The organism is Streptomyces sp. NPDC047072, assembly GCF_040643855.1.
In the GTDB taxonomy this organism is placed as follows: domain Bacteria; phylum Actinomycetota; class Actinomycetes; order Streptomycetales; family Streptomycetaceae; genus Streptomyces.
In genome coordinates, this window is the sequence record NZ_JBEYVC010000001.1 from 115,344 (window position 1) to 212,475 (window position 97,132).

Annotated in this window: 81 protein-coding genes and 4 pseudogenes (1 of these 85 running past the window's edge); 37 read left to right on the forward strand and 48 right to left on the reverse strand. The window is 70.8% G+C overall.

The annotated features are described in order from the left end of the window. From ABZ896_RS00490 to mgt, 5 genes and pseudogenes are all read left to right on the forward strand, one after another. Positions 1–566 carry the 3' portion of a sugar ABC transporter permease gene (locus tag ABZ896_RS00490; protein ID WP_360919503.1) on the forward strand. 367 nt of this gene lie to the left of the window's left edge, so the window shows 566 of its 933 coding nt (coding positions 368–933); the start codon falls outside the window, past its left edge; it ends in the stop codon at positions 564–566. After that, positions 563–1,396, forward strand: coding sequence for a carbohydrate ABC transporter permease (locus ABZ896_RS00495; protein ID WP_360919506.1), 834 nt, complete (start codon positions 563–565; stop codon positions 1,394–1,396). Before ABZ896_RS00490 ends, ABZ896_RS00495 begins: the two co-directional genes overlap by 4 nt. After that, complete coding sequence (locus tag ABZ896_RS00500) at positions 1,396–2,679, forward strand: sugar ABC transporter substrate-binding protein (RefSeq protein ID WP_360919509.1); 1,284 nt, start codon at positions 1,396–1,398, stop codon at positions 2,677–2,679. The genes ABZ896_RS00495 and ABZ896_RS00500 overlap by 1 nt, the downstream gene beginning before the upstream one ends. Positions 2,680–2,943: 264 nt before the next feature. Further along, entirely contained in the window at positions 2,944–3,717 is a 774-nt protein-coding gene (gene erm / locus ABZ896_RS00505) for an ErmE/ErmH/ErmO/ErmR family 23S rRNA (adenine(2058)-N(6))-methyltransferase (RefSeq protein WP_360919512.1), read from the forward strand. A gap of 99 nt (positions 3,718–3,816) precedes the next feature. Next, positions 3,817–5,063 (forward strand): annotated as a pseudogene (gene mgt / locus ABZ896_RS00510) (macrolide-inactivating glycosyltransferase). A 54-nt stretch (positions 5,064–5,117) separates the two neighbouring features. Here mgt and ABZ896_RS00515 read toward each other — a convergent pair. Next, positions 5,118–7,385: an MMPL family transporter gene (locus ABZ896_RS00515; protein ID WP_360919516.1), complete on the reverse strand. Its 2,268-nt coding sequence runs from the start codon at positions 7,383–7,385 to the stop codon at positions 5,118–5,120. Between the two features lie 234 nt (positions 7,386–7,619). Here ABZ896_RS00515 and ABZ896_RS00520 point away from each other — a divergent pair, with 234 nt between their 5' ends. Next, positions 7,620–8,168, forward strand: a complete 549-nt coding sequence (locus ABZ896_RS00520; protein WP_360919519.1) for a DUF1697 domain-containing protein — start codon at positions 7,620–7,622, stop codon at positions 8,166–8,168. A gap of 55 nt (positions 8,169–8,223) precedes the next feature. Then, the gene (locus tag ABZ896_RS00525; protein WP_360919522.1) at positions 8,224–9,261 is read left to right on the forward strand and encodes a 2-dehydropantoate 2-reductase N-terminal domain-containing protein; all 1,038 of its coding nucleotides are present in this window, start codon (positions 8,224–8,226) and stop codon (positions 9,259–9,261) included. Here ABZ896_RS00525 and ABZ896_RS00530 read toward each other — a convergent pair. The 21 genes from ABZ896_RS00530 to ABZ896_RS00630 form a co-directional block, all read right to left on the reverse strand. Beyond that, a complete protein-coding gene (locus ABZ896_RS00530; RefSeq protein WP_360919525.1) occupies positions 9,251–9,988 on the reverse strand; it encodes a sirohydrochlorin chelatase in 738 nt (245 codons plus the stop codon). The two genes, ABZ896_RS00525 and ABZ896_RS00530, sit on opposite strands and share 11 nt — an antisense overlap. A gap of 4 nt (positions 9,989–9,992) precedes the next feature. Continuing rightward, positions 9,993–10,871, reverse strand: a complete 879-nt coding sequence (locus tag ABZ896_RS00535; RefSeq protein ID WP_360919528.1) for an ABC transporter permease — start codon at positions 10,869–10,871, stop codon at positions 9,993–9,995. After that, positions 10,858–11,637 (reverse strand): ABC transporter ATP-binding protein, encoded by a 780-nt coding sequence (locus ABZ896_RS00540; protein WP_360919531.1) that lies wholly within the window; start codon positions 11,635–11,637, stop codon positions 10,858–10,860. The genes ABZ896_RS00535 and ABZ896_RS00540 overlap by 14 nt, the downstream gene beginning before the upstream one ends. A gap of 34 nt (positions 11,638–11,671) precedes the next feature. Continuing rightward, positions 11,672–12,778: an aliphatic sulfonate ABC transporter substrate-binding protein gene (locus ABZ896_RS00545; RefSeq protein WP_360919533.1), complete on the reverse strand. Its 1,107-nt coding sequence runs from the start codon at positions 12,776–12,778 to the stop codon at positions 11,672–11,674. A 222-nt stretch (positions 12,779–13,000) separates the two neighbouring features. Continuing rightward, a complete protein-coding gene (locus ABZ896_RS00550) occupies positions 13,001–14,335 on the reverse strand; it encodes a GTP-binding protein (RefSeq protein ID WP_360919536.1) in 1,335 nt (444 codons plus the stop codon). A 2-nt stretch (positions 14,336–14,337) separates the two neighbouring features. Beyond that, positions 14,338–15,276, reverse strand: a complete 939-nt coding sequence (gene cysD / locus ABZ896_RS00555; RefSeq protein ID WP_360919541.1) for a sulfate adenylyltransferase subunit CysD — start codon at positions 15,274–15,276, stop codon at positions 14,338–14,340. Further along, positions 15,273–15,836: an adenylyl-sulfate kinase gene (gene cysC, locus ABZ896_RS00560; RefSeq protein WP_360919544.1), complete on the reverse strand. Its 564-nt coding sequence runs from the start codon at positions 15,834–15,836 to the stop codon at positions 15,273–15,275. The genes cysD and cysC overlap by 4 nt, the downstream gene beginning before the upstream one ends. Next, positions 15,836–16,543, reverse strand: a complete 708-nt coding sequence (locus ABZ896_RS00565; protein ID WP_360919547.1) for a phosphoadenylyl-sulfate reductase — start codon at positions 16,541–16,543, stop codon at positions 15,836–15,838. The genes cysC and ABZ896_RS00565 overlap by 1 nt, the downstream gene beginning before the upstream one ends. Further along, positions 16,540–16,719 (reverse strand): hypothetical protein, encoded by a 180-nt coding sequence (locus ABZ896_RS00570; RefSeq protein ID WP_360919550.1) that lies wholly within the window; start codon positions 16,717–16,719, stop codon positions 16,540–16,542. The genes ABZ896_RS00565 and ABZ896_RS00570 overlap by 4 nt, the downstream gene beginning before the upstream one ends. Continuing rightward, entirely contained in the window at positions 16,716–18,413 is a 1,698-nt protein-coding gene (locus ABZ896_RS00575) for a nitrite/sulfite reductase (RefSeq protein ID WP_360919553.1), read from the reverse strand. Before ABZ896_RS00575 ends, ABZ896_RS00570 begins: the two co-directional genes overlap by 4 nt. 127 nt (positions 18,414–18,540) lie before the next feature. Beyond that, the gene (locus ABZ896_RS00580; RefSeq protein ID WP_349817346.1) at positions 18,541–18,624 is read right to left on the reverse strand and encodes a putative leader peptide; all 84 of its coding nucleotides are present in this window, start codon (positions 18,622–18,624) and stop codon (positions 18,541–18,543) included. A gap of 127 nt (positions 18,625–18,751) precedes the next feature. Further along, positions 18,752–19,324 (reverse strand): GNAT family N-acetyltransferase, encoded by a 573-nt coding sequence (locus ABZ896_RS00585; protein ID WP_360919556.1) that lies wholly within the window; start codon positions 19,322–19,324, stop codon positions 18,752–18,754. A 48-nt stretch (positions 19,325–19,372) separates the two neighbouring features. Continuing rightward, on the reverse strand, positions 19,373–20,668 hold the full coding sequence (locus tag ABZ896_RS00590; protein ID WP_360919559.1) for a hypothetical protein: 1,296 nt from the start codon (positions 20,666–20,668) through the stop codon (positions 19,373–19,375). A 122-nt stretch (positions 20,669–20,790) separates the two neighbouring features. Then, a complete protein-coding gene (locus tag ABZ896_RS00595; RefSeq protein WP_360919561.1) occupies positions 20,791–22,020 on the reverse strand; it encodes a GAF domain-containing protein in 1,230 nt (409 codons plus the stop codon). 360 nt (positions 22,021–22,380) lie between these two features. Then, positions 22,381–24,015 carry an acyl-CoA dehydrogenase family protein gene (locus tag ABZ896_RS00600; RefSeq protein WP_360919564.1) on the reverse strand — a complete coding sequence of 545 codons (1,635 nt, stop codon included), beginning with the start codon at positions 24,013–24,015 and terminating at the stop codon, positions 22,381–22,383. A 198-nt stretch (positions 24,016–24,213) separates the two neighbouring features. Further along, positions 24,214–25,185 (reverse strand): 2,3-diaminopropionate biosynthesis protein SbnA, encoded by a 972-nt coding sequence (gene sbnA / locus ABZ896_RS00605; protein ID WP_360919567.1) that lies wholly within the window; start codon positions 25,183–25,185, stop codon positions 24,214–24,216. Between the two features lie 42 nt (positions 25,186–25,227). Next, positions 25,228–26,253, reverse strand: a complete 1,026-nt coding sequence (sbnB, locus tag ABZ896_RS00610; protein WP_360919569.1) for a 2,3-diaminopropionate biosynthesis protein SbnB — start codon at positions 26,251–26,253, stop codon at positions 25,228–25,230. Further along, positions 26,250–27,254 carry a TauD/TfdA family dioxygenase gene (locus ABZ896_RS00615; RefSeq protein ID WP_360919572.1) on the reverse strand — a complete coding sequence of 335 codons (1,005 nt, stop codon included), beginning with the start codon at positions 27,252–27,254 and terminating at the stop codon, positions 26,250–26,252. The genes sbnB and ABZ896_RS00615 overlap by 4 nt, the downstream gene beginning before the upstream one ends. 13 nt (positions 27,255–27,267) lie before the next feature. Then, positions 27,268–29,385, reverse strand: coding sequence for a non-ribosomal peptide synthetase (locus ABZ896_RS00620; RefSeq protein ID WP_360919575.1), 2,118 nt, complete (start codon positions 29,383–29,385; stop codon positions 27,268–27,270). 29 nt (positions 29,386–29,414) lie between these two features. Continuing rightward, positions 29,415–31,883, reverse strand: coding sequence for a Pls/PosA family non-ribosomal peptide synthetase (locus ABZ896_RS00625; protein WP_360919577.1), 2,469 nt, complete (start codon positions 31,881–31,883; stop codon positions 29,415–29,417). Positions 31,884–31,918: 35 nt separating this feature from the next. Beyond that, positions 31,919–33,130 carry a heparan-alpha-glucosaminide N-acetyltransferase domain-containing protein gene (locus ABZ896_RS00630; protein WP_360919580.1) on the reverse strand — a complete coding sequence of 404 codons (1,212 nt, stop codon included), beginning with the start codon at positions 33,128–33,130 and terminating at the stop codon, positions 31,919–31,921. Between the two features lie 506 nt (positions 33,131–33,636). On the opposite strand from ABZ896_RS00630, the gene ABZ896_RS00635 reads away from it, so the two are divergent. Beyond that, positions 33,637–34,776, forward strand: coding sequence for a YihY/virulence factor BrkB family protein (locus tag ABZ896_RS00635; RefSeq protein ID WP_360919583.1), 1,140 nt, complete (start codon positions 33,637–33,639; stop codon positions 34,774–34,776). A gap of 91 nt (positions 34,777–34,867) precedes the next feature. On the opposite strand, the gene ABZ896_RS00640 is transcribed toward ABZ896_RS00635, so the two are convergent. Beyond that, a complete protein-coding gene (locus ABZ896_RS00640; RefSeq protein ID WP_360919585.1) occupies positions 34,868–35,704 on the reverse strand; it encodes an NAD(P)H-binding protein in 837 nt (278 codons plus the stop codon). Positions 35,705–35,785: 81 nt separating this feature from the next. Here ABZ896_RS00640 and ABZ896_RS00645 point away from each other — a divergent pair, with 81 nt between their 5' ends. Further along, complete coding sequence (locus tag ABZ896_RS00645) at positions 35,786–36,724, forward strand: AraC family transcriptional regulator (protein ID WP_360919588.1); 939 nt, start codon at positions 35,786–35,788, stop codon at positions 36,722–36,724. 9 nt (positions 36,725–36,733) lie between these two features. Then, entirely contained in the window at positions 36,734–37,408 is a 675-nt protein-coding gene (locus ABZ896_RS00650; RefSeq protein WP_360919591.1) for a helix-turn-helix domain-containing protein, read from the forward strand. Here ABZ896_RS00650 and ABZ896_RS00655 read toward each other — a convergent pair. The 3 genes from ABZ896_RS00655 to ABZ896_RS00665 are packed head-to-tail and all read right to left on the reverse strand — an operon-like array spanning position 37,397 to position 40,722. Beyond that, positions 37,397–37,792, reverse strand: coding sequence for a VOC family protein (locus ABZ896_RS00655; protein ID WP_360919594.1), 396 nt, complete (start codon positions 37,790–37,792; stop codon positions 37,397–37,399). The genes ABZ896_RS00650 and ABZ896_RS00655 overlap by 12 nt on opposite strands. Positions 37,793–37,852: 60 nt before the next feature. Then, positions 37,853–40,342 (reverse strand): caspase family protein, encoded by a 2,490-nt coding sequence (locus ABZ896_RS00660; RefSeq protein ID WP_360919598.1) that lies wholly within the window; start codon positions 40,340–40,342, stop codon positions 37,853–37,855. Then, positions 40,339–40,722, reverse strand: a complete 384-nt coding sequence (locus tag ABZ896_RS00665; protein WP_360919600.1) for a hypothetical protein — start codon at positions 40,720–40,722, stop codon at positions 40,339–40,341. The genes ABZ896_RS00660 and ABZ896_RS00665 overlap by 4 nt, the downstream gene beginning before the upstream one ends. Positions 40,723–40,950: 228 nt before the next feature. Between ABZ896_RS00665 and ABZ896_RS00670 the strand changes: the two are divergent. The 3 genes and pseudogenes from ABZ896_RS00670 to ABZ896_RS00680 form a co-directional block, all read left to right on the forward strand. Further along, positions 40,951–41,073, forward strand: a pseudogene (locus ABZ896_RS00670) (TetR family transcriptional regulator); the annotation flags it as partial. Between the two features lie 10 nt (positions 41,074–41,083). Then, entirely contained in the window at positions 41,084–41,743 is a 660-nt protein-coding gene (locus ABZ896_RS00675) for a ThuA domain-containing protein (protein ID WP_360919603.1), read from the forward strand. A 253-nt stretch (positions 41,744–41,996) separates the two neighbouring features. Next, a complete protein-coding gene (locus ABZ896_RS00680; protein WP_360919606.1) occupies positions 41,997–42,536 on the forward strand; it encodes a hypothetical protein in 540 nt (179 codons plus the stop codon). A gap of 166 nt (positions 42,537–42,702) precedes the next feature. Here the strand turns inward: ABZ896_RS00680 and ABZ896_RS00685 are convergent, their stop codons facing one another. The 8 genes from ABZ896_RS00685 to ABZ896_RS00720 all read right to left on the reverse strand — a co-directional run bounded on the left by ABZ896_RS00685 (position 42,703) and on the right by ABZ896_RS00720 (position 51,949). Then, positions 42,703–43,134 (reverse strand): helix-turn-helix transcriptional regulator, encoded by a 432-nt coding sequence (locus ABZ896_RS00685; RefSeq protein WP_360919609.1) that lies wholly within the window; start codon positions 43,132–43,134, stop codon positions 42,703–42,705. 291 nt (positions 43,135–43,425) lie between these two features. Next, positions 43,426–44,484 (reverse strand): substrate-binding domain-containing protein, encoded by a 1,059-nt coding sequence (locus ABZ896_RS00690; protein WP_360919611.1) that lies wholly within the window; start codon positions 44,482–44,484, stop codon positions 43,426–43,428. A gap of 176 nt (positions 44,485–44,660) precedes the next feature. Next, positions 44,661–46,259 carry a family 43 glycosylhydrolase gene (locus ABZ896_RS00695; protein ID WP_360919614.1) on the reverse strand — a complete coding sequence of 533 codons (1,599 nt, stop codon included), beginning with the start codon at positions 46,257–46,259 and terminating at the stop codon, positions 44,661–44,663. Then, a complete protein-coding gene (locus ABZ896_RS00700) occupies positions 46,256–47,161 on the reverse strand; it encodes a carbohydrate ABC transporter permease (protein ID WP_360919617.1) in 906 nt (301 codons plus the stop codon). The genes ABZ896_RS00695 and ABZ896_RS00700 overlap by 4 nt, the downstream gene beginning before the upstream one ends. Further along, complete coding sequence (locus ABZ896_RS00705) at positions 47,161–48,045, reverse strand: sugar ABC transporter permease (protein WP_360919620.1); 885 nt, start codon at positions 48,043–48,045, stop codon at positions 47,161–47,163. Before ABZ896_RS00705 ends, ABZ896_RS00700 begins: the two co-directional genes overlap by 1 nt. Before the next feature lie 39 nt (positions 48,046–48,084). Next, positions 48,085–49,419, reverse strand: coding sequence for an extracellular solute-binding protein (locus tag ABZ896_RS00710; RefSeq protein WP_360919623.1), 1,335 nt, complete (start codon positions 49,417–49,419; stop codon positions 48,085–48,087). Positions 49,420–49,731: 312 nt separating this feature from the next. Further along, the gene (locus ABZ896_RS00715; RefSeq protein ID WP_360919626.1) at positions 49,732–50,820 is read right to left on the reverse strand and encodes a LacI family DNA-binding transcriptional regulator; all 1,089 of its coding nucleotides are present in this window, start codon (positions 50,818–50,820) and stop codon (positions 49,732–49,734) included. Between the two features lie 115 nt (positions 50,821–50,935). Beyond that, positions 50,936–51,949: a hydroxyacid dehydrogenase gene (locus tag ABZ896_RS00720; RefSeq protein WP_360919629.1), complete on the reverse strand. Its 1,014-nt coding sequence runs from the start codon at positions 51,947–51,949 to the stop codon at positions 50,936–50,938. Between the two features lie 267 nt (positions 51,950–52,216). Between ABZ896_RS00720 and ABZ896_RS00725 the strand changes: the two genes are divergently transcribed. The 7 genes from ABZ896_RS00725 (at position 52,217) to ABZ896_RS00755 (ending at position 63,271) form a co-directional block, all read left to right on the forward strand. After that, positions 52,217–53,566 carry an extracellular solute-binding protein gene (locus tag ABZ896_RS00725; protein WP_360919632.1) on the forward strand — a complete coding sequence of 450 codons (1,350 nt, stop codon included), beginning with the start codon at positions 52,217–52,219 and terminating at the stop codon, positions 53,564–53,566. Continuing rightward, a complete protein-coding gene (locus tag ABZ896_RS00730; protein WP_360919635.1) occupies positions 53,563–54,561 on the forward strand; it encodes a sugar ABC transporter permease in 999 nt (332 codons plus the stop codon). Before ABZ896_RS00725 ends, ABZ896_RS00730 begins: the two co-directional genes overlap by 4 nt. Beyond that, the gene (locus ABZ896_RS00735; protein WP_360919639.1) at positions 54,558–55,421 is read left to right on the forward strand and encodes a carbohydrate ABC transporter permease; all 864 of its coding nucleotides are present in this window, start codon (positions 54,558–54,560) and stop codon (positions 55,419–55,421) included. The genes ABZ896_RS00730 and ABZ896_RS00735 overlap by 4 nt, the downstream gene beginning before the upstream one ends. Positions 55,422–55,455: 34 nt before the next feature. Further along, on the forward strand, positions 55,456–56,988 hold the full coding sequence (locus ABZ896_RS00740; RefSeq protein ID WP_360919642.1) for a glycosyl hydrolase family 28 protein: 1,533 nt from the start codon (positions 55,456–55,458) through the stop codon (positions 56,986–56,988). Further along, a complete protein-coding gene (locus ABZ896_RS00745; RefSeq protein WP_360919645.1) occupies positions 56,985–60,320 on the forward strand; it encodes an alginate lyase family protein in 3,336 nt (1,111 codons plus the stop codon). The genes ABZ896_RS00740 and ABZ896_RS00745 overlap by 4 nt, the downstream gene beginning before the upstream one ends. A gap of 27 nt (positions 60,321–60,347) precedes the next feature. Beyond that, a complete protein-coding gene (locus tag ABZ896_RS00750; protein WP_360919649.1) occupies positions 60,348–61,604 on the forward strand; it encodes an alginate lyase family protein in 1,257 nt (418 codons plus the stop codon). Between the two features lie 92 nt (positions 61,605–61,696). Further along, positions 61,697–63,271 carry a carboxylesterase family protein gene (locus ABZ896_RS00755; RefSeq protein WP_360919652.1) on the forward strand — a complete coding sequence of 525 codons (1,575 nt, stop codon included), beginning with the start codon at positions 61,697–61,699 and terminating at the stop codon, positions 63,269–63,271. Positions 63,272–63,285: 14 nt separating this feature from the next. Here the strand turns inward: ABZ896_RS00755 and ABZ896_RS00760 are convergent, their stop codons facing one another. After that, positions 63,286–64,341 carry a LacI family DNA-binding transcriptional regulator gene (locus ABZ896_RS00760; RefSeq protein WP_360919655.1) on the reverse strand — a complete coding sequence of 352 codons (1,056 nt, stop codon included), beginning with the start codon at positions 64,339–64,341 and terminating at the stop codon, positions 63,286–63,288. Positions 64,342–64,520: 179 nt separating this feature from the next. Continuing rightward, positions 64,521–65,462, reverse strand: coding sequence for a homocysteine S-methyltransferase (mmuM, locus tag ABZ896_RS00765; protein WP_360919658.1), 942 nt, complete (start codon positions 65,460–65,462; stop codon positions 64,521–64,523). 89 nt (positions 65,463–65,551) lie between these two features. On the opposite strand from mmuM, the gene ABZ896_RS00770 reads away from it, so the two are divergent. After that, positions 65,552–66,667, forward strand: coding sequence for an aminoglycoside phosphotransferase (locus tag ABZ896_RS00770; RefSeq protein WP_360919661.1), 1,116 nt, complete (start codon positions 65,552–65,554; stop codon positions 66,665–66,667). A 69-nt stretch (positions 66,668–66,736) separates the two neighbouring features. On the opposite strand, the gene ABZ896_RS00775 is transcribed toward ABZ896_RS00770, so the two are convergent. The 3 genes from ABZ896_RS00775 to ABZ896_RS00785 form a co-directional block, all read right to left on the reverse strand. Beyond that, positions 66,737–67,474 (reverse strand): alpha/beta hydrolase, encoded by a 738-nt coding sequence (locus tag ABZ896_RS00775; protein ID WP_360919664.1) that lies wholly within the window; start codon positions 67,472–67,474, stop codon positions 66,737–66,739. A 93-nt stretch (positions 67,475–67,567) separates the two neighbouring features. Further along, positions 67,568–68,851, reverse strand: a complete 1,284-nt coding sequence (locus tag ABZ896_RS00780; RefSeq protein WP_360919667.1) for an acyltransferase — start codon at positions 68,849–68,851, stop codon at positions 67,568–67,570. Positions 68,852–68,979: 128 nt separating this feature from the next. After that, on the reverse strand, positions 68,980–71,064 hold the full coding sequence (locus ABZ896_RS00785) for an autotransporter (protein WP_360919670.1): 2,085 nt from the start codon (positions 71,062–71,064) through the stop codon (positions 68,980–68,982). 204 nt (positions 71,065–71,268) lie between these two features. On the opposite strand from ABZ896_RS00785, the gene ABZ896_RS00790 reads away from it, so the two are divergent. Continuing rightward, positions 71,269–72,279: a glycoside hydrolase family 43 protein gene (locus tag ABZ896_RS00790; RefSeq protein ID WP_360919672.1), complete on the forward strand. Its 1,011-nt coding sequence runs from the start codon at positions 71,269–71,271 to the stop codon at positions 72,277–72,279. Then, positions 72,276–73,688 carry an RICIN domain-containing protein gene (locus ABZ896_RS00795; protein WP_360919675.1) on the forward strand — a complete coding sequence of 471 codons (1,413 nt, stop codon included), beginning with the start codon at positions 72,276–72,278 and terminating at the stop codon, positions 73,686–73,688. Before ABZ896_RS00790 ends, ABZ896_RS00795 begins: the two co-directional genes overlap by 4 nt. A gap of 2 nt (positions 73,689–73,690) precedes the next feature. Here ABZ896_RS00795 and ABZ896_RS00800 read toward each other — a convergent pair whose 3' ends face one another. Beyond that, positions 73,691–75,373 carry a rhamnogalacturonan lyase B N-terminal domain-containing protein gene (locus ABZ896_RS00800; RefSeq protein ID WP_360919677.1) on the reverse strand — a complete coding sequence of 561 codons (1,683 nt, stop codon included), beginning with the start codon at positions 75,371–75,373 and terminating at the stop codon, positions 73,691–73,693. A 195-nt stretch (positions 75,374–75,568) separates the two neighbouring features. On the opposite strand from ABZ896_RS00800, the gene ABZ896_RS00805 reads away from it, so the two are divergent. The 4 genes from ABZ896_RS00805 to ABZ896_RS00820 all read left to right on the forward strand — a co-directional run bounded on the left by ABZ896_RS00805 (position 75,569) and on the right by ABZ896_RS00820 (position 80,382). Beyond that, positions 75,569–76,609: a rhamnogalacturonan acetylesterase gene (locus ABZ896_RS00805; protein WP_360919680.1), complete on the forward strand. Its 1,041-nt coding sequence runs from the start codon at positions 75,569–75,571 to the stop codon at positions 76,607–76,609. An 81-nt stretch (positions 76,610–76,690) separates the two neighbouring features. Beyond that, positions 76,691–78,382 carry a DUF2264 domain-containing protein gene (locus tag ABZ896_RS00810; RefSeq protein ID WP_360919682.1) on the forward strand — a complete coding sequence of 564 codons (1,692 nt, stop codon included), beginning with the start codon at positions 76,691–76,693 and terminating at the stop codon, positions 78,380–78,382. Positions 78,383–78,406: 24 nt separating this feature from the next. Next, the gene (locus ABZ896_RS00815) at positions 78,407–79,153 is read left to right on the forward strand and encodes a hypothetical protein (protein WP_360919685.1); all 747 of its coding nucleotides are present in this window, start codon (positions 78,407–78,409) and stop codon (positions 79,151–79,153) included. Then, a complete protein-coding gene (locus ABZ896_RS00820) occupies positions 79,060–80,382 on the forward strand; it encodes a PE-PGRS family protein (protein WP_360919688.1) in 1,323 nt (440 codons plus the stop codon). The genes ABZ896_RS00815 and ABZ896_RS00820 overlap by 94 nt, the downstream gene beginning before the upstream one ends. Here the strand turns inward: ABZ896_RS00820 and ABZ896_RS00825 are convergent. Next, positions 80,372–81,796: a hypothetical protein gene (locus ABZ896_RS00825; RefSeq protein WP_360919691.1), complete on the reverse strand. Its 1,425-nt coding sequence runs from the start codon at positions 81,794–81,796 to the stop codon at positions 80,372–80,374. The genes ABZ896_RS00820 and ABZ896_RS00825 overlap by 11 nt on opposite strands. A gap of 66 nt (positions 81,797–81,862) precedes the next feature. On the opposite strand from ABZ896_RS00825, the gene ABZ896_RS00830 reads away from it, so the two are divergent. After that, positions 81,863–82,231, forward strand: a complete 369-nt coding sequence (locus tag ABZ896_RS00830) for a VOC family protein (RefSeq protein WP_360919694.1) — start codon at positions 81,863–81,865, stop codon at positions 82,229–82,231. Between the two features lie 5 nt (positions 82,232–82,236). Here the strand turns inward: ABZ896_RS00830 and ABZ896_RS00835 are convergent, their stop codons facing one another. Further along, positions 82,237–83,019 (reverse strand): alpha/beta fold hydrolase, encoded by a 783-nt coding sequence (locus tag ABZ896_RS00835; protein WP_360919698.1) that lies wholly within the window; start codon positions 83,017–83,019, stop codon positions 82,237–82,239. After that, positions 83,006–83,497, reverse strand: a pseudogene (locus ABZ896_RS00840) (TetR-like C-terminal domain-containing protein); the annotation flags it as partial. The pseudogene ABZ896_RS00840 and the gene ABZ896_RS00835, both read right to left, overlap by 14 nt. Positions 83,498–83,652: 155 nt before the next feature. On the opposite strand from ABZ896_RS00840, the gene ABZ896_RS00845 reads away from it, so the two are divergent. From ABZ896_RS00845 to ABZ896_RS00860, 4 genes are all read left to right on the forward strand, one after another. Further along, positions 83,653–84,264 (forward strand): helix-turn-helix domain-containing protein, encoded by a 612-nt coding sequence (locus ABZ896_RS00845; RefSeq protein WP_360919701.1) that lies wholly within the window; start codon positions 83,653–83,655, stop codon positions 84,262–84,264. After that, on the forward strand, positions 84,261–85,553 hold the full coding sequence (locus ABZ896_RS00850; protein WP_360919704.1) for an MFS transporter: 1,293 nt from the start codon (positions 84,261–84,263) through the stop codon (positions 85,551–85,553). Before ABZ896_RS00845 ends, ABZ896_RS00850 begins: the two co-directional genes overlap by 4 nt. Before the next feature lie 133 nt (positions 85,554–85,686). Beyond that, positions 85,687–85,959: an acyl carrier protein gene (locus ABZ896_RS00855; protein WP_360919707.1), complete on the forward strand. Its 273-nt coding sequence runs from the start codon at positions 85,687–85,689 to the stop codon at positions 85,957–85,959. After that, a complete protein-coding gene (locus ABZ896_RS00860) occupies positions 85,956–87,335 on the forward strand; it encodes a condensation domain-containing protein (protein ID WP_360919710.1) in 1,380 nt (459 codons plus the stop codon). Before ABZ896_RS00855 ends, ABZ896_RS00860 begins: the two co-directional genes overlap by 4 nt. Positions 87,336–87,342: 7 nt before the next feature. Here the strand turns inward: ABZ896_RS00860 and ABZ896_RS00865 are convergent, their stop codons facing one another. Beyond that, positions 87,343–88,320: an aminoglycoside phosphotransferase family protein gene (locus ABZ896_RS00865; RefSeq protein ID WP_360919713.1), complete on the reverse strand. Its 978-nt coding sequence runs from the start codon at positions 88,318–88,320 to the stop codon at positions 87,343–87,345. A 201-nt stretch (positions 88,321–88,521) separates the two neighbouring features. Here ABZ896_RS00865 and ABZ896_RS00870 point away from each other — a divergent pair, with 201 nt between their 5' ends. After that, positions 88,522–89,349, forward strand: coding sequence for a phytanoyl-CoA dioxygenase family protein (locus tag ABZ896_RS00870; protein WP_360919759.1), 828 nt, complete (start codon positions 88,522–88,524; stop codon positions 89,347–89,349). 13 nt (positions 89,350–89,362) lie between these two features. Here the strand turns inward: ABZ896_RS00870 and ABZ896_RS00875 are convergent, their stop codons facing one another. Continuing rightward, positions 89,363–90,352 (reverse strand): glycosyltransferase family 2 protein, encoded by a 990-nt coding sequence (locus ABZ896_RS00875; RefSeq protein WP_360919716.1) that lies wholly within the window; start codon positions 90,350–90,352, stop codon positions 89,363–89,365. A 91-nt stretch (positions 90,353–90,443) separates the two neighbouring features. On the opposite strand from ABZ896_RS00875, the gene ABZ896_RS00880 reads away from it, so the two are divergent. Genes ABZ896_RS00880 through ABZ896_RS00890 form a run of 3 tightly spaced genes read left to right on the forward strand, consistent with a single transcriptional unit; the run spans position 90,444 to position 94,442 of the window. Then, positions 90,444–91,442: a glycosyltransferase gene (locus ABZ896_RS00880; RefSeq protein WP_360919719.1), complete on the forward strand. Its 999-nt coding sequence runs from the start codon at positions 90,444–90,446 to the stop codon at positions 91,440–91,442. A gap of 1 nt (position 91,443) precedes the next feature. Continuing rightward, the gene (locus tag ABZ896_RS00885; protein WP_360919722.1) at positions 91,444–92,697 is read left to right on the forward strand and encodes a radical SAM protein; all 1,254 of its coding nucleotides are present in this window, start codon (positions 91,444–91,446) and stop codon (positions 92,695–92,697) included. Beyond that, entirely contained in the window at positions 92,694–94,442 is a 1,749-nt protein-coding gene (locus ABZ896_RS00890) for an amino acid adenylation domain-containing protein (RefSeq protein WP_360919726.1), read from the forward strand. Before ABZ896_RS00885 ends, ABZ896_RS00890 begins: the two co-directional genes overlap by 4 nt. Here ABZ896_RS00890 and ABZ896_RS00895 read toward each other — a convergent pair. The 3 genes from ABZ896_RS00895 to ABZ896_RS00905 are packed head-to-tail and all read right to left on the reverse strand — an operon-like array spanning position 94,356 to position 96,962. Next, positions 94,356–95,156 (reverse strand): ABC-2 family transporter protein, encoded by an 801-nt coding sequence (locus ABZ896_RS00895; protein WP_360919729.1) that lies wholly within the window; start codon positions 95,154–95,156, stop codon positions 94,356–94,358. The genes ABZ896_RS00890 and ABZ896_RS00895 overlap by 87 nt on opposite strands. 5 nt (positions 95,157–95,161) lie before the next feature. Continuing rightward, on the reverse strand, positions 95,162–95,965 hold the full coding sequence (locus ABZ896_RS00900) for an ABC-2 family transporter protein (protein WP_360919732.1): 804 nt from the start codon (positions 95,963–95,965) through the stop codon (positions 95,162–95,164). A gap of 1 nt (position 95,966) precedes the next feature. Next, complete coding sequence (locus ABZ896_RS00905) at positions 95,967–96,962, reverse strand: ATP-binding cassette domain-containing protein (protein WP_360919735.1); 996 nt, start codon at positions 96,960–96,962, stop codon at positions 95,967–95,969. 78 nt (positions 96,963–97,040) lie between these two features. On the opposite strand from ABZ896_RS00905, the pseudogene ABZ896_RS00910 reads away from it, so the two are divergent. Beyond that, positions 97,041–97,132, forward strand: a pseudogene (locus tag ABZ896_RS00910) (transcriptional regulator); the annotation flags it as partial.

Here is a 97,132-nt window from a genome sequence, read left to right on the forward strand (position 1 = left end):
CCCTCGCGATCATCCCCTGGGCGATGCCCGAGGTCGTCGTCGGCGTGATGTGGCGGCTCGTCTACAACCCGGACGCCGGTGTCCTCAACGAGACCCTGCGCACCCTCGGTCTCGGCGACGGCCACGACTGGCTGAGCGGCCTGTCCACCGCCCTGCCCGCCGTGATCGTCGTCGGCGTCTGGGCGGGGATGCCGACGACCACGGTCGCCCTGCTCGCCGGCCTCCAGAACACCCCGCGCGAACTGCACGAGGCGGCGGCGGTCGACGGGGCCGGCGCCTGGCGGCGCTTCCGCACGGTCACCTGGCCGGCCCTCAGACCGGTCGCCCTCGCCATCGTCGCGCTCAACCTCATCTGGAACTTCAACTCCTTCGCCCTGGTCTACGTGTTGACCAGCGGCGGCCCCGGCGGCCGCACCCGGCTGCCGATGCTCTTCGCCTACGAAGAGGCCTTCCGCTACGGCCAGTTCGGCTACGCGGCCGCCATGGGCTGTGTGATGGTCGCGGTGATCTCGGTGCTGCTCGCCCTCTTCCTGGTGGGCCGGCTCAGGGGAGGTGACGACGCATGAGGACCAGCACGCCGGGCCGCGTCGGACAGTACGTCGCCCTGCTCGCCTATCTCGTCTTCCTCGCCTTCCCGTTCCTCTGGCTCGTCTCCACGGCCTTCAAGTCCCCCCGGGAACTGGGCAGTCTGCACCCCACCTGGATCCCGCGGGAGCCCACCCTCGACAACTTCCGCCAGGCCTTCGACGAACAGCCCCTGCTGCGCGCCGCGGGCAACTCCCTGCTCGCCGCGGTCGCCGCCGCCCTGATCGCCGTACTCGTCGCCACCCCGCTCGCCTACGTCATGGCCCGCCGCCGCACCCTGCTCGCCCGGGCCGCCACCGGCTGGGTGGTGGTCAGCCAGGCCTTCCCGCTGGTGCTGGTGATCATCCCGCTGTTCCTGGTCCTGAAGAACCTGCGGCTCGTCAACTCCCTTGCGGGGCTGGTGCTGGTGTACGTCGTGTGGGCGCTGCCGTTCGCGCTGTGGATGCTCGTCGGATACGTCCGTGCCGTGCCCGTCGAGCTGGAGGAGGCGGCGGCGGTCGACGGCGCCGGACGCCTCAGGACGCTGGTGTCGGTGACCGCGCCGCTGCTGGCGCCCGGGATCGTGGCCACGGGACTGTTCGCCTTCATCACCGCCTGGAACGAGTTCTTCTTCGCCCTGGTGCTGCTCAAGTCCCCGGAGAAACAGACCCTTCCGGTGATCCTCACCCACTTCATCGGCGCGGAGGGCGTCGCCGACCTCGGCCCGCTCGCCGCGGCCGCGTTCCTCGCGACCCTGCCCTCGCTCGTCGTCTTCGCGCTCATCCAACGGCGGATCACGGGAGGCATGATGGCCGGGGCGGTGAAGAGCTGATGCGCGGCTTTGTGAAAGGCACCGTTCTGCTGCTTGCACTGCTGCTCGTGACAGCCTGCACCTCGGGCGGAGGCGGCTCCGACGGCCGGATCACCCTCCGCTTCCAGTCCCTCGCCTGGCAGGAGGAGTCCGTCCAGGCCAACAAGGAACTCGTCGCGGAGTGGAACGCCACCCATCCGGACGTCAAGGTCGAGTACATCCAGGGGAGTTGGGACAGCGTCCACGACCAGCTGCTCACCTCCTTCGAGGGCGGCGAGGCGCCGGACATCATCCACGACGCCTCCGACGACCTCGCGGACTTCGCGTACGGCGGCTACCTCGCCGACCTGACCAACCTGCTGCCCCGGCGGCTCAAGTCGGACATCCCGCAGCGGAGTTGGGAGACGACGACCTTCGGCGACGGCGTCTACGGCGTGCCCTTCCTCCAGGAACCACGTGTGCTCATCGCCAACTCCGACTGGCTGAAGAAGTCGGGCGTACGGATCCCCACCCCCGAACACCCCTGGACCTGGCCGGAGTTCCGGCGGATCACCAAGGAGCTGAGCGGCGACGGCAAGTACGGCGTCGCCTGGCCGCTCAAGGAGCCCGTCTCCGCGACCCTCAACCTCTCCCTCTCGGCGGGCGGACAGCTCTTCCACCGGGGCGCCGACGGCAAGGTCACCGTCCGGTTCGAGAAGGGCGACGAGACCGTGCCGCGCACGATCCACGACCAGGCGGACACCGACCACAGCGCCTCCCCGACCACGCTCGGCAGCGGCGGCTCCGACACCCTGCCCGGCTTCTTCGGCGGCAGGTACGCGATGGTCCCGCTCGGCTTCTCCTACCGTCAGCAGATCGCCCAGCAGGCACCGAAGGGCTTCCGCTGGCAGGTGCTGCCCGCCCCGGCCGGCGCCGACGGGCTCACCCAAGGTGTCAGCCCGCAGACCCTCTCCATCGCCGAGGACAGCCCGCACAAGAAGGAGGCCGCCGCGTTCGTCGACTTCCTGCTCCGGCCGGAGAACATGGTCCGGCTGGCGCTGGGGGACTGGATGCTGCCCACCGGCACCGAGGCCCTGAAGGACCCCGCCCTGCGCACCGCGAAGGACGGCTGGGCCACGGGGACCGACCTCGCCGCCCATCTGCGCTCGGCGCCCGCGCAGTCCGTCCGGGGCTATCCCGAGTGGAAGGACAAGGTCGCGACCCCCGCCTTCCAGGAGTACTACAGCGGGGCGATCGGCCTCGACGAGCTGCGGAAACGGCTGGAGGACGACGGCAATCTGGTGCTGGCCCGCTACCAGCGCTGAAAAACCCGTTGCCCGCGAAGGAGGCCCCGCCCTAGCGTTCCGTCCGTGGCAGCGAACAACGCGATCATCAACACCGGTCTCGGCCGGGGTTTCACGCCTTCCGCACGGAAGCGCCGTGGCCCCGGAGCCCTGACCGGTCCGGGGAGCCACGCCCACCGCCGCTGACCACGCGCGGCCTGGTTCGTTCCTCTCCCACTCTCCTGTCTTCCGGTCAGGGCCTTCGTCTGCCCTCCTCCCCCTTCCGGAAGACAAGGACCGCAGGCCATGGCCCGCCCCACGCGCGTCTCTCGCGCGCTCTCACAGAACTTCCTCGCCGACCCGCGCGCCGCCGCGCGCCTCGCCGACCTCGCCGTGTCCGACCGGGACGCGCTGCTTCTCGAAGTCGGCGCGGGAAAGGGCGCGTTGACCGCGCATCTCGTCCCGCGATGCCGACGGTTACTCGCGTACGAGATCGACGAGCGGCTCGTCCCGGCACTCACCACCCGCTTCTCCGACACGCCCCAAGTCCGCGTTGTGGCGGGGGACTTCCTCCAGGCGCGGCCGCCCCGGACGCCCTTCTCCGTCGTCGGGAACGTGCCGTTCTCCCGTACGTCGGCCATCGTCGACTGGTGTCTGCGAGCTCCGGCCCTCACCGACGCGACACTCCTCACGCAGCTCGAGTACGCGCGTAAACGGACGGGGGAGTACGGGAGTTGGACCCTGCTGACGGTTCTGAGCTGGCCCCGGTACGAGTGGCGGCTGGTGGGGCGGGTCGGGCGGTACAGCTTCCGGCCCGTGCCGCGTGTGGACGCCGGGATCATCCGGATCGAGCGTCGTCGCACACCGCTTATCGCGCCTGCCGCCCTGCCCAGCTGGCGACGGCTGGTGGAACTCGGGTTCTCGGGGGTCGGGGGCTCGTTGCACGCGTCTCTGTGCCGGGAGCATCGACGGCACCGGGTCGATGTGGCGTTTCGCCGCGCCGGGCTCGATCGGGGAGTGCTGGTGGGGGAGGTTCCGCCTGAGCCTTGGCTGCGGATTTACGAGGTGCTGTTCTCGTGAGTGCTTCGTCTGCTGCGCCGTCGTGGCCGGTCGCGCCCACGCGGCGGAGCCGCAAATTGATACGGCCCCGCGCCCCTAAAAGCTCTCCAGTCACCCTTAATCACGTTGTACGAGACGTCTCGTCTCGCCTATGCTCCCCGGCATGACCAGTCGCTCGCACATCGCCATGTTCTCCACCGCCAACCACGGGCACGTGAACCCCAGTCTGGAAGTGATCCGGGAGCTTGTCGCGCGCGGGCACCGGGTCACGTACGCCATCCCGCCGCTGTTCGCAGAAGAAGGTCGGCGAGACCGGGGCGGAGGTGAAGCCCTGGAACTCCACCCTCCCTGGACCCGACGACGATCCGGCCGCCTGGGGAACCGAGCTGCTCGACCACGTCGAGATCTTCCTCGCCGACGCCATCCAGGCGCTGCCGCAGCTCGCCGCGGCCTACGACGGGGACGAACCGGATCTCGTCCTGCACGACATCACCGCCTACCCGGCCCGGGTCCTCGCCCACCGCTGGGGCGTACCGGCGATCTCCCTCTCGCCGAACCTCGTCGCCTGGGAGGGCTACGAGCAGGAGGTCGCCGAGCCGCTGTGGGCCGGGCCGAAGAGCACTGAGCGTGGGAAGGCCTACTACGCCCGATTCCAGGGGTGGTTGGAGGAGAACGGGGTCGATCTGCACCCGGATCCCTTCGCCGGCCGCCCCGACCGCTCCCTCGTCCTGATCCCCAGGGCGCTCCAGCCGAACGCCGACCGGGTCGACGAGCGCGTGTACACCTTCGTCGGCGCCTGCCAGGGCGACCGGAGTTCCCAGGGGGACTGGCAACGGCCGGTCACCGCGGAGAAGGTCGTCCTGGTCTCCCTCGGCTCGTCCTTCACCAAGCGGCCCGACTTCTACCGGCGGTGCGTCGAGGCCTTCGGTGACCTGCCCGGCTGGCACCTCGTGCTCCAGATCGGCAGGCACGTCGACCCGGCCGAGCTGGGCGTCGTACCGGACAACGTCGAAGTCCGCACCTGGGTACCGCAGTTGGCGATCCTCGGGCAGGCCGACCTGTTCGTCACCCACGCCGGCGCGGGCGGCAGCCAGGAGGGACTCGCAACGGCCACGCCGATGATCGCCGTACCGCAGGCCGTCGACCAGTTCGGCAACGCGGACATGCTGGCGGGGCTCGGGGTGGCCCGGCGTATCGACACGGAGGACGCGACCGCGGACGCGCTGCGGGAGGCCGCCCTCGCGCTCGTGGACGATCCCGAAGTCGCCCGGAAACTCAAGGAGATCCAGGCGGAGACGGCCCAGGAGGGCGGTACGCACCGGGCGGCCGACCTCATCGAGGCCGAACTGCGCGGGCGACAGGCATGAGAAGAGGGCCCGTTGGCTCCCCGGTGACCAACGGGCCCTCAGTCCGAGTGGGTCTCAGACCCCTACTCGCTCGCCCTCGTCGTCCCGGGCCGTGGGTGCCAGCACCGCGTCAGCCGCCTCGTCGTGGGTCAGGTCCGGCAGGCGGTGCAGCCACTTCGGCAGGTACCAGTTGCGCTCGCCGAGCAGGGCCATGACCGCCGGGAGCAGCACGCCCCGGATGATCGTGGCGTCGATGAGCACCGCGGCCGCGAGGCCCACGCCCATCTGCTTCATGGACTGCATGGACAGCGTGCCGAAGATCGCGAACACGGCGACCATGATGACCGCGGCACTGGTGACGACCCCGGCCGTGGTGACCACGCCGTGCTGGATCGCGTCCTTCGTCGTCCGGCCCCTGAGGCGCGCTTCGCGGATCCGTGAGACCACGAACACGTGGTAGTCCATGGACAGTCCGAACAGGATCACGAAGAGGAACAGCGGCAGCCAGGTGATGATGGCGCCGACCCCCTCCGCGCCCACCAGCGACGCGCCCCAGCCGTGCTGGAAGACGGCCACGAGGATGCCGTAGGCCGCGCCCACCGACAGCAGGTTGAGCACGATCGAGGTGATCGCGACGGTCAGCGAGCGGAACGACAGCAGCATCAGCACGAAGGCGAAGACCACCACGAACGCGAAGACCGGGACGACCGCTCCGGCCAGCTGGTCGTTGAAGTCCTTGGAACCGGCGACCTGTCCGGTGATCGGCGCCTCAAGTCCCGCCACCTTGCCCAGAGTCGCGGGCCGCACCTCGTCGCGCAGCTTGTCCAGGCTCGCGCCCGCCTTGTCGAGGTCGGAGCCGCCGACCAGCGGGACGTAGACGAAGGCGATGTTCTGCGCGTCGTGCAGCTTGATCTCCACCGGGCCGCGCGAGGCGCCCGACGAGATCGCCTTCTCCTTGAAGTCGGCCAGCGCGCCGGTGACCTCAGGGGCGTTGATGTCCTTCGCCCTGACGATGACCTCGGCCGGCTCGGAGCCGCCGGGGAACGCGTCGTTGACCCGGTTGTAGGTCTGCACGATCGGCAGCGAGTCGCCGAACTCCTGGTCCAGCGTGAGGTTCTGGGTCTTCATGCCGACGGCCGGGGCCGCGATCGCGAGCAGTGCGCCCGCCGCGACGACCACCGAGACCACGGGCTTGGCGAGCACGCCCTTCAGCACGGCCGTCCAGAAGCGGCTCTCCCGCTCACCCGCCGGCTTCTTGCGGCGCAGCCGGCTCTCCGGGTGCAGGAAGGGGATCTTGCCCTTCTCGACCCGCTCGCCCAGCAGCGAGAGCACCGCGGGCAGCACGGTGACCGAGCCGACCATGGCGACCGAGACGACCATCAGCGAGGCCAGGCCCATCGCCTCGAACTCGGCGAGACCGGTGAACAGCATGCCCGCCATCGCCACGCACACCGTGACACCGGAGACGATGATCGCGCGGCCGCTGGTGGCGGCGGCGATCCTGAGCGCGGTCTGCGGGTCCCGGCCGGCCTGCCGCTCCTCGCGCTCACGGCGCAGATAGAACAGGCAGTAGTCGACGCCGACGGCCAGACCGACCAGCAGCATCACCGAGTTGGCGGTGTCGCTCATCGGCATGACATGGCTGACGAGCCCCATCAGACCCATCGTCGCCACGATCGCGCTGACCGCCAGCAGCACCGGCAGCAGCGCCGCGACCACCGCGCCGAAGGCGATGAGCAGGATGCCGAGGGCCACCGGTACGGCGGAGAGTTCCGCCTTCTCGAAGTCGTCGCCGAACGCGTCGGAGAACGTCTTGTTCATGCTGGCGCCGCCGATCTCCTCGATCCGCAGCGACCCGTGCTCCTTCTGCACCCCCTCGACGGCCTTCAGTACCGGCTCGACCCGGTCGCCCGCGGTGTCCGCGTCGCCGCGCATGTCGAACTGCACGAGCGCGCTGCGGCCGTCCTTCGAGATGGTGTCCGTGTCGTACGGCGAGGTCACGTCGGTGACCTTGCCGGTCCCCTCGACCGCCGCGACGACCGCGCCGACGGCGGCCCGGAAGTCGGCGTCGGTCGCCTTGCCGTCCGCGTCCTTGGCCTGGATCAGCACCGACTCACTGGCCGGCTCGTCGATCCCCGCGTCCTCGACGATCTTCGCGGCGGTGTGGGTCTCTCCCTTGAGCTGGTCGCTGTCCTTGACGTCGACCCGGCCGGCCGCCGAACCGAGTCCCATCGCCAGGACGACGAACAGCACCCAGATCCCGACGGCGGCCCAGCGGTGCCGGGCGCTCCAGCCGCCGGCCCGGGCGGCGAGCCCGCGCACCCTCGTGTCTCCGTTCCCCATGACGGGCTAGCCCCCTCGTGAGCGGTGACAGCCCCCTGCCGCCACCTTTCGTTTCGAAGGTATGGGCCCGATAAAACCCTCTCGTCGTGCTGCCCGGTGAAGTGCGAGGGGGTCCCGCTCCTCCGGAGGGACCGCGCGCCCTCCGTACTGGGGAGGAGGGTGACCCTTACATCTAACGGTCCCTGTGCGGGGCGGCGATCGGGGTCCGCGGAAGGATCGTCCTATGGTGTGCGGATGACGACGACGTACGCGGCGCTGCTGCGGGGCATCAACGTGGGCGGCAACAAGAAGGTCCCGATGGCCGAGCTGCGGACCCTGATGGAGGGGCTCGGTCTCGACGACGTCCGGACCTACCTCCAGAGCGGCCAGGCCGTCTTCGCCGCGGACCACGGGGACGAGGACTCCCTGGCCGCCGAGCTTGTGGGGGCCATCGAGAAACGGTTCGGCTTCGCGGTCGGCGTGATCGTCCGCGACCACGCCTACCTCCGCGCGATCGTCGAGAACTGCCCCTTCCCGGCCGCCGACCTGGAGGCCAAGCAGCTCCACGTCACCTACTTCTCCGAGCCGGCCGCCCCCGACCGCTACCAGGAGATCGACCGGGAGACCTATCTGCCCGAGGAGTTCCGCCTCGGCGACCGCGCCCTCTACCTCTACGCCCCGAACGGCCTCGGCCGCTCCAAGCTCGCCGAACACCTCGCCAAGCCCCGCCTGAACAAGGGCCTGATCGCGACGAGCCGCAACTGGAACACCGTGGTCAAGCTGGTGGAGATGACCGAGGGCTGACGGCGGCGGGGCCCGTGTTCATGGCAGCTACACATTGCTGTGCGAGGCTCCTCCCATGCGCTACATCATCATTGGGGCGGGAGCGGTCGGCGGAGCCGTCGGTGGGCGGCTCGCCGGGGCGGGGCACGAGGTCGTCCTGGTCGCGCGGGGCGCGCACCATGCGGCGCTCAGGGACGGCGGGCTACGACTGCGGGTACCGGAGGGCGAGTTCACGTACCGGCTGCCGGTCGTGGCCGGGCCCGGCGAACTCGGCGAACTACGCGCCGACGACGTCCTCGTCCTCGCCGTGAAGACCCAGGACACCGAGGCCGCCCTCGGCGCCTGGGGCCCGGCACCGGTCGCCGGTGGCGGCACGGCGGCCGAGCGGCTGCCGCTGCTCGTCGCGCAGAACGGCGTCGAGGGACAGCGGATCGCCCTGCGCCGCTTCCGCCAGGTGTACGGCGTCTGCGTCTGGCTGCCGGCGACCTTCGTGGAACCCGGGGCGGTCTCGGCCGCGGGCAGCCCGCTCACCGGCATCCTGCACCTGGGCCGGTACCCGCACGGCCCCGCCGAGATCCTGCACCGGATCGCCGCCGACCTGGAGAAGGCGCGGTTCGAGGCGCCGGTGACAGCGGAGGTGGGTCGCTGGCAGTACGCCAAGCTGCTCAGCAACCTGGCCAACGCGGTCGAGGCGGTCAGCGGGCCCCTCGCCGACGAAGAGGCCCTCGCCTTCGTCGACCGGGTGCGGGCCGAGGGCGCCGCCGTGCTCGACGCGGCGGGGATCGCGTACGCGAGCGTCGAGGAGCAGCGGAGCACGCGCGGCAACAAGGTCGACCTGGTCCCCCTCGACGGCGCCCCGCGCGGAGGCGGCTCCACCTGGCAATCCCTCGCCCGCGCCACCGGCACCATCGAAGCCGACTACCTCAACGGCGAGATCGTCCTCCTCGGCCGTCTGCACAACATCCCGACCCCGCTGAACGAACTCCTGCAGAGCCTCGCCAACACCTTTGCCAGGGAACGCCGTTCGGCCGGATCGATGCCGGTGGGGGAACTGGTCCGGCTGGCCGACGAAGCCGTAGCGAAGCAGCCGCCCGACACACCGCTCACGCGCTGACCGACACCAACACCCGCCTCGCGGCCGCCGTCTCGTACCGCTCCAGCACCACCCGCGCCACCTCCGGTGCGGGCCCGAGTACGTCCGCGAGGACATCCGCCTCCGCCGCCCCCCGGGCAATGCGGTCGGGCAGGAAGCCGGGCGCGAGGACGTACGGGGCGACGGCGACCCGGGCGCACCCGAGCGCCCTCAACTCCCGTACCGCGTCCTCCGTGCGGGGCAGTGCCGCGGAGGCGAACGCAGGTCGCACGGCGCACCAACCGGTGTGCCGCCACTCCCGCGCGATGTCAGCGATCACTGCGATCGCCTCCGGGTCGGTGGACCCCGCCGAGGCCAGCACGACCCCGGTCGAGGACTTGTCGGCGGGCGTCAACCCCGCCTCGTACAAACGGCGTTCGAGCGCGGACAGGAGCAGCGGGGACGGGCCGAGCACCTCCGCCTGCCGGATCCGCAGCTGCGGCGGCGCGTCCCGCAGGACCGCCGGGATGTCCGCCTTCGCGTGGAACGCACGCGTCAACAGCAGCGGCAGGGCTACGACGTCACGCACGCCCTCGGCCGCCAGTGACTCCAACACCCCCTGCACCGAAGGGATGTTGAAGTCCAGGAAGCCGGTCTCAACCCGCACGCCGGGGCGCAGGGCGCGCACCCGCCGTACGAGGGCGTGCACCGTCGCGGCGTGCCGCGGATCGCGGCTGCCGTGGGCGATGACGAGGAGGACCGGCTTCATGGGATCAGCTCTTCACCAGCAGACCGCGGCTGCGCAGCACCCACCGCTCCAGCGGACTGAAGATCAGCAGGTCGATCGCGATGCCGACGAACAGGATGAGCAGGATGGCGAGGAAGACCGTGGCCATGCTGCTGTTGGTGCGGCCCACCTCCAGGAGCTGGCCGAGGCCCATGCCCATGTCCGGGGACTGGGCGATGATCTCGGCGGCCATCAGCGACCGCCACGAGAACGCCCAGCCCTGCTTCAGACCGGCCACATAGCCGGGCAGCGCCGCCGGCATCACGATGTGCCAGGTGCCGCGCAGGCCCGTCGCGCCCAGGGTGCGTCCCGCGCGCAGGAACAGCGGGGGCACCTGGTCGACGCCCGACACCAGACCGTTGGCGATCGAGGGGACGGCGCCGAGCAGGATCACCGTGAACATCACGGAGTTGTTCAGGCCCAGCCAGATCACGGCGGGCGCGACCCACGCCACCGACGGCAGCGACTGGAGACCGGACAGGATCGGTCCGAACGCGGCGCGGACGAACTTCACCCGCGCCACCACCAGTCCCAGTGGCGTCCCGATGACCAGCGCCAGCAGGAAGCCGAGCAGGCCGCGGGAGACGCTGCCCCAGATGTACTCGAGGAGGGTCCCCTTGAGCCACTGGTCCTCGACCTCACCCCAGACGTCGGCCGGGGAGGGCAGCTTCGACGGGTTGTCGACGACCGGGTAGAGCAGGCTCCAGGCCGCCAGCACCACGACGACGGCGATGATGGGCGGCAGGATCTTGGTCTTGAAGGTCTCGCTGAAGGGCGGACGGCCGGTGGCCGTGGTCTCCAGCGCGTCGAGGCCCGCCTCGACACTCCCGGAGTCCTGCTCCGGCGTCGTCTCAGTGCTGGCCATGACGGCGGATCTCCCCACGCAGTTCTTCGGTGATCTCACGGGCCAGTTCGGCCACGGGCGCGTCCTCGATGCGACGCGGCTGCGGGATGTCGACCGTCCACTCGCGCGCGATCCGGCCCGGCCGGGACGACAGCAGGATCACCCGCTGGGCGAGCCGCACCGCCTCGCGCACGTTGTGCGTGACGAAGAGGACGGACACGCCGGTCTCCGTCCAGATCCGGGTCAGCTCGTCGTGCAGCACGTCCCGCGTGATGGCGTCGAGAGCCGAGAACGGCTCGTCCATCAGCAGCAGGTTGCTCTCCTGGGCGAGGGCCCGGGCCAGCGCCGCGCGCTGGCGCATACCGCCCGACAGTTCGTGGACGCGCTTGCCGTACGCGCCCTTGAGGCGGACGAGTTCGAGCAGCTGCTCGGTCCTCTCGCGCCGTTCGTTCTTCGGAACTCCCCTGAGCTTGAGGGCGAGTTCGATGTTCTTGCCCGCGGTCAGCCACGGGAAGAGAGCGTGCTCCTGGAACATCAGGGCCGGCCGGCCGTCCGTCGCGATGGAGCCGACGGTCGGCAGGTCCAGTCCGGCCACCAGGTTGAGCAGGGTGGACTTGCCGCAGCCCGAGGCCCCCAGGAGGGTGACGAACTCGCCGGGCGCGACATCGATGCTGATGTCGTCCAGGACGAGCTGCTGCCCGCCCGGTCCTGCGAAGGACTTCGAGACGTGCTCAAGGCGAGCGGCGTACTCCACCGACTCCTCGGCCTTGGCGAAGGTCGTTGCCATGGTCGTCACCTCCTGGGAACTCGTCGGGCGGGAATCAGCTGGTGCCGAGACCGGCGGCGTCGACCGGGCTGTCGCCCTCTGCCTTCAGGATCTTGTTGAGGATCGTGAGGTCGTAGATGCCCTTCAGGTCCGGCTTCTCCAGCAGGCCCGCCTTGACCGCGTGCTCCGCCTCGGTGTTGAGGGTGGCGGCCAGCGGGTCGTCGGTGAACTGGATGGACTTCCACGCCGGGTCCAGGACGTTCGCCTTGAGCGCCTTGCCGGAGTCGGCCTCCAGCTGCTTGTTGGCCGCGGCCTTCGCCTGGTCGGGGTTGGCGTTGATCCACTTGTTGGCCTCGACCGCGGCCTTCAGGACCGCCTCGACCGCCTTCGGGTGCTCCTTGAGGAAGGCCTGCCGCACGATGATGTTCGTGATCACGAACTTCTTGTCCGGCCACAGCGACGCCTCGTCGAGCAGCACCTTGGCGCCCTCGGCGACCAGCTTGGACGCGGTCGGCTCCGGCACCCAGGCGCCGTCGATGGCACCGGACGCGTAGGCGTCGGGGGTGATCTTGTTGTCGGTGCGGACCACCGACACATCGCCCTTGCCGGTGTCGGCGTCGACCTTCCAGCCCTGGTCGGCGATCCAGTTGAGGAACGCGACGTCCTGGGTGTTGCCCAGCTGCGGGGTCGCGATCTTCTTGCCCTTGACGTCCTTCAGGGACTTGATCTTCTTCGGGTTGACGACCAGCTTCACGCCACCGGACGCCGAACCGCCGATGATGCGCAGGTTGGTGCCGTTCGCCTTGGTGTAACCGTTGATCGCCGGGGACGGGCCGATCCAGCCGATGTCGATGGAGCCCGAGTTGAGCGCCTCGATCTCCGAGGGACCGGCGTTGAAGATCTGGTACGCGGCCTTGGTGGCGCCCAGTTCCTTCTGGAAGAGGCCCTGCTGGCGGGCGACGAGCGCGGTGCCGTGGGTCAGGTTGCCGAAGTAGCCGATCTTGACGGAGCCGAGGCCGTCGATCTTCGACGCTCCGGCGGCGACCTTCTCCTTGGCGTTGTCGGAGGTGGACTCGGAGCCATAGCCGCAAGCGGCGAGGGTGAGCAGCGGAAGCGCGGCGATGACCGCGAAGGAGCGGCGAAGAGCGGATGAAGCAGGCACGGGAGGTGTTCCTCTCGGAGGCCCGGCGGTCACGGTCTCTCAGGTCGTGGCCGGGAGGTCGGCAGGTTTGCGTCTACGGCTGTGGGGGGACGGGGCGCGCAAGCGGTGCGCGTACGTCAACGCACACATCGCGCCACTCCGCCCTGCCCGCTGCCGAGCGCGCCGCTGCCTACACGGCCGCCCTCCTTCGCGAACGTGGAGTAGTAGTCGGTGGAGTTCATGTCAGAAGTCCCACCCGTCGTCCTCGGCCGCGTCCTTGACGGGCTCGGGGGACGCGAACGACTCGCCGACCATGCCCGCGGTGAGCGTGGTGCCGTCGTTGGGGTCGATCAGGATGAACGAGCCCGTACGGCGGGAGTCGGCGTAGGAGTCCACCGGCAGCGGTTCCGCGGTGCGGATCTTCACGCGGCCGATGTCGTTGGCGACGAGCTGTCCCGGGTGCGGGTGCAGGGACAGGTCGTCGAGCGTGAGACGGGAGGGGATGTCCTTGACGATCGCCTTCACCGTGCGGGTGCCGTGCTTGAGGAGCACCCGGTGGCCGACGGTCAGCGGGGCGTCGGCGACATGGCACACCGTCGCCTCGATGTCCTGGGTGGTCGGCGGCGCGTCCTTGCTGGGCACGATGAGGTCGCCGCGCGAGATGTCGATGTCGTCCTCCAGGAGGACGGTCACCGACTGGGTGGTCCAGGCGACGTCGACGGACTGGCCGAGGAGGTCGATGCCGGCGATCTTCGAGGCGTGACCCGAGGGCAGCACGGTGACCGCCTCACCGACGCGGAACGAACCGGCGGCGATCTGCCCGGCGTACCCTCGGTAGTCGGGGTGCTCGGCGGTCTGCGGCCGGATCACGTACTGCACGGGCAGCCGCGCGTGGCAGTGGCTCAGGTCGTGGGTGACCGGGACCGTCTCCAGGTGCTCCAGGACGGTCGGGCCGCCGTACCAGTCCATGTTCGCGGACGGCTCCACCACGTTGTCCCCGGCGAGCGCCGAGATCGGGATCGCGGTGACCTCGGGGACGCCCAGCTCGGTCGCGTACGCCGTGAACTCCTCGGCGATCGCCGCGAAGACGGGCTCCTGGTAGTCGACCAGGTCCATCTTGTTGACGGCGAGCACCACGTGCGGGACGCGCAGCAGCGCCGCGAGGGCCGCGTGCCGGCGGGTCTGCTCCACGACGCCGTTGCGGGCGTCGATCAGGATCACCGTCAGCTCGGCGGTGGAGGCACCCGTCACCATGTTGCGGGTGTACTGCACGTGGCCGGGGGTGTCGGCGAGGATGAACCGCCTGCGAGGAGTGGCGAAGTAACGGTACGCCACGTCGATCGTGATGCCCTGCTCGCGCTCGGCCCGCAGGCCGTCGGTGAGGAGTGCGAGGTCGGGCGCTTCCTGGCCACGGCTGGCAGAAGCGCGTTCGACGGCCTCCAGCTGGTCGGTGAGGACCGACTTGGAGTCGTGCAGCAGCCGTCCGACCAGCGTGGACTTGCCGTCGTCGACGGAGCCCGCGGTCGCGAACCGCAGCAGGGTCGTCTCCGAGAGCACCTCGGAAGTGGTCGTGCTCATCTCTAGAAGTACCCTTCGCGCTTACGGTCTTCCATCGCCGCCTCGGACATCTTGTCGTCGGCGCGCGTGGCACCCCGCTCGGTCAGCCGGGATGCGGCGATCTCCGTGATGACCTGCTCCAGCGTCACCGCGTCGGAGTCGACCGCGCCCGTGCAGGACATGTCCCCGACGGTCCGGTAGCGCACCAGCCGCTTCTCGACGGTCTCGCCGTCCTTGGGCCCGCCCCACTCGCCGGCGGTCAGCCACATGCCACTGCGCGAGAACACCTCACGCTCGTGCGCGAAGTAGATCTCCGGCAGTGCGATGCCCTCGCGGGCGATGTACTGCCAGACGTCCAGCTCGGTCCAGTTGGACAGCGGGAAGACGCGGACGTGCTCGCCGGGGGCGTGGCGGCCGTTGTACAGGTTCCACAGCTCGGGACGCTGGCGGCGCGGGTCCCACTGCGAGAACTCGTCGCGCAGCGAGAACACGCGTTCCTTGGCGCGGGCCTTCTCCTCGTCCCGGCGGCCACCGCCGAAGACCGCGTCGAACTTCTCCGCCTGGATCTTCTCCGTCAACGGCAGCGTCTGGAGTGGGTTCCGCGTCCCGTCGGGACGTTCCTTCAGCACACCGCGGTCGATGTAGTCCTGTACGGAGGCCACATGGAGGCGCAGCCCATGTGCGGCGACCACACGGTCGCGGTACTCCAGGACTTCGGGGAAGTTGTGTCCGGTGTCCACATGGAGGAGAGAGAAGGGCACAGCGGCGGGGGCGAACGCCTTGAGCGCCAGGTGCAGCATGACGATGGAGTCCTTGCCGCCGGAGAAGAGAATCACCGGCCGCTCGAACTCGCCCGCCACCTCACGGAAGATGTGGACCGCCTCGGACTCCAGCGCGTCCAGGTGGGACAGGGCGTACGGGGCTTCCGTGCCCTCCTCCACCGCGGCGACGGTCGTCGTCATGCCAGTCCCCTCTCGGTGAGCAGCGCGTGGACCGCGGCCGCGGACTCCTGGACGGTCTGGTGCTGGGACTCGATCCGCAGATCGGGCGACTCGGGCTCCTCGTAGGGGTCGTCGACGCCGGTCAGCCCGGACAGCTCGCCCGCGGCCTGCTTGGCGTACAGACCCTTCACATCGCGTACGGAGCACACCTCGACCGGAGTCGCCACGTGCACCTCGATGTACGCGGCGCCGCTCTCCTGGTGGCGCTTGCGCACCGCCTCACGGCTGTCGGCGTACGGCGCGATGACCGGGACCAGCGCCTTGACGCCGTTGCGGGCCAGCAGCTCGGCGAGGAAGCCGATGCGCTGCACGTTGGTGTGCCGGTCCTCGCGGCTGAAGCCGAGGCCCGCGGAGATGAACTCGCGGATCTCGTCGCCGTCGAGCACCTCGACGAGGTGGCCCTCCTCGCGCAGCCGGCCGGCCAGCTCGTACGCGATGGTGGTCTTGCCGGCACTCGGCAGACCCGTGAGCCAGACGGTGGCTCCGGTCGTCACGTGTGACTCCTTGTCCGTGGTGGTCATCAGTGCAGCCCGCACTCGGTCTTGGCCCGGCCCGCCCAGCGCCCGGCGCGCGCGTCCTCGCCCTCCAGGACCCGGCGGGTGCAGGGGGCGCAGCCGACGGACGCGTAGCCGTCCATCAGCAGGGGGTTGGTGAGCACGCCGTGCTCCTGGACGTACGCGTCCACGTCGTCCTGGGTCCAGCGGGCGATCGGGGAGATCTTGACCTTCTGGCGCTTCTCGTCCCAGCCGACGACCGGGGTGTTGGCCCGGGTCGGGGACTCGTCGCGGCGCAGGCCGGTCGCCCAGGCCACGTAGTCCTTCAGGCCCCGCTCCAGCGGCTCGACCTTGCGGAGCTTGCAGCACAGGTCGGGGTCGCGGTCGTGCAGCTTGGGGCCGTACTCGGCGTCCTGCTCGGCGACCGTCCGGCGCGGGGTGAGCGTGATGACGTTGACGTCCATCACGGCCTCGACGGCGTCCCGGGTGCCGATGGTCTCCTCGAAGTGGTAGCCGGTGTCGAGGAAGACGACGTCCACGCCCTTCATCGCGCGGGACGCGAGGTGCGCGACCACCGCGTCCTCCATCGAGGAGGTCACGCAGAAACGCTTGCCGAAGGTGTCGACGGCCCACCGGAGGATCTCCAGCGCGGAGGCGTCCTCCAGGTCGCGGCCCGCCTGCTCGGCGAGGGCCTTGAGGTCGTCGGTCGTGCGCTCTTCCTGAATCGCGGTCATATCTGTTGTCCCCCTGCGTCGTTGTGCTGAAGGCCCCGGGCGAGGAGCCCGAGGAACTTCAACTGGAATGCGCGGTTGCACGCCGCGCATTCCCAGGCGCCGTGGCCCTGCTCGTGGGGACGCAGGTCCTCGTCGCCGCAGTACGGGCAGTAGAACGGGGCGGCCCGCTCGCTCATGAGAGGGCCTCCTCGCTGGCACGAGAGGCCCAGGCGGCGAAGCGCTCGCCCTCCTCGCGCTCGGCCTGGAAGCGCTTGAGCACGCGCTCGACGTAGTCGGGCAGCTCCTCGGAGGTGACCTTCAGGCCACGGACCTTGCGGCCGAAACCGGCCTCCAGGCCCAGCGCGCCACCGAGGTGCACCTGGTAGCCCTCGACCTGCTCGCCCCGGTCGTTGAGGACTAGCTGGCCCTTGAGACCGATGTCCGCCACCTGGATACGGGCGCAGGCGTTCGGGCAGCCGTTGAGGTTGATGGTGAGCGGCTCGTCGAAGTCCGGGATCCGGCGCTCCAGTTCGTCGATCAGCTGGGAGCCGCGCGCCTTGGTCTCGACGATGGCGAGCTTGCAGTACTCGATGCCGGTGCAGGCCATGGTGCCGCGCCGGAACGACGAGGGCTTCGCCGTCAGGTCCAGCGCCTCCAGGGCCTCGACCAGTGGCTCGACCTGCGCCTCCTCGACGTCGAGGACGATCATCTTCTGCTCGACGGTGGTACGGACCCGGCCCGAGCCGTGTGCCTCGGCGACCTCGGCGATCTTCGTGAGGGTGGCGCCGTCGACGCGGCCGACGCGCGGGGCGAAGCCGACGTAGTAGCGGCCGTCCTTCTGCTTGTGCACACCGACGTGGTCACGCCAGCGGCCCGAGGGCTCGGCGGGCGCGGGGCCGTCGACGAGCTTGCGCTTGAGGTAGTCGTCCTCCAGGACCTGGCGGAACTTCTCCGGGCCCCAGTCGGCGACCAGGAACTTCAGACGGGCGCGGGTGCGCAGCCGCCGGTAGCCCCAGTCACGGAAGATGCCGACCACACCGGCCCACACCTCGGGCACCTCGTCCAACGGCACCCAGGCGCCCAGCCGGACGCCGAGCTTCGGGTTGGTGGACAGGCCGCCGCCGACCCACAGGTCGAAGCCGGGGCCGTGCTCGGGGTGTTCGACACCGACGAAGGCGATGTCGTTGATCTCGTGGACCACGTCCAGGAGCGGGGATCCCGAGATCGCCGTCTTGAACTTGCGCGGCAGGTTGGAGAACTCCTTGCTGCCGATGTACCGCTCGTGGATCTCGTCGATCGCCCAGCTGCCGTCGATGATCTCGTCCTCGGCGATGCCGGCGACCGGAGAGCCGATGACGACACGCGGGCAGTCGCCGCAGGCCTCGGTGGTGGAGAGACCGACCGCCTCCAGGCGGTTCCAGATCTCCGGGACGTCCTCGATGCGGATCCAGTGCAGCTGGATGTTCTGCCGGTCGGTGACGTCGGCGCTGCCCCGGGCGAACTCCTGCGAGATCTCGCCGATCACCCGCAGCTGCTGGGTGGTGAGGCGTCCGCCGTCGATCCGCACCCGCAGCATGAAGTACTTGTCGTCCAGCTCCTCCGGCTCCAGGACCGCGGTCTTGCCGCCGTCGATCCCGGGCTTGCGCTGGGTGTACAGCCCCCACCAGCGCATCCGTCCGCGCAGGTCGTTGGGGTCGATCGAGTCGAAGCCGCGCTTCGAGTAGATCGTCTCAATGCGTGTCCGCACATTGAGACCGTCGTCGTCCTTCTTGAACTGCTCGTTGCCGTTCAGCGGGGTGTGGTGCCCCGCGGCCCACTGACCCTCGCCGCGGTGACGGCTCACCTTGCGGCGGGGCGCTGCGGCAGCAGGGTTCTGCGGGGTGGCGGCCATGGTTCTACGTCCTTCGGGACAGGCGGGAAAATCGGCTCTGACCTGCGCGTTCGGGCGCATGAGTAGTCATGCGCGACAGTGCGCAGACAGGAGAACGGGGGGAGGTACCGGGTGACGCTGCGGCTCGTCAGCGCACCGGACAGATGGCGCTGGACATGCGGCCGAGGTCGACGTGCCGCCGACTCACCAAGGCAATTCCAGTTCCAGACATGACGAAAGCGTGTCACGGAGATCTGGACACAGTCCAGCTTCGTCCGAGATGCGGACACCCTTGTCTCGAACTACGAGACAAGGGTGTTGTCGGTCACATGCGCTGCACGCTGTCTTGTCCGCGCAGGTCAGACCGGGTATGCGCCCGGCCAGGGGCCCGGCGCGGCCACCTCGGCCTCCTCCTCGACCTTGGTGTCGAAGAGCTTGAAGCCACGGCGCTGGTAGTTGCCCATCGCGTGCTCGCCGTCCTTGCTGCAGGTGTGCAGCCACACCCGCTTGGTGTCCGTCAGCCCAGGCCAGCGGTCCGCGAGGTCCCAGGCGCGGGCGGCGCCGTAGGAGAGGAGGTGGCCGCCGATCCGCCTGCCGCGGAACGCCGGGATCAGGCCGAAGTACTCGATCTCCACGACCCCGTCGTCCTGCGGGGACAGCTCCACGTATCCGGCGGGGGTGCCGTGGTCGTAGGCGACCCAGGTCTCCACGCCCGGGCGCTCCAGGTGCTCCTCCCACTGGGCGTACGTCCAGGTCAGGCGGTCGGTCCAGAGGATGTCGCCGCCGACGGACGCGTACAGGAATCGGCTGAACTCGGGGGAGGGGACTTCGGCGCGGACGATTTTTACGTCGCCCTCCGGGGGTTCGGCCGGGAGGAGGTCTGTGGGGGCGGTCTGTTCCAGGGACCAGGTGGTCACGGCGATGTTGGGCATGGCCGACAGGGAATCATCCGGCCGACGGGTATGTCGACGTGACCCGTACTACTTCATCGCCCGGTCCAGGGACGCCAGCGGTGTCGCGAAGAGTGTGCGGCCCGACTGGGACCAGACCTCGCCGGTCTCCTCCCAGTAGGAGAGGGACTCGGCGCCGGTGCTCCAGCAGGTGCGGGTGTCGGCGTCCTCGCCGCACCGGGTGGCCTTCGCGCCGGACAGGTCCTGGCGCCACAGCGTGCCGCGCTCGTCCCCGGAGTCGGCGGACCGGGCGAGGTACCAGCGCGAGGCGTACGACAGGACCGGACCGGAGCCGGGCGCCTTCGTCTCGTACGCCTCGGTCACCCGGGAGTAGCCCTTCGCGTCGGTGGCGAGGAGACCGGCGCGCGCCGGGGAGCTGCTGAAGTCGTAGCGCCACAGCCGCGCGTCCCGGTCGTCGGCCGTGGACACCCAGTCGCTCGCGACCAGGCTGTCCGGCCTGGTGCTGCGGTCCAGGGAGAGGTAGTCGGGGTGTACGGCGCCCTCCTGGCCGGTCATCCGGTAGGAGCCGACGGCGGGCAGCACCCACCGCGCGCCGTGCGCCGACCAGCCGCCGCGCACCCGGCCGACCGCGCCGCTGTTCACGGTGGCGCGCTGGACGCGGTCCATGTCGTACACGTACACCGCGTCCTCGCCGGTGCCGCCGGCGGTGACCAGGAGCTTGTCCTGGTACCAGACCATGCCGGAGACCTGGGAGACCAGACCGCGGAAGTCGTTGCCGCCGTCGACCGGGACGGCGAGCAGCACCCAGGCGTAGGAGAGCCGGCCGCGGTCGTCGGCGTTGACGAAGGCGACCCGGGCCAGACCGCCGTCGTCGGCCGCGGTGCCGGTGCGGGACCAGGCGGAGAGGATCACCCGGTGGGCGCCCCAGCGGCCGTCGTCGTCGGCGTCCCCGGAGGTGGTGACGGCGCCGGGCCGCCAGGAGCGGGTGTCGTCGGCGTCCCAGCAGTAGGCGGCGGTGGCCGTGGGCGCGACGGGCAGGGCCCTGCGCTCGCCGGGCGTGCAGTCGATCGCGTCCCGCAGGTCGCGCTCGGCGGAGTCGAGGACGGAGCTCACACCGGTCGGACGGCCCATGGCGGCGCTGAGCCGGTCCAGCGTGCGCTGCGGGACCAGCTCTTCCTTCAGCCGCAGCGGGGCGGTGTCGGCCGCCGAGGTGAGCGGCTTGAGGGCCCCCGGGTTGACCGTGACGGTGGCCTGCGAGGCGCTGATCATGGTGGCGGCAGCGGTCAGCGCGAGGGCGGTCCCGGCCAGGAACGCGCGTACCGCACGGCCCCGCTTCTGCCGGCGATGTCGGCCACGATGCTTCATCTGTCCTCCCGAGGCGAGCCAACTGCGGTCATTGGTCTGCGTGTTGACCAAAGGAGCAGGTGGGGTGGCCCGTAGAGGGATGCTACGGCAGTTGAGGGCCGTAGTGGACGAAGACCCTGCAATTATGCGGAAGATGCGTGGATCCGGGCCCGGGTGACGGCGGGAGCCGTGGAGTGCGGGAGCAAATCCGCGGGGTGGGCGGGGAGGGTGATCTCGACCTCCGCGTCCTCGCAGAAACGATACGGCCGATGGTCCAGAAACGCCCCGAGATACCGCCGTACCCGGGACATCTCGGCCCGCACCGTCACGGTGCGGCCCGCGTCGCCGAACATGTCCTCGGCCAGGCCCGCCGCGCTGCGGCCCGTGCGGTGCAGGGCGAGGAGGTAGAGCAACTCGGCGTGCCGGGGGCTCAGTTCGTGGCTCCAGGAGCCCGCGCCGCCGAACACCGTCACCGACCAGCGGCGTGGATGCGCGAGGTCGAGCACGATCCGGGTGACGGCGTGCGGCTCGGGTTCGTCGCCGGCGCGGATCAACCAGCCGCCCGCGAGCGGCTCCAGGGTGCACAGGCCGAGCGCGGGCAGCCATCGGCGGCCCGGCGTGGGCGACTTGGGCAGCGCGATGCGGTTCGGGTACGGCATTCCGCTCACCGCCGCCGTCCAGCCGTCGCGGTCCACCACCAGGGCGCGGCCGCTCAGCCGGGCGAGCACCGGGGCGGCCACCGCGCGCAGTTGCTCCAGCGACGACATGTGCCGTTCGCGCAGACGGGCCTCGGCGAGCTTGGCGACCGAGTCGACCCAGGCGAGGGTGGCCGGGTGCATGGTCTCCAGCGGGCCGCTCACGTCGACCACGCCGATCAGCCGGCCGTCGCGCGGGTCCGTGATGGGGGCGCCGGCGCAGGTCCAGGAGGCGAGCGCGCGCAACGGGTGCTCGGTGGCGACCACTTGCACGGGGCGGCGGACCACGGCCGGGGTGCCGACACCGTTGGTCCCGACGACGTCCTCGCGCCAGTCGGTGCCGACCTCGATGCCGTAGCCGTCGGCGCGGCGCAGCACGGAGGCGCTGCCCTCGCGCCACAGGGCGCGGCCCTCGGCGTCCGCGATCAGCACGATGTGGCGGGAGACGTCGGCGACCGAGACGAGGCCCTCCCGTAACACCGGCAGGACGTGGCGCAGGGGGGTGGTCTCGCGGCGGCGCTCGATCTCCGCGTGCGGCAGCAGGCCGGTGCGCAGGTCGTGGTCGGGGTCGATGCCGTCGCGGCCCAGCCGCTCCCAGGAGGCCTCGATGACCGGGCGCCGGGGTGCCCGTGGACGGGAGACGGGGCGCCGCGTCGTGTCCACGGGTGGGTTCGCCACGGAGTCCTCCAGATTGACGGTCTGTCTCATAGTGCCGGTCGGAGCGGGCGCGGGGGTGCGGTTCGGGGAGAGAGGACAGCAAGTTGCAACCTCTTGCAACCCTGGTGGTCCGCTCCGCCCTGTCCGAAAATTGTCCAACGCCGTCGCAGCGGCGTAAGAGGCCTTGAACGGGCCGTCTCGGGGGTGGTGCCGTGTCGGCGCAGCACCACCCCCGACTTCAGAGCGTGTGCCGCCGGGGGCACGGCCGGTGATGCTCCGGCAATCCCCTGGAAGCGCGTGCTCTCCTCGATGTTGTGATGCAGGCCATGTCGCCGCGGAACGCTCGCGAGCTCCGACGGATCGTCGGTTGAAGACCAGCGCTCAGAGTTCCGGCCGGGCCCGCTCCACCAAGGACTTGAGGGGCAGGCCCGGGGGCAGGGTGCCGAAGGTTGTGCCCGCGTCGTTGCCCAGGCGGGAGGCGCAGAAGGTGTCGGCTACCTCCGGGGGTGCGTGGCGGATCAGGAGAGACGCCTGGAGGATCAGGGAGAGGCGTTCGGTCAGGCGCCTTGCCCGGGGTTCGACGTCCTCCAGGTCGGCCAGTTCGGTGAAGAGGTCCTTGACCGCCGCGTCCAGGCGATGGTCGGCGCCCCGGGTCTCGCCGATCTCCAGCAGGTAGGCGTTCAGGGCCTCCGGCTCGCGGCGCAGCGCACGCAGGACGTCCAGCGCCTGGACATTGCCCGCGCCCTCCCACACGGAGTTGAGCGGGGACTCGCGGACCAGGCGGGGCAGCCCGGACTCCTCGACGTAGCCGTTGCCGCCCAGGCACTCCGCGGCCTCGACCGTCACCGGCGTGCAGCGCTTGGTGACCCAGTACTTCGCGGCCGGCACCGCGATCCTCAGCAGCGCCCGCTCCTGCTCGGACCCGTCGTCGTACGCGGCGGCCAGCCGCAGCGCCAGCGTCGTCGCCGCCTCCGACTCCAGCGCGAGGTCGGCCAGGACGTTGCGCATGAGCGGCTTGTCGAGAAGCCTGCCGCCGAAGGCCTCGCGGTGGGCGCAGTGGTGGACCGCCTGGGCCACCGCCTGCCGCATCAGACCGGCAGATCCGAGGACGCAGTCCAGCCGGGTCGCCGCGACCATCTCGATGATGGTGGAAACCCCGCGCCCCTCCTCGCCGACCCGGCGCGCCCAGGTGCCGTCGAACTCGACCTCCGCGGAGGCGTTGGAGCGGTTGCCGAGCTTGTCCTTGAGCCGCTGGAGCAGGAACGTGTTGCGGCTGCCGTCCGCCAGGACCCGGGGGACCAGGAAGCAGGTGAGACCGTCCGGCGCCTGGGCGAGGACCAGGAAGCCGTCGGACATCGGGGCCGAGCAGAACCACTTGTGCCCGGTCAGCGTGTACGTCCCGGACTCGGCGAGCGGCCGGGCCGCGGTGGTGTTCGCGCGGACGTCGCTGCCGCCCTGCTTCTCCGTCATGCCCATCCCGAACAGGGCCCCGGCCTTCAGGTGGGCGGGCCGCAGCTCCCGGTCGTAGACCATGGAGGTCAGCCGCGGCTCCCACTCGGCGGCCAGCTCCGGGTCGGTGCGCAGCGCGGGGACGGCCGCGTGGGTCATCGACAGCGGACAGCAGTTGCCCGCCTCGACCTGCGTCCACAGCAGGAACGCGGCCGCGCGCCGCACATGTCCGGCGGGCCGCGTCCAGGCGGCGGTGAGGCCCGCCGAGACGCCCTTGCCGAGCACCCGGTGCCAGGCCGGATGGAAGTCGACCTCGTCGATCCGGCGGCCGTGGCGGTCGTGGGTGCGCAGTCTCGGCGGGTTCTCGTTGGCCTGGACGCCCCACTCCTGCACCTGCGCCGAGCCGCAGGTCCGGCCGAGCGCCGCCAGCTCGTCGTGGATCTCCTCCCGCAGCGCCGGGTCCACGTGCCGCTCGACGGCCGCGGTCAGGGCGCGGTCGGCGCCGTAGACGTCGTAGCCGACCAGGGGCGGGGGCTGGTTGGTCACGGTGTGCGTGCTGCCTGCCATGTCTGCGAACGTACCCCGGGGTACCGCACCGCTCACACGGACACGGCACCCGGGGCGGGCGTGGCGCACATGGATACGGCGCCCAGGATGGGCCTCGGCCACGTGGACACGACGTCCTGGGTGGGTGTCGGTCACACGGGTACGGCGCCCGGGATGGGTGTCGCCCACACCGACACGGCCCCCGGGGGCGGGCGCCGCTCACCCCGCGTGGGCCATCACCTCCGCCACCGCCGACTCGACCGTCCCCTCCGGCCAGCCCGCCCGGTACACGGTGTCGAGGTAGCGCTCGCCGAGGTCCGGGGCGATCGCCACCGCCGTCAGGTCCCGCCGGGACTGCCGGGACAGCCACTGGTGGGCGCCGCTGACGACCGTGCCGGTGGAGCCGCCGAACAGGAAGCCCCGCGCGGCCAGCCGGCGGCAGACCTGGAGCGTGTCCGGCTCCTCCACGAGCACCACGTCGTCCACGTACGACCGGTCGAGCAGCTCCGGCCGCACGCTGGTGCCGAGCCCGGGGATCATCCGGGGCCCGGGCGGGCCGCCGAAGGTCACCGAGCCGACGCTGTCCACGGCGACGATCCGCACCGGGCGCCGCCACTGCCAGAACCAGCGGGCGCAGCCCATCAGGGTCCCGGTGGTGCCGGCCCCGACGAACAGCACGTCCAGGTCCGGGAAGCGGCGGGCGATGGCCGGCGCGGTGGTGCGGTAGTGCGCCCGCCAGTTCCCCCGGTTGCTGTACTGGTTGAGCCACACGTACCGGTCGTCCGCGGCGCACAGGGCCCGCACGTACGCGATCCGCGCGCCCAGGAACCCGCCGTCGGCGGACGGGTCGTCGATCACGTGCACCCGGCTGCCGAGCGCCTCCATGAGCCGGATCGTCGCCAGGTTGCAGCGCGAGTCGGTCACACACAGGAACCGGTAGCCGCGGCTCGCCGCCAGCACGCTCAGCGCCACCCCCAGGTTCCCCGAGGACGACTCGACCAGGACCGAGCCGGGCCTCAGGATGCCGTCGCGCTCGGCGGCGTCCACCATCTCCCGGGCGGCCTTCAGCTTGACCGACCCGGCGAAGTTGAATCCCTCGCACTTGAGGAACAGATCCAGCCCCAGCGCCGCCCGCAGGTCGACGTAGAGCTCGTCCTCGTTGAATTCCGAGGGTTCGGATATCACGGGCATGATGCCCCCCTTTTCATGCGCCCTTTCATGGCCACGAACCGCTCAGCCGTACCGGCGCAACTCGTGGAAGAACCCGTCGACGACGTGCAGTTCGCCCCGCCGGGCGAGTTCGTCGTGGACGTGGCGGCCGACAGCGAGGTCGAGCACGCCGAGGCCGAACGGGGAGAAGACCACCGTCCGGTCCTTCGGGACGGTCACCCGTCCGGTGAGCACGTCGTCGAGCGTGCCGTCGATGAAGTCCCGCCCGCCGGTGAGCTGTTCGGCCAGGTGCGGCGAGGTCTCGGCCTTCAGGCAGTGGTCGACGTCGTCGACGACGTTGGCGGACGCCAGCAGGATCTCGGGGGCCAGATCGCGCAGCGACACGTGCAGGACCAGCGGGTGGTGGTCGAACCAGGACACGTCGTGGACGTGCGGTTTCCCGGCGACCGTGGCGAAGACCAGCAGGTCCGAGGAGCGGACCAGGGCCTCCAGATCGTGGTGCACGGTCAACCGCCCCTGGGCGCCCGTGCGTTCGAGGTAGCCGCGGAACCCGGCCGCGCTGTCGGGGGACAGGTCGAAGACGCCCGTCTCCTCGAACTCCCAGCCGGTACCGGTGAGATGGGTGTGGATGTAGCGGGCGATCAGTCCGGTGCCGACGAACCCGACCCGCGTCGGCCGGGTCCGCGTACAGCTCAGTCGGTCGGCCGCGAGCGCCGCCGAGGACGCCGTACGGGTGGCGCTGATCACCGAACTCTCCAGGCAGGCATACGGATAGCCGGTCGCCGGGTCGTTCAGGATCAGCACCGCCGAGGCGCGGGGCAGGCCGGACGCCGTGTTCTCCGGGAAGCTGGAGACCCACTTGATGCCGTCCACCCTGAGCGGTCCGCCGAGCGACGCCGGCAGCGCGATGATCCGCGCGCTGGGGCGGTCCGGGAAACGCAGGAAGTACGACGGCGGGTTCACCGAGTCGCCCGCGCCGTGCAACCGGTAGACCTGCTCGACCAGTTCGCCGATCTCGGGCTCCCGGCCGGTCAGGATCTCCTGGACCTGGGCGCCGGTGACCAGGGCGAAGGAAGGGATGGTCGTCATGCGCGGCTCACCTCGATGTCGTCCAGCCGCACCGGATACCCGAGCGCGGCGAGCACCTCGCGCGGGCCGTCGAACGGCTCGCGGCTGTGTGCGGTACGGATGTTGTCGACGAGCAGCAGGTCGCCGTCCCGCCAGGGCTCGCGCACGGTGTGCGCCTCGTACACCTCGTTGAGCGTCCGTACGACGTCCTCGCCGATCGGATCACCGCCCCCGTAACGGGTGTTGAAGGGCAGCCCGTCGGCGCCGTACATCTCCACCAGGTACTCGCGGACCTCCGGCTCCATGGTCCACTCGCTGAGGAAGCCGATCTGGTTGAACCAGCAGCGCGTCCCGCTGACCGGGTGCCGCAGCACGGCGGCGCGGTGCTGGCGGGTCCGCAGGGAGCCGTCGTCCTGCCAGGTGAACTCGATGCGGTGGTCCCGGCAGTAGCGTTCGACGGCCCGGCGGTCGTCGGTGCCGAACGCCTCCGCGACGGAGGCGCCGATCTCCTCGTTGTAGGAGCGGGTCAGCAGCCAGCCCTCCCGCTCGAACCGCCCGACCAGTTCGTCGGGCAGCGCCCGCAGCACGGTCGGCGCGTCGGCGAGCGCGGTCGCGCCCCCGGACTCGGGTGCCACCAGGCACGCGAACAGCATCAGGCCGGGGAACTCCAGGCCGTAGCTGAGCTCGTGGTGCATGCACATCTGCTGGTTGGGCGGCCACTTGGTGGACGAGTACACGCCGTGCGCGTAGCGGCGGCGGGGTGCGAACGGCTCGCGGTCGGACATCAGACGGTCACCGGTCAGGTGCCGGAAGACCGCCTCGGTCGTGGTGGAGTCGCCGAGCCCCAGGCCGCGGACCAGCACCGCGCCGTGCTCCAGGACGACGGCGCGCAGCGCGTCACGGTGTGCGGCGGCCCAGCCCACCGGGTCGCCCGCGGGTTCGGCGCGCAGCAACGCGGGCCGGTCCGGGGCCAGTTCGAGGGGCGGCAGCATCGCCGAGGACTTCGGAGTCGAGAACGACATAGCGGTTCTCCTTTCAGTGGCGCCGGTCGAGCAGGTCCGCCAGGTCCGCGAGGACCGGGTGGCGGACGACGTCCTTGAGGGTGATCGCCCGGTCCAGGGCGATCGCGAGACGCACGGCGGACAGCGAGCTGCCGCCGCGGTCGAAGAAGTGGTCCCGGCGGCCGATCCGCTCCACGGGCATCCCGAGCACCTCGGCCCAGGCGTCCGCGAGCCGCACCTCGGCGGCCGACACGGGCCCGTCCCCGGCGCCGTCGACCGCGCTGCCGCCGTCCAGCGACTCGGCGAGCGCCGTGAGCGCCTTGCGGTCGGTCTTGCCGTTGGCGGTCAGCGGCAGCCGCTCCCGCCAGTGCACGACCGCGGGCACCATGTACCACGGCAGCGAACCCGCCAGCCGCTCCTGTACGACCTCTGCCGCCACCGGCACGGGCCCCGCGCAGAACGCCGCCAGCTGGGCGCCCCGCACGACCACGACGGACGCGTCCCGCACCCCGGCCACCCGCAGCAGCGCGTTCTCGATCTCGCCGATCTCCACCCGGAACCCGCGGATCTTGATCTGGGTGTCCCGGCGGCCGAGGAACTCCAGCTTGCCGTCGGGCCGCCAGCGCCCCACGTCACCACTGCGGTAGAGCCGCTCGCCGGGCCGGTACGGGTCCGCCAGGAAGGCGGCCGCGGTGCGCTCCGGGTCGTTGACGTACCCGCGCCCCACGCACACCCCGGAGAAGACGATCTCGCCGGGCGCCCCGAGCGGTACGGGGTTCAGGTCCTCGTCGACGACGTAGACCCGTACGTTGGCGACCGGCCGGCCGAGCGGCACCCGGTCCCCGTCCGGGGCCCGGTCCATGACCTCGTGGTTGGTGTCGTCCGAAGTCTCCGTCAGACCATAGGCGTTGACGAGCCGGATCGCGGGGGCGGCGGCGAACCAGCGCTCCACCAGCTCCCGCTTGACCGCCTCGCCGGTCACCGACACACAGCGCAGGTCGGCCAGTTCGCGTGGCCGCTGCGCCAACTCGGCGAGGACGGCCTCCAGATACGACGGCACGATCTGGAGCACGTTCACCCGCCGCCGGACGACCGTGTCCACGAATCGGGGCACGTCCAGGATGGTCTCCTGACCGATGATCACCGTCCGCCCGCCGACGAGCACGGCGGCCAGCAACTGCCACAGGGAGATGTCGAAGCACTGGGGCGCGGTCTGCGCGACCACGTCCCCTTCGCCGACGCCCAGGTCGTCGAGCTTGGCGAGCACGTGGTTGAGGAAACCGGCGTGCTCGCACATCGCACCTTTGGGCTCTCCGGTGGAGCCGGAGGTGAAGTAGATGTAGGCGAGTTGACCGGCCTCGACGGTGATCCCGAGATCGTCGTCCGCATGGCCTTCGTCGTATGCGGTGTCGACGAACAGCGTGGTCGCCGTCGTCCCCGCCAGCGAGGCGGTGCTGCCCTGCTCGGTGACGACCAGGTCGCAGCCCGCGCGAGTTAGGGTCCGGGCCACCCGCTCGGCCGGGAAGTGCGGCTCGACCGGCAGATACACTCCGCCCGCCTTGAGGACGGCGAGCACGGCCGCCATCCAGTCGAGGTCGCGCTCCATGACGACGGCGACGACGTCCTCGCGCTGAAGGCCCCGGGCCAGCAGAGCCCTCGCGATCCGGTTGGCACGGGAGTTGAGTTCGGCGTAGGTCCAGGTGCTGTCGTCGTGCGCGGCGGCCGGGGCGTCCGGGTGCTTCTCGACGCGCTCCTCGAACAGCTCGTGCACCCGGCGGTCCGGGAGTTCGCGGTGCGGACCCGCCAACTCCTCCAGCTGGAACCGGAGTTCGGCCTCGGAGAGCAGGCTCGGGCGGTCGGGGTCGGTGAGCGCGGCCAGGTGGTAGCCGGCGATGCGGGCGGCGGCCCCGGCGTCCAGGACGTCGGTGCGGTAGCGCAGCCGCAGGGTGCGGCCGGTGACGAGGACGCGCAGATCGCCGAGTTGGTCGCCGGAGTCTGTGAAGTTGCCGGTCTCGCCCGTCAGGTCGGCCAGGACCCGGGCGTGCGCCGCGGCCAGTGCGGCATGGTCGGCCGGTACCCCGTCGGGCAGCGGCAGTTCGTACTCCGCGACACCCGGTATCGGCTCGAGCGTCCAGCGCGGAAAGGTTTCCATGGTTGATCTCCCCCTGTGTGGTGCTGCGTTCAGGCGCGGCGCGGCGCGACCGCCGGATTCCCGCCCCAGTGCGCCCCCGGCGGCATCTCCTCGCCCTTCATCAGGAAGGAGTCCGCGCGGAGCACGGCGCCGTCGCCCATCGAGACGCCGTAGTGGACCAGCGCGCCCGCCCCGAGGGTGCAGCCCGCGCCGATGACGATGTGGTCGGACTTGAAGGTGCCGTCCTCCTGCGAGTGGGCCTGCACCTTGGTGTGCGCGCCGAGCGTGCAGTCGTCGCCGATGGCGGTCAGCGTCCGCTCGGTGATGGAGACGCCGTCGTCGAAGACCCGGCGGCCGATCCGTACGCCCATCAGCCGCCAGGCGAGGTTCTTGAACGGCGTGCCGTTGAACACCATGAGGTGGTTGTCGGGCACCTTCCACAGCCGCTCGTGCCACCAGAAGTACGGCTCGTAGATGGAGCACAACCGCGGCTCCAGCGGCCGGAACCGGGTGATCAGTCGCTCCACCAGGGTCCAGTACGCCACGGTCAGGACCAGGCCGCCCGCCAGGTAGCCGCCGATCAGCAGCCCGCCGAGGGCGCCCTGGCCGCCGTAGAGATCGAGGGCCAGGAAGCCGAGGGCGGTCAGGCCGAACCAGTTCAGCCACCTCAGGAAGAGGAACAGGGCCATCGAGCGGGCGTTGAAGCGGTTCTTGGCGGCGAGGCGGCGGGTGAACTCCGCGCCCTCGCGCAGGTGGTCGAAGCGGGTGTCGCGCTCCACCGTGCGCGGGATCTCGAACGGCGGCGAGCCCAACAGGCCGACGCCCTCGCGCAGTTCGCCGTCGAGCGGGACCATCACCTTGGTCGCGAGCAGGCAGTTGTCGCCGGTGCGGCCGCCGACCGGGTAGGCGATGTGGTTGCCGAGGAAGTTGTGCGGCCCGATCGAGACGCGCGAGACGCGGAACGACGTGGCCGAGAACTCGGCGTTGAGAATGGACAGTCCGTCGGCGACCATCGTGCCGCTGCCGACGGAGGCCAGGTACGGCGTCTCGTGCGCGACCTCGGTGCCGAAGTTGGAGCCGGTCTGCTCGACCTTCGAGAGGTCGTACCCGATGGTCCGCAGGTAGGGGACGATGTACGAGCTGTCCCCGCACAGCCACTTGAAGAACTTGAGGTTGGTCATGCGGGCGATCGCACGCTGCACCGAGTAGTGGAAGCCGTAGAGCGGGTAGACCCGGTCCGGGACCAGTACCAGGTTCAGCAGCCGTGGCAGCACGGTCACCGTGACGAGGCCGACGACCAGGGAAGCCGCGTAGAGGGCCAGGGACAGGACCAGGGCCTGGGCGTAGAAGGCGCCCGAACTCAGCTCCTTCGCGTTCGGGGCGAGCAGCGGGTCCAGCGCCGGCACAAGGTCCATCAGCAGGTAGCTGCCGCCGACCGCGAGCGGGACGTAGACGAGCAGCATCTGGAGCAGGGCGGCGAGGCCGTAGCCGAAGCGGCGCGGGGTCGAGCAGCGGGCCGCGGGGACGCGGATGTGGTCGACGTCCGTGCGCCGGGGCGGGGAGCCGTGCCAGCGCTCACCGGCGGGGACCGCCATGCCCTCGTGCAGGGCGGAGGCGTGGCCCAGCTGGCTGCCGTTGCCCATCGAGACGCCGATGTCGAGCACGGTCTTCTCGCCGACGAAGACGTCCCGGCCCAGGGTGACCGGGCCGGTGCGGATACGGCCGGCGTGCGCCCGGTAGCCCAGGAACAGGGCCTCCTTGCGGATCACCGTCCCGGAGCCGATCGTCAGCAGGTCGGTGCAGACCGGGACCGAGCGGGACAGGACCGTGACGCCGGGGCCTATGCGAGCGCCGAGGGCGCGCAGATAGAGGACGTAGAGCGGGTTGCCCGCGAACAGGATCATCGGGTTGGCGTGCAGCAGCGACTTGACCAGCCAGAAGCGGACGTACACCAGACCCCACACCGGGAACTCGGTCCGCCGCCACCGGCCGATCAGCAGCCACTTCGCCGCCACCGGCAGGACGCACGCCGCGGCGAACAGGGCGCCGCCGAAGACCAGGGAGCGGGCGTAGACGGTGAGCGCGCCGTCGGCGGCGGAGACCCAGCGGTAGCCCGCGGCCAGCGCGAGGCCGACACCGGAGCAGTACGCGGCGAAGAACAGCAACTGCAGGACCCCGCACAGGACATAGCGCGCGGTGCTCCCCGGCGGTGGCGGGGGCTCGGGCGGCGCGGCCTGGACGGTCGGTCCCGCCGGGGTCTCGGCCAGGGCCGCCGCGAGACCCCGGATCGTCGGATGGCCGTAGACGTCCCGCATCGACACCGACGGCAGGTCGTCCCGCTTCCTGACCCGGGCGCAGAACTGCGCCATGACCAGGGAGTTGGCCCCGAGATCGTCGAAGAAGTGGCTGTCCAGGGGGACTTCGTCCGTCTTCACCACGCCCGCCAGCACCTCGGCGAGGACGAGTGCGGTGCCGTTCACCGGGGCGGCTGTCGTGATCTCACCGGGATTTCCCACCACTTGATCTCCTTGGTGCTGATTGCTTCGCTTATGCGCTATTCGGTCTGCTTGCCAAGTCGCACGGGCGGGTGGTCCGGTTCCTCCGGCGGTTGCGGTGTTGCGGCGACGCGAGCCTTCCGTGCCGAGACCGCGACAATCGTTTCGAGCGGGCCGCGTCCCACGGTGTGCCGCCACACCACGGCGTACAGCAGGGCGCCGGACGCCATCAGGGCGTACAGGAGGTCGGGGGAACCGGAGAGTGCGCCGGTGGCGAGCAGCAGGACGTGCGCGCTGTACAGGGTGAGCGGCATGCTGCCCGCCGCCGCGAGGGGGGAGAGCGCCCATGTGAGGGCCCGCGACCGGGTCAGCAGCAGGGAGCCGCCGAGGATCGCCGTCGCCGCGCCGAGGGTGAGCAGCATGTCGAACGGCGTGGTCGAGTGCGGGGCCCGGGAGAGAAGCGCCCACCAGGTCTCGCCGTCCGGGGTGTCCCACAGGGCCTCGCTCCGGCTGGATCCCGCGAACTCCGCGTGCCAGAGGTGGTCGAAACCGCCGTACCGGAAGAGCGCCAGCGACGAGACCAGCCAGGTCCCGCTGAGCACCGTCAGTCCGCCCGCGAAGAGCCCGGCAGCGACCCGGCGGTTCGTCAGGTCCAGCCGGCCGACGGCGAGTCCGGCGCAGAGGTACGTGGTCCAGGCGAGCACCGGGTAGTCGCCGTGCACCAGCAGGTCGGAGAGCAGGCCGACCGGGTCGGTGACCAGGTCCGTGAGGGTCGGGTCGCCGTCGAAGGCGGGCTCCGGGAACGCGCCGCGCACCGCGTACAGCACGACGGGGGCGGCCACCGCGAGGACCAGGGCGAGGCCGGCCAGGAGCCTCGGGCCGAGACCCAGCAGCGGGATCGCGCACAGGAACAGCAGGGCGTAGAACGCCAGGATGACGTCCACGTCGAGGTCGGCCGCCCGGGAGGCGTACCCGAGCAGCAGCCCGATCAGGGCGATGACTCCCGCGCGGGCGGCCACCGCGGCGGCGGAGGCGCGGCCGGTCACGGGCCGTCGGCCGCCGGTCGTGAACGCCAGTCCGATTCCGGCGGTCACGGCGAAGGTGGCCGCGGACCGGCCGCCCGCGAACATCCAGGCCGGGGTGACGGATCCGGCCGCGTCGAAAGCGCCGAACACATGCACGGAGAACATTCCGAGCAGCGCGAGCCCCCGCGCCACGTCGACTCCCACGATGCGTGACACATCAGGCCTGGGCAGGGGTGGAACTGGCATGTGAATTCTCCAGGGAGGGATACGGCGAAAGGGCGCGCGCCGTTCAATACACGGCGGAGAATCATGAGAGGGAACCCCCGTGGTTCCGGTGTGCCGGAAGGGGAATGTGAGGAGAATGAGCGGAAAGGGAATCGGGTATCGGGCCTGGTCAAGTGCCCGTGGAAGGCAATCCGAATTGTTTCGACCGGCTTGCGAACGGGTCAAGCCCGTTTCGCTCAATGGCGGGTTGTGGCTGCTCTTCCGGCCATGTGAAGCGTGGCATTTTCATTTCCGCGCGGGGTGTCACCGGGGTACTCACTTTATGGGCGGTGTACATGTCGCCGCACATTCCGCTTTGTCCGGGTCCGTCATTCGGCCAGCGAGGTCATGACAGAAAACGAGTTCGATTGGCTTGACGATTTCCGCGAAGTTGCCCGTCGTTTTCCGCGCCGTGACGGAACCGGGCGCCCCCGGAGGTCATGGCACCGGGGATGAGTGCACGCTCCCACGGCGGATACCTTTAGGTCGTGCAGTCAGCAAGCGAATCCTCCGAGCGGCCCTCCGGTCGCCTCCACCGGGCCCGTGCCCTCTACCGGAACGTCTCCAAGCGCAGGACCGCCTGGCTGCTGCTCAAGGACACCGTCAACTCGTGCATCGAGTACCGCATCCTGGGCCTCGCCGCGGAGGCCGCGTTCTTCTCGCTGCTGTCCGTGCCGCCGCTGCTGCTCAGCCTCATCGGCCTGCTCGGCTACGTCGACGACTGGACCGGCACCGACAGCATCAGCAGTCTGGAGGCCAACCTCCTGGACGCGGCGCGCACGGTGCTGTCCGACAAGGGGGTCCGTGAGATCGCGCAGCCGATCCTCGACGACGTCATGAAGGGCGGCCGCCCCGACGTCATCTCCGTCGGCTTCCTGTTCGCCCTGTGGTCCGGGTCGCGCGCGGTGAACGTCTTCATCGACACGATCACGGTGATGTACGGCCTCGACGGTGTCCGGGGGATCGTCAAGACCCGGCTGGTCGCGTTCGCGCTGTTCATCGCCGCGCTGCTGATCGGGTCCATCGCGCTGCCGCTCATGGTGGCCGGGCCGGACGCGGTGGTGCGGATCGTGCCGTGGTCGGCGACGGTGGTTCAGGTTCTGTACTGGCCTGTGGTGATCGTGTTGTCCGTGGCCTTTCTGACCACGCTGTACCACGTGTCCGTTCCGGTGCGGTCGCCGTGGATCGAGGATGTGCCGGGGGCGCTCGTGGCGTTGGCCATGTGGGTGCTCGGGAGCTTCCTGCTGCGGATCTATCTCCAGAGCACGATCGAGGGGGCGACGATCTACGGGTCGCTCGCGGCAGCCGTCGCCGTGTTGTTGTGGATCGGGGTGTCGGCGTTCGCGGTGCTCGTGGGGGCCGCCGTCAACGCCGCGATCGACCGGGTGTGGCCGGCTGCGGCCACGGCGGCGGCGCGGGCGGCGAACGAGCGGTTGCGGGAGGCGCAGGTGGCCGAGTATGTGGCTCGGGCTGCGGCGCATCGGGAGCCGGTGGATCCGGAGGATCCCGACATGCCCTCGGAGTTTCCGGAGCGGTGGTCGCGGTTCTTGCCGCCGGAGGATGTGACGTCTCGGTTGCGGACACACGCGAAGACGACGCATCCCCCGCAGAAGCCGGAAGGGTCCTGAGGGGGTGCGTTGTCGGGTGCGGGCCGGTGGGGGCTTGTCGCGCCCGCGCGGCGGAGCCGCAAATCGATACAGCCCCGCGCCCCTGAGTGGGTTACCGCTTCCAGGATCCGGCAGTTGCTGCTTCCCTCGCGAAGGTTGTGAAGTCCCCCGGCTCGCGCCCGAGTACCTGTTGCACGCCGTCCGACAGGTACGCGTTGCGGCCGTCCAGTAGTTGCTCGAACGCCTCCACCAGCGCGTCTGCTTCCTCCTCCGGGACCCCGAACTCCGCAAGGCGCTGCCCGTATTCGCGGGCGGACACCGACCGATACGCCAACTCCCTCCCCGCGGCCCTTCCGATCTCCGCGACCGCCTCTCCGAAGGTCAGCAGACGGGGGCCCGAGACCGTCACCGTCTCGCCGACGTAGCGGTCGCCTTCCGTCAGGGTCGTTGCCACCACGTCCCCGATGTCCCGTACGTCCACGAACGGTTCACGCACCTCGCCCGCCGGGAACACCAGCTCCCCGCTCAGGCGCAGCTCCTCCACCAGGGGGCCCTCGCTGAAGTTCTGGGCGAACCACGCGGCCCGTACGATCGTCCAGTCCGCCCCCGACGCCCGCAGCGCCTCCTCCGCGTCCCGTGCCCGGTCCTGCCCCCGCGCGGACAGCAGCACCAGGCGTCGTACGCCGAGACGTACCGCCTCGCGTGCCAGTGCGCCGATCGCCTCGGCGGCGCCGGGTGCGCCGATGTCCGAGGGGAAGACGAGGTACGCCGCGTCCGCGCCCTGGAGCACTTGGGGCCAGGTCGAGGGGTCCTGCCAGTCGAAACCCCGGGTCCGTGAGGCGGGTCGTACCGTGAGGCCCGCCGCCTCGGCCGAGCGTGCCACCCGGCTGCCCGTACGGCCCGAGGCGCCGGTCACCACCACCGTCGTGTTCCGCTTGTTCTCCGTCATGCGAACGAGTCAACTCCCGCGCCGGGCAAGGGCCCATCGCTGAACCGCTCATTCCCATGCGTACGCGTCTACGCTGGCCGTATGGACGCTCTGGCAGGCCTGCTGGAAGGACCGCGGGCGCGTGGCGCCTTCATGATCCGTGCGTGTTTCGAGCCGCCGTGGGCGGTGCGCGTCGAGGACCGCGCCCCCCTGACCGTGATGCTGCTGGTCCGCGGTGACGCCTGGGTCGTCCCGGACACGGGGGAGCGGATCCGGCTGCGGCCCGGCGACCTCGCCATCGCACGCGGCCCCGACCCCTACACCTGCGCCGACGACCCCGCCACCGAGCCGCAGGCGCTGATCCTGCCCGGCGCGGAGTGCCGCTACCCCGACGGCCGCGCCCTCAACGGCTCCATGGACCTCGGTGTGCGCACCTGGGGCGACCGGCTCGACGGCTCCACGGTGGTGCTCATCGGGACGTACCTGATGGCGGGCGAGATCAGCAACCGGCTGCTCGACGCCCTGCCGCCGCTGCTGTCGCTGACCACCGACGTGTGGGAGTGCCCGCTCACCCCGCTCCTCATGGAGGAGATCGTGCGCGACGAACCGGGTCAGGAGGTCGTCCTCGACCGCCTCCTCGACCTACTGGTCATCGCCGCGCTGCGGGCCTGGTTCTCCCGCCCCGAGGCGCGGCCGCCGGCCTGGTACGCGGCGCTCGCGGACCCCGTCGTGGGACGGGTGCTGCGGCTGATGCAGGACGACGCCGCGTACCCGTGGACGGTCGCGTCCCTCGCGGCGAAGGCGGGCGTGTCGCGGGCGGCGCTCGCGCGTCGCTTCACGGAGCTGGTGGGGGAGCCGGTGATGACGTATCTGACCGGGTGGCGGCTGGCGATCGCCGCGGACCGGCTGCGGGGCAGCGACGCGACGCTGGAGGCGATCGCCCGGCAGGTGGGGTACGGGAGCGCGTTCGCCCTGTCCAACGCCTTCAAGAGGGTGTACGGGGTGAGTCCGCAGGAGCACCGGGGCCGGGTCGCCTCGTAGGCTGGCTCCGTGTACAGCGAAAGGGCGTCCTCGCTGCTGCCGGGGGCCGTCGTCTGGACGAACACGCCGTCCGCCGGCGGGCCCGGGCGGGTGCTGCCCGACGGGTGCATGGACCTGCTCTGGAACGAGGGGCGGCTGCTGGTCGCCGGGCCCGACACCAAGGCTTACGTCACCCAGGGCGATCCGAGTGTCTGGTCCGGCCTGCGTTTCCGTCCCGGTGCCATGCCCGCCCTCCTCGGCGTCCCCGCGCATGAACTGCGCGACCGCCGGGTGGAGTTGACCGAGCTCTGGCCGGCGGGGGAGGTGCGGCGGCTGGAAGGGCGGGTGACCCAGGGCTCCGACCCCGTCACCGTGCTCGAAGAGATCGCGGCGGAGCGCGCGGACCCTCCGGACGTGCTGTTGACCGCACTTGTCGGTGCCCTGCGGAGGGGCCGGCCCGTCGGGGCGGTGGCCGACGAACTCGGCCTCGGCGCCCGCCAGTTGCACCGACGATCCCTCACCGCCTTCGGCTACGGACCGAAGACCCTGGCCCGCATCCTGCGCATGCGACGCGCGCTCGCGCTGGCGGGGGAGGGCGTGTCGTTCGCGGAGACCGCGGCCCTCGCCGGATACGCGGACCAGGCCCATCTGGCGCGCGAGGTACGGGAGTTCACGGGCATGGCCCTGGGTGCGCTATTGCGCTAGAGGTGCGAACAGGTCGACCCCGTTGCCGTCCGGATCGTGCACGACGGCGTACCGCTGCCCCCAGAAGGCGTCCCACGGCTTGAGCTCACCGTGGTAGCCGGCCCCCACCAGGTCCTCGTACACCGCGTCGACCTCCTCCGCCGAGCCACACCGCAGAGCGAGCGACAAGCGCCCGCCCCCGACCGGCGCCCGCCAGCCCGCATGGAACGACCGGACGGTCTCCTCGGTGTCCAGCAACAACCGCAACCCACCTGGCAGTTCGGCCTCGACATGCGGCTCCCGCTCAACCCCCGCGCCGAACCCGAACCCGAGCCGACGGTAGAAGGCGACGGAGGCGGCCATGTCGGAGACGACCATCCCGATGGCATCGAATCGTGGAGTCATGGGGCCACCGTAGGCAGCGGCCGGGCGGCCGGTCTTGAAGGAATCGGACACGGCGGCTCCTCAGTCGGGTGCCGGGGTCTTGTCCGTGGGGCGACGGGGCAGGCGGGTCATACGGGAGTGACGGTGGCCCGCGTGGCGAGCGACGGCTCGGTCCAGCTCAAGCGGCGTGGTGGCGAGACGGCTGACTTCGATGGCGACGACCCGTAGGCCGCCGTACTCCTGCGGAAACCGCCACCACAGCGAGCGGGGCGGGCGAGCGCCGGGCCGCAGCCACATGACCAGCGAATGGCGGACCGAGGGGTGCTGGCGCACCATGATGCCGATGCTCTCGATGTCGCCCCACGGCACTCGCAGGGTGTGGATCCGCAGCGCGTGCACGACGAGAGTCAGGCCCGAGGTGCCGATGTGCAGGGTCATGCGGTGGTGGCCGGTGAGGAAATAGGCCAGGAGGCCGAAGACGGGCAACTGGCTGAGGAGCAAGGCGTCGACGGTGACCAGCAGGTCTGGCAGGGGGCCGAGGTCGTTCGACGCCATCGATACCGAGAGGGTCGGTGCGAAGAGAGCCGCTTCGAGCGCCACTGCGGTGCCTTGTGTGCGCAGGCCGGTGAACTTCGTACCGTCCCTCATCGACGCGGCACGCCTTGCTCGTGCCGCCCGGGCAGGGGTGGAACGTAGCCAGGCGTGCTCGGCTTCCGTGACCTGTCCTTTGCCGCCGTAGCGTCGTAGTGCCTCGTCGAGCCGCTGCGGCTCCCGGGTCACCTCGGTGAGGGAGCAAAGGGTGAGGCAGCCGAGGGCGAGTTTGGGCAGATAGAACGCCGTGCGGTCGAGCGGTTCCAGCCCGGCGCGAGGCGTGGGGCTTAGCGCCAGCAGTCCCAGGCTGTTCACGCCGGGGGGCCAGTCAACGACACCGATCCGCTCGATCTCGGACCACGCGTAGGCGATCTCCAGGTCGAACCGGGTGAGGGAGACCCCCGCCGCGCTGATCTCCAGCCGGACCGGGCGCAGGACCCGGGACCCGCAGAACCACAGCACGGCGCATGCGGCGGCGCAGATCAGCAGGGGGCCGATCCGGTAGCCGAAGGTACTGGGCCGGGTGAAGAGGACGGTTGGGAAGGAGAGGTAGGCGACCGCGGCAGCGGCGGCCGCCACGGCGGCGAAAAGGCGCCGGTCGGTGCCGAACACCTCGACCGGGTCCTGGTCCGGTTCGGGAAGGGCGAGCTGCCCGCCGCTCGGGGTCCACGCCGAGCCTGCGTTTCGTGCGAGGGCCTTCTCCACGACGACCGGCGGAGTGTCGAGATGCCGCAGGTCCGCGAAGCGCAGGGCACCGGTCTCGGGGTCCCGCCGCGGGCCTGGAGTGCCGCGGTTTCCCGTCTTTATCAGGACGCCGGGCTTCGGCCGCAGCATCAGCGTGTACTGGTTGCCGCGCAGCCGGCTTCCGGGACTGGCGGCCACCCACACCCGGCCGACCCGGTGCCACGGGTAGTAGAAGTGTTCCCTGCCGTAGCGGACCTCGATGCCCTCCGACGCGATGACGAGAGAGTAGTTCTCCGGGCGGGTCCGGCTCAGCCACATCAGCACCAGGATCGCTGCGACGCAGGCCGCGATCGCGATGGCGCCGTTGGTCTTGGAGGGGTCCAGTTGCTCGTCCCCGCGGGGTCCGAAGCGGACGTACACCCAGGCCGCGCCGCCCATGGCCGGGAGCCCCGCGCCCCACCATCGTGTTCGCCGGTACCAGGTGTCGTAGGTCAGCCGCGTCTCCGGAACCAGCTCCTTCACCTCCTTCACCATCGAGATCCGCGCGGATCTCCCTTCCGCCGCGTTCCGCACCAGCGCCAGCGACGCGTGGTCGTTGGACGCCTGTTGCTGCGGGCGTGGCATACGGCGGTGCTCCAGGGCCGTGGCTAGAGGCTCGAACAGGGCGCTGAGGGTGAGGAGTTCGGGGCCGCCGGGCACGCCATCGCGCAGCAGTTGGATCAGCTCGCCGGTGAACGCGGTGTAGCGGTCCTCCGGCGGCGCGTAGGACTTGAGGTCGGCGGAGGACGAGGTGAGCAGATGGGTGCCGCGGATGCCGAGCGGCACCGGGGTGCCGTCCGAGGCGCTCATCATGGCGTCCATGACCCAGCCGCTCTGGCAGCAGTCCAGGATGAGGATCTTGTTGCGGCAGGCGGCCGTCTCGAAGATCTCCCGGATCGCCTGGAACGGCACTGACGTCCAGCGCAGATCGCTCTGGTCGGTCCCGGTCAGGGCCAGGTGCAGCTCGGTGTAGTCGTGGTTGAGGATGCCGTGCCCGGAGAAGTAGACGAGCAGGGTGTCCGGGGCGTCGTGGGCCGCCTCGCGGATCTGCCGGCACACGCCCCGGGGGTCGGAGGAGTCCTGCACGACCGCGCATCTGCCGGGCAGGAAACCGCCGTCGTCCGACGTGAGCAGCTCGTGCAGGACCTCCAGGTTGTTGCGGACCGCGAGCAGCGGCTTCAGGTCCTGGCTGTCGTACGCCGAGGTGCCGACGAGGACCGCGCGCGACCGCCGAGGGTCCGGCAGTCTCGGGCTCATGGCCGTGGCGGATTCACGTGCTCGCGCATGGCCTGCTCCAGCAGCAGCCGGGCGTCCTCGGCCGAATCGGCGGTGACCTTGGCGCTGCGGCCGTCAGCCAGGGTGATCTCCACGGATGCCGCGGACCGGCGTGCCTGGAGCAGCGCGGGCAGGGTCGTGACGAGTGCGGTCAGGGCGCCGCCGCTGCCGAGCCCGACCAGCAGCAGCTCGATGCCGCCGCCGCTCATCTCGCCCTCGGCGAGGGCGGACGGTACGGAGCCCACATGGCCACGCAGGTCCGGATGGGCCGTCAACTGCCGCCGGAGGGCGGCGACATCGCCCGGACGTATATCCGTCCCGTCGTCCTCCAGCAGACGCAACCGAACGTTCAAGACCGACATGCCCGAACTCCCCCGTGCGTACGGCAGTTACCGCTGTCAGTGTGCAACAAGAGGGAGGCGAGCGGCAGTCGTAATCACTGGTCTGTATGGGCAGTTCATGAGGGAGACGAGGCGTACCGGGCCCTCAGAGGAGAGGCGTTGGGTGTCCAGGTCGGCGACCAGGCGGCGGAATCCGGCCGGGTCCGGGGTGGGCGCGCGACGGTCGTCGTCAGGACTCGTGCCGTCGGGGAACGGGCCGACGCATTGGGCCGCATCCTCATGCTGCTGCACGAAGGCGCCCTCGTTGCCCACGGAACGAGCGTCTTCCCGGATGCCCTCGGTCACGCGCGAGCATTCCTTGCCGCCTTCTAGGCTCAGCCGCATGACTGCCCGACTCCTCCTCCACACCCGCACCACCGCCTACCGCCACGACTCCATCCCGGCCGGGATCGCCGCCGTGCGCGCCCTCGGTGACTTCGACGTCGACGCGACCGAGGATCCGGGCGCCCTCGAACAGCCCCTCGACGGGTACGCGGCGGTCGTCTTCCTCTCGACCAGCGGCGAGGTGCTGACCCCCGCCGGACGTCGACGGCTGAAGGAGTACGTCGAGTCGGGCGGGGGTTTCGTCGGGGTGCACGCGGCCGCCTGTACCGAGTACGCGTGGCCGTACTACGGCGAACTCCTCGGTGCCCGCTTCGACCGGCACCCCGAGTACCAGCCCGGCAAGGTGCTCGTCGAGGACCGGACTCATCCGGCGACCCGACACCTGCCCGCCGTATGGGAGTTCACCGACGAGTGGTACGACTTTCGCTCCAACCCCCGTGCGACGGTACGGGTGTTGGCGGCGGCGGATGAGTCGTCGTACGAGGGCGGTGGGATGGGGGCCGACCACCCGCTGGTGTGGTGCCGGGAGCAGGGGGAGGGGCGGGTCTTCTACACCGCGCTCGGACACGCCGCCGAGGCGTACGACGACCCGGACTTCCGCGCCCATCTGCGCGGCGGGATCACCTGGGCGGCCCGGTCGGCGGCCAACCCGGCCTGAACCGCGTCCCGTTGCGTCCCAGCAGGTCCCGGACCGGTCCGGGAGGTCCCGGACCGTCCCCGCTCCCGACCCGCCGCCGACGGGACGGCCCTCGCCACACGGCTGGACCGTCCCCCGCCGGTCCACGTCCGCCGGCAGGCCTCGCCCCGGCGGCGCGCGGCCGGAAACCTTGGTCGGGCAAGCGAGACGAGCCGTCCCAGAGGGGAACCGACGGGGGTACCACGGGTGGCGGCGGTTCGGAAAGGACAACCTCATGACCATGCGCAAGCGGGCCGTCGCGATGGTGACGGCCGTGCTGCTGGGCGCCGGGGCCACCGGCATCGCCCTGGCGCCCACGGCGACCGCGGCCTCCTACCACGGCGTCGACGGCAACGGCGGCGTCAACGACGACTGGGGCGACGAGGAGAACCTCGGCGTCGACAACTACGCCGAGTCCAACGCGACCGCGCTGTGGGAGACGATCCTGTACGCGGACGGCGCCAAGTGGCAGGACGACGACGGGGACTGGCACAACTTCTCCAAGAGCCAGATCGACGGCTCCTTCGGCCCGGAGACCGAGTCGGCCACGCAGTGGTGGCAGGACCACTACCACCTCACCGAGAACGACGGCGTGGTCACCGACCAGAGCTGGGAGTTCGCCCAACAGTGGCTCACCGGACCGTACTCGGGCGGCATCGTCCTGTACGACGGTGACGTCCGCGACGTCACCTTCAAGCGGGTCAGCGGCAAGTACCGGGTGAAGCTCAAGGGCACGGGGTCCTGGCGGATCGCGTACTACGACCAACTGGGCTGATCGACACGGGGGGAGCGGAGGGCCGTAGGGTCAGCCGCTCTCCTGACGGGTGCCGGGCGGCGGGTGGTCGTGCCGGTCAGCCGCTCTCCTGACGGGTGCCGGGGGCGGGTCGTCGTAACGGTCAGCCGCTCCCCTGACGGTGCCCGGCGGCGCGTGGTCGTACCGGTCAGCCGCTCCCTGTCGGCAGTGCCCACACCAGCCCTGCCACCAGCAGCACGATCACGGCGAACGAGACCAGCGCCGCGGTGCGCCACCGGCGGTACTCCAGGGCCGGCGGCCCCGCCACGACCGCGACCTCGCCGGGCGGCACGGCGGGCGGCACCAGGGGGCCGTGCGGCCAGACCGGGTCGGCCAGGTCCCACAGCGCCAGCAGCCGGGCCTGGTCCGCACCGGCCACCCGGCACAGCGCCTGCACCGCGCCCCGCGGCGGCTGCTTGGCCCCGCTGAGATACCGCTGCCACGACGACTTGCTGTACGCGGTGCGCCGGGCGAGTTCGGCGAGGCTCAGGCCGGTGCGGTCCTTGAGGCGGCGCAGCTGCTCGACGAGAGCCCGGGCCTCCCTCGGCAGCGAATCCGGCAGCGGCCGCCAGCGCGTCATGGTTCTTCGTCCCCCAAGTACTGGCCACCACGCCCCACTTGCCCGGACCTGAGGCCCCCTCCCCGCCGCAACGTTCGACGCCGGTCCGCGACGACCAGTTCCCTTCCTCCGCAGTTGAGCGAATGTGAGCGAAACAGTCACTCAGGGGCCCGTAACAAGGGCGTGCTGTAGGAGGCTTCTGGGGCCGAGCCGTCCCAGAGCTTCACCGGGAACCCGGAGCGACGGGCCATGGCGGACGAATTCCCCGTAGCCATCGGTCCGGTCACGGAGGAATAGTTCCCCGGCCGCCCCTCAGCCGCGCGGCGCCCCCGTGCTCGCCCGCTCCACCAACCGCGTGGACAACTCCGTCCGCGTGCTCTCCGGGCGGTCGCCGTCCATCATCCGTACCAGGAGGCGGAGGGCCGTCGCCGCCATCTCCGACAGGGGCTGGCGGACCGTCGTGAGGGCCGGGGCCGCCCAGCGGGCCTCCGGCAGGTCGTCGAAGCCCACGACGCTGATGTCGTCCGGCACCTTCAACCCCCGTTCGGCCAGGGCCTCGTAGACCCCGAGCGCCATGTGGTCCGAGCAGACGAAGACCGCCGTCGGCGGCTCGGGCAGGTCGAGGAGTTCCAGCATCCGCAGCCGTGCCAGGCCCTCGTCGAAGCCTGCCTGGCGGAGGTACTCGGGACGCTGCCGTACCCCTGCCGCGACCAGCGCGGAGCGGTAGCCCGCCACCCTCGCACTGCTGCACATCTTGCGCTGATGACCCGCCACCACCGCGATGCGCTCGTGCCCGAGGCCCAGCAGATGCTCGGTGGCCGTCACCCCGCCCTGCCAGTTCGCCGCGCCCACCGAGACCACGCCCGGCGGCGGCTCCAGGACCGGGTCGATCAGGACGTACGGGATGCGGTGCTGGTCCAGCCAGCCGTACTGCGACGACGTCAGCTCGGCCAGGTTGAACAGCACCCCGGACGAGCCGCGCGCGGTCAACTTGTCCAGCCAGCCGCGCTCCGGGCGGCCCGCCCGGGTGCGGTTCAGGCCGGCCGAGACCACGACCTCCAGTCCCGCGTCGTGGGCCGCCGCCTCCACCCCGTGCAGCACCGCCCCCGACCAGGAGCTGTCCAGCGAGTGCACGACCAGGTCGACCAGGCCGGACGCCTTCGCCGCGTCGAACCTCGGCCGGCGGACGTAGCCGAGCCGGTCCAGCGCCTCGGTGACCCGGCGGCGGGTCTCGGGGGCCACGTCCTCGCGCCCGTTGACCACCTTGGAGGCGGTCGGCACGGACACACCCGCCTCCCGGGCCACGACGGCCAGGGTCGGGCCGGCGGCCACGCCCCCGTTCCCCGTGCGGACACTCCCCGTGCGGACCATGGGGGACCACCTCTCCGGCCCGCCCGAGGGCCATGAAAGTTTCGACCAGCGCGAAACGGTCAGCGCGAAACAGTAAGCGCTTCCTACCCTAGGTTCGCCCGCCGAGGTGGGGAAGAGGTCAGGCTTCGCAGGTCGTTATGGCCCTTGCGTTTTCGAAACTTCGAACACGGCGACGGTCACCCGCAGCTCAGCCGGAACCCCCTGAAATCGGCCGTGAAGGCCGCGTCCACGAGATCCACGGCGTGGATGCCGGCCATCGCTCCCGTGAACCGCAGCTTCGATCCGTGGTCGTCGGAGAGCCGGCTGAAGTCCAGCGGCTCACCGACGGGCGTGCGAGTCCCGTCGTGGATGTGCCAGAACCGAGCGGTGGGGCCGTCGACCGTCACGCCCAACGTCACGGGTTCCGCGGCCTCGATGTCGGCCGTCGCCACGGTCCTGGTGCTCGACTCGTCGCGTTCCGTCAGCCGGATCACGGTCCGTCCGCCGTCCCGCCACTGCTGGCCGTGCTGCCCCTCGCCCTCGCGCTCCGCCCAGGTCAGGTCGAGCGAGAGATAGGCCTCGGTGTTGTACCAGAGCACCAGGCCCGCTGCCTGAGTGAACGTCACCGGCCGTGCCTCGACGGTGACTTCGGCCTCCGCCCGGTGCTCGGTGATCCGCTGGGCGAGAAGACTGTGCGCCCAACGCGACTCGGGTCCGTGCCGCCCGCGCAGCCGGATCCAGCCCGGCCGGGCTGCCGGGTCCGCCCAGGACGCGTCGGGGGCGGCCCGCAGTGTGCTCCACGGCCAGCCCAACGCCCCTTCGGCTACGGCGGGTTGCCCCACCGGACGCTCCTCCGGCCACTCCCGCGTCGCTACGTCCACCTCGACCGCCGGATGCACACCCCCGTGGCGCATCCTCGGCCGGCCCTCCGCGTCCCACGTCACCGCCTGGATCGCCGTCTCCCGCCCGAGCGTGCAGCGCGGGCCCTCCGGAGTGGCCACCGGCCGAGCCGTGAGGTGGCTCAACACCCAGTCGCCGTCCGGGGTTTGGACCAGTTCCGCGTGACCGGCCTTCTGCAGCGGCAGCGACGGGTCGTCCCGGGACGTCAGCAGCGGCTGCGCGTCGAGTTCGTACGGGCCGGCCAGAGTACGGCTTCGCGCCACCCGTACGCCGTGCTCGAAACCCGTGCCGCCCTCCGCCAGCACCAGGTGGTACCAGCCGTCGTGCCGCAGCAACTTCGGTCCCTCGATGAGCCGTTCGTGCTGGAGCAGCAGGCGGGTGTCGCCGACCGGTGCCAGCGACTCGCGGTCCAGTTCGGTCAGGACGATGCCCGCGAACCGGTTGCCGCCGGGGCGGTGGTCGTTCTGGAGGTTGAGCAGCCACAGCCGCCCGTCCTCGTGGAAGAGCGCGGGGTCGAAGCCGTGGCTCGCCACCCGGCGCGGTGCCGTCCACTTGCCGCCGACTTCCGTGGCCGTACACACATAGGTGTTCGTGTCGAAGTACGGCGTGCCCACCGAGCGGACGATCGAGTAGACGACCCAGAAGCGTTCGCCGTCCCAGCTCAGCGAGGGTGCCCAGATGCCGCCCGAATCGGGCACGCCCGCAAGGGAGTTGCCCGGGACAGCGCCCTCCACATGGCCCGCGTACTCCCAGTGGGCAAGGTCACGCGAGCGGTGCAGAGGGATCGTCGGGAACCACTCGAAGGAGCTGGTCGCCACGTAGTACCAGTCGCCGACCCGGACCATCGACGGGTCGGGGGCGAAGCCGCGGATCACCGGGTTGTGCAACAGGGTCACTTGAGGGCTCCCAGGGTGACTCCGCTGCGCCAGTAGCGGCGCATCGCGACCATCATGATCGCCATCGGGATGATCGAGAGCAGGGCGCCGGTGAGGACCAGGCTGGTGAGGTCGATGCCGGACTCCGCGCGTTTGCCGGACCAGTTGTACAGGCCGATGTTGAGGGTCCAGTTCTCCTCGCCGCGCAGCACGGTCAGCGGGAGAAAGAAGGCGTTCCAGGTGTTGACGAAGGCGAGCAGGAACACCGTCGCGCCGCCGGTCGTCATCATCCGCAGCACGATGCTGAAGAAGATGCGCAGCTCGCCGGCGCCGTCGAGGCGGGCGGCCTCCAGAAGCTCGTAGGGGATGGTCGCCTCGGTGTAGACCTTGGCGAGGTACACGCTGAACGGGTTGATCAGACAGGGGATCAGCATCGCCCAGGGCGTGTCGACCAGACCGATCTCCGAGAACAGCAGGTACAGCGGCAGCGTCAGCAGTGCGATCGGGATCAGGAACGAACCGACCACGCACGCGAACACCAGCCCGCGGCCCGGGAAGTCGAAGCGCGCGAGGCCGTAGCCCGTGGCGAGCGCGAGCAGCGTGCCACCGAGGGAGCCGACACCCGCGTACAGGAACGAGTTGGCCGTCCAGCGCAGGAAGATGCCGTTCTCGTAGGTGAACACCTGGTGCAGGTTGGACCACAGGTGCCAGTCGGCGAACCACATGCCGTTGGTCTGGTACAGGCTCGTGCGGTCCTTGGTGGCGGCGACGATCAGCCACCACACCGGGAAGAGGCTGTAGACGCTCGCCAGGGCCAGGCCGACCAGGAGGAAGCGCTGACCGCCGCGGGAACGGGCGGCCGGGTCCGGCTTGGTCAGCCGCCTGATGTGCGAGTTCTTCGCGCGTTCTTCGGTGAGCGTCATCAGTCGGTCTCCTTCGAGGTGAGCCGGTAGAACAGGAAGGAGGCCACGCCGAGGATGAGGGCGAGCAGGACCGACAGGGTCGCGGCGTAGTGGTAGTTGCCCGCGTTGAAGGCCTGGTTGTAGATGATCATGATGGGGGTGAAGCTGTCGTCGATGGTCTGCGGGGTGACGTTCCGGAACAGCGCCGGCTCGTTGAAGAGCTGGAGCATCTGGATGATGGAGAGCATCCCGGTCAGCACCAACGCGCCCCGCACGAACGGGATCTTGATGCTCAGGGCGATCCGCCGCTCCGAGGCGCCGTCCAGGCGCGCGGCCTCGAACAGCTCACGGGGCACGCCCTGGAGCGCCGAGTAGATGATCACCATGTTGTAGCCGATGCCGTGCCAGGTCAGCAGGTTGCCGATGGACGGCCACACCATCGACGGAGCGAAGAAGTTCCAGGAGAAGCCGAACACCTCGCCGAGCGGGGTCAGCGGGCCGACGTCCGGGCTGTAGACGTTCAGCCACACGATCGCGGCGACCACACCGGGGATCATGTACGGCACCAGCAGCAGGATCCGGAACCGCCCGGCCATCTTCGAGGACACCGCGTCCAGGAGGAGGGCGAGGACCAGGCTGATCAGGAGCATCACCGGGATCTGCACACAGGCGAAGAGCACCACCCGCAGGACGGATCCCATGAACGCCGAGTCGGTCAGGCCCTGTTGGTAGTTGTCCAGCCCGGAGAACCTGTCCGTGCTGCCGCCCAGCCCGAGCCCGGAGGACTGCGAGCGGTACAGCGACTGGTAGACGGCGTACCCGATCGGGAGCAGGTACAGGAAGACGAAGCCGAGCTGGAAGGGCACCGTGAACGCGGCACCCTTCCAGCGCAGGGAGCGAATCATCAGAGGTAAGCCTTACAGTCTCTAGCCCTTGACCAGCCTCTAGCCCTTGACGTTGATACCGCGGGACTTCAGGTCGTCGACCGTCCACTTCTGCATGTGCGCGAGGAGGTCGGTCACCGTGATGTCCTTGCTGACCACCTTGCCCCACTGGCTCTGCAGCTCGGTGAACATGGCGGTCCAGTTCGGGCCGAAGGTCCAGTCGGTGGTGACGGTGCCCAGGCTGTCCTTCACGACCTGCTGGGCCGGCTGGTAGTCCGAGCCGAGCAGCTTCTCGGAGATCGCCTCGGGCACGTAGGAGTCGCTGTCCTTGAGCGCCGGCATCACACCGCTGCCGGTCTCCGGGCTCGCCATGATCTTCACCGCCTTGGTGTCCGTGGACATCCACAGCGCGGCCTCGGCGGCCTGCTCCTGGTTCTCGCACTGCGCGGAGACGAGCGTCAGGTTGGCGCTCTGGTTGGTGCCGGCCGGCGTCTTGGCGGCCTCGCCCGCGAAGGTCGGCCAGGGGGACAGCGCCCACTTGCCGAAGGACTTGGTGAAGTTCTGCACCATGCCCGACATCTGCCAGGTGGAGATCTGCCGGGTCGCGGTCGCGCCGGTGTCGAAGCTGCGCTGCACGGCCGCGTAGTCGGCGAAGGACAGCTTGGCGTTCAGATCGTTGTCGATGATCTCCTGGATCACCTTCGCGGCCTTCAGGGAGCCCGCGTCCTGGAAGTCCACCTTCCAGGCATTGCCGTCGATCGCGTACCAGTGCGCGCCGGCCTGCATGGACAGGACCTCCAGGGTGCTGGGGTCCTCACCGGCGTAGTTGGTGATCTTGATGCCGTGCTTCTTGAGGACCTTGCCCGCGGCGATGAACTCGTCCCAGGTCGTCGGGGCCTTGAGGCCGTACTTCTTGAAGATGTCCGTGCGGTAGATCGTGAACGCGGGTGCCGAGGCGGTCGGGACGCCGTAGACCTTGCCCTGCACCTGGCCGGAGGCCCACGAGCCGGAGTTGAACTCGTCCTTGCTCGACTCGACGTACTTCGTGATGTCGGCCAGCGCGCCCTGCGCCACCCAGCTGGTCACGTACTCACCGGTGTTCTGCAGCAGACAGGGGGCGTTCTTCGCCTTGACCGCGTTGCTCAGCTGCTTCTGCATCGTCAGCTGGTCGGTGACCTTCGTGTACTTCAGCTGGATGTCCTTGTGCGAGGCGTTGAACGCCTTGACGACCGCGTCCTGGCCGTTGGCCCAGCCCCAGAACTGGAGCGTGACCGGGCCCGACGACTTGGTGCCGCCGGAGTCGTCGGAACCACCGCAGGCGGTGAGCAGACCTGACAGCGCGAGACCCGCGACGGCGACGCGGGCGAACCTTCTCCGGGGGCTGCTGAAGTTCATCTGTCCGTATTCCTTCGGGAAGTAGGGCGTCTCGGAGAGGAGCCGGGAGGGAGAGAGGGGCCGGGGGAGGGAGACAGCAGAAGCTGTAGTAACCGGTTGCTGGGACGGTAGGTCGACGCTTCGGTGGTTAGCAAGAGGTGCGCGGCAATTTGTTACGCCGGTTTGTCCGTGGGGTTAGCGCTGGACACGCGGCCAGTACGCGCGCGGGAGCCGATGAAGCGCCAGGTCAGCGGCTTGTCAGGGGGTCGCCTAAGAGGCGCGGCGCCATGGGGGAGCGGTGCCCCGGACCCTGGAAGAGGTATGTGAAACCGTTTACGAAACGATCTCAACCGGCCGCACGGAGTTCCGCACGACGATATGGGTGCCCAGCACCAGATGGTCCCCGTCGGCGCCCCTGCGGCGCGACCCGCCGCCCTCACGCCGGTCGGCGACCGCCCGCAGGGCGACCCGGCCCATCTCCTCGTACGGCACGTGCACCGTGGTGAGCTGGGGCGTGAGCTGGGAGGCCAGCGGGATGTCGTCGTAGCCGACGATGGACACGTCCTCGGGCACCCGCAGCCCCGCGGCCCGCAGCGCCTGCATCGCGCCCGCCGCGACCACGTCCGTCCCGGCGAGCACCGCGGTGAAGTCGAGCCCGTCGCGCAGGCTCTCCTCGACCGCGTCGTAGCCGTGCTCGTAGTCGTACGCGCCGTGCCGCACCATGGCCGCCCCGAAGGGCACGCCGTAGGCCTCGAAGGCGCGCCGGGCGCCCTCCAACCGGCCCTGCGCGGTGGTGAGTTCCTGGTGGCCCGGCAGGACGAGGACCCGGCGGTGGCCGGCCGACAGCAGATGGCTGGCCATCGCGTAGGCGCCGCCCTCGTTGTCGTAGTCGACCGTCGTGGCCGGGACGTCGCCCTCCAGGGGCGGGCGGCCCACCAGCACCAGATGCGAGCCGGCCGCGTCCAGGGAGCGGGCGAAGCGGGCCATCCGCAACTGGTACTCGTCGTAGTCGTAGGCGCCGCCGAGCAGGACCACCGCGGCCACCCCCTGCTGGCGCATGAGGTTGACCAGGGCCAGCTCGCGCTCGGGGTCGTCGCCGGTGGTGCCGACCAGGGAGAGCCAGCCGCGCAGCGTGGCCGCGCCCTCGACCCCCTTGGCCACGTGGGCGAAGGCCGCGCCGGTGATGTTGTTGATGAGGATCGCGACCGTCGGGGTGCCGCCGCCGGCGAGGGAGCGGGCGTGCGCGTTGGTGACGTAGTCGAGGTCTCCCACGACCTTCATCACCTTGCGGCGCAGGTCCTCCGAGACCGGGTAGTTGCCCGACAGCACCCGCGAGACGCTGGCCACGGAGACGCCCGCGCGCTCCGCCACGTCGCGGATGGTGGCCCTGCCGGCCTCACCGGGCGCCTTGCGCTGACTCACCCTTGCGGCTCCTTCGCGGTAGTGGCCTCCGCCGGTGCTCGCCGCGGTGGCCCCTGCGGGTCCGGAAACCGTATCCCATGGCGGATCCGGGGCCGATCGGTCCGTCGTCGCCCGCTCATGCCACCCGCACCATGTCCGCGTGGAACACCTGGTGCACCAGTGGTGCTCCGGCCGCGAGGCGCTCCAGCTCCTCCACGACGATCCGGCCGAGCCGCTCCAGCTCGTTGCCGAGGGAGCCCGCGATGTGCGGGGTCAGGAACACGTTGGGCAGCCGGTACAGCGGGGATCCCGCGGGCAGCGGCTCGGGCTCGGTGACGTCGAGGACGGCGTTCAGGCGCCCGGAGACCAGCTCGTCGGTGAGCGCGTCGGGGTCGATCAGCGCGCCGCGCGAGGTGTTGATGAGGACCCCGCCGTCCCGGATCAGCCCGAGCCGCGCGCCGTCGAGCATGCGGTAGGTCTCCGGGATGTCCGGGGCGTGCAGGGTGACGATGTCGCTGTGCCGGAGCAGGTCTTCCAGCGACAGGAGTTCGGCGCCCAGCGCGGTCGCCTCGGCGGCGCTGACGTACGGGTCGTGCAGCAGCACGGTGAAGTCGAAGGGCTTCAGCAGTTCGAGGAGGCGTCTGCCCACCCGGGAGGCGCCGATCACGCCGACGCGGCGGCCGACGTTGCCGGTGGCCGCGGTCTCGGCGGGCGACGGATAGGCGTGCGTGGCGCGGAAGCGCTCGCGGTGGTCGAAGGCGTCCTTCCCGGACAGCAGGATCATCGCGAGGGTGTACTCCGCGACCGGCAGGGCGTTGCCGGTCACCGCGCTGGAGACGGCGGTCCCGTGCTTCCACAGGGCCTCGCCGACCAGCGAGCGGACGGAGCCGGCGGCGTGCAGGACGGCGCGCAGCCGGGGGGCCGAGGCCAGGACGTCGGCGTCGAGGGCGGGGCAGCCCCAGCCGGTGATCAGCACCTCCGCCGCGGCCAGCGCGTCCGCCGCGGCCGGGTCGGTGAAGTCCGTGACGACGAGGCCGGGGTCGAGGTCGGCCACCTGGCTCAGCCGGGTCATGAGCGGTGGGGGGAAGAGCAGCGGGAGGTGCACCGGATCCATCGCGAACACGGCCCTGGGTGGCTGCGGGCTGGGCATGTCACTCCTGACGGTGAGAAGTCCTGCCGGTGGGAAGTCCTGACGGCGGAAACTGTTTCTGAAAACGTCTTCTACAACGCTTCTACCGTAGGTCGCCCGTCGAGCGGTGGTCAATCGATGCGGGCAACCGGTTCCCTCCCCGGAGCGTGTCCGCGAGGTTACACAGTCTTTTCGAAAATTCGTCAAGCCTCTTGACGCCGTTTCCGGACAGAGTGAAGCTCTGCCCCAATGCGCAGCAACCGGTTGTCAAAAGGAGGTGGTGCGTTCATGCGCCCCCATGTCGGTGCATCCCTGAGCCGCCGCCGGTTCCTCGCCCTCTCGGCGGCCGGTACCGCGGCCGGTGCGGCCGCCCTGAACGGCTGTGCCCTCCCGGTCTCCACCGGGGTCAGCGGCCCCGGCGAGACCGTCACCGCCATGGTCAAGAGCGGGGAGATCACGCCGGACGACGTCAAGCAGGCCTACAACGACCTCGGCATCAAGATCGTCCTGGTGAAGTACGACATCACCAAGCTGATCGCGATGATGACCACCGGCAACCCGCCCGACCTGGTGCGCGGTGTCGGCGCCATCGACGCCCCGTACTTCGCGGCCCGGGACCTGATGGAGGACCTGGACCCGTACTTCGCCCGCAGCAGCGTCCTGCGCCCCGCCGACCTGGACCCCGTCAACGACCTGTGGCGCTTCGACGGCCGGACCCAGGGCAAGGGGCCGCGCCACGGCATGGCGAAGGACTTCTCCCAGGACAACATGTACTGGTACAACACCGCGCTCTTCGACAGGGCGGGCGTCGAGACGCCCCCGGTGACCGAGCCGGTCACCTACGAGGAGTGGCTGGAGAAGGCCAAGAGCCTCACCCGGCGCAAGAGCGGTCAGACGACGGTCTTCGGCGGCAGCTACAACGGGCTCATGAAGTCCAGTCTGCTGGCGAGCCTGACCGCCGCGGCCGGCGGCAACCTCTTCACCGACGACTACGCCCGTGTCGACTTCACCAGCCCCGAGGCCCGCAAGGCGCTGGCCTGGTACATCGAGTACTGCCGGACCAGGGTCGGCCCGAGCGCCGTCCAGCCCGACCCCAACGCCTGGGACGGGCCCACCTACCAGGCGAGCCGCATGGCCATGTCGAACTCGGGCTACTGGCTCGGCGGCATGATCAACACCGACCCGAAGCTGGCGAAGGTCTCCCGCCTGGCCCCCGCTCCCATCTTCGCGGGCGGTCCGCGGATCAGTCCCTGCCAGGGCGGCACCGGACTGTGGATGACGAAGAAGTCCCGCAACAAGGACGCCGCCTGGCGGGTCTTCGAGTGGTTCTTCGGCGAGGGACCGGCCAAGGCCCGCGCCTCCGGCGGCTGGGGCATCCCGACCCTGAAGTCGCTGCGCCCGCTGATGCCGGCGAAGGAGGAGTACCAGAAGCAGGTCCTGAAGGTGCAGGACGCCGAGCTGGAGCACTTCTCGGTCATCTCCTTCACGCCCTACGCCTCGGCGGACGCGCTGGACGCCCTCTTCAACCAGATCGCCCCGGCGGCGATGAACGGCCACATGTCCGTCGACACCCTGGCCCGGCGCCTGGACTCCGCCATGAACGAGCAACTCGCTCGCGGTAAGGAGCAGGTGGGATGACGACCGAGCAGATCGCCTCCGTGGCCGGACGGCCGGAACCGGCCGCGTCCGCCGCCCCGGCCCGCGCCGCGCACCGGCCGCGGACGTCCATGACCGCGCGCAGGCACCGCGCGTTCTACTTGTTCGCCTCGCCCTGGATCATCGGCTTCCTGCTGCTGACCGTCGTCCCCATGGGGTACGCGCTGTGGCTGAGCATGACCACCTTCGACGGGCTCTCCCCGCACTGGAGGTTCGTCGGGCTCGGCAACTACCGCGAGCTGCTCTCCGACCCGGTCACCTGGCAGTCCCTGGGCCGCGCCGGACTGTTCGCGGCGACCTCCGTACCGCTGTCGATCATCGCGGGGCTCGCCCTCGCGGTCCTGGTCAACCGGCCGATCAAGGCACGCGGGCTGTTCCGCACCCTGCTGTATCTGCCGGCCGTGGTGCCGCCGATCGGGGCCGGCATCGCCTTCAAGCAGCTCTTCGACCAGAACTCCGGTGCCGCCAACGGGGTGTTGAACCTCTTCGGGATCGACGCGATCGGCTGGCTGGCCGACCCCTACGCCCGGTACGTGCTGCTGATGACCGTCCTCTGGACGGCCGGCAACATCATGATCATCTCGCTGGCGGGGCTCCAGGACGTGCCCCGTGAACTGCACGAGGCGGCCCGCGTCGACGGCGCGAGCGCCTGGCGGACCTTCCGCTCCATCACCGTGCCCCTGCTGTCGCCGGTGCTGCTCTTCCAGACCGTCACCGGGGTCATCGCCTCGGTGCAGACGATCATGCCGCTGCTGCTCGCCCCCGACGGCACCACGGCCGGCGTCACCCTCGTCCCGCAGTCCAACTACCTCTACATGATGCACGTGTTCGCGCAGTACTTCGCGATCGGCCGCTACGGCTACGCCTCCGCACTGCTGTGGGTGCTCTTCCTCCTGATCCTCGTCGCGACCGGGCTCATCTTCCGGTTCACGTCCGGCGTGGTGTTCTACAACGTCGACCCGGAGGCGAAGAAGTGACCGCCACGACCCTTGCCCCCAAGTCGCCGCCCCGCGTCCGGCTGCGCACCGGCCGGCTCGTCCTCTACACCGTCCTGGTGGTGCTCACCGGGCTGTTCCTCGGCCCGTTCGGCTGGCTGGTCATCTCCGGGTTCAAGACCCAGGCCGAGCTGGCCTCCTCGCCGGTGCGCTGGCTGCCCGAGCACTTCCAGTGGCACAACTTCGCCGACGCCTTCCACCAGATCGACTTCCTCGGCTACGCCCGCAACTCCCTGATCATCGCGGTCATCTACGCCACCCTCGTCACCCTCAGCTCGGCCTGGGTCGGCTTCGGATTCGCCCGGCTCGACGCACCGGGCAAGAAGACGCTGTTCGGCATCCTGATCGGCTCGATGATGCTGCCGCAGATGGTCACCCTGCTGCCGACCTACCTGATCTTCGCCCGGCTCGGCATGGTCGACACGTACTGGCCCTGGGTGCTGTGGGGGCTGGCCGCCGCGCCCTATCTGGTCTTCCTCTTCCGGCAGTTCTTCGCGGGGCTGCCGCGCGAGCTGGAGGAGGCCGCGATCGTCGACGGCTGCGGCTACGCCCGGATGTTCTGGCGGATCTTCCTCCCGCAGTCCTGGCCGGTCGTCTCCGCGAGCTTCATCATCGCCTTCACCTGGAGCTGGGGCGACTACATCGCCCCGCAGCTCCTGCTCTCCAGCGACCGCACCACCCTCGCCGTCGCCATCATGTCCGCGTACAGCACCCCGGCCGGGCAGCCCGTGCCCGAACTCCAGGCCGCCGCCTCGGTGATGTACGTCGTCCCGATCCTGCTGGTCTTCCTCGTCGCCCAGCGCGGCTTCGTCGCCGGGATGTCCACGACCGGCCTCAAGTAGCCCTTCCCACAGACCTGTTCGCAAGGAGTCACGCATGAACACACCCCTGTCCCGGCGTACGGCGATCCAGGCGGCCGGAGCCACCGTGCTCGCCGCCGGCCTCTCCGGGGTGACGGCCGGCGCCGCCCGCGCCGACGAGACCGAGGCCACCGCCGCCCCCAAGCTGGTGACCTACCCCCGCCCGGCCGCGATGCCGACCAACACCAGCTTCAAGGTGCGGGTGCGCACCGCCCCCGACGGCGAGTGGCAGACCCTCGACATCTGGCGGCCCCAGCTCGCCGAGATCAACCCCACCACCGGGTCGAGCAAGACGTACAACTCCTCGCTGGCGTACTTCGACTTCCGTGGTTCCGTCGAGGTCGAGGTCACCTACCTCAAGGGCGGCACCACCAAGGTCCGGGTGAGACCGGACTCGTACGGCATCACGCCCGAAGTCGGCGGCGACACCCTGGTGTTCACGCTCGACGAGCCGCGCAACGTGGTCGTCCAGATCAACGACGACATCTTCGACTGCCTGCACCTCTTCGCCCGCAGGATCGAGAAGAACATCCCGGCGCAGGACGACCCGGACGTCCTCTACTACGGCCCCGGCGTCCACACCACCGCCGACAACACCCTGCTCGTCCCCTCCGGCAAGACCGTGTACCTCGACGGCGGCGCCGTCCTCAAGGCGACCGTCATCTTCCGCGACGTCGAGCACGCGGGGATCACCGGGCGCGGTGTGCTCGCCGGTACAGCGGGCGGCGGGATCCTCGTGGAGAGCTCGCGGAACATCTCCATCGGGGCCGTCACCACGCTCAACCCGGCCGGTTACGCCGTCCAGTTGGGCGAGGCCACCGGTGTCACCATCAAGGGCCTGGGCTCCTTCAGCTCCAAGGGCTGGGGCGACGGCATCGACGTCTTCTGCTCCAGCAACGTCGTCGTCGACGGCGTCTTCATGCGCAACTCCGACGACTGCATCGCCATCTACACCCACCGCTGGGACTACTACGGCGACACCACGAACATCACCGTCCGCAACTCCACGCTCTGGGCGGACGTCGCACACCCCATCAACGTCGGGACGCACGGCAACACCGACAACCCCGAGGTGCTGAAGAACCTCCGCTTCAAGAACATCGACATCCTCGACCACCGCGAACCGCAGATGAACTACCAGGGCTGCATCGCCCTGAACCCCGGCGACTCCAACCTGATCAAGAACGTCCGCATCGAGGACGTCCGGATCGAGGACTTCCGCTGGGGCCAGGTCATCTACATGAAGGTCATGTACAACACGAAGTACAACACCTCGGTCGGCCGCGGCATCGAGAACGTCTACGTCAAGAACCTCAGCTACACCGGCACCAACGCCAAGCCGACGCTCCTGCTCGGCTACGACGCCGACCACGCCATCAAGGACGTCACCTTCGAGAACCTGGTGATCAACGGGCTCGTGGTCGCCGACTCGATGAAGAAGCCGACCTGGTACTACACCACGGACACGATCCAGTGGTTCGCCAACGAGCACGTGCTGAACCTCAAGTTCCTCACCACCGCCGAGGCCGAGGCGGCCGCCGCGTCATGACGATCCCCGACACCAGCCGCCGGACCTTCCTCGGCGGCACCGCGGCCCTGCTCCTGGCGGCGGGCGCGAACGGTCTGCTCGCGCCCGGCACGGCTCGGGCGGCCGACCGCGAGAGCACCGGCGCCAGATCCTTCGCCCACCCCGGGCTCCTGCACTCCGCCGACGACCTGACCCGCATGAAGACCGCGGTCGCAGCCCGGCAATCCCCGGTCTACGACGGCTACTTGGCGCTCGCGGCCCACGCCCGCTCGAAGTCCACGTACGCGGTCCAGAACACCGGCCAGATCACCTCCTGGGGCCGCGGCCCCACCAACTTCCAGAACCAGGCCGTCGCCGACTCGGCCGCCGCCTACCAGAACGCCCTGATGTGGGCCGTCACCGGCAGCACGGCCAACGCCGACAAGGCGCGCGACATCCTCAACGCCTGGTCCGCCTCCCTGACGATGATCACGGGCGCCGACGGCCCGCTCGGCGCGGGCCTGCAGGCGTTCAAGTTCGTCAACGCGGCCGAACTGCTGCGCCACACCGGCTACGACGGCTGGGCGGAGGCGGACATCGCGGCTTGCGAGCGCTCCTTCCTGGAGGTCTGGTATCCGGCCGTCTCCGGCTACATGCTCTACGCCAACGGCAACTGGGACCTGACGGCCCTTCAGACCATCGCCGCCATCGGGGTGTTCTGCGAGCAGCCCACCCTCTTCGAGGACGCCCTGCGCTTCGCCGCGGCGGGCTCCGGCAACGGCTCGATCGCCCACCGCATCGTCACGGACGCCGGCCAGGGCCAGGAGGCCGGCCGCGACCAGGGCCACGAACAGCTCGCGGTCGGCCTGACCGGCGACCTCGCCCAGGTCGCCTGGAACCAGGGCATCGACCTGTGGGGCTACGACGACAGCCGGATCCTCGCCAACTTCGAGTACGCGGCCCGCTACAACCTCGGCAACGACGTGCCGTTCGTCCCGGACCTGGACCGCACCGGCAAGTACATCAAGACGACCGTCTCCGCGATCAGCCGCGGCAACCTGCCCCCGATCTACGAGATGGCCTACGCCCACTACGCGGGTGTACGCGGCCTCGACACCCCGTACACCAAGGCGGCCGTCTTCCGCGGCACCGGTGGCACCCGGGTCGTCGAGGGCAGCAACGACGACCTGCCCAGCTGGGGGACGTTCGCCTACGCGGGCGCCACGGCTCCCTCGGCGTCCGTGCCGACGGCTCCGGCGGGCGTCACCGCGGTCGGCAACTCCGAGGCCGTCACGGTCAGTTGGCTGCCCGCCACCTGGGCCGACACGTACACCGTCCGCCGTGCCTCCAAGCCGCAGGGGCCGTACGAGGAGGTCGCCACCGGGGTCGACAAGCCGACCTACGCCGATGACCGGGTGCGCCCGGGACGGACGTACCACTACCTCGTCACCGCCACCAACTCCCAAGGCACGAGCGCTGCTTCGGCGACCGCTTCCGCCACCGCCGGTCTCCCCGAGCCCTGGTCGGCGCAGGATCTCGGGGACGTGAAGATCCCCGGTTCGGCCGTCTTCGACGGTGAGCGGTTCGTGCTGGAGGCGAGCGGCCCGCACCTGGTCCATCTCCCGCTGCGCGGCGACGGCGCGGTCACCGCGCGGATCGTGTGGCCGCTCAGCTCGCAGTACTCCAAGATCGGCGTCACGCTCCGCGACGCGCTCGACGAGGACGCGGCGCACGCGGCCATGGTGATCCAGGGGCTGCCCCTGCACACCTGGAGCGGGGTGTGGACGGTACGGCCGTCGCAGGGCGCCGACGTCTCCGGAACCGGCAGCACCCCCGTCCCGCCCTCCCAGCAGGACGCGATCACCGTCAACGCGGCCTTCCCGATCTCCAGTCTCGGCTCGCTCCCCCAGTCGGCGACCCCGCTGGAGGCCCCGTACGTCGAGGGCGCCGGCGACGGCTACCGGCTGCGCAAGCCCTACTGGGTGCGGGTGAGCCGCCGCGGACGCCGCTGCACCGGCGCGATCTCCCCGGACGGCATCCGCTGGACCGAAGTCGGCTCCACCGAGGTCGAGTTGGGGCGCACCGCCTACGCGGGCCTGTTCCTCGACTCCAGCCTCGGCGTCGACCAGGACTACGCCGAGACCGGCACCGGCGCCTTCGACAACGTCACCGTGACCTCCGCGTCCGGCGGCGAGGTCTGGTCGGTGCCCAAACCGGCCCGCGCCGCGGAGGACTTGACGGCGGTCAGCGGCTCCGACGCCGTCGAGCTGGCCTGGACCGACCCGGACCTCTCCGCCCGCTACAAGGTGCTGCGCGCCACCGACGCCGACGGCCCCTACGTCACCCTCGCGACCGGCGTCGGCCCGGTCGGGTCCGGCACCCGCGTCCAGTACACGGACGCCACCGGCACGCCCGGGACGACGTACCACTACGCCGTCGCGAAGACCAACACGGCCGGGCGCGGTCCGCTGTCGGCGACGGCAGCCGCCGCGATGCCGACACCCTCCGTTCCCGAACTCACCTCCGCGACAACGGTGTTCGCGAACAAGGGCATCTCCGTGAGGCACCTCCTGCGCGCCACGCACGAGCCGGTCCGGTTCACCGCGTCCGGCCTCCCCGACGGCCTCCGCGTCGACAGGCGCACCGGCCTGATCAGCGGAATCCCGCGCGAGACCGGCGAGTTCACCGTCACCACCACCGCGGGCAACGTGGCGGGCGACGGCACCGGAACCCTCACCCTCACCGTCGGCACACCCCCGCCCACCCCCTGGACGTACGGCGACCTCGGCGATGTCGTCCTCGACGACCGGGAGTTCGGCACCCTGGGCGTGGTCGCGATCCGCACCCCCGGCAGCACCGCCCACGAGGACGGGACCTTCGTGGTGCGCGGCGCCGGAGTCGACCTGACCGTCAACAACCAGGGAATGACGGGCCACTTCGTACGGCAGCCCGTCAGCGGTGACAGCACGGTCACCGCCCGGCTGGTCTCCCGTACCGGAGCGGCCGGGGTCACCGCCGACCGCGTCGGACTGCTGATGGCGAAGTCCCTGTCGCCGTTCGACCAGGCGGCCGGAGCGATCGTCACCGGCGGCACCACCGCGCAGCTCATGCTGCGCAAGACGGTCGCCGCGGCCTCCGCCTTCACCGGCAACGGCGGCGTTCAACTCCCCACGCTGCTGCGGCTGAAGCGCACCGGGACCACCTTCACCGCCTCGGTCTCGGCCGACGACGGCGCCACCTGGACCGACCTCGCCGCCGGCGAGATCCCCGCCTTCGGTGACGCCCCCTACTACGTGGGACTGGTGGCCTGCTCCCGCAGCCCGCTGGCCCTCGTCACCTCGACCTTCGACGAGGTGAGCATCACCCAGAGCTGATCCCCCCACGGATTGGAGATGCACCGCATGAGCCGCACATCCCCCCACCAGCACCTCCCGCGGCCCGAGTTGAGCCGCCGCGGTCTTCTGAAGACCGCCGGCGGACTCGGCGCCGCGTTCGCCCTGGGAAGCGGCGCGTTCGCCGCCACCACGGCGGACGCGGCGCCCTCGACCTGGACCCACCCCGGCATGCTGCACAACGCGGGCGACATCAACCGGGCCAAGGTCCGGGTCGCTGCCGGAACCGACCCCTGGCTCTCCGGCTGGAACAAGCTGGTCGCCAACTCCCACTCCGCGTCCACCTGGACCAACCGGGCCACCGCCACCATCGTCCGCGGCGGCGGCACCGGCGAGAACTACGGCCTGCTCTACAACGACATCGCCGCCGCCTACCAGAACGCCCTGCGCTGGAAGGTCGGCGGCACCGAGGCCAACGCCGTCTGCGCGGCGAACATCCTCAACGCCTGGTCCAAGACCCTGACTTCGGTCACCGGCAACGCGGACCGGTTCCTCGCGGCCGGCATCTACGGCTGGCAGTTCGCCAACGCCTGCGAACTCATGCGGGACTACAGCGGGTTCGACCTGGCCGCCGCCCAGGAGCTGCTGGCGAACGTCTTCTACCCGATGAACAACGACTTCCTGACCAACCACAACGGCGCCTGCATCACCAACTACTGGGCCAACTGGGACCTGTGCAACATGGCGTCCGTGCTGGCCATCGGCATCCTCAACGAGGACTCCGCCAAGTACGACCAGGCCGTCACCTACTTCAAGTCCGGCGCCGGCAACGGCTCCATCGCGCACGCGGTGCCCTACCTGTACACCGACTCCGACGGCTACGCGCTCGGCCAGTGGCAGGAGTCGGGCCGCGACCAGGGCCACACCGTCATGGGCATGGGCCAGATGGGCGCGTTCTGCGAGATGGCCTGGAACCAGGGCGACGACCTCTACTCCTACGACAGCCGGAGGTTCATGAAGGCCGCGCAGTACGTGGCCAAGTACAACATCGGCGACGACGTCCCCTTCACCACCTACAACTGGGGCACGGGCACGAGCTGCGCCGCCTCCTCCCAGACCGTGATCTCCGACGCCTCCCGCGGCCAGGTCCGCCCGGTGTGGGCGATGCTCCACTTCCACTACAACCGGCGCCTGGGCCTCGACGACAAGTACATCTCGCAGATGTACTACGACCTCGTCGCCCCCGAGGGCGGCGGCGGGGACTACGGCACCACCAGCGGCGGCTTCGACCAGCTGGGCTTCGGCACCCTGATGTACGCCAAATAGCCCTGCGACCCGCTCGTGCACCGGAATACCCGGAGCGATTGTGGTGCTCTTGTGTTACCGGTGCACGAGCGCGGCGAAGGGCTGGTGGGCGGATGACGGCAGACCAGGCGAACCCCGTGGTCAGGACGCCTTACGGCGCGGTACGCGGCAGGACCGAGCAGGGCGTGGCGGTGTTCCGCGGCATCCCCTACGCGGCCCCGCCCTTCGGCCCCCGCCGCTTCCGGCCGCCCGAGCCGCCCGAGCCCTGGGACGGCGTGCGCGACGCCGTCGCCTTCGGGCCGACGGCGCCGAAACCGCCGTACTCCGAGGCCTTCGCCCAGTACCTCTCCGACCCGGTCGTCCCCGGCGACGACTGCCTCAACCTCAACGTCTGGACACCCGGTCCCGGTGGCCGGCTCCCCGTCCTGGTGTGGCTGCACGGCGGGGCCCTGACCAGGGGCTCGTCGGCCGTCCCCGTGTACGACGGGCACGCCTTCGCCCGCGACGGGATCGTGTTCGTCTCCGTCAACTACCGTCTGGGCGTGGAGGGTTACGGCCTCTTCCCGGACGCCCCCGCCAATCCCGGCCTGCGCGACCAGCTCGCCGCCCTGCGCTGGGTCCACGAGTCGATCGGGGCGTTCGGCGGCGACCCGGACCGGATCACCCTCGCCGGACAGTCGGCCGGGGCCATCAGCATCGGCGCCCTGCTCGCCGCCCCGCAGGCCCAGGGCCTGTTCCGGCGCGCGGTCCTGCAGAGCGGGCCGCCCGAGGCGAGTGACCGCGACAAGGTACGGCGGATGGTGCGCCGGATGGCCGCCAAGCTGAAGGTCCCCGCCACCGCCGCGGCCTTCGCCGAGGTAGACCGCGAGCTGCTGCTGCGCACCCAGGCCGAGGTCGGCCGGCTCAGCAGCCCGGTGCTCGGCGGCCCCGCCTTCGGGATCGTCGTCGACGGCGACCTGGTGCCCCGCGATCCGCTGGAGGCGCTGATCGAGGGCGACGCGGCCCGGGACGTCGACCTGATGATGGGCTGGACCAGCGACGAGTACCGGCTGTGGGTGGTCCCCGGCGGCCTCCTGGAGCGGGTCGACCGGCTCGGCCCGGTCGCCCTCGCGGGCGCCATGGCCCGCTGCCACTGCGGCCTGGAGGTGGTCCGCGGCTACCGCGCCCTGCACCCCGAGGCCGGCACCGCGGAGATCGTCGGCCAGATGGTCACCGACCACCTGCTGCGGATCCCGCTGCACCGCCTGGCCGACGCGCGCCCCGGTTCGGCGTACGTCTACGAGTTCGCCTGGCCGTCGAACCTGCCGGACCTCGGTGCCTGCCACGCCCTGGAGCTGGGCTTCGTCTTCGACACGGGCGCCACGCCCGAGTCGGCCAAGCTCGCCGGCGAGGGCGCCCCGGCCGAACTCGCCGACGCCCTGCACGGCGCCTGGGTGCGCTTCACCACCGACGGCGACCCCGGCTGGCGGCCCTGGGACGCCGGCCACCCCGTGCAGATCTTCGGCAAGGGCGACCCGTACCTGGTGTCCGGCCCTCGGGACCGCGATTTCGAGGTGTGGACGGCCGACACGACCACGAAGGAGACGGCCCCGGTCTCGGAACCGGCGGACGGCTGGCCGGCCCGCACGGCGGAACTGCGTTCAGTGGTACGGCGACTGCGGCGGACGGGGCTGGCCCGGCGGCCCTGAAGGGACGGAGCGTCTCAGGTGCCGGTCGGTGTGACCGAGGCGCGGACCACCACATGCGTGCCCAGCAGCAGGTGCTCGTCGGGGTCCTCCGTCGTGCGGCCCAGCGCGGTGCGGACGGCGAGGCGGCCCAGCTCCTCGTAGGGGACGTGGACCGTGGTGAGGGCCGGGTGCAGGTCGCGGGCGAAGGGGATGTCGTCGTAGCCGGCCAGCGAGACGTCCTTCGGCACGTCCAGGCCCGCCTCGTGCAGCGCGGTCAGGGCACCCGCGGCGACCATGTCGGTCGCGGCGACCACGGCCGTGAACTCCAGGCCGTCCTTCAGGGCCCCGCGCATCAGCCGGTGACCGGAGTCGCGGGTGAAGTCGCCGTTGAGGACGAGCGCCGGGTCCGGTTCCACCCCCCGGGCCCGGTGGGCGGCGAGATAGCCGCGCTCACGGCCCTGCGCCGTGGTGTGGTCCGCCTTGCCGCCGAGGAACAGCACCCGCCGGTGCCCCTGCGCCAGCACATGCGCGACCAGGGCGTACGCGCCGCCCTCGTTGTCGTACTCGATGACCGTGACCGGCGCGCCGGGGCCCAGCGGCGGCCGTCCGCACAGCACGAGCCGGGATCCGGCGGACGCCAGCGAGTCGGCCATACGACGGGTGCGCTCGCGGTACTCGACGGTGTCGGCGGCGCCCCCCACCAGGATCACGGCGGCGGCCCGCTGGGCCCGCATCATCTCCACGAACTCCAGTTCGTGCTCGACGTCGCCCTCCGTGCTGCACACCAGGCACAGATGGCCGAGCCGGGTCGCCTCGCGCTCCACACCGTGCGCCATCAGCGCGAACGAGGGCCCGGTGATGTCCTCCAGCACGAACGCCAGCGTGGGCGTGCCGACCCCGGCGATCGCCTTGGCGCGCGCGTCGGCGACGTAGTCCATCTCGCGGACGGCCCGCAGCACCCGTTCCCGGGTCGCCGCGCTCACCGGATACACCCCGCCGAGCACCCGCGACACGGTCGACGCGGACACCCCGGCCCGCGCGGCCACGTCCCGAATGGTGCTCCGGTCGGAGTCCTCACTCTTCCTGGTCATCCAGCTCGCCCCTCTCCCCGTACCCACCCCTTAGGAACAGCGGCAACACCATGGAAACCGGTTCCCACGGTGGAGGCTAGCAGGGTGACGGAGGTGGGGTTAAGGGGCGCGGGGAACTGCGCGAGCAACCACGACGAAAGCGGCAGCCGCCAGACATGAGGGGCCCTACGGCGAACAGCTCAGCGCAGTGCCCCCGAGATCCCGGAGATCGCCCCGGGCCCCACCCGACAGCACCCCCCGATCAACCGAGCCCCGGCCGTCCGCCACCCCGTGACCTCCTCCGACGTGAACGAGGACCGCCCCTCCCAGCGGCGCGCCCCCGCGTTCCAGGACTCCCCACTGTTGGGATAGACGACGACCGGCTTGCCGGTGACCCGCGCGGCGATCTCGATCGCGCCGGTCACATCCTCCGGAACACAGCAGTTCACCCCGACCGCGACGACCTCCTCCACCTCCGCCGCCAACGCGAACGCCTCCTCCAGCTGCTGCCCGGCCCGCGTACGGTCACCCGCGACCGAGTACGACAGCCAGGCCGGCACACCCAGCCCCCGCACCGCCCGCAGCAGCGCCCGCGCCTCGTCCGCGTCGGGAACCGTCTCCAGCGCGAGGACGTCAGGACCGGCGGCCGCGAGCACCTCCAGACGGGGCCGGTGGAAGGCCTCCAGCTCGTCGACGCTCAGTCCGTACCGCCCCCGGTACTCCGACCCGTCCGCGAGCATCGCGCCGTACGGCCCGACGGACGCGGCCACGTACAGCGGCCGCCGTACCCCGCCCGCCTGCGCCCGCCGCGCCGCGTCCCGCGCCAACTCCACGCTCAGCGAGATGAGTTCGGCGGCCCGCTCACGCGAGACCCCGCGCTTCTCGAACCCCTCGAACGTCGCCTGGTAGCTCGCGGTGATCGCCACGTCCGCGCCCGCCTCGTAGTACGCGAGATGCGCCTCGGTGATCGCCTCCGGCTGCTCCGCGAGCAGCCGCGCGGACCACAGCTCGTCGCTCAGGTCGTGCCCGGCGGACTCCAGCTGGTTGGACATGCCGCCGTCGAGCACGACCGTCCCGGCCGCGAGGGCCTCGGCGAACGGAACGGAAGCGGCGGCGGGGGATGCGGGGGTATCGCTGGTCATGCCCCCGACGCTAGTCGACGGCCGACGATACGGCCGTATCCGTCCGCTCCCCGAACACCGCGCCCGGCATGCGGGACTACCCTCGGCCCATGACCGACCTGGACATCGACGTCCTGTCCGCCGAAGCCGCCGAGGTCCTCGGTACCGGCCCGGCTTTCGTCTCCTCCCTCACCCACAACCCCAAAAACGGCGTCACCGGCGGTGTCTGGCACATCACCGCGGGAGAGCGCGAGGCCGTCCTCAAGGTGCTCACCCGCCGGAAGGGCGTGACCGGGCACTGGGCGGCCTCCGACGACCCGCGGCACTGGAACCACTGGCGGCGAGAGGCCGAGGTGTACGCCCGGGGGCTCGCCCAGGTCTGGCAGCCGTACGGCATCCGCGCGCCCCGCCTGCTGGCGTGCGTGGAGCGGGCGGACGGCGATGTCGCGCTGTGGCTGGAGTCGGTGCGGGGGCGGCCGGGACAGCGCTGGCCGGTCCAGACCCATGTACGGCACGCCCACCGCATGGGTCTCGCGCAGGGAGCCGTCGGCGCGCTCGACGAACCCTGGCTCTCCCGCCGCTTCCTGCGCGACTACACCGGCGGCCAGAGCACCGGACAGGAACTCCTCGACGAGGACGCGGCCTGGCGACAGCCCCTGGTCCGCGACCACTTCCCTGCCGGACTGCGCCAGGACATGGTCCGCCTGCGCCACGACCGGGAGTGGTTCCTCGACGTCATGGAGTCCCTCCCGCGCGCCTTCTGCCACCTCGACCAGTGGCCCGCCAACGTCCGCGCCGACGGCCGCGACACCGTCCTGCTGGACTGGGCGTTCGCGGGCGACGGCGCGCTCGGCGAGGACCTCGGCAACTACCTCCCGGACTCCGTGTTCGACCTGTTCGTCCCCGCCGCCCGGCTCCCCGCCTACGCGGCGGCGGCCTACGAGGCGTATGTGGACGGCCTGCGGAAGAGCGGCTGGCAGGGGGACGAACAGCTGGTCCGTCTCGCCGTCTGCGCCTCGGCCGTCAAGTACGACTGGCTCGCGGGTCTGATGCTGGCCCGGGCGGGGGAGGAGAAGCAGTCGGACTACGGCGGGGTGGGCACGGTCTCGCCCGAACGCCGGTACCGGGAGCGGGGGTTGGCCCTCGCCTTCCTGGCCGGGTGGGCGGCCGAGGCGCGGGCGCTGGCGCCCCGGCTGGGCTTTCCTGAGGCTCCGAGCGGACGGTGACGGGGGCGATTCCGGCGGCGATTCCGATGGGGCCCGGCCGACGGCCGTAGCCGCCGGCCGGGCCCGGTCTCACTTCAGGTGCCGGGTGAAGAACTGGGCCGCCGCGTCCCCGGCATACTGCGGAACGCCGGTGTGTCCGCCCATGTTCGCGTGCAGGGTCTTCTCCTTGCTGCCGAAGGTGTCGAACAGGTCCAGGGCCACCTGCCGGTCGTTGCTCTCGTCGTCCCACTGGAGCAGGACGTGCAGCGGAATCGTCAGCCGACGGGCCTCGTCGAAGGTGACGCGCGGCACGAAGCTCCCGGCGAAGAGGACGGCGGCCGCGATGCGCGGCTCGACCAGCGCCAGCCGGATCCCGATGGAGATCACTCCCCCCGAGTAGCCGACCGGGCCGTCGATCTCGGGCAGCGCGAGGAGGGCGTCCAGGGCGGTGCGCCATTCCGGGACCGCCCGTTCCACGAGCGGGAGGACGAGGGCGTCGATGACATCCTGGCCGACCGGCTCTCCGGCCTCCAGCGCCCGGTGCAGGGCGGCGCGGGCCTGATCGGTGGACGCGGAGCGCGGCCGGTCACCGCTCCCGGGGAGTTCGAGGGTGGCCGAGGCGAAGCCCTCGGCCGCGGAGTGCCGGGCCCGTCCCGCCAGCCGGGGGTACATGCCGTGCAGTCCGCCGGGGTGGCCGAGCAGGATCAGCGGCGCCGGTGCGGACGAGGAAGCGGATCCGGGCGTCCACAGGATGCCGGGGATCTCGTCGAGGGTGAACTCGCGCTCGACGACGCCGTCTTCGAGGTGTCGCTCAGAAGTGAAGTGCATGGTCGTGCCTTTCGGGAATGCGCTGGAAACGGCACTCCCGGACGACCTATCGCCCGACCGTGACCCCGGAGGAGAGCACCCACGTCGATACGTTCACGGGTACCACCTCCTGGTTCTCTCGCACGGCCTCCGGAAAGGTAACAGCGGCCGCTCCGGTCCGCCAACGGGTTTTCGCCGGGGCCCGGAGGCCAGTCGCCGCCCCCATGCCTGCCCCGGGACCTCGACCCACCGATGGGTCAGGACGCACAGGGGGAGCAGCACGGCGAAGAAGGCGGCCTCCAGCGCGGGATCGTCCCGCCGCGCCCGCCCGACCGTGCCGTCGATCACCGCGAGCAGCACCGGGTGGACCAGGTAGACCGAGTAGCTGATGGTCCCCAATCCGGTGAGCGGCAGCGGGAGTTGACGCCGACGCCACGCCAGCCCGGCGCCGAACGTGAGCACGGCTGCCAGGAAGGCCGCGATCCAGCCGCGCCGGGTGAACAGCTCCCCGTCGCCGTACCGGTACGCGCTCCCCACCGCGCACCCGACCACCACCACGGCCGTCCCCGCCGCCCGCCACCAGGTGCCCTGCCCGTGCTCGGCCCGGTGGACCGCGGTCCCGAGGAACATCACGGCGAGGATCACCAGCCCCTCCCACAGCGGGACCGTGCCGTTGAACGGGACCAGGACGAGGGCCGGGAGCGCGCCCAACACACCCCCGAACAACCGGAGTACGGGAGACGTGGCACTCGCACAGCAGATGGCGACCACCATGACGGACGCGCCGACGAGGATCAGCGGACCGGTGCCGACCCGGTCCGAGAGAGCGGAGGCCGGCAGCGCGGCCCCCGCCGCCACGCTCGCGGCGGCGAGCACGGCCAGGGTGACGGCGATCGTCGCCGAGCGCCGGTGCAGCCGTACCGTGAACAGCGCGACGACCAGCAGATAGAAGGCCATCTCGTACGAGAGCGTCCACAGGACGAGCAGCAGGCTCGGTGTCCCCAACAGCTCCTGGAGCATGGTCACATGGGCGACGGCCACCGTCACCGCGCTCTGGCCGCCGAAGTCGCGGATCTCCACGACACCGCACAGTCCGAGGCCGAGGACCGTCGCGACGACGACCGCCCACAGCGGGTAGACGCGGAAGACCCGTCCGATCCAGAACGTCCGCACACAGCCCCGGCGTTCCAGCGAGGCGGGGACGATGTACCCGCTCACCAGGAAGAACACCATGATGCCGAACCGGCTGGTGTTGAACTCGGGCATCAACTCCCGCCGGAAGTCCGCCAGTAACGTCGCCGACGAGTGGTCGAACACCACGACCAGCGCCGCGACACCGCGCAACGCGTCGAGCCAGCCCAGCCGCGCAGGACCCGCCCCGCCACCGTTCCCCGTCATCCGCAGCCGCCTTCCCGCTCGCCGGAGGCTTCCCGGACCTCCGGGCCTCAGCGGCGCCGGGGTTCTTCGAGCCCGTTCAACCGTCCTTGGAGCGAGGGGGTAGCAGCGTTACGGGGAGCGGTGTCCGCTCAGCCCTGTGCCGCGTGCCGTCCGCCCTTGCGGCGCTTGCCGTTGCGCAGCACGGTCGGGGGCACCACGAGCCCGCCCAGCAGCCCGAGGGCGAGCACGTACGGCCACCAGCCGAGCCCTTCCGCCACCGCGCTGGTCGTCCGCGGGGCGGCGGCGGAGGACGGCGTCCAGTCGGCGTGGGTGTCCGGCGAGGCGCTCGCGGTGAAGGCCGTCAGTACGACGTCGTTGCCGTCCCCGCCCCGGTAGCTGATCCGGTACGTCGTGTCCCCGAGCTCGACCTTCGTGCCCTCCTTCAGCCCGTCGAAGGACCCGCTCACCTTCGAAGTGCCCTTGTTCTCCAGCACGGTGACGGTCCGTCCGGTAACCGACCCGGCCGTCGAGAGATCCAGTTCCCCGGCCAGCCGCACCGCCCCGGTCACCGTCAACGGCCGCTCCCCGAGCACGAGTTCGCCCTTCGCGCGCTGCGTATAAGCACCGGAGACGGTCAGCTCCCCGGCGACCACACCGTCGTTGGTGACGGCTCCCTTCACCGTCCCCCTGCCGCTCAGCGAGGTCCGCACCCGCAGCCCCGCGGGGCCCACGTCCAGCCGCGCCCCGGCCGAGGTGAGCCGGATCGCCTTGCTGCGAGCCAGAGTTGCCCCGCCCCGGAGCGCCAGAGTGCCCTTGGCGACCGTCGTCGTCCCCGTGTACGTCACCGCGCTCCCCGTGAGCGTCGTGGTCGCGGCGCCCGTCTGCGTGAGCGACCCGCTCCCGCCGATCCGGGACAGGGTCAGGGGCTTGGCGGTGTTGTTCAGCACGAGCGAGCCGTCGTTGACGACCTTGTAGAGGTCACCGGCGGTGTAAAGCCCGCCGTCGGTACCGGACTTGCCGACGCCCAGCCTCAGCACCGCGCCCTTCTCCACGGTCGTCGAGCCGTTGTAGTACTGCACGGCCGCGAAGGTCACGTCATTGCCCTTCGTCCCCTTGATCACGACGTCCCCCTGGCCGGGCGCGGCCAGCGTGTCGTGGAAGCGGCCGCCGCCGATGGGCGCGCCCAGGGTCACGGGACCGTCGTAGGCGAAGGTGAGGCGGGAACGCTCGCGTGCCGCGAGCAGGTTGATGTAGACGGTCTCGGCCGTGCCCGGCATGAAGATCCGGTGGGTCGTCCCGTCGCCCCACTGGACGTTCGCGCCCTTGATGTTGGTGCCGCGCTTGTTGACGTTCTTGGGGGCGGGCGTCCAGTTCAGGGCGGGGTCGCTGAGCGAGGGGTCGGTGTCGCCGCCCCGGTTCGACCAGCTGTACTGGCCGGTGAGGATCACCTTGCCGCCCGGCCGGGACTGGACGTTGATGTCGCTGCCGTACTCGCGCTGGTAGAAGTCCATCCGCTGGGTGACCGTCTGGCCGAGCGGGGTGTCCACGGTCCAGGTGCCCTGGTTGAGCACCTTGCGGACGTTCGGCAGCGAGGTCGCGTACTCGGGCCGCCCGGTGTTGACCCCGGTGCCGTTGTCGATGACCCCGGAGAACGGGCCGGACGACAGGTCCCAGGTGCCCCAGAGGAACCGCGGCTGGGTGATCAGCCCGGAGCCGCTGACCGTGCCCAGGTTGTAGGCGCTCTTCAGGGAGAGCCGCAGGGTGCCGTCGACCCGGATGTTGTCCTGGTTCAGCCGGAACGCCGGTGTGCCGTAGGGGAAATGACCGATCAGCCCGGTCGTCCCGCCGTCGCCGTACTGGAGAGTGGCACCGCGGTCGACCGTGACCGCGGGCGGGTCGGCGGCGGTCGTGGTGACGTACGGGTGGTTGCCGCCCGCGATCCGCACGGCCTGCCGTTGCCGGGACGTCGGCAGCGTGAAGTCGCTGTCCCTGGTGAGGATCAGGGTCCCGGTGCCGCGCACGGTGAGCGTGCCCTCCCCGCGGAAGACGCCGTCGTACGTTGTCGTCCCGCCCGGCACGGTGACGACCGTGTCGCCGGTGAGCGTCACGTCCCGGCCCGCGAGGACGTCGGCGGTGACGTCCCGGGGACCGGCGGCCCGGGCCGGGGGAGCCGAGGCGAGGAGGGCGACGAGGGCGCCCACGGCTGCTGCTGTCTTGTGGGTATGGCTGCGCACATGGTCGGAGACGCGCGAGGGCCCGGACCGATAACAGAAAATCCGGCGCGCTCCGATGGCCTCGCAGAAAGCGCCTTCTTTTGTCACGTCGGACCCGTTGACCTCAGAGTTCCCCAGCCTTACCTTTCGGCTGTTCGCAATTCAACAGATGTTCTCAATACCGAACATCACTCTCAGGTCACCCCACCCCGAGAGGCAGTCCGCATGAGCCGCGCCCCCACCGTCCTCGAAGCCGCCCCCGGCCCGAGGACGGCCGTCCCCTTCGTCAACCCGCTCGTCCGCCACCGCGCGGACCCCTTCGTCCACCGACACTCGGACGGCTTCTACTACTTCACGGCCACCGTCCCCGAGTACGACCGCATCGTCCTGCGCCGCTCCCGCACCCTGAACGGACTCGCGACCGCCGACGAGTCCGTCATCTGGACCAGGCACCCGGCCGGTGCCATGGGCGCCCACATCTGGGCGCCGGAGATCCACCGCGTGGGCGGCAAGTGGTACGTCTACTTCGCCGCCGCGCCCGCCGAGAGCGTCTGGGACATCCGCATGTGGGTCCTGGAGAACGCCGACCCCGATCCCTTCAACGGCAGTTGGGAGGAGAAGGGCCAGATCAGGACGGCCTGGGAGACCTTCTCCCTCGACGCCACCACCTTCGCCCACCGCGGCACCCGCTACCTCGCATGGGCCCAGCACGAGCCCGGCCTCGACAACAACACCGGGCTGTGGCTGTCGAGGATGGCGAACCCCTGGACCCTGACGGGCCCTCAGATCCGGCTCTCCACACCGGAGTACGACTGGGAGTGCGTCGGCTTCAAGGTCAACGAGGGACCCGCGGTCGTCAAGCGCAACGGCCGGATCTTCATGACCTACTCCGCGAGCGCCACCGACCGGCACTACCGCATGGGCCTGTTGACCGTCGACGCCGACGCCGACCTCATGGACCCGGCGAGCTGGTTCAAGTCGCCCGTCCCGGTCTTCGGCAGCAGTGACGGCACCCGGCAGTACGGCCCCGGCCACAACTGCTTCACCGTCGCCGAGGACGGCCGCAGTGACGTCCTCGTCTACCACGCACGGCAGTACGAGGAGATCGTCGGCGACCCGCTCGACGACCCCAACCGCCACACCCGCGTCCAGAAGCTCGACTGGAACGCGGACGGCACCCCGAAGTTCGGCATACCGGTGGCGGACACCGCCACGGACACGGAGGTTGCGTCATGAGACGTGCTTACGCGGTACTGCTCGCCCTCTGCCTGGCCCTGGCCGGCGCCCTGGTGACCGCCGGTCCGGCCCAGGCCGCCGCGCTGACGATCCCCAACGGCGTCCAGTTCACGGACACTTGGGGCAATGCCCTGCACGCCCACGGCGGCGGGGTCATCAAGGTCGGCTCGTACTACTACTGGTTCGGCGAGGACCGCAACGCCGACAACACCTTCCGGTACGTGGACGCCTACCGCTCCACCGACCTGAAGAACTGGGAGTTCCGCAACCACGTCCTGACCCAGTCCTCCGCCTCCGAGCTCGCCACCGCCTACATCGAGCGCCCGAAGGTCATCTACAACGCCTCCACCGGCAAGTTCGTGATGTGGATGCACAAGGAGAACGGCACCGACTACAGCGAGGCCCGCGCGGCCGTCGCCGTCTCCGACACCGTCGACGGGAACTACACCTACCAGGGCAGCTTCCGCCCGCTCGACTCGTACATGTCCCGGGACATCACGACCTTCGTCGACACCGACGGCACCGGCTACATGGTCTCGGCCGCCAACGAGAACTACGACCTGCACATCTACAAGCTGAACGCGTCCTACACCGGCATCGACAGCCTGGTCGCCAACCCGTGGGTGGGCGGCCACCGCGAGGCACCCGCGCTCTTCAAGCGCAACGGGGTCTACTTCATGCTGACTTCGGGCGCGACCGGCTGGAGCGCCAACCAGCAGCAGTACGCCACCGCCACCTCCCTCGCCGGGCCGTGGACCTCGATGGCGAACGTCGGCGACTCCACGACGTACAACTCCCAGACCGCGTACGTCCTTCCGGTGCAGGGCACTTCGGGCACCTCGTACCTCTACATGGGCGACCGCTGGGGCAACTCCTTCGGCGGCACCGTCAACGACTCCCGGTACGTCTGGCTGCCGTTGACCTTCCCGACCTCCACCACGATGTCCATGTCCTGGTATCCGGAGGTGACCATCGACGCGGCCGCCGGGACGATCGGCGGCACGAGCGCCACGTACAACACGCTCATCGCCCGCAACAGCTCCAAGTGCGCGGACGTCCCCAACCAGTCGCTCTGGCAGGGGATCGCGATCAGCCAGTACACCTGCAACAGCGGTGCCAACCAGAAGTGGTGGTTCAAGGACCTCGGCACCGGCTACTACCAGCTGGTCGGCCGGGGCAGCTCGCTGTGTCTCCAGGAGAACTCCACCAACGTGACCCAGGAGAACTGCTCCTCCAGCGCCACCACCCAGCAGTGGTCCGTGGTCACCTCGGGCTCGTACGTGAACATCAAGGCCCGCACCAGCGGTGAGTGCCTGGACGTGAACGGCGCGTCCACCGCCAACTCCGCCGCGCTCATCACGTACACGTGCAACGGAGCGACCAACCAGCAGTGGACGCGCGGAACCTGACGTCAGGTCAGTAGATCGAGGGCATCGATCGACGTGCCCGCACTGAGATAGGCCGTCGACCCCGAACCGCTCACCACGTTGATCTTCAGCACGTTGTACTGGCTGGTGTCCGTGAGCCAGGCACTGGCCGGAACGCTGTAGGTGAACGTGTAGTTGTTGCCCCGGTAGGACCCGTTGGTCAGCGACCGGGTGCTCGGCTGGGTGGGCGGGGAGGGGATCGCGGAGGTCCAGGTGTCGTTGACGACGACCTGCGGCCGTCCGTTGGCGTAGGCCGTCGTCACGCCGATGCGCAGGGTGTGCGCGGCGGCGGCCTGGGCCGCGGTCAGCTTGAAGTACACGAGCAGCCCGCTGTTGACGTCCTTCCAGAGGTAGCAGGGGAAGGCCGAGGTCTCGGTGCCGCTGCCGATGACGACATTGCCGGTCCAGGAGGACGCGCGGACGTCGGACGGATGGGCGTACGTCATCAGGTCGGCGTTCTTGAACCCGCTCGGCGTGCCCGTCCAGTCGTTGATCCGCCAGATCGCGCTCGCGTTGCTCGGGTCGTTCGAGGACGGGATCGCGATCGAGTTCAGGGTGGTCGTGCCACCGGCGGTCACCGTCACCGAGGTGGTGTAGACGGCGAGTTCGCTCTTGTAGACGGTCAGCGTGTACGTCCCCGGGAGGACCCCGGCGATCGAGAAGTAGCCGTCCGAGGAGCGGGCCGAACCCCAGTACTGGGCCGCCGAGTTGGCGAGGCCGACGGTGTACGGGTACGCCGTGTTCCGGCCCGTGATGCCGACGCCCGCGACCCGGCCGCGGCCGCCCGAGGCGACGTAACCGGAGATGCCGAGCGAGTCCGCCCAGGAGGTGGTGAGCGTGCCCGGGAACAGCGAGGAGGAGGGCGCGCCGCCGTCCGTGAGGGCGATGACGTAGGGGCCCTGGAGGCCGAAGCGCTCGTCCTCGGTCTGGTTCTGGGCGTAGTGCAGGATCTCGTAGAGGCCGCCGCCGTCCGCGCTCTGGTGGCGCAGCAGGGAGCGGTAGAAGGGGCCGCCGGACGCCTTCTCGTGGTTGGAGCGGACGATCCACAGACCGACGCCGTTCGCGCTCCAGCCGATGTAGTTGTAGTCGCTGACCCGCAGCTTGGAGTAGTGCTTGGAGCGGGTCTGGCCGTCGGACTTGGCGAACACGTCCGAGGCCTCGATGGTCGTCGGCGCGTAAGTGTAGGAATCCGGCTCGTCGTTGAGGAACAGGCCCGCCTTGACGCGCAGGATGAAACGGGTCGACGCGACCGAGGTGTCGGCCCGGTTGGTCCACAGGTAGACGTTGTTCTCGCCGCTGCGGGCCGCGTAGTAGTGCCTCAGCGTGCCGTACGCGACCGAGATCAGGATCGTCGACCCCGACTGCTTGATCGTCACGGTCGAGGTGCCGAGGCCGGACTCGATGTGTGAGTTCTTGCCGCCGTAGCCCTGGTACTCCGTGCCCTTGTAGACCAGCGAGGTCAGGTCGCCGTTGGTCTTGCTGACCTTGAAGACGAGGCTGGCGCCGGTGTCGACGACGTAGTTCGAGCCGTCGTCGGTGTAGCCGAAGGTGGCCGCGGACGCGGTCTGGGCGAGCGGCCCGGCGAGGGCGGCGGTGCCGGCGGCGGCCGCGGTACCGAGGACGAAGGTACGGCGTCCGACCGGTCTGTTCACGGTGGGTTCGGACATGTGGGGGTGCCTCCTTCGAGACATGTGGGGGTGGTGCGGGTGCTTTGGAGGGTGACAGTTGAATCGATTTCGCGAAAGGGCTTTCGCTTGCGGGAGGTTGGCAATCTTGTGAAATCGGTTCAAGGTCTAGAAAGCGCTTGCAGGTGGCGGTACGGTCCGGCGTCAGGTGTTGTCCCTCTGACGGAGGAACCGCGAATGAGACGTTTCAACCTCGCCGTGCTGGCGGCGGTCACGCTGAGCGCGGGCCTGACCGCGGTGCCGGCGCAGGCGCACACCGGCCGCGCTCTCGGTATCGAGAACTGTGTGGGCAGCGCCTGCCATTTCGACGTCCCGCCGGGAACGTACGACGTGAAGGTCCTCCTCGGCGGAGACGCGGCGTCGAGCACGTCGGTCATCGGCGAGACCCGGCGTTCCCTGCTGCCGGAGACCCCGGTGGCCGCCGGCGAGCGGACCGCCCGCAGCTTCACCGTGAACGTCCGCACGCCGGAGGGCGAGCCGACGGGACCCGAGGGCACTCCCGGTCTCGACCTGGTGCTCGGCGGCACCGCCCCCGCCCTCGCCGACATCCGCGTCACCCCCGCCCGGCACACCCGCCAGATCTTCCTCGTCGGCGACTCCACGGTCTGCGACCAGCCCGGCGACCCCTACTCCGGCTGGGGCCAGCAGCTGCCCCAGTACCTGCGCAAGGGCGTGTCCGTGGCGAACTACGCGGACTCCGGCGAGAGCACGGTGACGTACCTCTCGGACACCCGGCTGTGGGCCACCGTCCAGCCGTTGATCCGGCCCGGCGACCTCGTCCTGATCCAGCTCGCCCACAACGACAAGACCACGGACGAGGCGACGTACCGGGCGAACCTGGAGACACTGGTCGCGGGTGCGAGGGAGAAAGGCGGGAACCCTGTCCTCGTGACGCCCATCGTGCGACGCTGGTTCAACTCCGACGGCACGCTGAACAACGGCACCGCGCTGCTGGTCAACGGCCTCGGCGTCGACCACCCCGCGGTGATCCGCGCGGTCGCCGCCGCGGAGGACGTCCCGCTGATCGACCTGACGGCTCGGACGAAGGCGCTCGTGGAGTCGCTGGGGGTGGAGGGCTCCAAGGCGATCTACCTGTACAACGAGAAGAGGGACAACACCCACACCTCGGTGCACGGAGCGACGGTGTACGCGGGCCTTGTGCGCGACGAGCTGGTGGCACAGCATCTGGTGCCGAAAGGCCTGGTGAGGGTGGGATAGACGCCTGGGGCGTCCCGACCGGAACCGGGGCGCCCCAGGTCTGCTTCGTGAAGAGCCGCTGGGAAAACTGGAAGAGAACCGATGCACCTGCCCCCCGAGGACCGCACCCTCAGCCCGTACACCGGCTACACCCGCGCCCACTGGGAGGCCGCGGCGGACGGTCTGCTCGCCGCGGTCGAGCCGTTCGCCACCGAGGACCGCGCCCTGTACTTCCTCCCCGGCGATCGGGAGAGTTGGACGGGACGGCTCTCCGACGGCCTGGAGGGCTACGCCCGCACGCTCCTGCTCGCCGCCCTGCGCAAGGACGAGACCGCCCTCGCCCGCTACGCCGAGGGCCTGGCCGCGGGCACCTCGGGCGTCTGGCCCCGGATCGAGGACCGCCGGCAGCCGCTGGTCGAGGCCGCGTCGATCGCCTTCGCCCTGCGCATCACCCGCGAACTCCTCTGGGACCGCCTGGACGACGCCGTACGGCAGCGCGCGGCGGCCTGGCTCACGGACGCGCTGACCGCCGAGGCCTGGCCCTGCAACTGGGAGCTGTTCCCGGTGACGGTGGGCGGCTTCCTCGAAGAGGTCGGCTGCGAGCCGGAGGCGTCCCGCAAGGCGATCGAGCGCGGCCTGGACCGCATCGAGCAGTGGTACGTCGGCGACGGCTGGTACACCGACGGCGACGGCCGCAAGTTCGACTACTACAACGGCTGGGCGATGCACCTCTATCCGGTGCTGCACGCGTGGCTGGCGTCCGACCCCCGCCTGCTGGACCTGTACGGCGGCCGTCTCTCCCGCCATCTCGCCGACTACGCCCGCCTGTTCGGCGCGGACGGCGCCCCGATGCACCAGGGCCGCTCCCTCACGTACCGCTTCGCGACGACGGCCCCGCTGTGGCTGGGCGCCCTGACGGGCCACACGCCCCTGGCCCCGGGCGAGACCCGACGCCTGGCCTCCGGCGCCCTGAAGTACTTCCTGGACAGGGGAGCGGTGGACGCACAGGGCCTGCTCACCCTCGGCTGGCACGGCCCCAACCCGGCGGTCCTGCAAGGCTATTCGGGCCCCGCGTCCCCGTACTGGGCGAGCAAGGGCTTCCTCGGCCTGCTCCTGCCGGAGGACCACGAGGTGTGGACGGCCGAGGAGGCACCGGGCCCGGTGGAGCGCTCCGACGCCGTCACCCCTCTCGCCGCCCCCAACTGGCTTCTCCAGTCCACCCGTTCCGACGGCCTCGTCCGTCTCCACAACCACGGCAGCGAGGACGTCCGTTACGACCCCTTCTACACCCGCCTCGCGTACTCGACGGTGACGGAGCCCGCGGCCTCGTACGACAACAGCCTGATCGTGGACGTCGATCCGAGCCGCACGGAGATCGAGCCGCTGGGTGTGGGGGAGGGGTGGGCGGCGTCTCGGCACAGGGCGGGCGGTGGCGCGCGGGTCTCCGGAGTCGTGCTCGCACGAGGAGCCGTGGAGGTACGGGCCTTCCTCGTGGCGGGTGCCGAGCCCGGGACGCCGGTACGCGTCACCGGATGGGTCGCCGGGGACGGTGTCCGCGCCGAACTCCTGCCCGCCGTGGGCCTCGACGACGAGCTGACCGGGGTGACGGGAGACGGGGACACCCTGTTCGTCGCGCTGGTCCGCCTCACCGGTGAGGCGGACGCCGTTCCTCTGGGGGAGACGGTGACCGTACGGGCCGTAGGCGCAGGGGAGTTGACGGTGGTGTGGAGCGACGGCTCCGATACGCGGGTTCGCCTGGACGGCTCGGGAGTGGAAGTCGCAGCCGGGATCTGAGCCGTCTCAGGCAGTATGAGGATCATGGGTGGGAGAGACGAGCTGGTCGAACTGCTGGGCCGGGCAGGGCTCGACGTCGTGGGGGACTGGCGGGTCGAGGAGGTGCTGCCGCCTCCTGCTGTGTGGCGCCATGTCATCGGGTGGGGGACCGAGCCGACCGTGGCGGTCGCGGACGACCGGCCGGACCTTGTCGCCGAACTGAACGCCCAGTGGCACCGGTTGGCGTCCGAGACGGGGGTCCTCGGTGACGACGGCGTGTTCCTCGTCGACTTCTCCGGCAACGAGGGCCGGAAGTGGGTGCGCGTCCGCCTCACCGACGACTGGGACCTCGCCGGAGTCCTGGGACCGCGGCCGGGTCAGCCGGAGTTCCTCACGCTGTCCCTGGACGGGGACGTGATGGTGGGCGTCACGACCGAGGAGTACGCGGTCTGGCTCGTCGCCGTCGACCGGCTCGGGGAGCGGCACGAGGAGGCGGCCCGGGCCGCCGGCGCGGAGACACCGCAGGAGCGGGCGGCCGCCTGGGAGTCCCTGTTCGAGGGACCGAAACCCATCGGGAAGCTGCTCGAGGCGTGGGCGGACGGGCTCTCGCTCAACCCCGCCACCCCGAAGGGCCTGTGGCCGGGACTGGCGGAGCGGTCGCGGTACGAGCAGTACCGCGCACTCCCCCCCCGGACGCCGTGGACGCCCTCCTGGCCCACCCCGACTGGAAGCTGCGGATGGGGGCGGCCGAGCACCAGCCCGACATCACCCCCGAGCAGTGGGCCCGCGTGATCCTCGCGGAGCGGGACGAGCGGCAGCGGTGGATCCTCATCATGCTGGCCGCTGACCGCTGGGCCGAACTCCCCGAGGACGCCTGCCGTGCACTCGCCGCCGACCCCTCCCCGCGCATCCGCTCCGAGACCGCCCGCCTCAAGGGCCTGCCCGCCGCGCTGTCGGTGGCGCTGGCCGCCGATCCCGACGGTCCCGTGCGCTACGTGGCCTGCACGGCGGCCTGGCCGCACCTCGGCCCCGCGACGCGAGAGGCGCTCCTGACCGATCCGTACGCCATGGCGCGCGAGCGGGCCCTGCTGCTGCACCACCGGGAGCACCCGATGCCCCGGTCGGTGTTCGACACCCTGGACGTCCGGCGCGACGCCCTGGAGACCTGCCTCCTGGAGCGCGGCCTCGCCGAGCACGTGGCACGGCACGGGGACCCGTCCGAGCGCGCCTCCCTAGCCCGGAACCTCCGCCTGGAACCCGACCTGGTGGCCCTCCTCGGCAAGGACCCCGATGCCCACGTCCGTTTCACCGTGTCCGTCCGGGAAGACCTCACCGAGGAGCAACGCGCGGACATCTTCTACGAGTTCGACCCGGACGGCCGCTACTTCCCGCTCGACTGGGTCGTGGCCCGCCACCCCGACGAGGCGGCCATGCGCCGCCTGGCCGCCTCCTCCCACCCCCTCGTCCGCCGGAGCGTAGCCCGCGCCCGCCGGCTTCCGCCGGACGTCGTCGAACGCCTCGCGGGCGACGAGGACCGCGTCGTCCAGCTCTTTCTCGCCGAGTCCTGCGACGACGCCCCCGCCGAGATGCTGCTGCGCGTGTGGCAGTGGTGGGACGGCAGCCTCACCTGCCCGGACCGCCCGCGCGGTCACCCCAACTTCCCGACCGATAACCTCCTGCGGTTCGCCGACGACCCCAGCCCCCGGATGCGCCGGCTTGCCCTCGACGACCCGGAGTCCACGCCCGGCCTGGTGGAACGGCTCAGCCGGGACCCGAGCGAGGAGGTGCGGTTCCGGGCCGTCACCGACCCGCGGCTGTCCCCGACCGCCGCGGCCCGGCTCCTTGAGGACCCGCACGAGCACATCCGCTCCGCGGCCGCCCGCCACCCCCACCTGCCGGCCCGCGTCCTGGTCCGGCTGCTGCGGCAGGGAACCGGAGCGGCGGAGACCGCCGCCCGGAACCCGGCCCTGCCCGTCGAGGTCATGCGGCGCATGGTCGAGTGGGTCGGCCTCAGGGCTTGACGCGCGCGATCCGCAGGCTGGTCGAGGTCGGGGACGCGCCCGTCAGCGGCGTCGCGTACGTCGGTGTGACCGGGGCGTACGCCCAGACCAGCGTGCCGTCCTTCTGGACCGCGATGTCGCCGGTGATCCGTGCCGACACGACCTTGTCCGGGCTCTGGACCTTGCCGTTCCAGTCGATGAGGCGGAGGTGGGTGCCCGAGAAGGTGCCCGTGCAGGTGCCGCTCGCGCACTTGGCGTTCTTCAGGGACTCCCAGGACACCAGCAGCCGGTCCTTGCCGTACGGCGCGACGTGTACGTTGACGTTCGCGACCGTGCGGGTGCCGGTGAGGTAGATGGCCTTGCCGGGGCCGGAGTTGCGGTCCTTGAGGAAGGCCACCGCCACCTGGTGGGCGCCGAACTTCGGCGTGACCGACCAGCCGCGGCCGCTGGAGTCGGCCGGGTTCTTCTTCGCGGACGCGGCACCGCGCGAGGCGAACGCCGTGGCGTAGCGGCCGGTGGACGACTTCACCAGGTCACCGGTGCGGCTCGGGAAGGTACCGCCGCAGTACCCCGCCCAGCACTGCTCCCGTTGCACGACCGGAGCAACGTCCGGCGCTGCTATGCCCGTTGACACGAACAGGCCCGACCGCCAGTCGTCGAAGCAGAGGGAGGTGAAGTTTCCGGTGGTCTCGGCGTGCAGCGCGATGCCCTCGTTGTGGCTGCACCCCCAGCCCCAACCCCCGCTGAGCTTCGCCCCCTTGGCGCTGATGTACGTCAACTTGTCGCCGTAGTGCCCGTCGGCGAAGCCGCCCGCGCCGTGCACGACGAAGTAGGCGCCGTACTTCGAGCCGTTCCAGGTGAGTTGGCCGTCGAGGGTCGGCGAGGTGTCGGCGGAGGCGGTGCCGGTGAGCTTGGTCCGGAAGGTCTGCTTGCCGTTCGTGTACCGGACGATCGCGGCCGCCGTCTCCTTCCACTTGTTCGTGTCGGCGACCCGGGTCAGCAGCGCGAACCCGTCGTTGTGCGCGACGAGCCCGCCGACCTCCTTGGCCCCCTTGACGACGGTGTCCGCGCCGGAGCGCTTGCCCGCCGCGGTCAGCGGGGTGACGTGGACGCCGTCCGAGGCGGGCCACGCCACCCGCAGGGTGCCGTTCGGGGCGGCGGCCGTCGCGGTCCGCGTCCACTCCCGGGTGTTGTTGTAACCGGCGCTCAGATAAGGGAACTTGGCGGACAGCGTCACCGCCGTGGTGGTGACGGCGGGGGTGGGCGTGGCCGCCCCGGCCGTGGCGTACCAGGCGCCGACGAGCGCGGCCGTCGCGGCGAGACCGGCGATCAGCGGCTTACGGGCCGTACGGACCCGGCGGTGGCCGGTGGGAGTGGCGGGGGAGCCGGGGGCGGCGGCCGCGTCCGTGGACGGCGTGCGTCTTGCGTGTGTCATACCCCCAGGTCGCCGCCGGGGCCGCGGAGGTTGCCGTGATCACCGGCGACCACCAGGATGCGTCCCATGACTTCCGCCATCCGCCACACGACCATCGACTGCTCCGACGCCTACGCGCTCGCCGACTTCTGGTCCCGGGTCCTGGACCTGCCCCAGCACGAGGAGGGCGAGCCGGGCGGCGACGCGGCGTTCATCGAGGGCGCGGGCCTGCTGTTCATCACCGTCCCCGAGGCGAAGACCGGCAAGAACCGCGTGCACTTCGACATCCAGCCGCAGGACCGCACCCGCGACGAGGAGATCGAGCGCCTCCTCGCCCTCGGAGCGACCCTCTTCGAGGACCACCGCAACCCCGACGGCACGGGCTGGGCCACCCTCGCGGACCCGGAGGGCAACGAGTTCTGCGTGGAGCGCAGCGCGGCGGAACGCGGGGAGTGAGTCCCTTACGACAGCAGCGTCTCCCTGAGCCGTACGGCGAACTCCTCCGGGTGCTGGAGGATGCCGAGGTGCCCGCCGGGGAACTCGACGAAGTCGCCGTGCAGGGACTTGGCGAGGAACTCGGCGGTGCGGTACAGGAGTTGACCGCGTGAGTCGGCCCCGGCGGCGAGGGTGAGACGCACCTGCGCAGGCGCCGCGGCGGGGACGTGGCCGGTGAAGTTCCGCAGGACGTGCGCGAGGAACAGCGCCATCGGGTTGGCCAACTCCTCCTCCCTGGACAGGGGTTGGCCCTCCGGGAGAGCGTACGGCTCCCGCTCCTCCAGTACGGCGGTCATCCGGGCGCCCGCCGCGGCGGGACCGGCGGCACGGTAGGCGTCGTACACCTCCCGGAACGCGGCCAGTTGACGTGCCCCGTCCGGCAACACCCCGACGCACGGCGGCTCGTGGGCGACGACGTGCCGCAGCCGCTCGGGGTGCCGGGCGAGCAGGTCGAGGGCGACGACACCGCCGGAGCTGGAGCCGAGGACGTACGCCGACTCGCCCTCCGGCAGGACCGCGTCGAGCACGCACCGCGCGCCGTCGCTCCAGTCCCGGACCCGCTGGTCCTCGACGGGCTCGCCGAGACGCCCGTGGGCGAGCCCGAGATGGTCGTACGTGACCACGGTGAAGTGCTCGGCGAGCACCTCCGTCATGGGGCCGAGCCCCATGGGGTGCCCGGCACCGCCCGGGAGCAGCAGCAGGACGGGACCACGGCCGGTGATGTCGTAGTGCGGCTCAGAGTCGGTCATCGGGGGTCTCCTCGTGGGGCCAGTTCTTCAGTGCCACGTGCAGGGCGTCCACGGCGCGGTCCCAGGACTTCTGTACGTCGCGGGGGGCGCCGAAGCCGCCGCCGGCCTCCAGGGCGCAGTAGCCGTGGAAGGTGGCGCGCAACAGCCGTACGGCGTCGGTGAGATCGGGCTCCGTGAGGCCGTAGGCGCGGAGCATGCCGTAGGTGATCTCGGCGGTGCGGTGGAAGGCGGGGGTGTCGGCGACGAGAGCCTGGTCGATACGGATCTGTGTGGCCGCGTACCGCCCCGGCCGCTCCAGGGCGTACGCCCGATAGGCCCCGGCGAACGCCACGAGCGCGTCCTTCCCGGCGCGGCCCGCCACGGCGACGGCGATCCGGTCGATCATCTCTCCACCGGCGAGCAGGGCGATCCGGGTCCGCAGGTCCTGGAGGCTCCGGACATGCGCGTACAGACTCGCGTCCTTCACGCCGAACCGCTTGTGAGGCCGGCGCGGGGGACCATGGGCGAGCACCTTTTCCTAGGGTTCCTAGGTTTCAACCTAGCTCGCATAGGCCCGTGGCCCAAAAGGTTTTCAACGACGCGGCCAGATCTGAGAGTTGACTGTCAGAATATGTGAGAGGACACTCTCACATCATGCGGTCGGACAATCGCTTCGGCGACCTCGAGGTCACTGACCCGAAGGCCATGCGGGCGCTCGCGCACCCCGTGCGGCTGGCCATTCTGGAGCGGCTTCAGCGGTACGGCCCTGCCACCGCCACGCAGTTGTCGCCGTATGTCGGGGCGACGCCGTCCGTGGCGAGCTGGCATCTGCGGCATCTGGAGGGGTTCGGGCTGGTGCGGGACGCCGTCGACGGTGGGACGGACCGGCGGGCGCGGCGGTGGGAGGCCGTGGCGCGCGGGTTCCGGTTCGAGGTGCCGGAGGACGAGGACGGGCGGGCCGCGGCCCGGCTGCTCGCCGGGGAGATGTTCGCCCGCACCGCCGACCTGCCGCTGCGCTGGCTGAGCGAGGCCGAGTCGAGCCTGGAGCAGGAGTGGGTCGCCCGGGCGGTGGCGAACAACACCCGCGTGGTGGTCTCCGCCGACGAACTCGCCGCGCTCAAGGACGCGATGGAGGAACTCCTCGCGCCGTACGTCACACGCGACGCGGCGGAGCGGCCGCCGGACAGCCGGGGTGTGCGGGTGCTCCTGTACGCCCTGCCGGAGGCGGCCGACCACGTCGACGACGACTCCGGCGAGGTCGTGTGAGACGCGCACCGGACTCCCTGTGGCGCGATCCGCGGTTCGTCCGGTGCTGGACGGGCAGTGCGGTCTCGCAGTTCGGCGACCGGGTGTCCGAGGTGGCGGTGCCGCTGATCGCCGTCGGTGCGCTGGACGCGACGGCCGGACAGGTGGCCTGGCTGACCGCGCTCGCCTGGGCGCCGAACCTGCTCGGACTGGTGCTGGGGGCGTGGGTCGACGGACGGGCGCGCAAACGGCGGCTGCTGATCGTCACCGACCTCGTACGGGCGGCGGTGCTGCTGTCGCTGCCCGCCGCGTATCTGTGGGGCACCGTCACCCTCGCCCAGCTCTACGCCGTGGCGCTGCTGACCGGCCTCGCGGGGGTGGTGGCCGGCTGCGCCTGGACGCCCTTGTTCGTACGGCTGGTGCCGCGCGCCCGGTACGTCGAGGCCAACAGCGCGTTCAGCGCGGCGCGTTCGGGCTCCTTCGTGGCCGGACCGGCGGCGGGCGGTGGACTCGTACAGGCGCTCGGCGCACCGGTCGCCGTGGTCGCGGACGCGGTGTCCTTCGTGGTCTCCGCGCTGCTGCTGAGCCGGGTGACGGTGGACGAGCCGCCGCCCCGGGAAACGCGCGCCCACTCCACCGCCCTCCTGCGTGAAGCCCGCGACGGGCTCGCCTTCGTCCTGCGCCAGCCGGTGCTGCGGGCAGGGCTCGCCTGCTCGACGACCATCAACTTCTTCACGTTCCTCGCCGGCACCGGCATGGTCGTCCTCTTCGCCGACCGGGAGCTCGGACTGTCCCCGGGGGTCATCGGGCTGGTCCTCGGCATCGGCGCGAGCGGCTCCCTCGTGGGGGCGCTCACGGCACCGCGGGTGGCGCGGCGGATCGGCATCGGGCGGACCGTCGTCGTGGGGGCCGTGCTGTTCCCGGCGCCCTTCGGACTGGCCGCGGTCGCCGGTGGGCCCGCGTGGGCCGGTGCGGGGCTCCTCAGTGCCGCGTACTTCCTGGTGGGCCTCGGTGTGATGTGGTTCGACGTCCCCCTCAACTCGCTCCAGGCGGCCGTCACTCCGGACGCGCTGCGCGCCCGCGTCACCGGCGCCTACAGCACCGTCAACTACGGCATCCGCCCTCTCGGGGCGCTCGCCGGGGGCGTGTTCGCGACGGCTTTCGGCGTGCGCGCGACGCTCGTGACGGTGGCCGTCGGCGGGGCGCTGTCCGTGCTGTGGCTGCTGCCGTCCTCGATACCCGGCATCCGGTCCCTGGAGGCCTCGGACCGCCTCCACCGCGGGCCCCGCACGCGGGAGGACGCCGCGTGAACTCCTCTTCCGTGGACGGGAGTCGCGGCGCGGCGACCTTCGTACAGTCCTTGGACGAACCCCTTGACGATCTAGACCGGTCATGCCAGCCTTGATCACGCTTCCGAGCCCCGAACGCGGACGGAGCCAGGACTTGCCGGGAACCGAGCACGACGAGACCCTCGCACGGATCACCGAGTACCTGCACGGCCTCGGAGCGGACCACGCCGACATCGGTCCGGACACCGAGTTGATCGAGTCCGGCTACCTGGACTCCCTGGGCATCGTGGCCCTGGTGGCCTTCGTCGAGGACACCTTCGACACCGAGATCCCCGAGGACGGCTTCCGGCCCGGGAACTTCACGTCGCCGCGCGCCGTCGCCGCGCTGGTCGCCGGCAGCAGGGCGGCCCGGGCGGGCCGCCCGTGACCGGCGGCCCCGACCTGCGCCTAGTCGAGTACGGCGGCGACGGCGGGGGGAACCATCCGCTGACCTGGGCCCAGAAATGGCTCTGGCGGGCCGTCGCGCTCAACGCCCCCGCCGTCCAGCAGCTCAACATGACGGCTTCGGTCGCCGTACCGGAAGGCCTGGGCCTGCCCCGGACCCTGCGGGCGATCGGGCTCCTGATCGGCCGTCACCAGTGCCTCAGGACGCGCTTCCACGTGGACGAGCACGACGAGCCGCGCCAGGTCGTCGTACGCGCCGGCGGTCTTCAGGCGGAGGTGTGGCGGGCCGACGGCCCGGCGGACGTCGAGGAGACCACGGCCCGCGCTCTGGAGTCCCTGGCCGCCCTGCCCTTCACCGCTCCCGAGATCTCGGTGCGGGCCGTCGTCGTCACCGACGGCACCGGGCCGCGCCGCGTCGGCCTGTGCCTCTCCCATCTCGCCGCCGACGACCACGGCCTGGACAACCTCACCGAGGACCTGGAGGAGATCCTGCGGGTGTCGGCCGCGGGAGCCGAGATCCCGCCGTGCCGCGCGACCCACCCGGCCGACCGCGTCCGCTACGAGACCGGAGCGGACGGCGTCGCCCGCTCCGCGGAGTCCGTGCGGTACTGGACGGACACCACGGTCCGCTTCCCCGCCGAGGGACACCTGCCGGCGCGGCACACCCCGGACCCCGTGCCCTACCAGTCGGTGCGGATGCGCTCCCGGGCTCTTCCGGTGGCGGCCCAGGCCCTGTGCGCGCGGCTGCGGGTGAGCCCGACCTCGCTCGTCATCGGCCTCGCGGCCGTCCTGTTGTGCGAGCGGACCGGTGGGACGCGGGCCGGATTCCTCACCTTCGGGCACAACAGGTTCAGCACGCGGGCACGGGCCCTGTCGGGCCCGCTCACCCAGTCATTCCCCGTCGCCGTGGACGTCGCGGGCCGGAGTCTGGGCGAGGTGGTGCGGGCCACCCACGCCACCGTCACCGGTGCGGGCTTCCACGGGCAGTACGATCCACCCGCCCTCGCGGCCGCCTTCGCCGAGACGGCCGGGGAGAACGGCTTCGCACCGGATCTGTCCTGCGCGGTGAACGTCAAGGGCGAGCGCCCGGTACCGGCCGCGGACGGGTCGCCGGAGGCCGCGGCCGAGCAGGCGCGCCGACTGCTGCGGCACACCGTCCTCAGCCCGTTCACCGGGATGCGGCGCGAGGACTTCAACTTCTATCTGTCGGTCGGGATGCGGGGGCGGGAATGGAACGTCCTGCTGCGGTGCAACACCGCGATGATCCCGGTCGCCGGTATCGAGGGCTTCCTGCGGGAGCTGGAGGACCGGGCCGTCCACGCGTGCGCGCACGACACCGGTCTCCTGCCGTCCGGATGACGCTCCGTCACCACTCGTCGGCGAGTTCCCCGACGAGTCGGGACAACGCGGTGAGATCCGGGAGGGCGGCCAGCCGGCCGCGGACCTCACGGTCCCCGAAAGCGCGCTGCTCCGGCGTCTTCTCCGCATCGACGGCGGCTTCCGCCTGCACCTGGATGTAATTGAGATGGGTTGCGAAAAGCATGGAGAAATCGTGCAGGCTCCGGATGGCGCCGGGGCCGTCGGCCGCCACATAGGAACGGACGATTCGCCGGGCGAAATCCGTGTTCACGTGTTTCGCGCCCGCCCACGAGCACACGACCCACGCCAGTTCACGATCCGGGGACGTCGGTCCGGCATTGTCCCAGTCGATGAGGACCGGGCCGTCCCGGCCGATCAGGACATTCTGGGGCTGCACATCGAGATGTGAGGTCACCAGAGTGCTCCGGTCGGCGGGCGACACGAACCGGGACAGTTCCGCCGCCGGCCCTGACAATGCGGCGAGCGAGTCCGCCCATTCCAGTCCGGAAGCGCGAATACGGTCGACGAGTTCTCCCCAGTCGGCGTCCCGAGGGCATGTCTCGTACCAGGAGTCAGGTGTCTGGTCCGCCCCCGCGCCGGCTCGGTGGAGCAGGGCAAGGGTGCGGCCGACCCAGTCGAGGACCTCCGGGCTCAGCGGGTCGGCCGTGCCGCCGTCCACCCAGTCGTACAGCTTGATGAAAGACCCTCCGAGCTGCGGCGGAAGGCGGGTCACCGGACTGCCGTCGCGGTTGGCGAGGAGCCGGGGCGAGGCGATTCCGAGCTTCTCGGAGGCGTCCCTGAGGGCGGCCTCCGCGCGCACCTGCTCCTCGTCGCAGCCGAAGAGCATTTCCTTCACCGCAAAGGCTTTGCCGTTTTTCGAAAGTTTCCAGATCTGTCCGAGTGCGCCACGAGTGACCGGCGTCGCGGTCCACCGATCGGTGCCCAGGCCATAGATCTCGGCCACATAGTTTTCTGCGTCACGCATGGGCGAACTGTATCAATAAAGGGTGGAGTGGCGACGGGAGTCGATTCCGGCAGAGCATTCGGGACATTCACGACATAGTCCTTTGGCGTCTTTTCGTCTGCCGAATGCATGCGGAATAGGCCAGGATAAGAAGTGGCTCAAAACGATGAGTTCCTAGGGGGTCGCCAGTTGGGAATCGAAGAAGCGACGACGGTCAGGCCTGTGGAGGGTGCCCTGTGCCGCCCTTTGGTCGACGAGGAGGTCGGGTTCTTCCGGGCGAACGGATTTCTGAGGTTACGCCGCTTTTTCTCCGCCGAGACGACGGACCGTTTGCGCCGCGAGGTCCTGGACAATCTGTCCGCCGCCTACCGCATGCCCGACCTGCCGCTCACCGAGGCCACCGGTCACGAGGGCTTCTATCTGCCGCTGATGCGCGACACCGCCCCGCTCAGCCGTGCCCTGGTCGCCGACCGGGACCTGCTGGACCTGGGGGAACGCCTTCTCGGCGGCCCGGTCGTGCCCAAACCACCCAAAGGCATCCGCTACCGCGACGCCACCCGCTGGCACGACGACGCGGCCGACCCGCACCTCAGGGCCGTCAAGATCGTCTGCTATCTGGAGCCGCTCACCGCCGGGACCGGCGCCCTGCGGGTGCTGCCCGGCTCTCATCACCCGGAGTTCTCCGCGGCACTGCGCCGCTACAAGGCCGGCCTGGCCCCGGTGCCCGCCTCCGACGAGCAGCGCGAGGACGACCGGTGGCCGGGCGTGGTCCTGGACACGGAGCCCGGCGACGTCGTGGTCTTCGACGTCCACCTCTGGCACGCCAGCCTCTTCGGCCGGGACCGCAACCAGTGGAGCCTGTCCTACGCCGCCGCCGACCCCGGCTCCCCGGAACAGGTCGCGGCCGTACGGTCGTACATCGCCTCCTTCCTCGCCGCGGGTCACCCCTACGACACCGAGGAGTTCCCCTACTACGACCCCGACTGGCTGTCGCCGCGGCGGCCCGGGTTCGCGTCGAGGATGAGCGACCTCGGGCTGTTCGACGGATGAGGCGTACTCCGGATCACAGGAACTCCGCGGCCGGCCGGCTCCTCAGATGCCGGACCAGGTCGTCCGGACGGCCGCCGCGCAGCAGCCGGTAGCACTCGGCGTCGTCACCGGCCAACTCGGCGAAGGTCTCCTCGTCCACGCCGGCCACGAACGCCCGCGCGAAGGCGAGGATGTCCGTGCGCCGGACCTCATCGGCCTCCGGCAGCGCCGTGAGCAGGATCAGGACGTCGTGCTCCAGGGCGGCGAGGTCGTACGCCCTTTTCAGGGCGGGATCGCGGGCCGCCAGGAATCCCGACACCATGCGCACCTGTTTCATGCGCCCGGAAATTATGTCCGCGTCCAGGGACCGCTGGGTTATCGACGGTGGTCCGTCGTCCCGCTGCCGCCAGAAATAGACAGGACCGGTGACCACATCGACAGCGGTCGCGAGGACATGGGCCGGGACGGTGACGAATGCGTCCTCGAAAACATGCTCCGGATATCTGAATTCATGGCGTTCCCAGAAAGAACGGCGGTACACCTTGTTCCAGACGGTACGGTCGCCCAGTAATTCACGGCGCTCGGTGATGTGAGTCCGCTCGCGCGGCTCGTCGAAAATGCCCGCGTGCAGGGGGGACGGCCACGAACGATCGCGGTTGAACCGGTGCACCCCGCCGCACGCCAGGTCGGAACCCGTCCGCCGCAACACCCCGACGAGCTGGTCGTACGTGTCCTCGGCGAGCAGGTCGTCGCTGTCGACGAAGGCGAGGTACCGGCCCGACACCTCCCGCAGACCACGGTTGCGGGCGGCCCCCGGTCCGCGGTTCTCCTGCCGGAGGAGACGGAATCTGGGGTCTTTTCCGACATAGTCCTGCGCTATTTCCCGGCTCTGGTCCGTCGATCCGTCGTCGACCAGGACCACCTCCAGGTCGGCGAAGGTCTGCTTCATCACCGAGTCGAGACAGGCCGCAAGATATCGCTCAACATTGCAGAAAGGAATTATCACACTGAGTGCAGGCTGCATTGATACCCCCAGTTTCACCGACCGGGTCAGGCTGGCACGAATTCTGCGACTGCGTCAATGGGGAGAGTCCTGAGATGCGAAAGGAGCACACATGACCGTCGAAAACGAACTTGTCACCGTGGCCGTCTGCTCGGTGGGACGGCCGGTTCTGCACCGGGCCCTGTCGGGACTGGCCAGGGGGGAGACCGGATCCGTCGCGGAGGTCCTGGTCGTGGACAACACCGACGACGGGTCCCTCGACCGGACGCGGCTCGCCGACCTGCTCGCCCCCTTGCCGCTCCGGGTGCTGCGCGGTCCCGGCGGCACCTCCGACGGCCGTAACCTCGCGCTGGCCGAGGCGCGCACGGACGTCGTGCTGTTCTTCGACGACGACTGTCTGCCGGAGCCCACCTGGGCCCGGGAACTGGCCGCCGCCATGGCGGCGGAGCCCACGGTCGCGGCCGCCTACGGCAGCGTGGAGCCGGTGCCGGTCCCCGGCGGGCGCGTCCTCACCGACAAGGTGCCGCTGATGGGCGAGTCCGCCTGGGGCGAGGCGGAGAGCGCCGACGGCGAGCCGCTGTGGTGCCCGGCCGTCACCTCACCGACCTGGAAGGCCGGGATCGCCACCGGCGAACCCACCCCCACCTGGGCCGTGGTCGGCTCCTCCAACAACATGGCGGTGCGCCGCAGTCTGCTGATCGACGGCCGGCCCGCCTTCCTGCCGACCCTCGGCCCCGGTACCGGGGCCGGCTCCGGCGAGGACACCGAGTTCGGCTACGCCCTCATGGCCGCCGGCCGTGCGCTGGCCCATGTGCCGGGGGCCGGCATGCGGCACGACTCATGGCTCGCGCCCGCCGCCACCGAGTGGACGGAACGCTGCTACCTGCGCGGCACGGTCGAGGCACTCGGACACCACGCCCTCCAGGGGGACGAACGCGCGGCCCGGCTGCTGACCACCTATCTCGCCTACTTCGCCGCAGGGAACCGCTACGGCTTCCGCGACCTCGGAGCCATCCTCGCCTGGGCCTACGGCGACCACACCGCGGGCCGGCCGCGCCGCCCGCAGCGCAAGTCCGACCAGACACCCGTAGCCACCACCCAGGGGGAATGACATGAGGTCCGACGACCGGCTGCTCACCTTGGACGCAGCACCGTTCGAACTCACCGAACGGCGACGGGCGAACCAGGCACGGAACATCGCCGAGTACCAGAGCGGCGCGACCGTCCTGGAGAGCCGGCCACTCGCCTTGTTCATCGAACTCACCCAGAACTGCAACCTGCGCTGCCCGATGTGCCGCTTCGGCGAGAAGTACGACCCGAAGCTCAACCTGGACGAGGCCGTCTTCGACCGGCTCACCGAGGAACTCTTCCCCACCGCGCACGTGGTGGACCTGCGCGGCTGGGGCGAGAGCACGATGCTGCCCCGCTTCGGCGAGTTCGTCGCCCGTGCCGTCCGGCACCGGGTGCAGCTGCGGCTGGTGACCAACGGCCAGGTCAACCGGCGCCCGGTGTGGGACCTGATGATGCGCGCCCACGCCATGGTCACCGTCTCCTGCGACGCCGCCTCGCCGGAGCTGTTCGCCAAGCTGCGGGCGGGCGGGACCATCGACCGGCTCACCCGCACCGTCGAGACCCTCGTCGAGAGCCGCGACCGGTACGGGGCACCCCGCGACAACGTCTGCCTGAACGTCGTCTCCAGCATGGACAACCTCGACGAACTGGCCGACATCGTCCGGCTCGCCGCCCGTCTCGACCTGTCCCTGGTGTCGATCCACCCCATCGTCACCGCCCTCGACGACCCCGCCCATCTGCGCAACGACCTCGGCCGCACCCAGGAGGCGTACGAGGAGGCGGCCGAGACCGGTCGGCGGGAGGGCGTCGTGGTGCAGGTCGGAGCGGCGCCCGATCCCTCCCTCGCCCTCCCCGACATGGTGCGCAGGCCCGCCTGCATGCATCCGTGGAGCTACGCCTACGTCCGCTACAACGGGCAGGTCGGCTTCTGCGACCACCTGATCGGCGGCGACAGCGACTACACCTTCGGCTCGCTCGCCGACGGCAGCTTCGAGTCGATCTGGAACGGCCGGCTCTGGCAGGAGCTGCGGGCGGCGCATGTGAGCGGGGACATCCCCGAGACGTACATGCCGTGCCGCTACACCTACGCCCAGCGGTACATCGAGTTCGAGCACCTGGTCCACCCCGACCGGGCGTCCGGACTCGTCACCAGCGAGACCCACCGCGCGGTCACCTTCCGCCGCGACCCGGAGGTCGTGCCCTGGGCGCCCTGGAAGCCGGAGGAGACCGGCGGCGGCGTCCTGATCCCGACCAGCGCGCTGACGGCCACCCTCCCGAAGGCGGCCCGTGAATGACGGACACCGCGTCCAGGACCGACGACCCGGGCACCGCGCCGGGCCCGCCCGGGCTTCCGGTCTCCCCGCAGGCCGTACAGGAAGCGCGTCGCCGTGCGCTGCGGCATTCCGAGGACCGGGTGCGGGCGGCGCCGCTCGTCTCGGACGTCGTGGCCGTCCACGCCCGCCGGCACCCGGCCGCGACCGCCCTGGTCGACGCCGGGGGCACGCGCACGTCGTACGGCCGGCTCCACGAGCTGAGCGGGCGGTTGGCGGGTCTGCTGGTCGCCCACGGGTGCCGGGCCGGTGACCGGGTCGCGGTCACCGGACCGCGGTGCGCGGACACGGTCGCCGCGTTCCTGGCGCTGGAGAGCGTCGGCGCGGTGTACGTCCCCGTCGACGCGGGCTGGCCGCCCGAGCGGCTGAGCGGGATCCTCGGCCGCACCGGCTGTGCACACCTCCTCGTCACCGGGACCGAGCCCCTGACCCCCGACGCCGCACAGGCCGCGGCCGACGCCGGCGCCGAGATCCTCAGCACTGCGGACGCGCCCCGCCACCAGCCCCACCGGCGACCCGAACCTCTCCCCGACGCGGCCGCGCGGGAGCGGTACATCGTGCACACCTCCGGCAGCACCGGCCTGCCCAAGGGCGCGGTCGTCGCACACGCCGGGATGGTCAACCACCTGTGGCACATGGTCGAGACACTCGCCCTGACGGACGACGACGTGGTCGCCTTCAGCGCACCCCCCATCCACGTCATCGCCGTGTGGCAGATGCTCGCCCCCCTGCTGGCGGGCGCCACCGTCGCGCTGGTCGCGCCCGGTGCCGAGAGCTTTCCGAGACCTCTGCTGCGTGCTCTGCGCGAGATGCGGGTGACCGTCGTCCAGCTGGTGCCGACCCTGCTCCAGCCGATCGTCGAGGAGTGGGCACGGCACGAGCCCGCCGCCCGGTTGCCGGACCTGCGCTGGCTCATCGCCACCGGTGAGGAACTGAGCCCCGCGCTGGCCGGCCGGGTGCTCGAACTGCTCCCGGACGCCCGCCTGATGAACGCCTACGGCATGAGCGAGTGCTCCGACGACGTCGCCCAGCACGTCGTGACGGCGGCGGACCTGGACGGAGCGAGGCTGCCCGTAGGACTGCCCGTCGCCAACGCCGTCCTGCATGTCCTGGTGTCCGAGGGTCCCGCCTGGCGCCCGGCCCGGGACGGCGAGAGCGGCGAACTGTTCGTCGGCGGACTGCCGGTGGGCGCCGGATACGCGGGACCCGCCGGACCGTACGGCACCGCCTTCTTCCGCGACCCCCTGGACCCCCGCTCACCGACCGGCAGGCTGTACCGCACCGGGGACCTGGCGCGGATCGAGAACGGGCTGCTGCACTGCCTGGGCCGGACGGACCGGCAGGTCAAGGTGGGTGGGGTACGGATCGAACTCGACGAGATCGAACGGGCGGTGGAACAGCACCCGGCGGTCTCCCGCTGTGCCGTCACCGCCGGGTCAGCGGCCGGCACCGTCGAACTCAGCGCCCACGTCGTCCTGACGGCGGACACCCCCGTCCCGGAGCTTCGGGCCTTCGCCGGGCAGCGGCTGCCGCGCGCCATGGTGCCCCGGCACTGGACGACCCTGCCGACCCTGCCGGTGACCCGCAGCGGCAAGGTCGACTACCGGGCGCTGGGCACACCCTCACCCGTTGACACCGGTGTAGTGCCGCAGACTCCACCGCCACAGCACCCGCGAGAGCAGGTACCCGAGGATTCCCAGCAGGGGTGAGGACGCCGCCAGCCAGTAGGGCACACCGCTGCCGTGGACGTGTCCGGTGAGGACGGCGACCGGGAGGTAGGCGATGAACGCGAGCGGAAGGCCGTAGGTCAGGAAGCCGCCCACGGCCTTCGGCAGCACGTTGAGCGGGTAACCGCCGAAGGTGCCGAAGAGCTGCTCCAGCCAGCTGCCCCAGTAGTCGGCCGCCGGGAAGCGCAGCGAGGCCGACGCGACCACCATGAACAGCGCGGCCTCCAGCAGCATCCCGCCGACGAGCGCCGCGACCAGGTACCCGATCCGGGCCGCCGTCCAGTCCAGCTCGCTGCGGCTGAGCGCGCCCGCCATCAGGCCGACGGCCACCGTGAGATCACCGATCGCGTTGGTCGGGAACCAGGCCAGCTGGACCTGGCGCTCCACCGGCATGGGACGCATCAGATAGATGTCGATCCGGCCGTCCTGGATCTGCCGGCCGATGCCGTGCAGCCGGCCCAGGACCAGGACGAACAGTCCGTGCGCCAGCATGCGGCTGGCCGGGATCAGCAGGACCTCGGAGCTGTCCCAGCCGCCCATCCCGGTGAACCGGGCCAGCAGGACCGTCGCGAACACGATGACGGAGACCTGCCAGATCGCTCCGATGGCGACGTTCAGCAGGAACTCGGCGCGGTACTCCAGCTGGGCACGGAAGTTGAGACGCGTGATGCGCCAGACGATGCGTAGGGAGTTCATCGGTCTCAGCCTCCCTGGGAGACGACACGGAGGGCGGCCCGCCGCCACAGGAAACGGGTGAACAGGCCCAGTGCCACGACCCAGAGCGCCTGGACGGCCAGCTGTCCGGCCGCCTCCGACAGCGGGATACGGCCGATGTAGACGGACAGCGGGATGTTCAGCGTGGCCTGGAAGGGCATGAAGGCGCTCATGGTCACGAACCAGTCCGGGAAGAACCACAGCGGCGCGTAGACCCCCGACAGCAGGTTCTGCGCGAAGATGATGATCAAAATGGCCGCGTTGTTGCGCAGCGCCCAGAAGCACCACTGGTCGGTGGCGAGCATGATGTAGTGCAGGACCAGCTGGCCCAGCAGCAGGCTCAGCACGAACACCCCCGCCACGGCCGCCGATCGGGGCGGTTCCACCACCCCGGCCGCCAGGCAGACCAGGAACCCGGCCAGCGCCCACGCGAACCCGTACAGCTGCTCGCCGAGCGCGCGCAGCGCGTAGTAGCGCTGGGGCGGCATCGGGCGCAGGTACCAGTAGACGATGGTGCCGTAGTGCATGTGCTGGATCACCGTGTCGCGGCCCGCGAACTGGTCCAACTCCCGCAGCCGGGAGGCGAGTACGGCCATCACCGCGTAGGTCACCGCCTGGTTCTCGTCGAGCCCGGCGGAACTGCTCGTGTGCGCGTACAGCCCGTGCCACAGCGACGCGACCAGCACCACCTGCACGGTCAGCCGGACCAGTACGGCGGTCATCCGGGGCGGCGCGTGCAGTTCGCCGAGCGGGGTGACGCGGGCTGCGCGCCACCCGTGCAGGACCGCCATCTCAAGCCACCTCGGTGTGCACGTAGGCGGCGCGCATCACGTCCTCGAGGTCGGCCTCGTCGATCGCGACGCCCGTCACCTCGTACCGCTCGATCACGGCCTTCAACGCCTGGTGCACCGTGGGGGAGTCCGGTCCGTCGGGGCCGAACACCACCTGCGGCCCGTCCTGCTTCAGTACGGCGATCCCCGGCAGCGGTACGACGTCGGCGTGCGCGTCGGCCAGGGTCGCCCGGACCTGCCAGGTGGAGCCGTACTTGCGGCGGATCTCGTCGAGGCTGCCGTCCAGGACCAGCCGGCCGTGGTTGATCAGGACGACCCGCTCGGCGAGTCGCTCGACCTCGGTCATGTCGTGGGTGGTCAACAGGACGGTCCTGCCGCGCTGTTCGACCTGGTGGCGCAGGAACTCCCGGACCTGCTCCTTGACGACCACGTCCATGCCGATGGTGGGTTCGTCGAGGAAGACGACCGGCGGGTCGTGCAGCAGGGCGGCCGCGAGGTCGGAGCGCACCCGCTGGCCCAGCGAGAGGTGCCGGACCCGGGTGTCCCAGAAGGACGACAGGTCGAGCAGCTCGTCGAACTCCTTGAGCCGCACCGCGTGTTCGGCCTTCGGCACCTCGTAGATGTCCCGGAGGATGGAGAACGACTCGCGCACCGGCAGGTCCCACCACAGCTGGGTGCGCTGCCCGAACACCGCGCCGATGTTACGGGCGTTGCGCTCGCGCTCCTCGTACGGCACCACGCCCGCCACCCGGGCCTCGCCGGAGGTGGGCGTGAGGATGCCGGTGAGCATCTTGATGGTGGTGGACTTGCCGGCGCCGTTCGGGCCGAGCAGGGCGAGGAGTTCGCCCCGGGCCACGTCGAAGGTGATGTCGGAGACGGCGTGCTTGGCGACCCGCTCCGGGTTGACCAGGGACCGCAGCGTGCCGGCGAGGCCGGGGCGGCGGACGGTGGTGTGGAAGGTGCGGGACAGGCCGCGTACCTCGATGCTTCCGGTCACGCTGTGAACTCCCTTGCTGGGAACAAGAGTTGCGGCCGGTCGGCTTGGACGTCAGTCCAGTTCGAGCACGCGTGCGTGCTCCTTGACCGGCTGGTCGACACCCCGGTCGCGGTCTCCGACGCGGCCATGACGCTGCTCGTGGCCAACCCGATGTACGCGGCGCTCATGGG

Bases quoted from the DNA above. Each gene is read 5' to 3' on its own strand.
- ABZ896_RS00495 (WP_360919506.1), top strand. From the start codon at position 563: ATGAGGACCAGCACGCCGGGCCGCGTCGGACAGTACGTCGCCCTGCTC.
- ABZ896_RS00500 (WP_360919509.1), top strand. From the start codon at position 1,396: ATGCGCGGCTTTGTGAAAGGCACCGTTCTGCTGCTTGCACTGCTGCTC.
- erm (WP_360919512.1), top strand. From the start codon at position 2,944: ATGGCCCGCCCCACGCGCGTCTCTCGCGCGCTCTCACAGAACTTCCTC.
- ABZ896_RS00515 (WP_360919516.1), bottom strand. From the start codon at position 7,385: ATGGGGAACGGAGACACGAGGGTGCGCGGGCTCGCCGCCCGGGCCGGC.
- ABZ896_RS00520 (WP_360919519.1), top strand. From the start codon at position 7,620: ATGACGACGACGTACGCGGCGCTGCTGCGGGGCATCAACGTGGGCGGC.
- ABZ896_RS00525 (WP_360919522.1), top strand. From the start codon at position 8,224: ATGCGCTACATCATCATTGGGGCGGGAGCGGTCGGCGGAGCCGTCGGT.
- ABZ896_RS00530 (WP_360919525.1), bottom strand. From the start codon at position 9,988: ATGAAGCCGGTCCTCCTCGTCATCGCCCACGGCAGCCGCGATCCGCGG.
- ABZ896_RS00535 (WP_360919528.1), bottom strand. From the start codon at position 10,871: ATGGCCAGCACTGAGACGACGCCGGAGCAGGACTCCGGGAGTGTCGAG.
- ABZ896_RS00540 (WP_360919531.1), bottom strand. From the start codon at position 11,637: ATGGCAACGACCTTCGCCAAGGCCGAGGAGTCGGTGGAGTACGCCGCT.
- ABZ896_RS00550 (WP_360919536.1), bottom strand. From the start codon at position 14,335: ATGAGCACGACCACTTCCGAGGTGCTCTCGGAGACGACCCTGCTGCGG.
- cysD (WP_360919541.1), bottom strand. From the start codon at position 15,276: ATGACGACGACCGTCGCCGCGGTGGAGGAGGGCACGGAAGCCCCGTAC.
- cysC (WP_360919544.1), bottom strand. From the start codon at position 15,836: ATGACCACCACGGACAAGGAGTCACACGTGACGACCGGAGCCACCGTC.
- ABZ896_RS00565 (WP_360919547.1), bottom strand. From the start codon at position 16,543: ATGACCGCGATTCAGGAAGAGCGCACGACCGACGACCTCAAGGCCCTC.
- ABZ896_RS00570 (WP_360919550.1), bottom strand. From the start codon at position 16,719: ATGAGCGAGCGGGCCGCCCCGTTCTACTGCCCGTACTGCGGCGACGAG.
- ABZ896_RS00575 (WP_360919553.1), bottom strand. From the start codon at position 18,413: ATGGCCGCCACCCCGCAGAACCCTGCTGCCGCAGCGCCCCGCCGCAAG.
- ABZ896_RS00580 (WP_349817346.1), bottom strand. From the start codon at position 18,624: ATGTCTGGAACTGGAATTGCCTTGGTGAGTCGGCGGCACGTCGACCTC.
- ABZ896_RS00585 (WP_360919556.1), bottom strand. From the start codon at position 19,324: ATGCCCAACATCGCCGTGACCACCTGGTCCCTGGAACAGACCGCCCCC.
- ABZ896_RS00590 (WP_360919559.1), bottom strand. From the start codon at position 20,668: ATGAAGCATCGTGGCCGACATCGCCGGCAGAAGCGGGGCCGTGCGGTA.
- ABZ896_RS00600 (WP_360919564.1), bottom strand. From the start codon at position 24,015: ATGGCAGGCAGCACGCACACCGTGACCAACCAGCCCCCGCCCCTGGTC.
- sbnA (WP_360919567.1), bottom strand. From the start codon at position 25,185: ATGCCCGTGATATCCGAACCCTCGGAATTCAACGAGGACGAGCTCTAC.
- sbnB (WP_360919569.1), bottom strand. From the start codon at position 26,253: ATGACGACCATCCCTTCCTTCGCCCTGGTCACCGGCGCCCAGGTCCAG.
- ABZ896_RS00615 (WP_360919572.1), bottom strand. From the start codon at position 27,254: ATGTCGTTCTCGACTCCGAAGTCCTCGGCGATGCTGCCGCCCCTCGAA.
- ABZ896_RS00620 (WP_360919575.1), bottom strand. From the start codon at position 29,385: ATGGAAACCTTTCCGCGCTGGACGCTCGAGCCGATACCGGGTGTCGCG.
- ABZ896_RS00630 (WP_360919580.1), bottom strand. From the start codon at position 33,130: ATGCCAGTTCCACCCCTGCCCAGGCCTGATGTGTCACGCATCGTGGGA.
- ABZ896_RS00640 (WP_360919585.1), bottom strand. From the start codon at position 35,704: ATGACGGAGAACAAGCGGAACACGACGGTGGTGGTGACCGGCGCCTCG.
- ABZ896_RS00645 (WP_360919588.1), top strand. From the start codon at position 35,786: ATGGACGCTCTGGCAGGCCTGCTGGAAGGACCGCGGGCGCGTGGCGCC.
- ABZ896_RS00655 (WP_360919594.1), bottom strand. From the start codon at position 37,792: ATGACTCCACGATTCGATGCCATCGGGATGGTCGTCTCCGACATGGCC.
- ABZ896_RS00660 (WP_360919598.1), bottom strand. From the start codon at position 40,342: ATGAGCCCGAGACTGCCGGACCCTCGGCGGTCGCGCGCGGTCCTCGTC.
- ABZ896_RS00665 (WP_360919600.1), bottom strand. From the start codon at position 40,722: ATGTCGGTCTTGAACGTTCGGTTGCGTCTGCTGGAGGACGACGGGACG.
- ABZ896_RS00675 (WP_360919603.1), top strand. From the start codon at position 41,084: ATGACTGCCCGACTCCTCCTCCACACCCGCACCACCGCCTACCGCCAC.
- ABZ896_RS00680 (WP_360919606.1), top strand. From the start codon at position 41,997: ATGACCATGCGCAAGCGGGCCGTCGCGATGGTGACGGCCGTGCTGCTG.
- ABZ896_RS00685 (WP_360919609.1), bottom strand. From the start codon at position 43,134: ATGACGCGCTGGCGGCCGCTGCCGGATTCGCTGCCGAGGGAGGCCCGG.
- ABZ896_RS00690 (WP_360919611.1), bottom strand. From the start codon at position 44,484: ATGGTCCGCACGGGGAGTGTCCGCACGGGGAACGGGGGCGTGGCCGCC.
- ABZ896_RS00700 (WP_360919617.1), bottom strand. From the start codon at position 47,161: ATGACGCTCACCGAAGAACGCGCGAAGAACTCGCACATCAGGCGGCTG.
- ABZ896_RS00705 (WP_360919620.1), bottom strand. From the start codon at position 48,045: ATGATTCGCTCCCTGCGCTGGAAGGGTGCCGCGTTCACGGTGCCCTTC.
- ABZ896_RS00710 (WP_360919623.1), bottom strand. From the start codon at position 49,419: ATGAACTTCAGCAGCCCCCGGAGAAGGTTCGCCCGCGTCGCCGTCGCG.
- ABZ896_RS00720 (WP_360919629.1), bottom strand. From the start codon at position 51,949: ATGCCCAGCCCGCAGCCACCCAGGGCCGTGTTCGCGATGGATCCGGTG.
- ABZ896_RS00725 (WP_360919632.1), top strand. From the start codon at position 52,217: ATGCGCCCCCATGTCGGTGCATCCCTGAGCCGCCGCCGGTTCCTCGCC.
- ABZ896_RS00730 (WP_360919635.1), top strand. From the start codon at position 53,563: ATGACGACCGAGCAGATCGCCTCCGTGGCCGGACGGCCGGAACCGGCC.
- ABZ896_RS00740 (WP_360919642.1), top strand. From the start codon at position 55,456: ATGAACACACCCCTGTCCCGGCGTACGGCGATCCAGGCGGCCGGAGCC.
- ABZ896_RS00745 (WP_360919645.1), top strand. From the start codon at position 56,985: ATGACGATCCCCGACACCAGCCGCCGGACCTTCCTCGGCGGCACCGCG.
- ABZ896_RS00750 (WP_360919649.1), top strand. From the start codon at position 60,348: ATGAGCCGCACATCCCCCCACCAGCACCTCCCGCGGCCCGAGTTGAGC.
- ABZ896_RS00755 (WP_360919652.1), top strand. From the start codon at position 61,697: ATGACGGCAGACCAGGCGAACCCCGTGGTCAGGACGCCTTACGGCGCG.
- ABZ896_RS00760 (WP_360919655.1), bottom strand. From the start codon at position 64,341: ATGACCAGGAAGAGTGAGGACTCCGACCGGAGCACCATTCGGGACGTG.
- mmuM (WP_360919658.1), bottom strand. From the start codon at position 65,462: ATGACCAGCGATACCCCCGCATCCCCCGCCGCCGCTTCCGTTCCGTTC.
- ABZ896_RS00770 (WP_360919661.1), top strand. From the start codon at position 65,552: ATGACCGACCTGGACATCGACGTCCTGTCCGCCGAAGCCGCCGAGGTC.
- ABZ896_RS00775 (WP_360919664.1), bottom strand. From the start codon at position 67,474: ATGCACTTCACTTCTGAGCGACACCTCGAAGACGGCGTCGTCGAGCGC.
- ABZ896_RS00780 (WP_360919667.1), bottom strand. From the start codon at position 68,851: ATGACGGGGAACGGTGGCGGGGCGGGTCCTGCGCGGCTGGGCTGGCTC.
- ABZ896_RS00790 (WP_360919672.1), top strand. From the start codon at position 71,269: ATGAGCCGCGCCCCCACCGTCCTCGAAGCCGCCCCCGGCCCGAGGACG.
- ABZ896_RS00795 (WP_360919675.1), top strand. From the start codon at position 72,276: ATGAGACGTGCTTACGCGGTACTGCTCGCCCTCTGCCTGGCCCTGGCC.
- ABZ896_RS00800 (WP_360919677.1), bottom strand. From the start codon at position 75,373: ATGTCCGAACCCACCGTGAACAGACCGGTCGGACGCCGTACCTTCGTC.
- ABZ896_RS00805 (WP_360919680.1), top strand. From the start codon at position 75,569: ATGAGACGTTTCAACCTCGCCGTGCTGGCGGCGGTCACGCTGAGCGCG.
- ABZ896_RS00810 (WP_360919682.1), top strand. From the start codon at position 76,691: ATGCACCTGCCCCCCGAGGACCGCACCCTCAGCCCGTACACCGGCTAC.
- ABZ896_RS00815 (WP_360919685.1), top strand. From the start codon at position 78,407: ATGGGTGGGAGAGACGAGCTGGTCGAACTGCTGGGCCGGGCAGGGCTC.
- ABZ896_RS00825 (WP_360919691.1), bottom strand. From the start codon at position 81,796: ATGACACACGCAAGACGCACGCCGTCCACGGACGCGGCCGCCGCCCCC.
- ABZ896_RS00830 (WP_360919694.1), top strand. From the start codon at position 81,863: ATGACTTCCGCCATCCGCCACACGACCATCGACTGCTCCGACGCCTAC.
- ABZ896_RS00835 (WP_360919698.1), bottom strand. From the start codon at position 83,019: ATGACCGACTCTGAGCCGCACTACGACATCACCGGCCGTGGTCCCGTC.
- ABZ896_RS00845 (WP_360919701.1), top strand. From the start codon at position 83,653: ATGCGGTCGGACAATCGCTTCGGCGACCTCGAGGTCACTGACCCGAAG.
- ABZ896_RS00865 (WP_360919713.1), bottom strand. From the start codon at position 88,320: ATGCGTGACGCAGAAAACTATGTGGCCGAGATCTATGGCCTGGGCACC.
- ABZ896_RS00875 (WP_360919716.1), bottom strand. From the start codon at position 90,352: ATGCAGCCTGCACTCAGTGTGATAATTCCTTTCTGCAATGTTGAGCGA.
- ABZ896_RS00880 (WP_360919719.1), top strand. From the start codon at position 90,444: ATGACCGTCGAAAACGAACTTGTCACCGTGGCCGTCTGCTCGGTGGGA.
- ABZ896_RS00885 (WP_360919722.1), top strand. From the start codon at position 91,444: ATGAGGTCCGACGACCGGCTGCTCACCTTGGACGCAGCACCGTTCGAA.
- ABZ896_RS00890 (WP_360919726.1), top strand. From the start codon at position 92,694: ATGACGGACACCGCGTCCAGGACCGACGACCCGGGCACCGCGCCGGGC.
- ABZ896_RS00895 (WP_360919729.1), bottom strand. From the start codon at position 95,156: ATGAACTCCCTACGCATCGTCTGGCGCATCACGCGTCTCAACTTCCGT.
- ABZ896_RS00900 (WP_360919732.1), bottom strand. From the start codon at position 95,965: ATGGCGGTCCTGCACGGGTGGCGCGCAGCCCGCGTCACCCCGCTCGGC.